Below are 101358 nucleotides of genomic sequence, written 5' to 3'. Positions count from 1 at the left end.
CAATGTCCTTCAAGTTCAAATCTGACAGATCCTCAATGACTTCAACCGTGCCGAAGTCGGCGACTGTTAAGAAGGTATGATTGTCTGTATGCTTGCCCTCGATTCTGATGCCGCCTTTGGAATCTACCGGAAGCTTTTGCGAAGTGATGGTTCTAAAGCTTGCGCCATTTCTCAAAAAGCCGATAGATCCCTTGTGATACCAAGACTTGTGAAGCTGATTCTTGTGCTTTCCGTGCTTGTCTTTGGTAACGTTCATCTTAAAATTGTAGCGGGCTTTGGCATTCATGCCTTTGTCCGCTTTCTCCAAGCGCTTGCGGTACTGCGTGAAGTTAGTGTAGACGGTCTTGAGAAACTCATCGGCTGAATGCGATGACAAAAACAGCACGGACTTACTCCAGCGATCTAAGTCGTACTTGTCCTTGATAAAAGCTGCTTTTATCTTGTTGAGGACGTATTGAATGGGCTTTTTGCTGGCCGGCATAGGCCTTCCGATATGTTTAACGCCATATGTCTTAAAGAGATACTTTAAAGCGTACTGAAACAAAGCATTCTGGGTTTCCAATGCCTTCTTATGTTGGATTTTTTGCTTGTCAGTCAGCAGCACGTGGTACTGTCTGGTAAAGCCATACTTTTCGTCATTAGACACAGATGCACGCCTTCTTTCTCTTATTTTGCGCTACAATCATAACATAAAGAAAGAATGTATGCACTATGATTATTCATGAAAGAGGTTGCGTTTATAACTTTAATTTTCATCTAGTTTTCGTAACCAAGTATCGGAAAGAAGTCTTTGACAGCCCGGAAAAGGTTGGAGAAATGAAGGAGCTGCTTCAAAAAAGAGCGGCTATGTCAGACATCGACATCCAGCAAATGGAAGTAATGCCCGATCACGTTCACCTGCTAATCTCGTTTTCGCCAAAGCAGAGACCTGTAGATGTGGTTAAGGGGCTGAAAGGCTGGACGGCACGGAAATGGTTTGAGCTGCACCCGGAAACTAAACAGATGCTTTGGGGTGGTCATCTCTGGTCCCCGAGCTATTTCATGAGCACTTTAGGCGACATGAGCAAAGAAGTCGTGAAAAACTATATCGCATCTCAGTACACTGCAGCCATGAAAAAACAGCAGAATGGCAAGTATGGCGAATTGGAAAGAAGGAGAAGAAATAGAAACTAAAAAAGCGCCCCTCTGGGGCGCTTTTTCGTGCTTGACTCATGTCTAAAGACACGAGTCAAGCACGCTTTTTAATCAAAAGCGCTTGATCGCGGCCCAGGCAATGCCGCCAGCGGCCAGGAGGCCGAGGAGCGGCAGGACCAGGGAAGAGACAAAAGCGAAGAGGAGGCCAATGCCCAGCAGGAACATCAAGACCTTAAAGAGGCCGACGCCCAGCTTGAAGCAGAGCCACAATACAAACAAGAGACATAACAGCTCCAGCATTTTCTCACCGTCCTTATCTTAAGAGGCAATCATAGCAGATTTTGCCAGCTTAGGCAAAGATTAAGCCGCAAGCAATTACGACAATCCCGAGGATGATCCGGTACCAGCCGAATGGCTTGAAGTCGTGGGTCTGCACGTACTTAAGCAGGAACTTGATTGACAGGTAGGCCACGATGAAGGAGACCACCAGGCCGACCAGCAGGATAGCCAGCTGGTTGCCGACGAAAACGTGCCCGGTCTTGAAGAACTTGACCAGCTTCAGCAGGGAAGCCCCAAACATGGTCGGGATGGCCAGGAAGAAGGAGAATTCCGTGGAAACGAAGCGGCTGCAGCCAATCAGCATGGCCCCTAAAATAGTAGCCCCAGAGCGGGAAGTCCCAGGAACCAGGGACAGCACCTGGAAGCAGCCGATCAGCAAGGCCGTCTGGTAGCTCAAGGAGTTCAGGTTGGTCAAGCTTGGCTCCTTCTTGGAGTAGTAGTTTTCCAAGATGATGAAGAGCACGCCGTAGATGATCAAGGTGGCTGAGATCACCTGCCAAGTAGTCGCGTGGGCTTCAAGCCAGTCGTTTAAGGGCAGGCCGATGATGACTGACGGCAGGACGGCCACGATGACCTTGAACCAGATCTGCCAGGTCTGGCCCTTTTCCCGGCTGCTCTTCTTTGGCGAGAAGGGGTTCAGCTTGTGGAAATAGATCACGATCACGCTGAGGATGGCTCCCAGCTGGATGACCACCATGAACATGTCGATGAAGGCCTTTGGCTGACTAAGCTTGACTACGTAGTCGGCCAGGTACAAGTGGCCCGTGGAGGAGATTGGCAGGAATTCCGTGATCCCTTCAACGATGCCGAGGATAATTGCTTTAAAGATATCTAACATAAAACTTCCTAACTATTCAGTAAACAAGACGTGGGTGCCTTCTGGCACTTGAATATTTTTGACCAATGGGGTCAGGCTGCCGTCAGCCGCGTTTCTGGCGTAGAGAGTCGCGTTGTTGGTGTTTTGGTTGGCCGCAACGACGTACGCTTCTTCTTCATCCCAGTTGAAGTCGCGGGGAAATTCGCCAAAAGTTGAAACTCTTTGGATCAGCTTCAGGGTGTGGTCGGCCTTGACTTCAAAGACGGCAATGGAGTCGTTGCCGCGGTTGGAGACATAGATGAAGCGGCCGTCCTTGGACATGCGGATGGCCGCGGCCCCGTTGTGCTTGTCCCAGTCAGCCGGGATCGTGGAGTAGGTGGCCACGTTCTGGAACATCCAGCTGGCTTCGTCAAACTTGACCACGTTGACCTGGCTTGAGAGTTCCCCGGTCACGTAGAAGTACTGGCCGCTTGGATCAAAGACCAGGTGGCGGGTGCCGAAGCCGTCCTCGTTCTGGTAGCTGGCCAGGTGGCTGAGCTTGCCGTCCTTAAAGGCGTAGAAGTCGACTCTGTCTTGGCCCAGGTCGCAGGAGACCAGGTGACCGCCTGGCGTCTCATCGAAGTAGTGAGGGTGGGCGGTATCCTGCTCAGGCTTTGGCCCCAGGGCCCGGTCTTCGTGCTTGACCTGGTCCAGCAGGGTCAGCTGGCCTTGTTCGTCATAGCTGATCACGGACAGCATGCCAGTGTGGTAGTTGGCCGTGTAGAGCAGCCGCTTGTCCTGGTTGATGCCGACGTAGGCCGGGGATGACCCGTCGTGGATCAGCTGGCTGACCAGCTTGCCGCGGCGGTAGGCGGCGATGCCGCCTTGGCCGTTTTCGTTCTTGATGGTGAAGATCAAGTCGCCGGCCTTTTGGAAGTAGGTTGGGCCGCCAACTTTAACTACGTTCCGGCCTTGTTCAAGGTGGGCTTCATTGCCAGCGCCGATGAAGTCAAACTGATAGATGCCTTCAGATTCGTGCTTGGTGTATCCACCAATTAAAATATGCATGTTAACCTCCTTAATCAATACACAAAAGTTCAACTTACATATTAATATGATAAGATGCAATTGTCGACAGTTCCTTAAGACGCGTTAAGAATTATTAAGCTTTTTTCTTGGCCATGCTTCTTAAGTTGTGCTGGCTAGTATGTTAGAATTTAATCAGGTGATAAAAATGAAATGGATTTCTACTATTAAAAAAATTGGGCCAAAAGCAATCAGCCCAGAAGACCGAGTTGTTATTTTGTTTGGCGAAAGCGCCAATGAAGAGTTAGCTGACGTTTCCGTCATTCAAGAATTTGACGCGGATACCCCAGCTGCCAGCATCGTATTGAAGAAGGGCGATACCATCACGATTGACGGCATTACCTACGATATCGAATACACTGGCTCCCTGGTCAACAGCAACCTGAAGAAGCTGCAGCACGCAAGCCTCTTCTTCACGACTGAAGTGCCAAAGAAGCCAATGTCCAACGCTATCTACGTCGACTGCCCAGCCGACCAGGAAATGCCAGTCTTCAGAGTGGATGACGAAATCGTTTACGAACACCTTTAGAAGAGTGGCAAGATGAAGAAGAAGAAGGACAACATCTTCACGCAGTGGGTGCTTGACAACCGCTTCAGCGTAGGCCTGATCAATATTTTTCTGTGTCTGGTCATCGTCCTGATCTTCAACAAGGTTTCCTTTGTCCTGAACCCAGTCAAGACCTTCATGTGGGCCATCCTGCCGCCAGTGATTTTAGCCTTGCTGCAGTACTACTTGATGAACCCGGTGGTGGACTGGCTTGAAAAGAAGTTCAAGGTGCCGCGGACGGTGACGATTCTACTGATTTTCGCCCTCGTCATCTGCTTCCTGGTTTGGATGATCAATACCCTGATTCCTTTGCTCCAGCACCAGATTCAGTCATTGATCGACAACTGGCCTTCAATTTGGAAGAATGCCTCTGAAGCCGTGCAAGGAGTCCTCAAGGACCCCAGAATGGGGACGGTGCGTGCTTCCATCGACAAGCAGCTGGCCAGCCTCCAGAAGAACATGAGCCAAATTGGCGACAAAGCGATCGGCAATGCCCTGAGCAGCCTGACCAGCGCCGTCAACGTCGCGGCAACGGTCTTCATGACCCTGTTCACGGCTCCCTTTATCCTGTTCTTCATGCTCAAGGACGGGCACGAATTGCGGCCTTACCTGGTCAAGTTCGCGCCTGAGCGCTGGGAAAAGGCAACCAGTGAGCTGCTGCATGAGGTCAACGCGGCTTTGTCCTCTTATGTCAGAGGGCAGATGAGCGTGGCCTTCTGCGTTGGCATCATGTTCTTCATCGGCTATTCCATTATCGGCCAGTCCTATGGTGCGGCTTTGGCGATCTTCGCGGGATGCATGAACCTGATCCCTTATTTTGGGACCACGATCGGCTTGATCCCGTCTTTGATCGTCGCGGCCGTAACCTCCTGGTCAATGGTCTTGAAGGTTTTGCTCGTCTTTGCCATTGAACAGGTGATCGAAACCCGGGTGATCAGCCCGATGATCGTGGGCAACCGGATGAAGATGCACCCAGTGACGACCATCATCGTCATGCTGGGGGCAGGATCCGTCTGGGGCCTGTGGGGCGTGGTTGCCGGAATTCCCCTGTATGCCGTTTTGAAGATTTTTGTCAGTCGCTTCTACAACTACTACCGCAAGGTTTCACACTTGTACAACGATGACGGGGAAGCGGCGGAAACGGAGGCCAAGGCTGACTTAGGCGAAGAGCAGAAAGGAAAATAATGACCAATCATATTGTTTTGTTTGAACCGGAAATTCCGGATAATACGGGCAACATTGCCCGGACCTGCGCGGGGACCAATACCGTCCTGGACTTGATTGAGCCTCTGGGCTTCCAGTTGGATGACAAGCACCTCAAGCGGGCCGTCCTGGACTACGGCGGCGAGGTCGAGCTTCACCGCCACGACGACTTGCGCGCTTTCCTGGCCAGCCTGCCGGAAAACGCGGAGATGTACCTGATCTCCAAGTTCTCCAGCAAGTCCTATACGGACGTGGACTACACTGACGAGAGCAAGGACTACTTCTTCGTCTTCGGACGGGAAACGACTGGCCTACCTGAGACCTTTATGCGACAATATGAGGAACGCAACCTGCGCATCCCTATGTCCGACAAGATCCGGGCCTTCAACCTGTCCAACTCCGCGGCGATCGTGATTTTTGAAGCCCTGCGCCAGCAAGGCTTTCCAAATATGGAAAAATCCCACCACTACGCCAACGACAAGCTGAAGGACGACTATAACCGGCCTGGCCGCTACCAGCGCAGCCTGGGGCATTAGGCCGGCTTCAGAAAGAAAATTAAAGAAATACATGAGGTAACAAAATGGATTTTAACAAGCAAACCCCAATCATTGTCCGCGCCTTTCACTATGACCTGCTGGACGAGCCAGAAGAAAAGAACGAAGTCAACGTAGCCATCCGCCAAGTGGTCGCAACTGCTGACGACGGCACTGAAGACGCGGGTGAAGCGGGCGGCTACTACGAAGTTGCCGTTGTTTACGACGTGACTCCAGATGAAGAAAACTCCATTGAAATCTCCGGCGTGAACACCCAAGTAGTCCAATTGCTGGGCTACCATGGCGACGGCCAGGACCTGGACCAGGAAACCTACCGCCTGCTCAGCCGGCCATTGGTTGAGTACATTGAAACCTTGACTTACGAAGTAACGCAAGTTGCTTTGGAAGAACCAATCAACCTGGACTTCCAACCTAATTTTTAAGCGCTAAGCAGGTGAGTACATGCCTAAAAGAAAAAGGCAGGCAAGAAAAAAGAAAGCATCAACTAAAAAAACAGAATCATTGAACTGGGTGGTTACCGGGATTTTACTGATCTTGGTAGCCATTTTGGCGTTTTTGCGCTTTGGCTGGCTGGGCAATCAGACGGCCAACCTCCTGCGCCTGCTGGTCGGCGACAGCTACCTGCTCTTGGCGGGGCTCATGGCGATGTTTGGCTTGGTCATGCTGGTCTACAGCAAGCCGCCCCGCTTTGGCTTCAAGCGCAGCAGCGGCTTGGTCATGGCCTATCTGGCCCTGCTCGTGCTCTTCAGCAGCCGCTTCTTTTTGGCCAGGGACGTCCACAGTGACTTCATGCTGGCCTTTAAGACGATCATGGGTGAGGAATTTGCCCGCGCCAACGTGACGGTCAAAGTCGGCGGCGGCTGGCTGGGCAGCCTCCTGTTCTCCTGGCTTTACCCGCTTTTGGGCGAGGCCGGCAGCAGCTGCCTGGCCGTCTTGGCCTTGGTCAGCGGAATCTTGATGTTCTTTGACGTCAAGTTCCGGACCATCCTGGGCCTTTTTCAAAAAATCAGCCGGACCTTTATTGCCCAGACCCGGGATGGGGCCGGGCAGATGAAGAGCCGCTATGACCAGGCTCGGGAAAAGCGCCAGGAGGCCCGCTTGCAGGCGGCTAAAGCCGCTCCTGAAGCAGAGTCGCCAAACCGGGCCAAGCTGCGCGACCCATTGGCTGGCCTTGGGCCGGTCAAAGACAAGATCAAGGACCAGGTCAAGGCCAAGCAGCCGGTTCCTGAAGAAGCGCCATCGCTGCCGACGATTCAAGTGGCCGAGCAGCACGCTGATCCCGATGACCTGCAGGTCAACCATTCCCTTGAGGCTGACGATTTGCCAAAGCCGCGCTCACGTGCTGAAGAAGATCAGAAGATGATCTTGGCCGACAGCCAGGTTGACCACGGCCTGGACCAAGAAGTGGAGCCAGTTGGGAGCGACCATTATGAATTGCCGCCGATCTCGCTGCTCAACCCGGTCAAGGCGAGCGATCAAAGCCAGGACAAGGACCTGATTGCCAGAAACACGGCGATTTTGGAAAAGACCTTCAACAGCTTCGGCGTCAAGGTCAATGTCAAAAAGGCGATTCTGGGGCCGACGATCACCCGTTATGAGGTGCAGCCGGCCGTTGGGGTCAAGGTATCCAAGATCGTCAACCTAGCCGATGACCTGGCCTTGGCCCTGGCTGCCAAAGACATCCGGATTGAAGCTCCGATCCCAGGCAAGCCGTACATTGGGATTGAAGTGCCCAACCAGAAGAGCACGGTCGTGGCCTTTAAAGAGGTCATGGAGCACCAGGATTCCAAGTCCCGCGAAGACCCCATGTGCGTGCCTTTGGGCAAGGACGTTACCGGCCAGATCATCAGCGCCAACCTGGCCAAGATGCCCCACCTGCTGGTGGCCGGGTCAACCGGCTCCGGCAAGTCCGTGGCCATCAACACCATTTTGACCAGCATCTTGATGAAGGCGCGGCCTGAAAAGGTCAAGCTGGTTCTGATCGACCCCAAGATGGTCGAACTGTCAGTCTACGCTGGCATTCCCCACTTGCTGATTCCCGTCGTGACCGATTCCAGATTAGCCGCCAAGGCCTTGAAGAAGGTCGTTGACGAGATGGAGCGGCGCTACAAGATTTTTGCCGCGGGCAGCGTCCGCAACATGGACGAGTACAATGCCAAAGCCGAAGCCAACAACGCGGACAAGTCCAAGCCAGTCATGCCGGTGATGCCATACATCCTGGTCGTGGTCGACGAATTGAGCGACTTGATGATGGTCGGGGGCCACGAAGTCGAAGGCTCAATCGTCCGCTTGGGGCAGATGGCCCGGGCAGCCGGCATTCACATGATCCTGGCGACCCAAAGACCCAGCGTTGACGTCATTACTGGCCTGATCAAGGCCAACGTGCCATCCAGAATTTCTTTTGCCGTTTCCAGCGGGGTCGACTCCCGGACCATTTTGGACCAAGTCGGTGCCGAAAAGTTGCTGGGCCGCGGGGACATGCTCTACATGCCGATTGGGGCTTCCAAGCCGGAAAGAATCCAAGGGGCCTACATCACGGTCGACGAGGTCGAGAACGTGGTTGACTGGGTCAAGAAGCAAAAGGAAGCGGACTACGATGAAGAGATGATTCCGCAGGCCGGAGACGAGGAGGAAGACAGCAAGAGCGAGGAGCCAGACGATGAGTACTACCAGCAGGCCGTCGACCTGGTCCGCCGCCAGCGCCAGGCTTCCGTCTCCATGCTCCAGCGCCGCTTTAGAATTGGCTACAACCGAGCCGCCCGGCTCATTGATGAAATGGAAGACCATGGCGTGGTCGGACCTTCAGAAGGGTCTAAGCCGCGCAAGGTCCTCCTGCCAGCTGAAGGACAAGATGAATAATGAACAATGCCTTGAATATTGCAATTGAAAAAAACGAAAAATTCACGACAGCCAATCTTGGCTGTTTTTTGCGCTTACCGCTGACCCGCCACAACATGGCCTTTGCCTCCTTGCTGTGCCGGATGCAGATGGACGCCTCAAACGCCTACCCGTCAGTGGGCCAGCAGCTCCTGCGCCTGGAAGAACTGTATTCCATGCGCTTTGAGGCTACGGTCCAGCTGTATGGGAAGGACCTGATCCTGTCCTACTTGGCCGATTTTGTCGAACCCCAGCAGATCCTGGACCCTGACTACACCTATGAGACCGTCATGGAGACTTTTGCCCAGCTGGTCACGGGGCCGCTGCTCAGCAAGGAAGTCCTGGAATTGGCCCAAAGACAGCTGGCCGATGACTACCAGACCCTGATGGCTGAGCCAAGCAACTATGCCCTGGCGGCCTTCTTTGACAACTGGTACGCCAGCCAGCCCGACTATGCCAGCTCCTTCATGGGGCCGATTGACCTGATTGAAGACGCGACGGTGCAAGAGATGAACCGTTTCGTGGCCAGCCTGCCGGCCATGCCGGTCGTCTTTTTGGGCAATGCCTATGACAAGGGACAAGTCGAGCGTCTGGCCAAAAAGTACTTCAACTACAAGGGGCTGACCCGCGAATTCGCGGATAATGCCTTAAAAATCAAGGCGCCAAAGCTTGACCTTGAAAAAGCAGAAGTTCAGGGCAACCAGCAGGCCCAGCTCTTTTTGGGCTATGCCTATAGCGGGGCGGGCAATTTGCCAGACCAGATCACTGGCCTGGTCCTGCGCCACTATTTAACCGGCGAGCAGTCTTCCCGCCTGTTTACCAAGGTCCGCGAGGAGAATGGGGCGGCTTACGCGGTTGAGTCCAGCTGGTTTGTCGATAATTCCCTCTTTTTGATCAACGCGGGTTTGGATCCGGAAAAAGTGGACCGGGCCAAGCAGATCATTGTTGAGGAAATGAAGAAGGTTGCCGCCGGCCGGATCGATCCTGGCCTGCTCAAGCAAAGCAAGCAGGCGCTGGTCAACCAGACCCTGTTAGGCCAGGACCAGGAAAGCTGGCTGCTCTCCAAGCAGCTGCGCGGGGAGCTGAAGCCAGAGTACGCGGATTTTGACCAGATCAAGGCAGCCAAGGCCGTGACGGTCAACAAGCTGCGCGAGTTTGCCCAAAAGCTGATTTTGAATGAAAGCTATGTATTAAGATGATAAAACCGACGATTATTAAGAAAAACTACCCGTCCGGCTTCAAGGCTGAGATCATCCTCCGCCCCGGCTTCAACCGCCGCTTCATGGGGATCATCGTCGACTTTGGCTCAAGCGACGACCAGCCCGTGCCCGGCTTGGCCCACTTTTTGGAGCATAAGCTGTTCGCGCAGGAGTCAGGCGACCTGTCCCTGGAATTTGAGAAGCTGGGCAGCGATGTCAATGCCTTTACCTCTTTCAACGAGACCATGTATTACGCCAGCGGGGTAAAGAACGTGGCGCCGACGATCGACCTGCTGTTTGATTTGGTCGGCAAGCCCTACTTTACCGATGAAAACGTTAAGAAGGAAATTCCGATCATACAGCAGGAGCTGGCCATGTACCAGGATGAGCCGGACTGGCCCCTGGGGGATGTATTGATGCGGAGCGTTTATGGCGACAGCAACCTGGCCATTGACGTAGCCGGGACTAAGGAGTCCATAGCCAGCGTCGACAAGAAAAAGCTGCAAAAAGCCTATGATGACAACTACCTGGCTGGCCGGATGTCCTTCGTGGCCTGCGGCGATTTCTCAGACAACCAGGTCAAGACCATCTTCCGCCAGGTCGGTCATTTGCAAGAAACGCTCATCAAGCCAGGGAGAGGCCCGCAGGCGGGCAAAAAGGTCAGGAACAAGCGCCAGCCGAAGGAGCCCCTGGTTCTTTCCGGGGGGAGCGTGCCATTGTTTGCCGTCTGCCTCAACTTGAAAAACTTTAAGAAAGTGTTAGACAGTCAGGACCTGGCCCAAATTCTCCTGGAAATCATGTTAGAATCAAAATTGGGTTCAGCCAGTGCCTGGTATGCTAAAATGCGCCGTGGCCAGCTGCTCAACCAGCCGCTCCAGATCAACGTCACCTATACCCGCCAGGGCAACTATGCCGTGATCATGGGGATGAGCCCAGATGCCCGGAAGGTAATTTCCGCCATCAAAGAAGAACTGGCCCCCAAGGCCCTGTTTGCTGCCAGCAAATTGCCTGCCATGCGGGAGTTCTTCAACCTGCAAAAGCGGGTCTGGCTGGCCCAGACCGTCCGCAGCCTGAACAATATCGCGGGCTTGGCAGTGGAATTGGCCGAAGAGAGCCTTGACGATGAGGATCTTTTTGAAAACGTGGCCAAGATGCAGGCTTTGAATTTTGATGAATACTGCAATTTCTGTGCCAGTCTGCTGGACAAGGCGGGCTTTTACTCAGCCTTGATCGAAGTGGATGACGCGGACGAGGAAAAAGACGAAAACGACGAGGAAGAGGACTGATAAACGCAATGAAACGCGCGATCATCTTTGGGGCGACCGGCGGGATCGGCCAGGCAATTGCCAAGCGCTTGGCCAAGTCCGGCTGGTCCCTTTATCTGCATTGCAATTCCAACTGGAACGAGGCGGAGAATCTGGCCACCAGTTTAATGGACCAATATCCCAGCCAGGATTTTCTGCCAATTAAGCTGAACTTCTTGGCTGAAGACGAGGAGCTGCTGGCTTTTGTCAAGGGCTTGCTGCCGGTCAACGCGGTCGTATTTGCCCAAGGGATTACCAACTATGACTTTTTGGGCCGGCAGAGTTCAGAAATCATTGACCGGATCATCAAGGTCAACCTGGAAAACCCGATCAAGCTGACCAAGATGCTGGAAGACCAGCTGCTCAAGCACGATCACAGCCGGATCGTCTACTTGGGGTCGGTCTATGGCGGCCAGGGGTCAGCCATGGAGGCGGTCTACAGCGCCACTAAGGGCGGGATTTCCCGCTTTGCCCAAGCTTATGCCCGGGAAGTGGCCTCAAGCCGCTTCACGGTCAACGTGGTCGCGCCTGGGGCCGTCAATACGGCCATGAATGCCATGTTTTCCGCGGAAGCCCTGGATGAGCTGGCTGAGGAGATTCCAGCGGGCCATTTGGCCAAGCCAAAGGAAATTGCCTACTGGGTCGACTGCCTGTTGAATCCTGAAAGCGATTACTTGACAGGGCAAACCATCTATGTTACCGGGGGATGGCTAGAATAATCAAGTTATTGTGCTATAATTGGTAATCAGATTTTAAGTTTTTGAAGAGGTTAACAATGTCAGGCATCGGAGAGAAGTTACGCAAAGCAAGAGAGGCCAAGGGCCTTTCCATTTCAGATATCGAAAAGACGACCAAGATTCAAAGCCGCTACTTGGAAGCGATCGAAAACAATGAATTCGACAAGCTCCCAGGCGACTTTTACGTACGGGCCTTCATCCGCCAGTACGCCCAGATCGTTGGTCTTGACGGCAAGGAGCTGCTGAATGAGTATTCTGAAGCGCCAGTCAATGAAGTTTCAAACGAAGACTACGCTGAGGCAGAGCAGCCAGCTGAAGAGGAAGAAGCAGAGCCGGAAAAACCGGAAGAACCTGAGCCAAAGGCCGAGCCAGAGCCAAGATACGAAGCACCGGCCCGTCCAGCTGCCCCGCAGGCACCAAGAAAGCCAGCAGAAAACCGCGGAAGCGACAATGCCAAGTGGCGCCGGCTCGTGCCGCGCTTGGCTATCGGCTGCGGGATCGCTTTGCTGGTCTTGGTAGCCGCCATTGCTTTTGCCAACTCCCGCAAGGGGCAAAATACTGCCGGTGAGGGTGCTTCAGGCTCAAGCGTGACGATTTCTTCCAAGAAGAAGTCCTCAAAGAAGAGCAGCTCAGCCTCATCATCAAGCAAGAAGAAGACCAGCGCGGTCAAAGTGGCCAAGCTTGGCGGCAATGCTTACCGCGTCACTGGCCTGAAGAGCTCAGCGCCATTGGTTGTCCGTTCAAGCAGCCAAAGCATCTACTACTACGTTTCAGTCAACAACGCGATCACCAACCAAGGCACCCTGCAGTCTGGTGAAAAGCACACTGAAAGCGTGAAGAACAACTCAATCGTGATCGTCTACCTGGGCACGGACACTGGCGTCAGCGTAACGGTTGCCGGCAAGAAGATTCCGTTCACGCCAGTCAACGGCACTAGCCGCCTGACGATCTACTTGGGCAAGGAAAGCTCAAGCAGCCAGTCCAGCTCAACGACGCACCAAAGCAGCACGAGCACGCAGAGCAGCTACAGCTCAGCAAGCAGGTCACAAGCTTCAAGCTCATCATCACGTGCTAGCTCAGCACCAAGCAGCCAAAGCCATGCAAGCTCAGCTTCATCCGCGTCATCATCAAGCAGCCAGCAGTCCAGCTCCAGCAGCCAGCGGGACACTTCAAGCTCATCTCAAAGAGTCAACGCTGCTAAGAGCAGTGCTCCAGCAGTCAGCTCATCCAGTTCAGTTGCTTCCAGCAACAAGTAAGTCAAACTGAATATCGAAACAAGAACAAGCAATATTAGTGAGGGTTAATAAGAAATGAATTTACCAAACAAACTGACCGTTTTCCGGATCTTCCTGATCCCTGTCTTTATGCTGCTGATTATCTGCGGCTGGCCAGCAGGCTCATTCACGCTTGCCGGCACGACCATCTACTGGAGCAGAGTAGTGGCCATGATCGTTTTTGCCGTAGCTTCAGCAACTGACTGGTTTGACGGCCACATTGCTCGTTCACGCAACATGGTTACCAACTTTGGGAAGTTTGCCGACCCATTGGCGGACAAGATGCTGACCATGACCGCCTTCATCTTCTTGGTATCCTTGAACCTGGCTCCAGCTTGGATCGTAGCTATCATCGTCTGCCGTGAGCTGGCCGTAACTGGCTTGCGGTTGATCGTCGTTGAAAACGACGGGGAAGTTATCGCGGCCAAGATGCCAGGCAAGATCAAGACGACTTGCCAGATGCTGTCTATCATCTTCCTGCTTTTTGGCGACATCTTCCACATTGGGACGGTTCTGCTGTGGCTTGCCCTGATCTTCACCATCTACTCAGGGATTGACTACTTCCGTGGCTCATGGAGCGTCTTCAAAGGCTCAATGTAATTATGATTAGAAGTTGCCCTTAAACGGGTAGCGCTTTAAAACACCCATCGTTAGATGAGTGTTTTTTGTTTGGTTTTGAAAAAGCTTTACGCAGCCTTGGGGGCACAGTAGGGTACTTTTCGGGACTTGATTTTGGCAAAACCGCGTCCCCCGTTCCCCGCAACCAACGCCGCTTATCCAAGGCAGCTCTTTTTTGGCAGATTCGCTGTTTTTTCGGTAAAAAGGGGCTGTTTTCGTGTAATAGTAGGTGGAGGGAAATTATTTTGAACTGCTGTTCGCTTTTTTCTTGCATTTACGCATGGGTTCAAAGTATAATACATTTAGTGAAAATCTCCAGGAGGTTACAATTTGGCTAAAGATGAAAAGCAAGCCGCTCTTGAAGCTGCTTTAAAGAAAATTGAAAAGAACTTTGGTAAGGGTGCCGTAATGCGGATGGGCGAAAAGGTTGATACCCAGATCTCAACCGTTCCATCAGGCTCATTGGCACTGGACGCGGCCCTTGGCGTGGGTGGCTATCCCCGGGGCAGAATCGTGGAAGTCTACGGGCCGGAATCATCCGGTAAGACCACGGTTGCCCTGCACGCCGTGGCTGAAGTGCAGAAGCGCGGCGGCACGGCTGCCTATATCGATGCCGAAAACGCCATGGACCCAGCTTACGCTGAAGCCTTGGGCGTTGACATCGACCAATTGATTCTGTCGCAACCAAACACTGGTGAAGAAGGGCTGCAGATCGCTGACACCCTGATTTCCAGTGGGGCCATTGACATTGTGGTCGTTGACTCTGTTGCGGCCCTTGTCCCACGGGCGGAAATTGAAGGCGAAATGGGCGACTCCCACGTTGGCCTGCAAGCCCGGCTGATGAGCCAGGCCCTGCGCAAGCTGTCTGGGACTATCGCCAAGACCAAGACCATCGCCATCTTCATCAACCAGATCCGTGAAAAGGTTGGCGTCATGTTCGGCAACCCGGAAACTACTCCAGGCGGCCGCGCCCTGAAGTTCTACTCAACCATCCGGCTGGAAGTCCGCCGGGCTGAGCAGATTAAGCAAGGGGCCAACGTGATCGGCAACCGGGTCAAGATCAAGGTCGTAAAGAACAAGGTCGCTCCGCCATTCAAGGTGGCCGAAGTCGACATCATGTACGGGCAGGGAATCTCCCAGTCCGGTGAGCTGCTGGATATGGCGGCTGATCAGGACATCGTGGACAAAGCCGGCTCATGGTACTCCTACAAGGGCGAAAAGATCGGCCAAGGCCGGGAGAACGCCAAGAAGTACCTGGAAGAGCACCCAGACATCTATGAAGACATCCAAGGGCAAGTCCGCAAGGCTTACGGCATTGATGCTGAATCAATCGCTGACCGCGAAAACCCAGAGAAGATCAAGGAAAAGCGGGAAAAGGAAGCCGACGGCAAGGCCAAGGCAGCTGACAGCAAGCAGGAGAAGGATCCTGAGCCAGTTGCTAAGGACGACAAGGCCCAAGGCTAATAAGAAGGCCAGAGCTCATCGGCAGCTCAATCTTAAGGATAAGGACCAGCCAACCGGCTGGCCCTTATCCTTTTTTGATGCCGGTCGCCAGTTAATGTAGATTGACTAGACCCCAGATATAAATTATGATTAACTATGTGCGAATAATTCTAGAAATAAGGGCGACGAAACTATGACGAATACAACTTTGATTCTCGCAGGAGTCGCTGTAATTTTTCTTATTTCGATTGTCGTGGGATTCTTGATCGGCTACGGGGTGCGCAAGCACCTCTGGGAAAGCAAGGCGGCCAACGCCCAGCATGACGCCGACCATATTTTGGCTGACGCCAGGGCGGAAGTTGAAACCGCCAAGGCTGAGGTCTTGGCCCAGAAGCAGGCAGCTGAAGCCGTCAAGCGGGATGCTGAAACTGACAAGAAGGCCAAGATCCTGGAAGCCCAGGAAGAGATCAGGGATTACCGGCAGAAAGTTGAAGACGAGCTCAATGTCCGCCGCGATGAAGCGGCCCGCAAGGAGAACCGTCTCCAGCAGAAAGAAGATACCCTCGATCACCGGAGCAGCATGCTCGATGACCGGGAAAATCAACTCACACAAAAGAAGAACCAAATCAAGCAGCAAGAGGAGCGGGTCTCCCAGAAGCTGGCTGAGGCGGATGAACTGGTGGCCCAGCGTCAGGCCAAGCTGCTGGAAGTAGCGCGCTTGGACGAGGATGAGGCCAAGAAGCTGGTCCTGGCCAACGTTTCTGACCACTTGGTCAAGGAAAAGGTCGACATGATCCGGGCCAATCAAGAAGAGATTGATGCCAAGGCGGATCGCTATGCCCACCAGGTCATTATCGATGCCATCCAAAGCAGCGCGGCGGACACGGTCGCTGAAACCACGGTTTCCGTGGTGGATCTGCCAAACGATGACATGAAGGGCCGGATTATCGGCCGCGAAGGGCGGAACATCCGCTCCTTTGAGGCCATGACCGGGGTCGACTTGATCATTGACGATACGCCAAAGACGGTCACCCTGTCCGGCTTTGACTCTATCCGCCGGGAAGTAGCCAAGCGGGCTTTGCAGAAGCTGATCAAGGATGGCCGCATCCATCCGGCCCGCATCGAAGAGATGGTTGACAAGGCCCGCAAGGAAGTCAATGACGACATTTACGAGGCTGGTGAAAGTGCCCTGATGGAACTGGGCATCCACCGGATGAACCCAGAACTGGTTAAGACCCTGGGTCGCCTTAAGTACCGGACTTCCTATGGCCAGAACGTCTTGGCCCACTCAATCGAAGTCGGCAAGCTGGCCGGCACGATGGCCGCTGAGCTTGGTTTGGATGAAAAATTAGCGGTTCGCGCGGGATTATTACACGATATTGGCAAGGCGATTGACCACGATATTGAAGGTTCCCACGTTGAAATTGGTGTTGAACTGGCACGCAAGTACCATGAACCTGACTTGGTAGTCAATGCGATCGCGGCTCACCACGGCGATGTGCCAAAGCTGTCATTTATCGCGGAACTGGTTGTTGCGGCTGATACGATTTCATCAGCCCGCCCAGGCGCAAGAAGCGAGAGCTTGGAGAACTACATCCGCCGCTTGACTGAACTGGAAGACATTGCTGGCAGCTATGACGGCGTCAAGCAGGCTTATGCCATCCAGGCCGGACGCGAAGTCCGCGTGATGGTTGAGCCGGGCAAGATCTCTGATGAGCAGACGACCGTTCTGGCCCACGAAATTCGTGACCGGATCGAGAAGGAACTCGATTACCCAGGCAATATCAAGATTACAGTAATACGTGAGAAACGGGCAGTTGCCGTTGCAAAATAAAACTAAAGGGGTCCAGTTGACTGGATCCCTTTTTTGCTGATATTATTTCTTTTATTTTGTTTTTGCCTTTATTTTTTCTTAGTGACTGGCTTTTTAGGTCAATTATCGCTAAAATTGCTTGTGAATTTGGCGAAAAGGCCGACAACTTGTATAATGTTTCTAGTTTATTAAGAAAGTTGCGTTACATGTTTAAGATTATCGTTGACCTCTTTTTGATGGTCATTATCCAAGCGGCGATCACCCCCTTTATCCGGCGTCTGGCCTTCGTTTTAGGGGCGGTCGACAACCCCAATGCCCGGCGGGTGAACAAGAAGCCAATGCCCACCATTGGCGGCTTGGGGATTTTTGTTACCTTTAACATCGGGGCTTTCATCCTCTTGCGCGAGCAGTTTCCGACCCATGAGCTATTTTCGGTGCTGCTGGCTTCAAGCGTCATTATTTTGACGGGGATGATCGATGACATTTTAGAACTTAAGCCGGGGCAAAAAATGGTCGGAATCTTTGTCGGGGCCATGATCGTCTACTATTTGGCGGGCATTCAAATGAACGTGATCAATATTCCCTTTACCCACCGCAGCTTCTACCTGCCGTGGTACTTAAGCCTGCCGATCACGATTTTCTGGATTCTGGCCCTGACCAACGCCGTCAACCTGATTGATGGCCTGGACGGGCTGGCTAGCGGGGTATCCTGCATTTCCCTGTTGACGATGGGGATCGTGGGCTACTACTTCTTGAGAAACCAGGGCCTGTACGTGCCGATTGCCTGCTTCATGCTGGCCGTCTGCCTGATTGGCTTTTTGCCTTACAATTTCAATCCGGCCAAAATCTTCCTGGGCGACACTGGGGCCTTGTACCTGGGCTTCATGATCGCGGTCCTGTCTTTAAAAGGGCTCAAGAACGTGACCTTTATCTCCCTCCTGGTGCCGGTGCTCATCCTTGGCGTGCCGATTTCAGACACGGTCTATGCGATGATCCGCCGCAAGCTCAACAAGCGGCCGATTTCCCAGGCGGACAAGCACCACCTCCACCACCAGCTGATGAGTCTGGGCTTGACCCAGCGGCAGACGGTCTTGGTCATCTATGCCTTGTCTTTGATCTTCTCCTTCGTGTCCATGCTGGCCCTCTTGTCGCCAGGCTGGGCGATGACGCTTTTGATCATCGGCTTGCTGGTGGCCGTGGAGCTTTTCGTGGAGTCAATCGGGCTTTTGGGTGAAAAATACAAGCCGCTGACCCACTTGATCAGCCACCTGGTGCTGGGCTCAACCAAGCATCAGGAGCCAAAGGTCGAAGTCTGGCACCAAGGGCAGGCCAAGCCGGAGCAGCTCAAGCACGAAGTCCAGCCGCCTGCTGGCAAAAAGACCAAAAGCAAGCAAAAGCATAAGAGCTAGCATGCAAAAGCACGCCGCGTTCGCGGCGTGCTTTTTTAGCCTTGTTCGTGATAGTTGAAGTCCTTGAGCGGAATTTCATTGTAGCGTTGATCGCCCTCAAGGAAGTCGATCTTGCCGGCCATGAGGTCGGTCAGCTTGGCCTCAAAAGCCGCGACCTGGTCCAAGTCCAGGAAGACGGAAATCGTGATGTCAGCCGCGTACTCCCGGCTTTCCACGAAGATGTCCGCTTCTTCCAAGTAATGGTTGATCTCGTCATAGCGATTGTAGGGAATGGCAAAAATAATTTCCTGCTGCATGACCCGCTTGACCACGCCGATCGCCTCGGCAGCCGAAGTGACGGAGTTGGAATAAGCTCGGATCAAGCCACCGGCGCCCAGCTTGATCCCGCCAAAGTAGCGGGTGACGACGACCGCGACGTTCTTGAGCTTCATGAGCTGCAGGGCCTTGAGCTCGGGGATGCCGGCCGTGCCGGAAGGCTCGCCGTTGTCTGAGGCCTTGACCTGCTCGTCGTTTAGCCCCAGGGTGTAGGCGTAGGTGTTGTGGGTGGCGTCGTGGTACTTCTTGGACACCGCCGCGATAAAGTCCTTGGCTTCTGCCTCGCTGGTCACCCTGCCCATCGTGGCGATGAAGCGGCTCTTTTTGATGACCAATTCGTGGTCGCCATTTTCTTTAATCGTTAAAAAATCTGCTTTATTTGACAAAAAATTGGCCTTCTTTCGTGTATTAGCTTATAGGGGGATTTTTCATGAAAAAATTAAGCGATTACGCCGGCCGCCAATGGCCGGCTGACGTCTTGGATAATAGCATAAAAGGGCAAGTCGTGGCAATTCCGGCCGTTCAGGACGGAATCTGCCAGCGCTGCGGGAGCCGGGCCAGCGAAAAATTGCCCAGTGGCCAGCTGTATTGCCGCGGCTGCGTCGGGATCGGGCGTCTGGATGCCGGCCAGCTGCTCGTGCGCTGCCCGGCCCAAAGCGGCTTTCCCAAGTCAGAAAATGGCGGCTTGGTCTGGCAAGGGCACTTGCAGCCAAGGCAGGAAGAGGTTTCCAAGGCCCTGCTTGCGGCCTATAAAGAGCGGCGTGACATCCTCGTGCACGCCGTGACTGGGGCAGGGAAGACGGAGATGATCTTCCCGCTTTTAGCCGCCGCCTTGGCTGAAGGCGGCCGGGTCTGCCTGGCCACGCCCAGAATCGACGTGGTCAACGAGCTTTATCCGCGCCTGTCAGCGGCTTTTGCCGTCACGATTGGCAAGTACCATGGCCGTGAGGAAAAGGAGGCGGCTAATGAGCAGCTAGTCCTGGCCACGACCCACCAGCTGCTCAAGTTCTACCAGGCTTTTGACCTCTTGATCATCGATGAGGTCGACTCTTTTCCATACGCGGGCAGTCCGCAGCTGCATTTTGCGGCCAAAAATGCCGTCAAGGAGACGGGCTGCCGGGTCTTTTTGACGGCTACGCCCACTAGCGACCTGCTGGCCGAGGTCAAAAAGGGCAATTTGGCTATCGTCCGCCTCAACCGACGCTTTCACGGGGGCCTGTTGCCCGTGCCGCGGCTGGACTTCTACGTCAGACCCTTCTTAAGGGGTGGGCGCTTGCACCCGAAATTGGCCCGGCAGATCGTCAAAGCCGTCAAGGCCGGTCACCCGCTCTTGGTCTTCGTGCCCAGAATCGCCGAAATTCCGGCCTACCTGGCCGCGGTCAAGGCAATCAAGGACTTGGGGCCGGTCCGTCTGGCCGGCGTTCACGCGCAGGATCCAGACCGCCTGGAGAAGGTGGAGGCCTTCAGAAAAGGGGAGCTGGACCTCTTGCTGACGACGACCATCCTGGAGCGGGGCGTTACTTTCAAGCATGTCTGGGTCATCATCATTGCCGCTGACGACGCGATCTACCCGCCGGCCAGCCTGGTGCAGATTGCCGGCCGAGTGGGGCGGGATAAGGACGATCAGACCGGCCTGGTTTTGTTTTGCTATCACAAATATACCAGGGCTATGCGGGAGGCCATCCGCCAAATCAAGGAGATGAACGGAAAATGACGGCATGTCTGCTATGCGGGCAAGAGCAGGCTGAGCAGCTGGATTTTGCCCAATTGCTCTTGCCCTTTTTGCTAAAAGGAGAAAATGCTTCCGCTTGCGGCCAGCATTTGCCTCAGCCTGGCCGCCTGTGCGCCAGCTGCCAGGCAAATTTTGCCTTGATTGGTCCCGTTTTTTGCCCCCAGTGCGGGCGAAAGCAAGCGACCAGCGAGCGCTGCTTTGACTGCAACAAGTGGCAGCGGGTCTATCACGGGCAAGTCTTGCTCAACCACGCTCTTTATGCCTATAACGACGCCTTTCACGACTTGATGGTGGCCTATAAGCGCTATGGCGACTATGCACTTAGGGAAGTTTTGCAAGTGCTCGTTGCCCCCGCTTTGGCAAAAATGGATTATGATTATTACATACCCATTCCCACTTCCCCTGAACACCAGGCGAAGCGTAAGTATGATACGATCCAGGCGATTTTTGCCGACCTGGTTCCCTTGACGCCGGCCTTAAGCAAGCTGCCCGGCAGCCAAGCCCAGGGCGAGAAGGGCAAGAGAGCCAGGATGGAGGCCCCGCAGAAGTTCGTCCTTAATCCGGCCTTCAGCGGCCAGTTATCTGGCAAAGTTCTCCTGCTGGACGACATCTATACGACGGGGCGGACCCTGTATCACGCGCGGGACAAGCTTTTGGAGGCTTTTCCACAAATTCGAATCGAAAGTTTTGCAATAAGTCACTAAAAGTTTCACAAAGCGCTTACAAATTTGGTATAATATGGGTGTAAAGAAACCGCGCAAGCGGGAAAGGAGATACTTATTATGTTAAAGTACAATGTTCGTGGCGAAAATATTGAAGTTACTCAAGCTTTGAGAGACTACGTTGAAAAGCGTCTGAAGAAGTTGGAAAAATACTTCGAATTGGACCAAGACGTAATCGCTCACGTTAATTTGAAGGTATACCGTGACCACTCAGCTAAGGTCGAAGTTACTATCCCGCTTCCATACCTGGTTTTGAGAGCTGAAGAGACGACGGATGACATGTACCGCAGCATTGACTTTGTTTCTGAGAAGCTTGAACGCCAAATCAGAAAGTACAAGACTCGCGTAAACCGCAAGAGCCGCGAAAAGGGCGTAACTGAATTCTTCGTTCCAGAAGCACCTGAAGCCGCAGAAGCTCCTGAAGAAGAAAAGGCGCCAATGTTCAAGATTGTCCGCAACAAGCGCGTCAACTTGAAGCCAATGGATCCAGAAGAGGCCATCTTGCAAATGGACATGCTGGAACACGACTTCTTCGTCTTCCAAGACGCGGAAACCAACGGCACCAGCGTTGTCTACCGTCGCAACGACGGCAGCTACGGCCTGATCGAAACCAACGAATAAGTCCGCTGGCTTGATCTAAATCAATCTGAATACCAGCCGTAAAGGCAAAGCAGGGCACGAGGCCGACTCGGGTCCTGCTTTATTTTGTATAATGTTTTAAATTTGCTCATTTACATGTTAAAATTATTCTGTGTTTTTAGACTTAATATCAATAATAAGGACGATTAGATGGCAAATATTTTAAAGAAGTTATATAACGCTGACAAACGAGAGTTGAAGCGCTTTGAAAAAATTGCTGCACAGGTTGAAAGCCATGCAGATGAAATGGCCGCGCTTTCTGATGAGGAGCTGCAGGCCAAGACTCCGGAATTCCGCGACCGTCTGCAAAAGGGTGAGACTTTGGATGACCTGCTGCCTGAAGCTTTCGCCGTAGCCCGGGAAGGGGCCAAGCGGGTTTTGGGTCTGTATCCTTTCCACGTGCAAATCCTTGGGGGGATTGCCCTGCATAAAGGCAACATCGCCGAAATGATGACTGGTGAAGGCAAGACCTTGACCGCCACCATGCCGGTTTACCTGAATGCCTTGACTGGCAAGGGCGTGCACGTGGTAACGGTCAACGAGTACCTGTCCAGCCGTGACGAGACCGAAATGGGCCAGCTCTACCGCTGGCTGGGGCTGACGACTGGTCTGAACATCAGTACCATGTCTTCAGAAGAAAAGCGGGCCGCCTATGCCTGTGACGTTACCTACTCAACCAACTCCGAACTGGGCTTTGACTACCTGCGGGACAACATGGTGGTCTACAAGGAACAAATGGTTCAAAGACCTTTGAACTACGCGATCCTCGACGAAGTTGACTCCATCCTGATCGACGAAGCCCGGACGCCTTTGATCATTTCCGGTGAAGCTGAGCAAGCCAACGCCGACTACATCAGAGCTGACCGCTTCGTCAAGAAGCTGGTGGAAGACAAGTCAGATGATGACGCCGATGACGATGAAGACCACGGCGACTACAAGATCGACTGGCCAACCAAGACCATTTCCCTGACCCGGACCGGGATTCAGAAGGCCTGCGACCACTTTGGCCTGAAGAACCTGTACGACGTTGAGAACCAGAAGCTGGTCCACCACATCGACCAGGCCCTGCGCGCCAACTACATCATGCTCAAGGACATCGACTACGTCGTGCAAGACGGCGAGGTTTTGATCGTTGACTCATTCACGGGCCGCGTCATGGAAGGCCGCCGCTACTCAGACGGCCTGCACCAGGCCATCGAAGCCAAGGAAGGGGTCAAGATCCAGGAAGAATCCCAGACCCAAGCCACCATCACCTACCAGAACTACTTCAGAATGTACAAGAAGCTGGCCGGGATGACGGGGACGGCCAAGACCGAAGAAGAAGAATTCCGTGAAATCTACAACATGGAAGTCATCACGATTCCAACCAACCGGCCGGTCATTCGCCAGGACATGCCAGACCTGCTGTACCCGACTCTGGATTCCAAGTTCAACGCGGTCGTCAAGGAGATCAAGGAGCGTCACGCCAAGGGCCAGCCAATCCTGGTCGGGACGGTCTCCATTGAATCTTCAGAGCGCTTGAGCAAGATGCTGAACCAAGAGCACATTCCGCACGCGGTCTTGAACGCCAAGAACCACGCCAAGGAAGCGGCAATCATCATGAATGCCGGTCAGCGCGGCGCGGTAACGATTGCCACCAACATGGCCGGGCGTGGGACTGACATCAAGCTTGGGCCTGGCGTCAAGGAACTGGGCGGCTTGGCCGTGATCGGGACTGAGCGGCACGAATCGCGCAGAATCGACAACCAGCTGCGGGGCCGGTCTGGCCGGCAGGGTGACCCGGGCTACACCCGCTTCTACCTGTCTTTGGAAGACGACTTGATGAAGCGCTTTGGGGGCGACCGGGTCAAGGACTTCCTGGATCGCTTGTCCGACAACGATGACGACAAGGTCATTGAAAGCCGCCTGATCACCCGCCAGGTTGAATCCGCCCAAAAGCGGGTTGAAGGGAACAACTACGACACCCGTAAGCAGACTCTGCAATACGACGACGTAATGCGGATCCAGCGTGAGATCATCTACGGCGAGCGGATGCAGGTCATCGATGAGCAGAAGTCTTTGAAGTCAGTCTTGATGCCGATGATCCACCGGACCATCGACCACCAGATCGACATGTTCACCCAAGGCGACCGCAAGACTTGGCGCCTGGACTCACTGCGCGACTTTATCGTCTCCTGCCTGGCAGATGAAGACTACGTTGACGACCAGATCGACTTCAAGACCTTCACCCCGCAAGAGCTGAAGCAGCAGCTGTACGATTTGGCTGAAGAAAACTACCAGGAAAAGGAAGCTGCCTTGGCGGATCCAGAACAGATGCTGGAATTTGAAAAGGTGGTCATCCTGCGCGTGGTCGACGAGCACTGGACCAACCACATTGACGCCATGGACCAGCTGCGCCAGTCAATCGGCCTGCGCGGCTACGGCCAGCTCAACCCATTGGTTGAATACCAGGACTCTGGCTACAACATGTTTGAAGAAATGATCGGCGATATTGAATTCGATACCACCCGGCTCTTCATGAAGGCGCAGATCAGAGACAATCTGACCCGTTAAGCTTTTTTAACAAGGCTGAATATTTGATTAAGGGGAGGCGAAAGCCGCCTCTTTTTCTTTATTAACGCCGCGAAAACTGCAATAATTAAAGAGCATAGAAAAAGCAAACAAACTACCGCGAGACTTAGAAAGCAGGTATAGCAAAGATATGGAAATGGAAATTAGTGACATCCAAAATGCCATTGATGAATTGCAAGTGCGTTTAAACCACTTCAGGGGGTCTCTTTGACTTCGATGGCATCAGCGAAAGCATTGGCATCAATGAGCAGAAGATGGCCGAGCCGGACTTTTGGAATGACCAGGAGGCCGCCCAGAAGCTGATCGGGGAGACCAACGTGCTTAAGGAAAAGCGCGACTCCTTTATGGCTTTGGAAAAGAACCTGGGAGACTTGGAAACTTCGCTTGAGCTCTTGCGCCTGGAGCCGGATCCGGACCTGCAGACAGAAACGGAAGCTTCTTTAGCCCAGGTCCAGGACCAGTTCCACCAGTACGAGCTGAACCTCCTTTTGTCAGGTGAGTACGACGGCCACAATGCCATGATGGAAATTCACCCAGGGGCCGGCGGCACTGAAGCCATGGACTGGGGGAACATGCTGCTGCGGATGTACCAGCGCTACTGTGAAAGCCATGACCTCAAGTTTGAAGTCAACAACTTTGAGCCGGGGGATGAAGCAGGCTTAAAGAGCGCCAGCATCCGGATCGTGGGCAAGAATGCCTATGGGCTGCTCAAGTCGGAGCATGGGGTCCACCGCTTGGTCCGGATCTCCCCATTCGATTCCGCCAAGCGCCGGCACACGTCATTTGCTTCAGTAGAAGTCATTCCGGAAGTCGACGATTCGGTCAATATCGATATCGATCCCAAGGACTTGCGCATTGACGTCTACCGGTCATCTGGGGCGGGCGGCCAGCACATCAACAAGACTTCCAGCGCGGTCAGAATCACCCACATTCCAACCGGGATCGTGACGACCTCCCAGGCCCAGCGGTCCCAGTTCCAAAACCGGGATACGGCCATGGCGGAAATGCGGGCCAAGCTTTTCCACTTGGAAGAAGAGAAGAAGCGCAAGGAGAAAGAAGCCCTGAAGGGTGAGCAGAAAGATATCGCCTGGGGCTCACAGATCCGCTCCTACGTCTTCCACCCTTACAGCATGGTCAAAGACCACCGGACAAACTACCAGACCGCTGACGTCAATGGCGTCATGGATGGCAAGCTGGATCCCTTTATTTATGCCTACCTGCAGTGGCGCCTGAGCCAGGAGAATCCAGACTAGGACGGACTGCCAGGAAGGCAAGGAGACAAGCAATAGGTGAAAGAAATGGAATTTTCATTTAAAACTGCAGCACGGACGATTTTGACGGCGGTCATTGTTTTGGCCCTCCTGTCGGTCGTCTTTAAAGCGATCATCGTGCTTTTGCCAGTCGCTTTGGTCTTGCTTTTGGCCTTTTGGCTTTACGCCAAGTTCATGGGCAAGAAGACCAAGCGGGCAGAGCAGCCGCTGGCTGACTCTAGCAGCGACTTTTTTGACGCTTTCGGACAAAAGGCGGGCCGGGAGAACCCGCGAACTGGCCGCAAGCCTGCCAGAGACGTGACGACCAAGGACGTCGATGAATAATTCTGCTTTGACCTGAGTCAGTGATGAATGATGAAACAGGACTTTTTGGTGAGATACGCAATTTAAATTAGTGAGGCAAAAAAATGGGAAACGTAGTTAAACTGACGGATATGATCAAGGACAATCCAACCCTGCGGGTCTACCAGGGGCAAGGCTACCTGGATGAAAAAACGATCAGCGTCTCTGACGTCTACCGGCCGGGGCTGGAGCTGACCGGCTACTTCGACTTTTACCCAGAAAAGCGGGTGCAGCTGATGGGGCGGACGGAAATCTCATACGCGGCAGCTTTGGACAGTGACATGCGCCAGCGGGTCTTCAGCCGGATCTGCCAGCCGGATACCCCCTGCATCTTGATTTCGCGGGGACTGCCGGTGCCTAAGGAATTGACGGAGGCGGCCGCTGAAGCGCACACGCCAATCTTGATTTCCAATGACGCCACGACCTACTTGATGAGCATGGTGACCCAGTATCTGGCTGTCAAGCTGGCCGTACGGACCAGCATCCACGGGGTTTTGGTTGAAGTCTTTGGGATGGGGGTCCTTTTGACCGGGGACTCTGGCGTCGGCAAGTCAGAAACGGCTCTGGCCCTCGTGCAGCACGGGCACCGCTTGATCGCGGATGACCGGGTCGATGTCTACCAGAAGGACCATGATACCGTGATGGGCGAAGCGCCGCGGATTTTGAAGCACCTGATGGAAATCAGAGGGATCGGGATCATTGACGTTTTGTCCCTGTTTGGCTCAGGCGCCATCAAGGATGAGACTGAGATTTCCTTGGTCATCTACCTCAGCAACTGGGACCCAAAGGCCAACTATGACCGCCTGGGCTTCCAGGAAAACACCAGAGTCATCTGCGGGATTGCCATTCCGCAGGTTACGATTCCGGTCAAGGTTGGGCGGAACATGGAGAACATCGTTGAAGTCGCGGTCATGAACTTTAGAGCCAAGACCATGGGCTTTGACGCGACCCAGACCTTTGACAACAACCTGACCAGCCTGATTGCCGAAAACACGGCTGAGGAAAAGCGGGAAAAGGCTGAAAAAGACAAGAAAAGCGGAAAATAAGCAAGTCTGAGAGCATTTTTTAGAGAGAAGAGAAGCAATGGAATTAGCATTAAATCCAATCGCCTTTAGCTTCGGACCCTTCCACGTCCGTTGGTATGGGATTATTATCGCGACTGGCATCCTCCTGGCCACTTTCATGGCTATCAGGGAGGGCCAGCGCCGGCAGATCATGAGCGACGACTTTATCGACCTCCTCTTATGGGGCGTCCCGCTGGGCTTCATTGGGGCGCGGCTTTACTACGTCATCTTCGAGTGGGGCTATTTTTCCCAGCACCCAAGCGAGATCATCGCCATCTGGAACGGGGGGATTGCCGTTTACGGCGGCTTGATTGCCGGGGCGATCGTCCTGCTCATCTTCTGCTTCCGGCGAATGCTGCCGCCATTTTTGGTCCTGGACATCGTGGCGCCTGGCGTCATGGCGGCCCAGGTTCTGGGGAGATGGGGCAACTTTATGAACCAAGAGGTCCACGGGGCCCAGTGCACCTTGGCCTACCTGCAAAATCAGCACCTGCCCCAGTTCATCATTGACCAGATGTACATCAACGGCCACTATTACAAGCCGACCTTCCTGTATGAATCCTTCTTCAACCTGATTGGCCTGGTCATTATTCTGGCCCTGCGCCACAGAAAGCACCTGTTCAAGCAGGGGGAAGTCTTCATGTTTTATGTGGCCTGGTATGCCGTGGTCCGCTTCTTCGTTGAGGGGATGCGGACGGACAGCCTTTACGCCTTTGGGACGATCCGGGTTTCCCAAGCCTTGAGCGTCGTATTGCTGCTGGCTGATCTGGCCTTGTTTGTCTACCGCCGCGTCAAGGTCAAACCGAAGTGGTACCTGGACGGATCTGGTCTGAAATACCCGTATGAGCGCTAAAAAGGCGCGTGAAAAAAGATAAAAGGAGAACGCCATGACGAAAATTGCAGTTTTAGGTGCTGGCTCCTGGGGGTCAGTTTTAGCCTCCATGCTGGCTGACAATGGCCACGCCGTGGAGCTTTATGGCAACCGGCAAGAAGTGGCAGATGAGATCAACCAAAAGCACAGCAATTCCCGCTATATGAAGGACTGGTCCATGAACTCCAAGGTTCATGCGACTCTGGACCTGGCCGAAGCGCTGGCGGGCAGCGACATCATTTTGTTCGTGCTGCCGACTTCCGCGATCCGTTCCGTAGCTAAGCAGGTCAAGGCGATTTTGGACCAAAGCGGCTCCAAGCCTTACCTGGTCAGTGCTACCAAGGGGATTGAGCCTGGCAGCAAGAAGCTGGTCACCCAGATCTTCCGCGATGAGCTCTACCCAGACAATTCCGATCTGATGATCGTCCTGTCTGGTCCAAGCCATGCCGAAAACGTGGCCCAAAAGGACCTGACCGCGATCACCCTGGCTTCAACCAGCTTGGACAACGCGGCCAAGATGCAGCGGATTTTTTCAAATGAATACGTCCGCTTCTACACCAGCAACGACCCGGTTGGGGTCCAAGTCGGCGGGGCGGTGAAGAACGTCATTGCCATCGCGGCGGGGATGCTGGCGGGTATGGGCTACGGCGACAATGCCAAGGCGGCTTTGATGACCCGGGGCTTGGCGGAAATTACCCGTCTGGGCGTAGCCTTTGGTGGCCAGCCCTGGACCTTCAGCGGCCTTTCCGGGATTGGCGACCTGATCGTAACCTGCACCTCAGTCAATTCCAGAAACTGGCGGGCCGGCTACCAGCTGGGTCAAGGGCAAAAATTGGCTGACGTTTTGGCCAACATGGGCCAGGTGGTAGAAGGGGCAACGACCGTTAAGGCGGTGCACGAAATCTGCGACAAGTACTCGTTGGACATGCCAATCTCAGAAGCCATCTACCATGTCCTCTATGAGGGGGCCGACATCAAGAGCGAGATCAAGCTGATGATGAACCGGCAAATGGGTCCGGAAATCAGAATTTGAGCCAAAAGCTTGCAATCCCGGCCAAGCATGGTATGATTTTACTTATAAAAAGTAAGCAATGGAGGTTGACCATGATCAAGAAAGCAGACGTAATGATTATCGGTGCGGGTCCAGCTGGGATGGCTGCGGCTGTCTACGCCGCCCGGGCAAACTTAAAGACGGTCGTATTGGACCGCGGGATCTATGGCGGGCAGATGAACAATACTGCCGGCATCGACAATTACCCAGGCTTTGTGGAGATCCAAGGGCCGGAATTGGGCGAAAACATGTACAAGACCATGCAGAACGCGGGTGCTGCTTATGAATACGGGGAAGTGCAGCAAGTCGTTGATGAAGGCGACGTTAAGCGCGTGATCACCGATTCAGAAGAATACGAAGCCAAGGTAGTGATTATCGCCAGCGGCTCCGAGCACAAGCACCTGAATGTGCCAGGGGAAGAAAAGTACTCTGGCCACGGGGTTTCCTACTGCGCGGTCTGCGACGCCGCTTTCTTCAGAGATGAAGACGTGGCCGTGATCGGCGGCGGGGATTCAGCTATTCAAGAAGGGATCTACCTGGCCCAGTCCGCCAAGTCAGTGACGGTCGTTCACCGGCGCGACCAGCTGCGGGCTAAGCCTGAGCTGCAAAAAATGGCCTTTGCCAACCCGAAGATCAAGTTCATTTGGAATGGCTTGACCGATGAAATCGTCGGTGAAGACGAGAAGGTTTCCGGCGTGCGCTACCACGACAAGCTGACTGGGGAAGAAAAGCTGCTGCCGGTCAAGGGCGTCTTTATCTATGTCGGCGTCTTGCCGATGACCGCGCCTTTTAAGGACTTGGGCATTTTGGACCAAGAAGGCTGGATTCCAACCGACGAGCACATGATGACCAAGATTCCTGGCATCTTCGCGGCCGGCGACGTCCGGGCCAAGGACTTGCGCCAGATCACCACGGCGGTCGGCGAGGGCAGCACGGCCGGTCAAGAAGCCTACAACTACCTGCAGAATCAAGGCCAACTGTAAGCACGAAGCAATTTGGACAAAGACACTCATCTATTTAGATGGGTGTCTTTTGCTTTAAGAAACTGGGCTTAGGAATGTTTCCGGGAAGCGATTTTCGCAAAAACGCGTCAGTGTTACCAGTCACTGCGACTACCACAGACAGGGCCAGGCTCGGCTGCTGATTTACATCAAGCATTATGCTGTTAGAATCTATGTTCGGTGTAGTACAATAGGGTGGAAACTTTTTCGGCCTTGATTTATTTTTTAAGGAGAACATAAATTGATCAAACGCCAAATGAATCATAAATTTGAGCTCGTTTCGCCTTACGCGCCAGCGGGCGACCAGGCCCAGGCCATCGAGAAGCTGACCGCGGGCTTTGAAGCAGGCGAAAAGGAGCAGATCCTGAAGGGGGCCACGGGGACCGGGAAGACCTACACCATGGCCAACGTGATCGCCAGGCTGAACAAGCCAACCTTGGTCATTACCCACAACAAGACTCTGGTTGGCCAGCTATACAACGAATTCAAGCAGTTCTTCCCCAACAACGCGGTAGAATACTTCGTGTCCTACTATGACTACTACCAGCCAGAAGCCTACGTGCCCCAATCCGATACTTATATTGAAAAAGATGCCGCCATCAACGATGAGATCGACCAGCTGCGCCACGCGGCCACCAGTGCCCTGATGACCAGAAACGACGTCATCGTCGTGGCTTCCGTGTCCTGCATCTATGGCTTGGGTGACCCAAAGGAATACGCGGCCAACGTCCTGACCCTTTTTCAAGGGGAAGAATATGAGCGCAACACCTTGCTCAGAGACCTCGTGAACATCCAATACGACCGCAATGACATCGACTTTCAGCGGGGACGCTTCCGGGTTCACGGCGACATTGTCGAAGTCTTCCCGGCCGGCTTTTCCGACCGGGCCTACCGGATCGAATTCTTCGGGGACGAAATTGACCGGATCGTGGAAATCGATCCCTTGACCGGGGAAGTCAAGGGCGAGCGCGAAAGCATCTCTTTGTTCCCAGCTACCCACTTCATGACCAATGACGAGCAGCTGCGGGCAGGTCTGGCCAGAATCAAGCAGGAGATGGATGAGCAGGTCAAAAAGTTCGAAGCTGAAGGCAAGCTGCTGGAGGCTGAAAGAATCAAGCAGCGGACGACCTACGACATTGAAATGATGAGCGAGGTCGGCTACACCAATGGGATCGAAAACTACTCCCGGCAGATGGAGGGCCGTAAAGCCGGCGAGCCGCCATATACCTTGATGGACTTCTTCCCGGAAGACTCCTTGATCATGATCGATGAATCCCACGCCACCATGCCGGAAATCCGGGCTATGTACAACGGGGACCGCAACCGCAAGCAGACCTTGATCGACTATGGCTTCCGCCTGCCATCGGCCTTGGACAACCGGCCCTTGAAATTGGAAGAATTTGAAAAGCACGTCAACCAGATCATGTACGTTTCCGCCACGCCTGGCGACTATGAGCTGAATCGCTGCCACCATATCGTGGAACAAGTCATCCGGCCGACCGGTCTGCTGGATCCAAAAATTGAAGTCCGGCCGATCAAGGGGCAGATCGACGATCTGGTCGCGGAAATCAACCTGCGAATTGACCGTCATGAGCGCGTTTTTGTCACGACTTTGACCAAAAAGATGGCCGAAGACATTACCGACTACCTGAAAGATCTGGGCATCAAGGTCCGCTACCTGCACTCAGACATCAAGACTCTGGAACGGATGCAGATCCTGCGGGACCTGCGTCTGGGCAAGTTTGACGTCCTGGTCGGGATCAACCTGCTCCGGGAAGGGATCGACGTGCCGGAAGTCTCCCTGGTCGCGATTCTTGACGCCGACAAGGAAGGCTTCCTGCGGGCCTACCGGCCGCTGATGCAGACCATGGGGCGGGCCGCCAGAAATGCTAACGGGATGGTCATCATGTATGCCGACAAGGTGACCGACTCCATGAAGCTGGCGATCGATGAGACCAACCGCCGGCGGGCGATCCAGGAGAAGTTCAACCGTGAGCATGGAATTACCCCAAAGACCATCATCAAGCCGGTCCGTGACATTATTTCCGTCGTCAAGCCAGCTGAAGGCAAGGAAGAGGAAAATGGCAGCTTTGCGGACCTGAACTTTGATGAACTGACTGCCAAGCAGAAGCAACAAATGATCAAGAACCTGCGCGAGCAGATGGAAGAAGCCGCCAAGAAGCTGGACTTTGAATCAGCCGCCAACCTGCGCGACGCGATTATTGAACTGGAAGGGTCGGTCAGAAAGCCGATTAAGAAGAAAGGTGCAAACGTATAATGGCAAGCAGCAAGATTGTGATTCGCGGAGCCCGCGAGCATAATTTGAAAAACATTGATGTGACGATTCCCAAGGACCAGCTGGTCGTGATTACCGGCCTGTCGGGGTCAGGCAAGAGCTCCCTGGCCTTTGACACCCTGTATGCCGAAGGGCGGAGACGCTATGTGGAATCCCTGTCCAGCTATGCCCGCCAATTTTTGGGGCAAATGGACAAGGCCGACGTTGATTCGATTGACGGCCTGAATCCGGCCATCTCAATTGACCAGAAGACCACCTCCCACAACCCGCGCTCAACGGTCGGGACCGTCACGGAAATCAATGACTACCTGCGTCTGCTTTGGGCCAGAGTCGGCCACCCGATCTGTCCCAATGACGGAACCTTGATCCAAAGACAGTCAGTCGACCAAATGGCTGACCGGATCCTGGCTTTGCCGGAAAGAAGCAAGATCCAGGTCCTGTCGCCCATCATTAGGGCCAAGCGGGGTTCCCATAAGGATGCTTTTGCCAGAATTCAGCGGGCTGGCTTCGTCCGGGTGATCGTGGATGGCGAAATGCACGACATCAGCGAGGAATTTGACCTGGACAAAAACAAGCGCCACACCATCGACATCGTGGTCGACCGGCTGGTAGTCAAGGACGGGATCCGCTCGCGCCTGTTTGACTCAATTGAAGCTGCCCTGCGGCTGTCTGACGGCTACATGGACGTCGACGTGATCGGCAAAGAGAAGCTCAGCTTCTCAGAATACTACGCTTGCCCGCTTTGCGGCTTTACGGTCGGGGAAATGGAGCCGCGGCTCTTTTCCTTCAACGCGCCTTTTGGGGCCTGCCCGGCCTGTGATGGTCTGGGGATGAAGCTGGCCGTGGACCCGGACCTGGTTGTTCCTGACCAGGACAAGACTCTGGTTGAGGGGGCCATTGCCCCCTGGGCCAAGTCCAAATACTATATGGGGATGCTGGAGCAGACCTGCCAAGCCTTGAAGATTCCGATGGACAAGCCATTCAAGAAGCTGACCAAGCGGCAGAAGGACCTGGTCCTCAACGGGTCGCCAAAAGAGATCAGCTACCACTTGGAAGGGGACTTTGGGGTCAAGGATACCAAGCAGCCTTTTGAAGGGGTCATCGCCAACATCGACCGCCGCTACTCCCACCCCATGTCCAAGTTCATGCAGGAAGCCATGTCCAAGTACCTGACCGAATTGACCTGTGACGTCTGTCACGGCAAGCGGTTGAATGAAAAAGCCCTGGCCGTCAAGGTAATGGGCAAGGATCTGGCCCAGGCCAGCGACCTGTCCATCCGGGAAGCCTTGAACTTCTTCAGTCACGTGGACTTGAGCGAGCAGGAAGCCGTGATTGCCAAGCCGATCTTGAAGGAAGTTCGCGACCGGCTGAATTTCCTGGTTTCCGTTGGTCTGGACTACCTGACCCTGTCGCGGTCGGCTGGAACTTTGTCCGGCGGGGAGGCCCAGCGGATCCGTTTGGCTACCCAGATCGGGTCCAACTTGTCCGGGGTCATGTACGTGCTGGATGAGCCGTCCATCGGCCTGCACCAAAGAGACAATGACCGGCTGATCGCTTCCTTGAAGCGGATGCGGGACTTGGGCAACTCCTTGATCGTCGTTGAGCACGATGATGAAACCATGCGGGCGGCCGACTACCTGATCGACATGGGGCCAGGCGCCGGAGTCTACGGGGGTCAGGTCATGGCTGCCGGGACGCCAAAAGAGATCATGGCCAACCCGAATTCCCTGACTGGCCAGTACCTGACCGGCAAGAAGTTCGTGCCGGTTCCCCTGGAGCGCAGAAAGGGCAATGGCCAGCAGATTTCCATCAAGGGGGCGGCTGAGAACAACCTGAAGGGGATCGACGTTGACTTCCCTCTGGGCAAGTTGATCGTCGTGACCGGGGTTTCAGGCTCAGGCAAGTCAACCTTGGTCAACCAGATCCTGAAGCGGGCCCTGGCGCAAAAGCTCAACCACAATTCGGCCAAGCCCGGCAAGTACGAGCAGATCACGGGCTGGGAAAATATCGAAAAAATCATCGATATCGACCAAAGCCCGATTGGCCGGACGCCCCGGTCCAATCCGGCAACCTATACCAGCGTCTTTGACGACATCCGGACCCTGTTTGCCACGACCAATGAAGCCAAGATGCGGGGCTATACCAAGGCTCGCTTCTCCTTCAACGTCAAGGGCGGACGCTGCGAGACCTGCCACGGCGACGGGATCTTGAAGATCGAGATGAACTTTTTGCCTGACGTCTACGTTCCCTGTGAAGTCTGCCATGGGACCCGCTTCAACTCTGAGACCCTGGAAGTCACTTACCGGGAAAAGAATATCGCGGAAGTTTTGGACATGACCATCAGCGAAGCCTGCGACTTCTTCAAGAACATTCCCAAGATCCACCGCAAGCTGCAGACGATCGTGGACGTGGGCCTGGGCTACGTGAAGCTGGGCCAGTCTTCAACCACCCTGTCCGGCGGGGAGGCCCAGCGGATGAAGCTGGCCAGCGAGCTGCAGAAGACCTCGACTGGCAAGAATTTCTACATTCTGGACGAGCCTACGACCGGCCTGCACGTCGATGACATCAAGCGCCTGCTTGAAGTCCTCCAGCGCTTGGTGGACCAGGGCAATACGGTCTTGATCATTGAGCACAACCTGGACGTGATCAAGACGGCTGACTGGCTGATCGACCTGGGTCCAAACGGGGGCGATGGCGGCGGCCGGGTCGTGACGACCGGCACCCCAGAACAAGTTGCCCAGTGCCAGGACTCCTGGACCGGGAAGTACCTGAAGCCAATCTTGGCCAGAGATACGGAGCTGACCAAGCGGGCCGCGGCTGGCAAGTAAAGAAAAATTATTCAGAAACCGGAAAAGCCGCGCGAGCGGCTTTTTTGATAAGATTTTTTGATACTTGTGCTCTTTTTCACTTGAAAAGAGTAAAATTAACTTGGAAGATCAAATCGATATTAGTTATTGCGCAGATTCCATTACGAAAGGGTGAGATTTATGTTTGGCTACGATTCAAACGTAAGGCACGAATTTGATTGGGTGGCCTTTTTGGCCGGCGTTGTTTCAGTTTTATTGAGCATCTTCCTCTTCCGCAACCCTGGCAAGGGGCTGAAGGGACTGGTAGTGATTTTCGCGGTCGTCTCGATCATGCAAGGGATTGTCTGGCTGTCAATGTACGCCGGCTTTCACCGGATCTTTGGTCCATCCTGGACCACTTTGATTTCCGGGATCTTTGACCTGGTCGTCGGGATCTTCTTCCTGGCCAACAATCAGCTTGGCGCGCTCACGATTTCCTACCTCGTTGCCATTTGGTTCATCGTTGACTCAGTCATCGGGATCGTCTTTGCCTGGCACCTCCGCTTCTTTGAAACGGGCTGGTACTTCTTCTTTAACCTGCTGCTCAATATTCTGGGCCTGGTTTTAGGGGTTATGCTGCTCTTCCAGCCGGAAGTTGCCGGCTTGAGCACCATCTGGCTGATCGCGGTCTACATGCTGGTCTTCGGGATCAATGAGATCGTGTTGGCTTTCATGCACCGGTAGGCCATGAATCCAAAACCGCCAATCCTTAACCTGGAGTTAAAGGATTGACGGTCTTTTTATTACGTTGAGGGCGAGAAAACTTGGCATTTCAATGCCGAGTTGAATCGCCCCCTTTTTTGCTTTAGCGCGTGAACATTAGTTCGGTATGCGATATAATATAAATAGCTAAAGAACTGCAAGTGCTGAAAGAAGGCGTGACTCATATGGTTAAATACGAATTCAGAAATGATGAGCCAGATATCATCCATGGACGAGGCTACGTATACAACCGCAATTACCACATCGTCTGGTGTACCAAGTATCGCAACCAAGCCTTGGCTAATCCGATTATTGTCGATTCACTCAAGGACAAGATCCTGCAGATCTGCCGTGAGAATGAGTATACGGTCAAGGCTCTGGAAATAATGCCAACTCACGTGCATATTCTGCTGTCTGCCAAACCCAAAGAGAGCGTGACAAATATCGTCAAGAAGCTCAAAGGCATTACGGCCAAGTGGCTTTTTGAAAAGTATCCGGAAACGATGAGGAATACTTCTGGGGTGGTCACGTCTGGTCACCGAGCTATTATGCAGGAAGCATTGGAGTGACAACCGAAGCCGTCGTCAAGAAATACATTGAGACGCAATGGAATAGACCGTTTCACTAAACGCTAGAAAGGAGGAAGCACGGAAAGATCCTCATCAAGGTCAATCCAGCATACACCAGCCGAATCTGCTCAAAATGCGGCAAGGATACGGGCAAGAAGCCACTGTCAGTGCGGGAATGGGACTGCCCATTCTGCAAGGCGCATCATGACCGTGACATCAATGCATCAATCAATATTTTGCTTAAAGGACTTTCCCAGCTCTGAGAGAGCTGGGAAAGCAAAAAATCGTACCGTCAAACAGCAGTCAATGCGGCTTGGCGGAATCGTCGGAGGGGGCACTTCCGTGATAAATAGACTGACCTCTGTTTTTGCACTGCTGTTCAGCTTGCTGGACAGAACCAGTAAAAAAGCAGGCTTGACTTCGGCCAATCCTGCTTGCAAGAATAAGTTGGTTGTTCTCAGAAGCTGTAGGCTGCGCGTGAGCACTAGCCTATAAAGAACCCTTCGGCCTAGGTTGGCGGCTCAGAACCCCCCGACCTTGGTCGGGGGAGCATGTCATGCTAAAATTAGGACAATCTAAATAGTTTTTGGCAAAAAGGAGGGACTGCCAATGAAAAAGGTCTATATCGACGTTGATTTGGAAGGCTGTGCGGGCGTCAGCTCCTGGCCGGAGACCCACTATGGGGAAAAGGGCTATGACCTGGCCGTCAGGGAGATGACCCAAGAAGCCATCGCGGCTTGTGAAGGAGCCATGGCTTCCGGCTGCAGCGTTGTCTTAAAGGATGCCCATGAGGACGGGATGAACATTGATCCCAGCCAGCTGCCTGAGGGGGTGGAAATCATCCGCTCCTGGGATTCATCGCCGGAAGAGATGATGGCCGGCATTGATGAGACCTTTGCCGCGGCCATTCATATTGGCTACCACTCTCCGGCGGGCTCCAGCGAAACGCCGCTGGACCATACCGTGGAGCATGACTGGTATTCCTGGGTCAAGCTGAACGGGGACTTGGCGTCAGAGTTTTCCTTCAACTGGCTTTGCGGGGCCAGCTATGGGGTGCCCTCGGTCTTCTTGTCCGGGGATGCCGGAATCTGCCGGCGGGCCGCGGCGGCCTGTCCGGGAATCGTGACCTACGCGACCAAAAAAGGGCGGGGCAGCGCCACCTGGTCCAAGCACCCGGCCGACGTTTTTGCCGGCATCAAGCAAGGCGTGACGGACGCCTTGCAGAAATTGGCGCGAGGGGCGATCAAGCTGCCGGATTTGCCTGACACGTTCACGGTTGAGTTCTGCTTCTCCAGCGCGGGCCGGGCCAGAGCGGCGGCTTTTTACCCGGGAGCGGAAGCAGTTGATGAAAGGCGGGTCAGATATACCGCCAAAAGCGTCCAGGAGCTCTTGGTCGCCAAGATGTTTATGACTGAGATTTAAGGAGGCTGTCATGGGTGTTGATGCCAGTCAATTAGAAAAATACGGCTTAAGCCTGCACGCCCGCTTTAAGGCGGGGAAGCTGAACAAGATCACTGACGTGCCTGGGGTCAAGGTGGGCCAGGTCACCCTGAATGATCCAGCAAGGAACCTGCATACGGGGGTCACGGCCATCATCCCGGCCCAAGGCAACGTCTTTCAGGACAAGCTCCTGGCCAGCGGCCAGGTGCTCAACGGCTTTGGCAAGACGACCGGCCTGGTCCAGGTTCAGGAACTGGGAACTTTGGAGACGCCGGTTTTGCTGACCAATACTTTTGCCGTGGGCACCTGCTGGAACGCCTTGACCCGCTACATGCTGGCGCGGAATCCAGACATCGGTATCAAGACGGGTACGGTCAACCCGGTCGTGATGGAATGCAATGACGGCGACTTGAACGATATCCGCGCCATGGCAGTAACCGAGGCCGACGCCTTGGCGGCTTTGAGAGCAGCCGAAAGCGGCCCGGCTGATTTCGCAGAAGGGGCCGTCGGCGCGGGAACGGGCATGTGCTGCCTGGGCTTCAAGGGCGGCATTGGGTCCGCATCAAGAGTCTTAAGCCTGGGCCAAGCGGACTACCATCTTGGGGTCCTGGTCTCCAGCAACTTCGGGGTTCTGGGCAACCTGCGGATCGGGGACCGCTTCGTGGGCGAAGAGACCAAGGAGGCAGTAATTGCCCGGGCCAAAGCTGAGCAGAATCCCCGCTATGCCCGCTACTGGCAGCAAAAGGACCAGGGCTCGATCGTGATGGTCATTGCCTGCGACCTGCCGCTGTCCAGCCGCCAGCTGGGCCGCTTGGCCAGACGGGCCGCGGTCGGGCTGGCCCGGACCGGCTCTTATATTGGCGACGGGTCCGGCGACATCGCCCTGGCATTTTCAACGGCCAGCCGGATCAGCCATTACGCCAAAGATCCTGTGTCCATTGCTGCCTTGCCTGACAGCCAACTGGATGACGTTTTTGCCGCCGGCGCTGAAGCAGTGGAAGAAGCGGTCATCAGCGCCCTGCTCCATGCCCAAACCCTGGCTGGCATCCGCGGCAATACGGTTTACGCCTTGCGGGACTTTTTAACCGAGCAGGTGCAAGATTAAGACTATCTTAAGGGAAAAGAAACACCCGGTGTGCTATAATTTATCGTCAGGAGGAAGCAAGATTCGCTATGAATAAACAAAAGAAACAATTACTGATCCTCACGGGGATGAGCGGGGCCGGCAAGACCGTCGCCATGCACTCTTTGGAAGATATCGGCTACTTTGTGGTCGACAATCTGCCGCCCGAGCTGCTTGGCAACTTCTGGGACCTGATCAACAACTCAGAAGACTTCAACAAGGTCGCCGTCGTGATCGACCTGCGGGTCAAGTCCTTCTACAAGGACCTGATCGATGAGATCAATTCCCTGGAAGACAGCGGCGATACCCAAGCCATCATCGTCTTCCTTGATGCCTCAGACGACACTCTGGTTGCCCGCTACAAGGAAACCCGGCGCCTGCCGCCTCTGGCTAAGAACGGCCGGCTGCTGGACGGGATCCAGGACGAGCGCCTGGCCCTGATGCCGGTCAAAAACCGGGCCAACTACATCATGGACACTTCCAAGATGAAGCCCAAGGAGCTCAAGCAGCGGCTCCAGGATAAATTTGGCGAATCACATGACCAAACCTTTGGGATTGAAGTCATGTCCTTTGGCTTTAAGTACGGGATGCCAATCGATGCTGATATCGTGATGGATGTCCGCTTTCTGCCAAATCCCTTCTATATCCCAGAACTGCGGCCGTTTACCGGCTTGGACAAGCGGGTCTTCAACTATGTCATGGACAAGGATGAAACCAAGGTCTTCTACAAGAAGTTCTTAGACCTGCTGCAGACGGCGATCCCCGGCTATATTGCCGAGGGCAAGGAGAAATTGACCATTGCCATTGGCTGCACGGGCGGCCAGCACCGGAGCGTCTCCATTGCCCAGCAGCTGGCCCGGGACCTGTCCAAGGACTACCCAGTCGACATTACCCACCGGGAAATCAGCCGTTACATCAGAAAGTAGGAAATGCAGATGCCTGTTGGTGAAAACAAAATCATTCGCATCATCAAGCGCCGGCGCCCCCGCGTAGTCGTGATTGGCGGCGGGACCGGCTTGCCGGTGATCTTGAATGCCTTAAAGAAGCAAAACGCGGAAATCACGGCGATCGTCACCGTTTCAGACGACGGCGGCTCATCTGGCGTGATCCGCAATTATATCAACGTCGTGCCGCCTGGCGACATGCGCAACGTCTTGGTCTCCCTGAGCGATTTGTCGGAAGAGGAGAAGGCCATCTTCCAGTACCGTTTTGAGTCAAATGATGCCTTTTTCTCAGGCCACTCAATCGGGAACTTGATTATTGCTGCCTTGAGTGAAATGCGGGGGAACATTTTTGACGCCATTCAAAGCCTTTCGGGGATGATGAAGGTGGACGGGCACGTCTACCCGGCTTCCAATGAGCCTTTGACCCTGAACGCGGAATTCATGGATGCCACGACGCAAGCCGGTGAAACGGAAATTACCGGCATGCACAAGCAGATCAAGCGGGTCTGGGTAACCAACACCAATTCCAGCGATGAGCCAAGCGCCATGCAGCCCGTAATTGATGCCGTGATGGGGGCGGATGCCATCGTCTTGGGGCCAGGCTCCTTGTTCACGTCGATTCTGCCCAACCTGATGATCCCCAACTTGGGTGAAGCGGTCAGAAAGACCCGGGCCCAGGTAATCTACATCTGCAACATCATGACCCAGGCCGGGGAAACCGTTGGCTTCTCCGATGCTGACCACGTGCGCGTGATCAACCAGCACCTGGGCGGGGACTACATCGATACGGCCTTGGTCAACGGGGCGCCGATCGACATGACGAAGTTCCATCCCGAAGACTATGATGAATACCTCCTGCCAGTGAAGAACGACTTTGAGGGCTTGCGGGCCCAGCACTGCCGCGTCATCATGGATGATTTTACCGACCAGAGAAACGGGCTGGTCTTCCACGATGGCGACAAGGTCGCCGGCGAGATCATCAACATCGCCCTGCAGGAAATGTTTAAGAGAAAGTAATGCAATAGAAAGCAGGTTGGTCCATGGCAAGCTATGCCAGTGATGTAAAGAAAGAACTGACTTCCATTGAAGTCCACCCCGAGCATGCCAAGGCGGAACTGGCGGCCTTCTTGCGAATGAACGCGGTCTTGAGCCGGCATGACGGGCAGATGAGCCTGGATATCGTGACTGAGAATCCCGCCATTGCCCGGCGGATTTTTTCCCTGATCAAGATTGCCTACGGCTTTGAGCCGCAATTGATCGTGACCCGGAAGATGAAGCTGAAGAAGAATCACCAGTACTTGGTCCGGGTAGCCAAAGAGGTGCCGGAGATCATTGCCGACTTGGAGATCTTCACCCCGGAAAAGGGTTTCGTGACCGGGATTCCGGACAAGATCAAGAATTCCGAGCAGCGGTCCATGTCCTACCTGCGGGGGGCCTTTTTGGCCAGCGGGAGCGTCAACAATCCCGAAACCAGCCGCTACCACCTGGAAATCTACTGCACTTACGCCAACCACTGCCGCGACCTGCAGGAGATCATGAACAAGTACTTTGACTTGAACGCCAAGGTCACGGCCCGCCGCAGCGGCTCCATCGTCTACTTGAAGGAAGCGGAAAAAATTGGCGACTTCCTCCACGTGGTCGGGGCAGTCAACGCCATGCTGGCCTTTGAGGACCTGCGGATCATGCGCGACATGCGCAACTCCGTCAACCGCCTGGTCAACTGCGACACGGCCAACCTGAAGAAGACGGCCAACGCGGCTGCCAAGCAGGTGGAAGACATCGAATTCATCGAGGAGAAGCGGGGAATCGACAGTCTGCCGGACAAGCTGGCCAGCCTGGCCAGGTTCCGCCTGCAGCACCCGGAATTGTCCCTGAAGGAGCTGGCTGAGCAGGTGCCGGATGGTCCCATCTCCAAGTCCGGGGTCAACCACCGGCTCAAGAAGATCCATGAGATCGCGGAAAATCTTAGATAAGCCGCTAGCGACACAAAAAACGACTGGAACGCAAGGTTCCAGTCGTTTTTCGGTTATTGTGCTGATTAATTGTTTAAGGCTTACTTGTCGCTGTTTTGGTTGACCATGATGTCATCGATCAGGCCGTAGTCCTTGGCTTCTTGCGCGGTCATGTAGTGGTCGCGCTCAGTGTCGCGCTTGATGGTTTCGATGTCTTGACCAGAGTCCTTGGCCAAAAGTTCATTGATCATCTTGCGGGTCTTCAGGATTTCTTCAGCCGCGATTTGGATTTCGGTTGCCTGCCCTTGGGCCCCGCCCAGTGGCTGGTGGATCAAGACCGTGGCGTGCGGCAGGGCAAAGCGCTTGCCCTTTTCGCCTTCAGCCAGGATGATGGAAGCCATGGAAGCTGCCATCCCAGTGGCGATGGTAGAAACTGGGGACTTGATGAAGTTCATGGTGTCCACGATGGCCATCCCGGAGGTGATCACGCCGCCTGGTGAGTTGATGTACATGTAGATGTCTTTGGTGTTGTCTTGCGCGTCAAGGAAGAGCAGCTGGGCGATGATGGAGTTGGCCATTTGGTCGTTGACTTCACCGCTGAGCATGATGATTCTGTCTTTCAGCAGGCGGGAGTAAATGTCGTAGGCACGTTCGCCGCGGGCTGTTTGTTCAATAACAGTAGGTACTAACATAGTTTTCCTCCTAGTAAGTTGATTAGCACTCATTTGAATACAGTGCTAATTAAAACACTCTCGCCAGCGGCTGTCAAACAAAGAGGCTCAAATTGAACAAGTCTTTGCGATCATTTTTGGACATTTTTTTCCAGATTCGCGGGTGCTAACTACTAGTCTCAAAATACGTAGCTAAAATGTGCTAACGTATTTAGATGGTGATATAATAGACTCATCCTAATAGAAAGGATGAGTCTATTTTTTATGTCTAAAGTCTACAAGCCCCATGAAGCCGCTAAAGTCTTAGGCGTTTCAGTAAGCACGCTGCAGCGCTGGGATCGTGAAGGAAGATTTCATGCTTTCAGAAACGTAGCCAACAGACGCTACTATACTGAAGAACAGCTAAACAGACTTCTCGGAGTACCAGATCAGCGGAAGAACGTTGCCTATGTACGTGTCTCTTCACAAGGGCAGAAAAACAATCTGAAAAATCAGATGGATTTTATTACCCAGTACTGCAACGCCAAAGGAATCATCCTCGATGAGCGAATCAGCGATATTGGGAGTGGCCTTAACTATCGCCGCCCTAAATGGAATGGGCTTCTGCAGGACGTGGAAGACAAGAAAATCGCCAAAATCTTTATCACGTATAAAGACCGCTTCACTCGTTTTGGTTTTGACTGGTTTGAAGATTTCTGTCAAAGACACGGCACTGAGATTGTTGTTCTTAACAATCCAGATACCAGTCCGGATCAAGAACTGGTTGAGGATCTGATGAGTGTTATTCATGTCTTCTCCTGTCGTCTGGATGGATTGAGAAGATACAAGAAAGAGATAGCAGAAGATCCAAAGCTGCCACACAAGGAAGAAGGTGACTAAAGATGCGAACGCAGACCAGAGTCTACAAGCTTCAGCTTAATGAAGAACAAAAGCGGCTCTTTATCGAGCTGTGCGGCTATCGGCGCTGGGCATGGAATCATGCTCTGGATATCTGGAACGATATGTACGAGGTCAGACGATTGATGGCTGACTACACTGAAAAAGTAAAAATAGTCAAAGAAGCTGCGAAGACCCATGATGAAGTCCGCAGAGTGATTCGCGAGATTGACAGAAACAGCCCTGGAGCTAAAGCAAACCCCTCTCCAAGCTGGCAGAGAGTTCGCAATGAGCTCAATTCTGACAAGGAAACTGATGCTTGGAGACTGGCCTATCCAGCTCATCTTGCCAATCTTGCAGTGCAGGATCTTGGCAATGCTTGGAAGAACTTCTTTGACAAAGCCCAGCCAAACTGGGGCAAGCCGAAGTACAAGTCCCGCAAAGCCCCTCGCCAAGGATTTAAGAGCGACCAAAGCAAAATCGAAGGACAGATTCTGAAGCTGGAATGCCCGCAGGGGCGCAAGGATTGGCCACTTGGCCGGATTCGCTTAAATGAGCCTGTGCTTTCTGATGACTTCAGCGTAATCAGCTATTTCACAGAAGCGGGTAATTATTACGCAGCCATTCCTTTCCAGGTTGAAGACATTAAGCAGCCAGCTAAGACAGGCAAGGCAACAGCCGTTGACGTCAACGTTGGCCACTTCGATTACACGGAAGGTCGGGTAAACGTCCTGCCTAAGCGTCTTGACAAGATTTACAAGAAGATCAAGCACTATCAAAGACAACTTGCCAGAAAACGAATCCAAAATGGAAAAGCGGCCTACAACAGCAAGAACTACTTGAAGACGAGAGCCAAGCTTCAAGCATGCTATCGGAAGGCTGGCAATATCCAAAACGACCTGATCCAGAAGTTTACAACTGAACTGGTTAGAGACTATGACATGATCGTAATCGAAAACCTGTCTGTCAAGGGCATGTTGATGAGCCATGTAGCCTCTAAAGGCGTGCATCGGTCAATGTTTGGCAAGTTTAAGCAGATCTTGACCTACAAGTGCGATTGGTACAGCAAGGAGCTTATTCTGGCAAACAAGCTGTACCCGTCTACTCAGCGCTGTGCAGCCTGTGGCAACGTCAAGAAGGGCGATGACAAGATCACCCTTTACGGCAACAAGAAGCACGGCACAAAGCACAATGAGTACGTCTGCTACAACAAAAAATGCCCGAACTACAACAAAGTCGTAGATCGGGACAAGAATGCGATGCTAAGCCTTTTAGCGCTGGCTGAGCATCCAGAATTGAATAAGGCACTGTAAATTCAAAAAAGTGAAGTTAAGGCTGTGGCTTCGGTCATAGCCATGCGGGTTAGCTGTACCCGAGGATTGGCGAGAGTCTTTCCAAGAAGTTGCAAGAGTGGCACGCAAGTGCCTGCGCTGGTCAATGCGATTGCCTCCTAGTTGAGATATCGGAATACCAGTGATGACGGCAATAAGAAAAATGTTTGCGAGTAAAGCGTCAAAGCTGGTGTGTAGGGTCAATAGCATTAGACCTCTGTGATTCCATTAGTCCAAACTAAAATACACATCTGCACACATTTTTTACAGCTGTTATAATGAAATTGTATCTGGTGGAAAAAGACTTTTCCGATGCGTCAATTAGTTTATAGATGCAGCAATTTGTGTAATATTGGAAGGGAAGAAAAAATGAAGAAGACTTTGTTATGCGCTGCTTCGCTCAGCGCGCTGGCTCTTTTGTCATTGGGGCTGCCGGCAAAGGCGTCTGCCGCGACGGTCACCAAGGCGCCAGGGACCAAGACCGTGAACATCTATGCCAAGGTATCAGCCAAGGGGGCCTCAAAAAAGGTTACGACGACTTCTGCCTTTAAGTACAGCAAGATCCAAGCGACCGCGTCAAAGAAGACCAAGGCCGGCGTTTATGACTATATTTACGTCAATGGCCGGCCAGTCGGCTGGGTCAAGGAAAGCTGGTTCACCCGCAACAAGATCTCAGCTGCCAGTGACGTCTACCGGGTCAAGGGCGACAACAACTTCAACTATAAGGATGCCTTGAACTACGTTGCCGACAGCCACGGGACGGTAGTTGATCCTGACTCAGGCGCGATCAAGGCCAGCTACAAGAATGGCAAGCTGACCTACAGCTACGGCAAGATCAAGAAGACGGTCAACGTGCACTGGACCAGCAACCCAAACACTGCCGTCAAGGCTTCTTACGATCAAGGCGACTTTAAGCTGATGAAGGGGCCAAAGGAATCAGCAAGTACCGGCAAGCACACGGGAACCTCAGCCAAGTGGAACGCGGCTCACCACTACGCGCCGGAAACGACCAGCAACAGCTGGACCAGCGGCGGCTTGACCCTGCGCACCAACTTGTGGGAGCCGCGCAACCTGAGCATGGCCGGCAATGGCTGGCAGCAGGTCGGGCCAGTTGAAGAAGGATTAGGCGTGAACGGCGGCTGGGCCTACAGCACTTGGTACCGCAATTCCGGTGCTTCTGACGTCAAGAATGCCAAGGGCAACTTGGTGGCCTTCAACCTGCCGAAGCTGAACAAGTACACGGTGCAATACCTGGCACCAGCAGCCTACCTGTACAAGCGGCTGAATTTTGCCACTTTTAGAAACTACTGCGCCAACATCAAAGTCAGCCCATACATGAAGCTGGGCCACGGGCAGTCAATTGGGGTAAGCAAGAACTACATCTATGTTCTGGCCAACTACAACAAGATCAATAATGGCGACAATGCCGAGGAAATTCTGCAGATCCGTCGCAGCGACCTGCAGATCAACAAAATGTGGACCATCAGAATCAAGACGGCCAGCGGCACGCCGCGCTACTTCCACAACGCGGCCTTCAGCGGCGACGGCACCATGTACGGCTTGTTCCACAATGGCCGCGGCTGGTATGAATATTGGACTCTGAAGCTGGTGGACAATGCCTGGAAGGTGGTCAAGGTTACCGGGACCAAGGGCAATTTCGTCAAGCAGGTTGCCGGCAAGTCCCCGGTTCAGGGCTTCACTTACGGCAATGGCAACTTCTATGTGGCCTTCAACAACATGATCTTCAAGGTGAAGGCTGACGGGACCTACCAAAAGACTTGGAAGCACGTCACCAACCGGGAAAACGAAGGCCTGGCCTACTCAGGCAACACCTTCTATGCCCAATTGGCCCAACGCGGGGAAATTCTTTCCGGCAAATGGTAGAAATTGGCGCTTGACAGCCACAAAGGCTTTCAGTACAATTTAAGCAAATTAAGCAAGAGGTAAAGAACGATGAACTTTAGATTAAGCACGACACAAGCCTGGTGGCAATTCAGATAGCTGATTGACTCGCATTTTCAGACAGCGGTTCAATCAGGCATTTTGCGTGAACCGCTATCTGAACGTGCTTAAGAACAAGTTCTTAAAGAATCCGGATAGCGTTATGAATAAGAACGCGTCCGGATTTTTGTTTGACCAAGAAACAGGAATTCCGACTCTGGGATTCCTGTTTTTTATTGCTTGCGTGTTCTTGTTCTGTTAGTCAGATTATTGCCTGCCAACTGGCGGGCGAAAGCAAGAAAGGATTATCTACGATGAAAAAAGTGGGAGCAGCTTTTGCCATCCTGTTCGTTTTCCTGGCCGTGGCCTTTGGCCTTGAGTCCAAGCCGGCGCGAGTCAAGCAGGGTCAGGTCAAGATCGGGGTCTTGACCCTGATGCGCCACCCGGCCCTTGATGCCATCTACAAAGGCTTCAAGGCGGAATTGGCCAAGGAGGGCTACCGGGACGGCAAGGAAATCAAAATTGTCTACCAAAATGCCAACAACGACCAGAGCAACCTGAAGACCATGGCGGAAAAGCTGGTCAATGGCGGCTCAAAGGTCCTCTTCGGAATCACGACGCCGTCCTCTCAGGCCTTGGCCAACGCGACCAAGCAGACGCCGATCGTCTTAGGGGCGGTGACGGATCCCCGGTCCGCCAACCTGGTCAAGAACAATGAGCATCCGGGCGGCAACATTACCGGGATCTCCGACCAGGCCCCGATTCATGAGCAGCTGCGGCTGATCCAGCGCTTCATGCCCAGACTCAAGACCTTAGGCGTGATCTATACGTCAAGCGACGCGTCGGCCGTGGCTGGCTACCGGCAGATCGTGGCTGAATGCAAGAAGCTGAAGCTGAGCCTGAAGGCCTATTCCATTGCCAATTCCAATGACTTAAACCAAGTCTCCCAGCAGATGCTGACTCAGGTCGACGCGGTGATCGTGCCGACCGACAACACGATTGCCGGGGCCATGCAGACTTTGGTCAAGAACGCCAACGCGGCCAAAAAGCCGGTTTTTCCAGCCGTGGATACCATGGTCAAAGAAGGCGGGGTGGCCACCTACAGCGTGGATCAGTACCAGCTGGGCGTTGAGGGGGCCAAGATGGTCGTCCAGATCCTGAAGGGCAAGAAGCCGGCCAACATGCCGGTCCGCTACCTTAAGCACGGCACGCCGGTCTTGAACCTGAAAGCGGCCAAGAAATTGGGGCTTACGGTGCCAAAGGACTTTTACCAAGAAGCAAAGCAGAAAGGAACGATTTACAAATGAACTTGATTGTCTCCGCTATTGGCCAGGGCTTCTTATGGGGCCTGCTCGGCTTGGGCTTGTACCTGAGCTTTCGCATTATGAACACGACTGACATGACAGTGGAAGGAACCTTCCCGCTGGGGGCATCCGTGGCCGTCAGCCTGATCGTCAAGGGGACCAGCCCATGGCTGGCGACTTTGGCGGCCTTTATCGCCGGAAGCTTGGCTGGTCTGGTCACGGCCTTGCTGATCACGAAGGGGAAGATCCCCAGCCTGCTGGCCGGGATTTTGACCATGACCGGGATCTATTCAGTGGACTTGATGGTCATGGGCAAGTCCAACGTGTCCCTTTTGGGCAAAAGCACGATTTTTGCCAATGCTTTCCTGAAATCCTTGCCCCAGTACTTTGACTCGGTCTTTGCCGGAACTTTGATCATGCTGCTGGTGACGGGCCTGCTGATCTGGTTCTTGTACACCGACTTTGGCCAATCCTTCATCGCGACTGGCGACAATCCGCAAATGGCCAAGTCTTTAGGGATCCACGTCAATCAAATGACCATTGTCGGCTTGATGCTGTCAAACGGTCTGGTCGGCCTGTGCGGGGCCGTCGTGGCGCAAAGCAATGGCTATGCCGACGTCAACATGGGGATCGGGACGATCGTCATCGCGCTGGCCTCAATCATCATCAGCGAGGTCATCTTCAGAAACCTGGACCTGGGCAGCCGCCTGTTTGCCGTAACCTTGGGCTCCATCATCTACCGGCTGATCCTGCTGGCGGTGCTGCAGATCGGCTTGTCTTCAGACAACCTGAACCTGATTTCCGCGCTCGTCTTGGCGCTCTGCATGATGCTCCCGCAAGCTGAACAGCAGCTGCATTTGAAAAAGACCCTGTTAGGAGGCATGAAAAATGACTAGCGAAGCAGCCTTAATCAAACTGGAAAATATTGAAACGACCGTCAACCCTGGCACGGCGGATGAAGCCAAGATCCTGAAGGGGATCAACCTGGAGATCAGGGAAGGGGACTTTATCTGCCTGCTTGGCGGCAACGGGGCGGGCAAGAGCACGCTGTTGAACGTCTTGGCGGGGGAAGTCAGCCCGTCCAAGGGGAAGATCTTCTATAAAGGAAAGGACATCAGCAAAGAGAGCGAAGAAAAACGGAGCCGCTTCATCGCCCGGGTCTTTCAGGATCCCAAATTAGGCACCGCGCCGCGGATGACGGTCGCGGAAAATCTGCTGTTGGCCGCCAAGCGGGGAGAGCGGCGGCCGTTGAAATTGCGGAAGCTGAAGGCACAAAGGGCGGCTTTTGCCAAAGCGCTGGCGGCAATCAACAACGGCCTGGAAGACAAGATGGACGTGGCCGTTGACCAGCTCTCTGGCGGCCAGCGCCAGGCCTTGAGCTTCGTGATGGCGACTTATAAGCGGCCAGACCTGCTTTTGCTTGATGAGCACACGGCGGCCTTGGACCCAAGATCCAGCCGGAAGCTGCTGGAAGCTACGGACGCCAGCATTCGCCAAGAGCAGATCACGGCCGTGATGATCACTCACCACATGGAGGACGCCTTAAAATACGGCAACCGCTTGCTCGTGCTGGAGGACGGACAGGTCATCCGGGATTTTCGGGGGGCGGCCAAGGCCAAGCTGACCTTGAATGACCTGGCCAAATTCTTTGAATAACAGGCAATAATAAAGCAGACAAAAAAGGAAGAAGCAGGCATCGTCCTGCTTCTTCCTTTGCTATTTGATAAAAAATGAATAAAAAAAGTCGCTACAGGTCAGCAGCGACTTTAAGTCCTTATGGACCCCCTGGGAGTCGAACCCAGATTTCAAGAACCGGAATCTTGCGTGCGATCCATTACACTAAGGGTCCATCCGATTACCTAATCTATTATAACAAACAATTTTAAATTGGGAAGAGCTAAATTTAGAAAGTCCGCAAAAATTAAGACTTAGTTTTTGCAATTTTAACTTTTTGTAAAGGCTTTTTAGGAAATGGCAAAGTCGTTCAAAAAGCTTGCATACAAAATAAATTCTGCTATACTAGGGAGTGTCGAGAGAGAAATGGAGATTTAAGCGAAAGTCTTGTTTCTCTTATATTTTTAAGCAATGTGGGACACAAAACGTCAACACTATGGTCGGCAAGCGTCCCACTAGAAGGATGGTTACTTTGAACACGGATTTATCCCTGCTCGAACTGCTTGTTCCTGATGCTTTAAAGATCTTTCGGCAAAGATACCTGATCCTGGAGCAGATCAGCCTCCACGCCCCGGTTGGGCGGCGGAATGTGGCAATCAGGCTTGGCTTAAGCGAACGCAACATTCGCACTGAGACTGAGTATCTGCGGAAACTGGGCCTGATCGAAATTCATAATTACGGGATGGTCCTCACGGAGAAGGGGGAGAGCGTCGTCAAAGACGCAGCACAGATTGTTGATCGACTTTTTAATGCCAGCCAAGCAGAAGTGAAGCTGGCAGAGAAACTCGAAATCGATCGGACAATCATTGTCGCAGGCGACTCTGATTTGCAAGGCCGGGTCTATGACCTGGCCGGGGAAGAGCTGAACTCAGCCTTGAACCTGCTCTTGCCTTTATCTGACTGCATCGTGACAGTCATGGGCGGCAAGACGATTGCCAAGGTCGCCAAGAAGTTGACGCCATCGTTGAGCGAAAACCGGAAAATCAAATTTGTTCCCGGTCGGGGCGCTTTGGGCGGCAGAGTCAATACGGAAAGCAATGCCATCGTGCAAGAGATGGCGCGTGCTACCGGCGGCAGTTATGAATCGCTTTTCTTACCGGAACAGGTTCCCAAGGATGCCTACCGCTCCTTGCTTCATGATCCGGAGATCAGCGAAGTGCTACAAGATATCTCGCGAAGTGACGTCGTCATCCATGGCATCGGTTTAGCCGATGAGATGGCCAGACGGCGGGGGTATGACCCCTTGGCCTTGGCCAAGTTGCGCGAGAATAAGGCAGTCACCGAATGCTTTGGATGTTTCTTCGATGACGAAGGCCACGTAGTCGAACGAATCAGACAGGTTGGTTTGCAGTTCGAAACATTAACGAACGTCCCGCATATCATCGCGGTGGCCATGGGAGCCCGTAAGGCTGAGGCCATTCAAGCATATATGCGCAACGCGCCTCATCAGACCTGGTTAATTACTGATGAGGCAGCCTCAAATCTGATTTTAAACGGGAAAACCCGCTTAAAATAAAATGTTGTTTATAGTTCTTAAGGAGGACTTACGAATATGACAGTTAAGATTGGTATTAACGGTTTCGGCCGTATTGGTCGTTTGGCTTTCCGTCGTATTATGGACTTGGGCGAAGCTTCAAAGGACATCGAAGTTGTTGCTATTAACGACTTGACTACTCCAGCTATGTTGGCTCACCTGTTGAAGTACGACACTACTCATGGCACTTTCGACCACGAAGTTTCAGCTACTGAAGACTCACTGGTAGTTGACGGCAAGAAGTACCGTGTTTACGCTGAAGCAGACGCCAAGAACATTCCTTGGGTTAAGAACGACGGCGTTGACTTCGTTCTTGAATGTACTGGTTTCTACACTAGCAAGGCTAAGTCAGAAGCTCACCTTGAAGCAGGCGCTAAGCGTGTATTGATCTCAGCTCCAGCCGGCAACGACTTGAAGACTATCGTTTACTCAGTAAACCAAGACACTTTGAACGCTGACGACAAGATCGTTTCAGCTGGTTCATGCACCACTAACTCACTTGCTCCAATGGCTAACGCTTTGAACAAGGAATTCGGCATCGAAGTTGGTACTATGACTACTATCCACGCCTACACTGCTACTCAAAAGGTTTTGGATGGTCCTGACCGTAAGGCTAACTTCCGTAACGCACGTGCCGCTGCTGAAAACATCATCCCTCACTCAACTGGTGCTGCCAAGGCTATCGGCCTTGTATTGCCAGAATTGAACGGCAAGCTTGATGGCCACGCACAACGTGTTCCAGTTCCAGATGGCTCAGAAACTGAACTTGTTACTATCTTGAACAAGAAGGTAACTGCTGAAGAAGTTAACGCAGCTATGAAGAAGTACGAAAGCCCATCATTTGCTTACAACGATGACGAAATCGTTTCAAGCGACGTTCTTGGTATGACTGCTGGCTCAATCTTTGACCCAACTCAAACCCAAGTTATCACCGCTGGTGACAAGCAACTTGTTAAGACTGTTGCTTGGTACGACAACGAATACTCATTCACTTGCCAAATGGTTCGTACTTTGTTGCACTTTGCTACTCTTTAATTTTAAGTTAAAGACTAAATTTAATTAGTAGTGTGAAAGAAGGCGGAGGGAAATATCTTCCTTCCGCCTTTTTTCGATGAAATATTAGGAGATTTTTTCAATGGCTAAATTGATTGTTTCTGACGTAGACGTTAAGGACAAGAAGGTTTTGGTTCGCGTTGACTTCAACGTGCCAATTAAGGATGGCGTGATTGGTGACGACAACCGTATCGTAGCCGCATTGCCAACTATCAAGTACATCATCGAACACGGCGGCAAGGCAATCTTGCTGTCACACCTTGGCCGTGTCAAGAGCGATGAAGACAAGAAGAGCTTGAGCCTGGCTCCAGTTGCCAAGCGTTTGGGCGAATTGCTGGACAAGCCAGTAACTTTCGTACCTTCAAACGAAGGCAAGGAAGTTGAAGACGCCATCAACAACATGAAGGACGGCGACGTAGTTGTTTTGGAAAACACCCGTTTCCAAGACATCGACAACGACTTCGGCAAGCGCGAATCAAAGAACGACCCTAAGCTGGGCGAATACTGGGCATCATTGGGCGACGTGTTCGTAAACGACGCCTTCGGTACTGCTCACAGAAGCCACGCTTCAAACGTTGGTATCGCTACTGCCATGAAGGCTGCTGGCAAGCCTGCTGCTGCCGGCTTCCTGCTTGAAAAGGAAATCAAGTTCTTGGGCAACGCCGTTGCCAACCCAGTTCACCCATTCGTAACCATCTTGGGTGGTGCTAAGGTTTCAGACAAGATCGGCGTGATCACCAACTTGATTCCTAAGGCTGACCACATCATCATCGGTGGTGGTATGGCTTACACCTTCCTGAAGGCTCAAGGCCACAAGATCGGCAAGTCATTGGTTGAAGACGACAAGGTTGAATTTGCCAAGGAATTGTTGGAGAAGGCTGGCGACAAGCTGGTTCTGCCAATCGACAACGTAGCCGCAACTGAATTCAACAACGATGCTGCTTCAGAAGTCGTTGGCGACGACATTCCTGACAACGAAATGGGCTTGGACATCGGTCCTAAGACTGTTGAACTCTTCAAGAAGACTCTTGAAGGCGCCAAGACTGTTGTTTGGAACGGGCCAATGGGCGTGTTCGAAATGCCTAACTTCGCCAAGGGTACTTTGGAAGTCGGCCGTGCTTTGGCTGACTTGCCAGACGCGACTACTATTGTCGGCGGTGGTGACTCAACTGCTGCTGCCAAGCAATTGGGGATCGCTCCTAAGTTGACTCACATCTCAACTGGTGGTGGCGCATCTCTTGAATACCTTGAAGGTAAGGAATTGCCAGGTATCGCTTGCGTTTCAGACAAGTAGTTTAGGAGGAATTATAAATGTCACGTACCCCAATTATTGCTGGTAACTGGAAGTTGCACAACAACCCAGAACAAACCGTTGAATTTGTTAACGCAGTTAAGGCCCAATTGCCAGACCCATCAAAGGTTGAATCATTGATCTGTGCACCAGCTGTTGACCTTGACGCTTTGCGCAAGGCTGCTGAAGGCTCAAACCTGCACATCGGTGCAGAAAACTGCTACTTCGAAGACGAAGGTGCCTTCACTGGTGAAACTTCACCAAAGGTTCTGCACGAAATGGGCATCCAATACGTAATTATTGGCCACTCAGAACGTCGCGGCTACTTCCACGAAACTGACGAAGACATTAACAAGAAGGCTAAGGCTATTTTTGCTAATGGCATGACTCCAATCATTTGCTGCGGTGAATCATTGGAAACCCGTGAAGCCGGCAAGGAAGCTGAATGGGTAGTTGGCCAAATCAAGGCTGCTTTGGCAGGCTTGACTGCTGAACAAGTTTCATCACTCGTAATTGCCTACGAACCAATCTGGGCAATCGGTACTGGCAAGACTGCTTCAAGCGACCAAGCTGAAGACATGTGCAAGACTATCCGTGAAACTGTTAAGGACTTGTACAATGAAGAAACTGCTGAAAACGTCCGCATCCAATACGGTGGTTCTGTAAAGCCAGCCAACGTTAAGGAATTGATGGCAAAGCCTGACATCGACGGTGGTTTGGTCGGCGGTGCTTCATTGGTACCAGACTCATACTTGGCTTTGGTAAACTACCAAGACTAATTTTAAATAACTGTCATAAAAAGTCGCTTTCCGCGTGGGGAAGCGGCTTTTTATTGTCAACCACGCTGGGGAATGCCTGAGCAAATTAAAACGATCAAGCTGGCTGAGCTTGATCGTTTTCCTTAACTTAATTAAGTGCTTTCTCGCGGGAGGCCGCGATGACTTGCTGGTAGACTGGCAGTTTCTCTTTGAGCTTCGTGGTCAGATAAGACAGGTAGATGTTGAAGCTGAAGTACTCAGCTGGCAATTTGACGAAGCGAGAAAACATATTGCCCTGTTTCTTAGGGTCAAGCGCGATCAGCGCTGGATCAACCAAAGCCAGCAGGCCGCTCTTATGAGCAATGAAAGCCGCGTCCCACTGGTTGTTGACCTGAATCGTCGCGGTCGTATCGATCTTTTGGTTGGATAAAAAGCGTTTAAGAACGCCATAAGTATCCAGCTCCTTCTTGGAACCGATGAATTGGGCCGTGCTGCCAAGGGGCACCAGCAGGGATAATTGCCGGTGTTCCAAGACCTCTGAATCAACTCTCCGGTCGATGAGCTGTGGACCGATGTAGAAGTCCATTGAATCGTTTTTCAGGCGGTCAAGGGCGCGGCTGCCATCAATAGGAATGATTTTCAGTTGCTCTGACAGCTTCTTGGCGTATAAGTTGCGATAGATTCCAGATGCAAAGTCCGGGTCAATTGGCTGCATGTAGCCAATGACCGTGATGTCTTTTTGACTGCTGCTGAGCGTTTTCATTTGGGACTGCAGGTCACCATAAGCTGAAAGGACCTTATCCAGTCCGTTTGCCAGGCTTTGGCCCGCTTCAGTCAAAGAAATTGGCATGCTGGAGCGGTTGACCAGCTTGATCCCGTAATCATGCTCAGCTCGTGTGATAGCTGGCTGACGTATGACTGGCTCAGATACAGGTTGTCTGAGACATCCGCCAGGGTCGGGTGCGACTTAACCTCTTTTAAGATGGAAAGCAGCAATTCAAGATTATGCATGAAAAAAACTCTAAAACAATAGCACAGAGCTTAAGACTTATTTGCGGAACTGTAAAGATTGCCGCAAAAAGTCCCAAGACGCGCTAAGACGAAATAGATTAATATCAATTGTCGTTAGGGTTTGTCATTAATCGACTCTCTCTAGCTTAAAAGCCGATCCAGAGTACAATTAGGATTATTGGGTTATTTGATTTATCTGATAAATCTTAAATTGATTATTACTAGCAACAATAATTACTGCATCGCTTTCAAGCAAGAGCCGTTGATTTGCCTGACTGACCGTCGTTTATACCCTTGAATCAACCAATTAACCTGATAATTCTGTATTCTTGAAAATATTGCGGAATTCACCAGCGGCCAGGCGGCAAACTCTATAACCGCGAAAGGTCCTTCCATTTCTTTGGAAGGGCCTTTTGTCTTATACTTAGTAATAGCTATTGCAACTGTTTTTAGCAATGAAAGTATTGGAAAGGATTTTGATTTTGATTATTCGCAAAGCTAGAAAAGACGACTATGTTGCCGTTTTTCCAATTTTGAACCAAATTTTCGATGAAATGGACATGGCGACCATCAAGCGGCTGCCAGACAGCCAATTCTACGACTTGATGCGGCTGGGCTTTATTTCAGAGAACTACCGCTATTCATACAACCGGATCTGGGTGGCAACCGATGAACATGACCGGGTCCTGGGCATCCTGTGCATGTATTCTGACCGCGACCAAGGCATCATTGACGTGGTCTTGCGCAAGGAAATGGCCAAAGTCGGCCTGCCGATGAAGACTGACATCTTTACCGACAAGGAAGCCGAAAAGGGCGAATGGTACATTGACGCGATCGCGGTTTCACCTAAATACTGGGGCCGGGGCATTGCCAGCAAGCTGCTGGACGTCGCGCCCAAGATTGCTAAGAAACATGGCTTCTCAGTCGTTTCTTTGAACGTGGACAAAGAAAACCCTCGTGCACAGCGCTTATACGTGCACAAGGGCTTTGAGACGACTCACGCGATGACTATTGGCGATCGCGTTTATGATCATATGGTGAAAAGAGTCTAAAGAGACTGGCCGTCCCAGTGGAATGCTGGCTGATGATTGGCAGAAAGTCTGGCAATTCCAAGGGCGTGACGTGCCACTGGGTAAAGAGGACGGCAATCAACAGAATAAAAGGGATATCTTCTGGCCGCTCAATCTGGCAGGTCAGAACGACGCCGTGGTCACTGACTTCCGTCTGGACCGCGGCGACTTTTTTTACCCCGCTTCTAAAGGCGTAGCTCCCTTTCTTGATGCTCCCGTTGACCCAGTAGTTCAAGCGGGTGATGTAAAAAAGGTTGAGCTGGTGGTTGTTGACCTTCTTTACATGGACCAGGGAGTGGTTGACCACATCAAGGGTGTAAGAGGCAATCAGCCCGGTCCCGTCACTGTAGAGGCGGCCAATTTCCTGGCTGCTGGTGTCCAGCAGGTAGAGGGTATGATTGGGGTTGTCCAGGTTGCCCCGGATGATGCCCCAAGGTTCACCCTTGCCGTCAACAATCGGGATCTGGCCGGTATGCCCCTCTTGGGTGAGGGAAAGGGTGTAGGTATACATGGTTACTTCAACTCTTTTTTGTTTTCAGCGATAATTCGGTCAATCGCGGCAGCTACCCCATCTTCATTGTTGGTGCGGGTGATAAAGGTAGCGATGTTCTTGATGTCCAAGACCGCGTTGCCCATGGCTACGCCAACACCAGCCATGGAAATCATGCTTTCATCGTTGAGGTTGTCGCCGATCGCGGCCGTTTCCTCGCGCTTGATGCCCTTGGCTTGCGCGTAGTCCATCAGGGCCGGCCCCTTTTGGGCCTTGGCCGCGTTGATTTCAATGTTGTCGCTTGAGCTGGAAGTGATGGAGAGCTCGCCCATCTGCTTGACTTGCGGAATGATGCCTGAGAAGAACTCTGGCCCCCGGCTGTCAAAGGCGATGATCTTCATGATTTCCAGATTGTCGTCTTCCAGCAGGTGCTCGAAGCTGTCAACTTCCTGGATGCTGACGATGGCTGGCTTGGCGCCGGAAACCATGACGGCTTCTTTGAAGGTCAGGCCAGGGTTCAGAGTCATGACGTAGTGGGCCACGTTGGCAATCCGGGCGCTCAGGTCTTCTGAGTAGACCTTGTCCTTGGTGACCACTTCAAAGTACAAATGGTACTGCTTGAGCAGCTTGACGATTTGCCGGCCGACTGCCAGGTCAATCGGGTTCTTGACGATCAGGTTGCCTTGCGGGTCGTAGACCAGGGCCCCGTTCAAATTGATGAAGCCGCAATGGATGCCGTAGCTCTTGATCAGCCCCCAGGATTCGTGGGGCGCGCGGCCGCTAGCGACTAAGAATTCGATCCCGTTGTTTTCTGCCCGCTGGATAGCTTGGACATTGCCATCAGAAACCTCCATGCTGGCGTTAAAAAGGGTCCCGTCCAAGTCGCAGGCGATCAATTTAATCATCTGAATTTACCTCCTTGTTGTTCGTTTTCATAATAACATAAAAACGGGGCTAGCAAGGTATGCAGAAACATGAAATATTCTCCAAAAAAGGAGTCGTGATTTTTTTCACTAATCCTTGGACTAGGGGCCGATTAATGATAAGATTCTAGTAGGACAAAATAAAGGTGGAATGATTGATGAAGCATTTTATTGGCAACGATTGGGATCAGGTGCTGGAGCCGGTTTTTGAAAGTGATGAATATCACAACTTACATGAATTTTTGCGCTCCGAGTACCAGAATAAGCAGATCTACCCGGATATGTATCATATTTTCACGGCTTTCAAGCTGACTCCCTTCGCGGAGACCAAGATCGTGATCTTGGGCCAGGATCCCTACCACAATCCCGGCCAGGCAAATGGGATGAGCTTTTCTGTCAGCCCAGGCACGCCCCTGCCGCCGTCCTTGCGGAATATCTACAAGGAACTGTATGACGACGTGGGTGCCTTGCCGGTGAACCATGGCTATTTGAAGCGGTGGGCCGACCAGGGCGTGCTCCTGCTCAACGCGGTCCTGACCGTGCCTTACGGGCACGCAAATGGCCACCAGGGCAAGGGCTGGGAGGCAGTTACCGACGCGGCCATCAAGGCCTTGAGCGAGCGGGGCAAGGTGGTCTTTATCCTTTGGGGCCGCTTTGCCCAGAACAAGATTCCCTTGATCGACCAGGAGAAGAACGTCATCATCAAGTCCGCCCACCCAAGTCCGTTTTCAGCCAACCGCGGCTTTTTTGGCTCCCGGCCTTTTTCAAGAGCCAACGCGGCCTTGGTCAGCTTCGGCGAAGCGCCAATTGACTGGCAGCTGCCCATGCAGGCAGAGTAGTATCCTTTAGGAGGAAAAAATGGAAGTTTTTGAAATTTTGAAAGATTTGTTGAAGAAGAGTCCAAAGAAGCGGATCGTTTTTCCAGAAGGCAATGACGTCCGCGTGCTGACCGCGGCCAGCCGCTTGCAGGCTGACGGCCTGGTTGAGCCCATCCTGCTGGGCGAGGCGGACAAGGTGGAGGCGCTGGCCAAGAAAGCCAAGCTGGATCTGTCAGGGATCAGGATCGTTGACTACCTGCACGCGCCGGAATTTGCCTCAATGGTTGAAAAGTTCCACGAGCGCATGGCTGGAGGAAAGCATTTCCAAAGCATGGAAGAGGCGCATGACGCCATGCTGGACCCTAACTTCTACGGGACCATGCTGGTTTATACCGGCGAAGCTGACGGGATGGTTTCCGGGGCGGCCCACTCAACGGCTGCAACTGTCCGCCCGGCCTTGTTCATCTTGAAGACCAAGCCGGGGATGCACCGAGTTTCAGGCTCCTTCATCATGGAGCGGGGCGAAGAGAAGTACATCTTTGCTGACTGCGCGATTTCCATTGACCCAACCAGCGACCAGCTGGCCGAATTTGCTGAACAGTCAGTCATTACGGCCAAGGCAATCGGAATTGAAGAGCCGCGCGTGGCCTTTTTGAGCTTCTCAACCCATGGCTCAGCCAAGGGAGCGCAGGTTGACAAGGTAGCCGAAGCTGTTAAACTCTTTAAGAGCAAGAACCCAGACGTGATTGCCGACGGGGAGCTGCAGTTTGACGCTGCCTTCGTGCCGGAAGTGGCCAAGATCAAGGCGCCGGACTCAGCAGTGGCTGGCAAGGCCAACATCTTCATCTTCCCAGAGCTGCAATCCGGCAACATTGGTTACAAGATTGCCCAGCGCCTGGGCGGCTTTACGGCCGTTGGCCCCGTCTTGCAAGGGCTGGCCAAGCCAGTCAACGACCTGTCGCGCGGCTGCTCAGCTGACGACGTCTACAAGATCGGGATTCTGACGGCAGCGCAATCAGCAATCGAGGATTAAAAGAAAGAACGTTATGACAGAATTAGCAATCAATTCAGCAGCCGCCATGCAGAAATGGGGCCAGGCCTTGGCTGACACCGCCAAGCCCCATGATCTCTTGCTGCTTAAGGGCGACTTGGGCGCCGGCAAGACGACCATGACCCAGGGCTTGGGCCGGGCTTTAGGAATCAAGCGCCCGGTCAAGAGTCCAACCTTTACGATCGTGCGCGAGTACCGGGAAGGCAAGATGCCGCTCTTCCACATGGACTTTTACCGCCTGGAGGGCGACGACCTGGCTTCAATCGACCTGAATGAGTATCTGGCTGAAGATGGGATCGTGGTCATTGAATGGCCGCAGGTTATCCAGGATGATTTGCCAGAAAACTACCTCGGCTTGGTGCTCAAGCGGGTTGATGACTCCTGGGACTCCACCAAGCGCGTGGTGCAGCTTGATCCCCACGGGCCAAGAGCCGGCGAATGGGCCAAAGAAGCTCAGGCCCGCTACACGGAATTAATGGCGAAATAGCCAGCAGACGAAAATAACCAGACGCAAGCCAAAAATGCGTCTGGTTATTTTTTTGCCAATGGCTGGCAAGCTAGATCTGATAGACAAACTGTTTGACGGCCTCCATGCCGTGCTTTTCCGCTTCCTTGACCAGGATGCCGGCACAGGCCTCGCTGTCGCTGAGAGCGTTATGGTGGTGCCAGAGTTCAACGTCCAGCAGGTCAGAAACCGTGTTGAGCTGGTAGTTGGCCAGGCCTGGCTCCAGCTTTTTGGCGACTGCCAGGGTATCGATGACCAGGTAGTGGGGCTCAGCGATCCCGTAGCGCATCAGCGACTGCTTCATGACGTTGGTGTCAAAGCGGGCGGTGTGGGCTGCCACGAGCATCCCCGGCTGAAACAGCCCCTTGATCTTGGGCCAGACCTCGCTCATGGTCGGGGCGCTTTGCACGTCTTTGGCCGTGATGTCGTGCACCTTGATGTGCTGGGCGTCAAAGGCCATTTGGGGATTGATGACAGTGTAGAAGCGGTCGATGATCTTGTTGTCCCGCACCATGACCAGGGCTAAAGAGCAGGCACTGGCTGGGTGCTGGTTGGCAGTTTCAAAGTCCATTGCGACAAAATTCATTAGAAAAACCTCCGGTAACTAAAAGAAGTATAGCACAGGACTTAAGGCTCACTAAAGTGATGAAGACCAGCGGCTAATGCGGTAAAATATCAAAAGGAATTATGAGGAGGCACAATATTGAAATTGACTGATTTGCAAGCTAAGGGCATCGACATTCAAGAAAACATTCCCCTTAGCCGTTACTCATTTACGGAAACGGGCGGCCCAGCCCAATTTTTGGCCTTTCCCAAGTCTTTGGCAGAATTGCAGGATTTGCTGGCCGCGGCGGAAGAAGAGCAGCTGCCAATCACGGTGATCGGCAACGCATCCAATTTGATCATCAGCGACAAGGGCATCAAGGGGCTGGTCATCATCTTGACCAAGATGCACCAGATCAAGGTGGCCGGCGACAAGGTCACGGCGGAGGCCGGCGCGAGAATTATCGACACTTCCTTTACCGCGGGCAAGGCGGGCTTGTCCGGTCTGGAATTTGCAGCCGGGATCCCAGGGTCAGTCGGCGGGGCGGTCTTCATGAACGCCGGGGCCTATGGCGGCGAGACCAAGGACTGCCTGGAAACGGCCACGGTCTTGACGAAAGACGGCCAGTTGAAGACCTATAGCAATGCAGAATTGCAGTTCAGCTACCGGCACTCGCTGGTGCAAGAGACCAAGGAGATCGTCGTTTCCGCCGTTTTCGCCTTGAAGAAGGGCGACCGGGAAGCAATTCTGGATGAGATGAACTACCTGAACGCGCTTAGAAAGTACAAGCAGCCTTTGGAATACCCGTCATGCGGCTCCGTCTTCAAGCGCCCAACGGGCCACTTCGTCGGGCCAATGCTGATCAAGGCGGGACTGCAGGGCAAGCAGATCGGCGGGGCCCAGGTCTCGATGAAGCATGCCGGCTTTATCGTCAACAAGGGCGGCGCCACGGCCACGGACTACCTGAACCTGATTCACTATATTCAAAAGACGATTAAGGAAAAATACGGGATAGATTTGCATACAGAAGTGAGAATTATTGGGGACAAGTAAAACTTTAGCAATAAATTAGAACATGTAGGAAAAGCGTATGGAAATTATTAAGTTGGATCACATCACCAAGCAGTATGATGATGGTTTTGTTGCCTTGCGGGACATCAATCTGAGCATTGAGTCAGGGAAGTTTTATTCCTTGCTTGGACCTTCCGGGTCCGGCAAGACGACGATTTTGCGGATCATTGCCGGTTTCGCCGAGCCCAGCACGGGGAAAGTCTACTTTAACGGGCAGGACATTACCGGCTTGGACGCGTCCAAGCGGCACTTTAATACCGTCTTCCAGAACTATGCCCTCTTTCCGCACCTGAACGTGTACGAGAACGTGGCCTTTGGGCTCAAGCTCAAGCGGACTCCGGAAGCCACGGTGCGGGAAAAGGTCAAGGATGCCCTCCACACCGTCCGTCTGGACGGCTTTGCCAACCGGGAGATCTCAGAGCTCTCCGGTGGCCAGCAGCAGCGGGTTGCCATTGCCAGGGCGATCATCAATGAGCCGAAAGTCCTGCTTTTGGATGAATGCCTTTCAGCCCTGGACAAGCGCCTGCGCAAGGAAATGCAGTTTGAATTGCGGGCCATCCAGAAGAAGCTGGGCATCACTTTCATCTTCGTCACCCACGACCAGGAAGAAGCTCTGGCCATGAGCGATGAGATCTTTGTCTTGAATGACGGGCAGATCCAGCAAAGCGGCAGCCCGGTGGCCATCTATGATGAGCCGGTCAACGACTTTGTCGCCCGCTTCATCGGGGATTCCAATATCCTGCCTGGGGAAATGATCAAGGACTTTGAGGTCAAGTTTGCCGGCAAGAACTTTGAATGTGCCGATGCCGGGATTACCCCGGGGGAAAAGGTTGAAGTCGTCTTAAGACCGGAAGACCTGGACATCACCGCACCGGAAAAGGGCAAGGTGACTGTGCAGGTTCTCAGCCAGCTTTTCCTGGGCGACCACTTTGAGATCAAGGCCACTGGCGCCGGCACTGAATGGCTGATCCACTCGACCAATGGGGTCAAGATTGGCCAGGAGATTGGCCTCTTCTTTGACCCGGAGGACATTCACGTCATGCGCTTGGGCGAAACCGAAGCGGAATTTGATGCCCGCCTTGAAAGCTACGAAGGCGATGGAGAGGGGGACGACGAATGAAGCAAAAGCACCTCAGCTTCCTGATCCCATACCTTTTGTGGATCATCTTGTTCGTCATCGCGCCCCTGGTCTTGATCTTGGGCTACTCCTTGACGGACGCTGCCGGTCACTTTACCTTGCACAACTTTGTGCTCTTTTTTTCCGGCGACACCTTCATCAAAATGATGCTCAATTCCTTCTGGTATGCCCTGCTGATCACCTTCTTCTGCCTGCTGATCTCTTATCCGGCCGCCATGGTCTTGACCAAGCTGAAGAACCAGCAGTTCTGGCTGATGCTGGTCATTTTGCCGACCTGGATCAACCTGCTGCTCAAGGCCTACGCCTTTATCGGCATTTTTGCCAGAAACGGGATGGTCAACCAGTTCCTCCACCTGTTCGGGATTGGGCCAGTGCCGATTCTGTTCACGGACTTTGCCTTTATCTTCGTGGCGACCTATATTGAGATTCCTTTTATGATCATGCCGGTCTACAACGCCTTAAAGGAAATTGACCCGGCCTTGATCCGGGCCAGCTCCGACCTGGGCGCCAGCTTCTGGCAGACTTTCAGATACGTTATCTGGCCTCTGTCCTGGCCTGGGGTAGAAAGCGGGATTCAGGCCATCTTTATCCCGTCCTTGTCCCTCTTCATGCTGACCCGCTTGATCGGGGGCAACCGCGTCATCACTTTGGGGACGGCGGTTGAAGAGTACTTCTTGACCACGATGAACTGGAACATGGGGGCCACGATTGGCGTCATCCTGATCTTCTTGATGACCATTGTCATGATTCTGACCTCCGGCAAGCGCCACAAGAAGGAGATTGACTTATGAGAAAAAACAGTCTTTTGGGCCGGATCTACTTTGGCTTGGTCCTGGTGATCCTTTACCTGCCGATTTTTTACCTGGTCTACTTCTCTTTCTCCAGCGGCAAGAGCATGGACCATTTCCAGCACTTTACCTGGGCCCACTACCAAACCTTGTTTGCGGACCACCGCCTGCTGGCCATCTTTTTGGAGACGCTCATGCTGGCTTTGCTGTCCAGCTTGATCGCGACGGTAATTGGCACTTTAGGGGCGATCGCGATCAACGAGATGCGGAAGCCGGCCAAGCAGCGCTTGTACCTGTCTTTGAACAATATTCTGATCGTTTCGCCTGACGTCATCATCGGTGCCAGCTTCTTGATCCTGTTCACGGCGCTGGGCTTTACCCTGGGCTTTGCCTCAGTCTTGCTCAGTCATATTGCCTTTTCCGTCCCGATCGTCGTCTTGATGGTCCTGCCCAAATTAAAAGAAATGGACAATTCGCTGATCGATGCTGCCAGAGACCTGGGGGCCAGCGGCTGGCAGGTCTTTTCCAAGGTCCTGATTCCGGCCCTGACGCCGGGCATCATGTCGGGGATGTTCATGGCCCTGACCTACTCTTTGGACGACTTCGCCGTGACTTTCTTCGTAACTGGCAATGGCTTTACGACCCTGTCCGTTGAAATCTACTCCAGAGCCCGCCAGGGGATTGACCTGGAAATCAACGCGCTCAGTACAATCATCTTCTTGTTCGTCATGCTCCTGGTTGGGATCTACTACTTTATTTCCAAGCGCCAGGGCAAGAAGGTCAAGGGCGTAGGAGGGCTGATCAAATGAAAAAGATGTTTATTTCGATTGCGGCCATTCTCTTGGCCTGCCTGGCCCTTTTTTGGGGAGCCCAGGAGCTGGACAGCTCTTCAAGCGGGAGCGAGAGCAGCTCTAAGGATTTGATCATCTACAACTGGGGCGACTATATTGACCCCAAGCTGATCACCAAGTTTGAAAAAAAGACCGGTTACCACGTCATCTATGAGACTTTTGACTCAAACGAGGCGATGTACACCAAGCTCAAGCAGGGCGGAACCAACTACGATCTGGCCGTTCCGTCTGACTACATGATCACCAAATTGCGCAAGGACAAGCTGCTTGACAAGATCGACACCAAGAAGCTGTCCAACTTCAAGTACATCGGCCAGGAATTCTTGCACAAGTCCTTTGACGAAAACAACGAATATTCCGTCCCTTACTTCTGGGGCACCCTGGGGATCGTCTACAACGACAAGTACGTCAAGCCAGGCGAGATCTCCACTTGGAACGACCTCTGGCGCAAAAAGTACCGGGGACAGATCCTGTTGGTTGATTCCGCCCGCGACATCATGGGCTTGGCCCTGGTTTCCATGGGCCACTCCATGAATACGACCAACTCAAGCTATCTAAAGGCGGCCAAGGACAAGCTGGACAAGCTGGGGCCAAACGTCAAGGCGATCGTTGCCGACGAGCTCAAGATGTACATGGCCCAAAACGAAGCTTGGATTGGGGTCACTTACTCAGGCGAAGCGGCTACGATGATGGATGAAAATTCCCACATCCACTACGTGGTGCCAGAACAAGGGTCCAACCTTTGGTTTGACAACATCGTCATTCCGAAAACTTGCAAGAACAAGCGGGGAGCCTACCAATTCATCAACTTCATGCTGGAGCCAAAGAATGCCGCGCAAAACGCGGAGTACATCGGCTACGCGACTCCTAACCTGGCCGCGCAAAAGCTGCTGCCAAAGGACATCAGAAATGACCAGCAGTTCTACCCGGACATGAAGACCCTGAAGAATCTTGAGGTCTACCGGGACCTGGCCAAGGAAAAGGTGCAGGAATACAACGACCTTTTCCTGGAATTTAAGATGTACGCGCGCAATTAAGCTCCTTTTGCCTTAAAATGGAGGAAGAAGCAGCGATAAAGCGAAAAGTGCGGCTGATTTTAGAAAGGAGCAAAAATGCAGTTTAATATTGCAAGCCTGCTGACCTGGCATACCCTGTCAGTGGTCCTGGACGTGCTGATCACCTGGTACTTCCTTTACCACTTGACCCTTTTAATCAAGGGGACCAAGGCGGTGCAGCTGGCCAACGGGATTCTGCTGATCCTGATTGCCCGGGTCCTGGCCGGCTGGGCGCAGCTGACGACCGTGACCTTCTTGCTGGACCAAATCGTGTCTTGGTCCGTCATCGGGATCATCGTGATCTTCCAGCCTGAAATCAGGCGGGGCTTGGAAAAGCTCGGCCGGGTCTCCATTTTTTCTGACCGGGAAGGATCGGAAAGAAAGCAGCAGGAGAAATTGGTTAAGGAGCTGGACAAGGCCATCCAGTACATGTCTAAGCGCCGGATCGGGGCTTTGATCACGATCGAGCAGAAGACCGGGCTGGATGATTATATCGAAACGGGGATCAAGCTGGACGCTTTGGTGACCGGGGAGCTCTTGATCAATATCTTCATTCCCAATACCCCTCTGCATGACGGGGCGGTCATCGTCAAGGGCAACCGGGTCGTGGTGGCCTCGGCCTACCTGCCTTTGTCCGACAATGCCATGATTCCCAAGAGCCTGGGGACCCGGCACCGGGCCGCCGTCGGGATTTCCGAAGTCACGGATGCCATCACGGTCGTCGTTTCTGAGGAAACGGGCGGGGTAACCATCACCCGCAACGGCCAGTTCATGGTTGACCTCAGCCAGCAGGAATACCTTAAGTACCTGCGGGCTGAATTGGTTACTTCAGAAGAGAAGAAGCAGCCATGGTTCGTGAATCTCGTCCAAAAGTTGTGGAATTGGGGTGAGAAATAATGCAGAAATTTTATGACAAACCATGGTTCTACAAGCTTTTCTCCCTGATTTTGGCCATCGTGCTGGTTGCCTTTGTCGACAATACCCAGGTCAACGTCAACAACCAGTCCAAGGTCCAGGAAACTGCCTCGACCAAGCAGGCGATCAACATGGCCCTGCAGGTGTCGGTTGACGCGGACAAGTACTACGTGACTGGCTATCCTTCCAAGGTCAAGGTCACCCTGGAAGGGTCAAACGCCTTGGTGACCTCTACCGTCAACACCCAGAACTTCAGGGTCTACATTGACTTAAGCAAGCTGAGCGTTGGCGAGCACAAGGTGCCGATCAAGGTTTCCGGCCTGCCAAGCCAATTGTCCTACAAGCTGTCGCAGAAATATACGACAGTCAACATTCAAAAGCGAAAGTCCCGTACCATGGCCGTGCAAATAGGTTATAATAAAAATGCTGTGGCCAGGGGCTATGACATCGGCACGGCCACGGTCAAGCCCGAAACGGTGGAAGTTACGGGGGCCTTGAGCGAGGTCAAGCGGATTGACCGCATCCAAGCCCAGCTGACGGTTCCTAACGCCAGCAGCCATACCATCCGTCGCAATGTCATGCTGGTGGCGCTTGACAGCAAGGGCCGCCAGCTCAATGTGGTGATCAATCCGTCAACGGCCACGGTCACCCTGCCGATCTCCGTCTCCAAGAAGACGGTCAAGCTGAAGCTGAACGCGGCGAATGGCTCAAGCAAGAAGGTCTACTCTCTGACTGCCAAGCAGGATCAGGTTACGATCCATGGGCAAAAGAAGGCGCTGGACAAGATCAAGTCCTTAACCTTGAACGTCGACTTGACCAATATCAAGTCGTCCACGACCCGGTCTTACCGGCTGCCCGTACCAAGCGGGGTGGCTTGGGTTGATCCAAGTTCCGTGGACGTGCGGATTTCGGTCAGCGATGATGATGATTAGGAAAATTACAAAGTAAGAAAGGTTCTTATAATGCTTAAATATTTTGGTACTGATGGTGTGCGTGGGGAAGCCAACAAGGTCTTGACCCCGGAAATGGCCTTTAAGTTGGGCCGAATGGGTGGCTACGTCCTGACCAAGGAAAAGGAAGACGGCGGCCAGGCCCGCGTCCTGGTTTCACGCGACACCCGGATCTCTGGTGAAATGCTGGAGCACGCTTTGATTGCCGGTCTGCTGTCAGTCGGCATTGAGGTCTTGGAATGCGGCGTGATCACGACCCCAGGTCTGTCATACCTGGTTCGTGCCCAAGGCGCGGATGCCGGCGTGCAGATCTCCGCTTCACACAACCCAGTTGAAGACAACGGGATCAAGTTTTTCGGCAGCGACGGTTTGAAGCTGTCAGACTCCAAAGAAGAGGAAATTGAAGAGCTGATCGACGCCAAGGAAGACATGCTGCCTCGTCCTTCAGCTGAGGGCTTGGGCACGGTAACCGACTTCCGCGATGGCTCCAACAAGTACATCCAATTTTTGGAAAACACCATCCCAGAAGACCTGGATGGGATCAAGGTAGTAATCGACGGGGCCAACGGCGCGGCCAGTGCCTTCATTTCCCGCTTGTTTGCTGACCTGAACGTGGACTTCACCACGATCTCAACCCATCCAAACGGCTTGAACATCAACGACCACTGCGGGGCAACCCACACTGAGCACCTGCAGGAAGAAGTCGTCAAGCAAGGCGCCCAACTGGGGCTGGCTTTTGACGGCGACGCTGACCGCTGCATTGCCGTTGACGAAAACGGGAACGAAGTCGACGGCGACCACATCATGTACATCATCGGCTCATACCTGGAAGAACACGGCCGCTTGAAGAAGGATACGATCGTGACGACCGTCATGAGCAACCTGGGCTTCACCAAGGCCCTGCAGCGTCGCGGCATTAAGAACGTCCGCACCCAAGTCGGCGACCGCTACGTTTCAGAAGAAATGCGCGCTCATGGCTACAGCCTGGGTGGGGAGCAGTCAGGTCACGTCATCATCAGCGACTACCACAACACTGGCGACGGCATGCTGACTGGGATTCACTTGATGCTGGTCATGAAGAAGACTGGCAAGTCCTTGACTGAGCTTTTGGAAGACTTTAAGGAATACCCACAAGTCTTGGTCAACGTGCCAGTCAAGAACAAGGCTTCCTGGAAGCAGCACCAAGCCATCGTTGACGTCATCAAGGAAGTCCAGGATGAAATGGGTGATGACGGCCGAGTTCTGGTGCGTCCTTCAGGCACGCAGGAATTGCTGCGGGTGATGGCAGAAGGCCCAACTGAAGAAGCAACCCAAGCCTACGTCGACCGGATCGTCAAGGTCGTTGAAGACGAAATGGGCGAATAAGCAAAATGCATTTTAAAGTCTTGCCGCGAGGCAAGACTTTTTGCATGGCAAAAAGGAGATAAAGCTCTTTCGATAGTTTTTTGAAGTAGGATATAATATACTTATGAGCTTGAAAGCCTGCTCTTGATGTAAGAACAAGGCGCGACGAAAAAGACAAGCAGAAGAAATAAGAGGTGTGAGCATGGCAATTAAAATGTTGGCCGTCGACTTGGACGGCACCCTCCTGACTTCCAGCAAGACGATTTCGGCTGGGACCATCAAGGCCCTGCAGGAGGCCAGAAATGAAGGAATCAAGGTCGTCTTGGCCACGGGGCGGCCCTTGTTTGGAATTGAGCCTTATACGGAAGCGCTGGGTCTCAAAGGGGCTGATGAATATGCAATCCTGTTTAACGGGGCGGTCGCCCAGAACCTGAACGGCGACGTCCTGTTCAGCCATGACTTGGACCACGGCGACTTCGACACCATGGTCCACATGCAGCGGCTGGCTGACGTCAATCTGAACTTTGAAACGCCTCAGCGCTTTTATACCATGGACCACAAGCTGTCCATCCGGATGTCGATTGACGGGGCTGAAACCAGAAACCAAATCTGGATTCAAAAGCGGGAAGACTTCAAGCGCGACTTCACCTTTGCCAAGGCTGGCTACATGGCTGACGACCCAGACCAGGTCGAGCGCCTGTGGAACCGCCTGCCTGAATGGTTCTTCCAAAGCTACGCGGTCGTCCGCAGCTGGCCGGAAGTCATCGAAGTCGGGTCACTGGAAGCCTCAAAGGGCCTGGCGGTCAGCGAGCTGGCCGCCCGCTTGGGCTTTTCTGGCAGCCAGGTCATGATCTTTGGCGACCAGGGCAACGACCGGTCCATGTTTGAAATGGCCGACTTTAAGAAGGTGGCCATGGGCAATGCCATCGATGAAATCAAGGACATGGCTGACTACGTGACCGATACCAATGACCGCGACGGAATCGCCAAGGCCTTGCGCAAGCTGGTCTTGTAATTCAGGAGCTTTTTTAAGGACCAAGCCAGCCGGCTTGGTCCTTTTTGCTAAAAGGAGCAAAGAGACGATGAATACAGAAGCAATCAGCCAGCCGCTGAAAGCGGCAGTAGACCAGGGCATCGTTCGCGGAGCTGCATACGCCATTATTGGGGCTGACGTCCATGAGGAGCATTATCTTGGCTGGTGCGATGACAGCCGCGAGCATCCAGTGGTTTCGCACCTTGACTACGACCTGGCCTCCTTGACCAAGGTCGTGGCAACGGCCACGCGGATCTTTCAGCTGCTGGGCGAGCGGACCATTGAACTGGAGGATCCGGTTGGCAGCTTCTTTGAGACCAGCTTTCAGGACGTGACGGTAGCCGACTTGCTCTTGCATGACAGCGGCCTGCCGGCTGACCTCACCGACGTCTGGCAGTATGAGAGCGCGGCCGACGTCTGGCAGGCCGTCAAAGACAGCCAATTGGTCTACCCAACTGGCAGCGAGGCCAGGTATTCCGACCTCAACTTCATCATTTTGGGCAAGATCATTGAGAAAGCAACCGGCAATCCCTTGGCCGTTGAAATTCACAAGCATGTCCTCAAGCCACTGGGGATGCATGACAGCGGCTACTGCCTGGGCAATGAGCCTTTTAGAGACCGGAACTGGTTCGTGCCAACGGAAATGACCCAGAAGCGCGGCCAGGTCTGGGGCGGCGTGCATGATGAGACGGCCTGGCAGCTGCAGGGCTGCGCGGGTCACGCCGGCCTTTTCGCCAGCTTGAGCGACTTGGAGAATTTTGCCCAAATGTACCTGAACGATGGCCGTTTTCATGACCAGGAAATCATTCCAGGGCAGATCGCGGTCCGCTTGCCGGAGTTGGATCACTTTGAGCGGACCCTGGCTTGGATCCGCTGGACGCCAAACCGGAAGAATCTTTGGCATACCGGCTTTACGGGGCCAGGCTTGGGAATTGACCTGGACCGGCGGCGGGCCTTGATCATCCTGACCAATGCCGTCTACCCTAAGCGCGGCAACGAAGCCTGGCAGGCAGCCCGCCGAGCGGCGGCCGCGGCCTTTTTTGGCGGCAAGTACCGGGAAAAGCAGGCTTAGGCAAATATGGTTGACAATTGTAAATAAAGGCGTATGATGAAATATGAAAGTTACATGTGTAAACGAAAAAGGAAGCAAGATGCAAGCAGAACTTGACCGAGACTACAGCATTTCCGATGCCGAATGGGACGTCATGCGGATCGTCTGGACCCTGGGCACCGTCTATACCAATCAGGTGGTCAGCCAGCTGCAGGCCAAGAAGGACTGGAGCGAATCGACCATCAAGACCTTGATGCGGCGCTTGGAAAAGAAGGGCTTCTTGAAGGTCAACCGGTCGGGTCACCGCTTCACTTATGAAGCGACGATCAGCCAGGACGAAATGATGTACCAAAGCATCAAGCGGTCGCTGGCCGCCATGTGCGACATGCACAAGGGCCAGCTGCTGCTCCGCCTGCTGGACGAGATCCCCATGTCCAAAAATGACTTGGCCAAGGTCGCGGCCAAGGTCGCGGAAAAGCAGCTGACCGCGCCGGATCAGGTTCCTTGCAACTGCCTCGCGCATGATCCGGATCATTGCGCGGATCATTGTTAAGAAAGAGGGACTGGGCAAATGTTGCTCAAAATTATCGTACTGATCGGCGCTTTAGCCCTGATCGGCATCATTTTGTGGTGGTTTTTCGGCAAGTTCGAGCAAGCAGCCGGCAAGGCCAAAGTCGTTGACGGCAAGCAGGAAGGCAGGGTCGTGGTCAAGGGCGGCTATAATCCCCAGGTCATGGTCTTCAAGCAGGGCCAGCCGGCCGAAGTCGTCTTTGACATGCAGGACTCAACGGCCTGCTTGAGCCATGTGGTTTTTGAAAAGCTTGGCGTGGACAAGGATCTGGCCAAGGATCCGCATGCCCGGGTCAAGATTCCAACCGACCAGGCAGGCGAGTTCGACTACGCCTGCGGGATGAATATGTTTCATGGAAAGGTGATCGTTAAATAATGGGACTTTTTAAGCGCAAGCAAAGCAAGACTATCGTCGTTGACAAGGGCTATGAGCCTTCCGAGGTTCACTTCAAGCAGGGCAAGGAGGCAGAATTGACCTTCAAGGTCAAGACTGACAATACTTGCCTGCAAAAGGTCGTAATCAAGGATTTGGGGCTGGAGAAGGACCTGTTCAACGACCCGGACAAGACTATCCAGATACCAACTGACAAGCGGGGGGAGATTCCCTTTGCCTGCGGGATGGACATGTTTCATGGGAAGATCGTGATCGACTAATGCAGCTTTCAAGTATCAAGCGCTTCTGGATCTCCTTGGTCCTTTCCCTGCCGATGCTGGTGGACATGATTGCCATGCCCTTTGGCTTCATGCTGCCCAATTCCCGCCTGATCGCCCTAGTCGCGACTACTTTGGTGATGCGGATCGCCGCCGGCCCTTACGTCAAGAGCGCCTGGGCCGCCTTTTTAAAGCACCAGGCCAACATGAACACCCTGGTGGCGGTTGGGACAAGCGTGACCTATCTTTACAGCCTGTTTGCCTTTTTTACCGGCCGGGACGTCTACTTTGAGAGCGCGGCCTTTGTCCTGGTCTTCGTCCTTCTGGGCGATGCCATGGAGGAAAAAATGCACGCCAATGCCTCAAATGCCCTGGCCAAGCTGCTGGACCTGCAGGCTAAAGAAGCCGAAGTCTGGCGGGACGGCCGCTTCGTCAAGCTGCCGGTCTCTGAGGTGAAAATCGGCGACGTCATCCGCGTCAAGCCAGGCGAAAAGGTGCCAGTCGACGGTGAAATCGTCGAAGGGTCTTCAACGCTGGATGAAGCCATGGTGACCGGGGAAAGCCTGCCAGTCGTTAAAAAGGCGGGTGACTCCGTCATTGGGGCCACGGTCAACGGGAAGGGGAGCTTCCAGTTCAAGGCCACCAAGGTTGGCCAGGACACCATGCTGGCCCAGATCGCGGAAACGGTCAAGAAGGCCCAGACTTCCCACGCGCCAATCCAGAAGCTGACCGACCGGATTGCCGGGATTTTCGTTCCCGCCGTCCTGGTTCTGGCTATCTTGACTTTCGCAATCTGGTACGTCTTTTTCAATGCTTCGCTAGTTCAGGCCATGCTCTACGCGGTCTCCGTCATCGTTATTGCCTGTCCGTGCGCTTTAGGCTTGGCGACGCCAACGGCCTTGATGGTCGGGACTGGCCGGGCGGCCAAAATGGGCGTTTTGATCAAAAACGGGGAAGTCCTGGAAAAAGTCGCGGCCCTGCAGACGGTTGCCTTTGACAAGACCGGGACCATCACGGTCGGCAAGCCGGAAGTGACCGACCTGATTGGGGATAGCGCGGCCTTGCAAACGGCCGCCAGCCTGGAAAGCGCGTCAGAGCACCCATTGGCGCAAGCCATCGTCAATCAGGCCGCCCAAGCGGGACTTGCCCTGGAGAAGGTGACTGACTTTGAGGCCATAGAAGGGCGCGGGGTCAAAGGGCAGCTGGCCGGCAAGGAGGCCTTGGTCGGCAGTGCTGAATTGACCGGCGCTGATGCCACTTGGCGGGAAAAGGCCGCGGCCCTGCAAAAGCAGGCCAAGACCGTCGTCTTTGTTGCCCTTGATGGCCAGGTCATTGGCCTGGTAGCCATCCAGGACCAGCCTAAGGCCAGCTCCAAAGCCGCCATCCAGCTCTTGAAGAAGCGGGGAATGCGGACGGTGATGCTGACGGGAGACAATGAAAACGTGGCCCAGGCCATTGCCAAGCAGGTGGGCATTGACCAAGTCATTGCTGGCGTTTTGCCCAATGAGAAGGCCGATCACGTCAAGGCCCTCATGCAAAAGGAAAAAGTGGCCTTCGTTGGCGACGGGATCAATGACGCGCCGGCGCTTTCCGTGGCGGACGTGGGCATTGCCATGGGCAGCGGCACGGACATTGCCAAAGAAGCCGGCGGCATCGTGCTGGTTACTAGCGATCTGCTAGGCGTCGTCAGGGCCTTGGACATTGCCAGGAAGACTTTCCAAAGAATCAAGCTCAACTTGTTTTGGGCTTTGATCTACAACATGGTTGGCATTCCGATTGCCGCCGGTTTGTTTTCAGGCTTGGGGCTGACTCTCAGTCCGGAATTGGCTGGCCTGGCCATGGCCTTCAGCTCCGTCTCAGTCGTCAGCTCATCGCTTTTGCTGAACAAGGCCAAAATTGCTGGCGCGGAAAAGCAAAGATCAGCTTGAAAATACTTAAAATCTTTAAGACAAACAACTTAAGCAAAAAATGAAATCGCTGATGGCGATTTCATTTTTTGTTTGCTTTAAGAGCGCTTTCAGTTGTAACCTAATAGTTAGTGCATAAATCGTTTTAAAGGAGGGACAAACATGAGTGAGCAGTTGCGGAAATACGTCAGCGTGGCCTTTTTCGCTTTTTGGGGCGGGGCAGCGCGCTACTGGCTGAATGCCAATTTCTCTTTCTATGGCACGATTCTGGGCAATATTGCCGGCTGCTTTTTGCTGGCCTTTTTGACCTACTTCTTCTTGACTATGGGCATCACGAATCCTTGGCTCAACGTGGGCCTGGGAACCGGCTTTGTCGGAGCCTTTACCACCTTCTCCAGCTTTAAGCTGGATACTTTGAAGCTTCTCTTGGCTGGCAGCAGCCTGACCGCGCTCTGGTATTTTGTCTTATCTATTCTGCTGGGCTTCCTGTTTGCCGTGCTTGGCAAGCGGTGCGGTCTGTTTTTGGCGCAGCGCGTTTTAAGGAGGTAGAGCAATGTTTGCTGTCGTTGGCTTGGGGGCCGCGCTTGGCGCGGTCGCCCGCTTCGCGCTGACTAATTATGGGAAGAAGCACTGGATGCGGCAGACGGATCTGCCGCTTCCGACGCTGGTGATCAACCTGACTGGGGCCTTTTTGCTGGGTCTGCTTTACGCGCTCCAGGTCAATCCGGCCCTGTATGCCTTCTTGGGTACGGGCGTCCTGGGCGGCTACACCACCTTTTCCACCCTGAATACCGAGCTGGTCGCTCTGGCCTCCTCTCAGCGCAAGCGGACTTTGAAGATCTATCTGCTGGCTTCTTATGCTGGCGGGATGATCCTGGTTACAATTGGGTATTTCCTTGGAAAGTTGTTGCAATGAAAAATGTACCGCAATCGCTAAAGAAAGTTTTTTGGATCGCTGTGGCCGCCTTGTCCCTGGTCTGTCTGCTAACGGGGCCGATGACCTTTAAGTCGGAAGACACGCAGGAATTCGCGACGGAAATGATTGACAAGTTCGCGGATGAAGATGACGATACCGCCTTGGCGATCGTTGCCAGGGCAACGGTCGCGGCAGGACTGAAGGATGAGCTGGTCAAGCAGGTGCCGGATACGCTGAAGGTCAGCGGCTCTTACATCAGCCTCTACCATTTCGTCTCCAAGTACAAGAACCGGCAAGAGGTTCGGGCCAAGGACCTGCAGCTGCATCCCAAGAACCGGGTCCAGCAGTTCCTGACCTACCTGATTCTCTATTTGATCAATACGGAGTTCCAGGTCCACCATGATGACATTGAGCAGATTTTTGTCATCTACCAGCTGTCGGTCTGGATGGTCGTGATCCTGTATCTGCTTGGCGCGGTTTTGATCATCTTCCGCCGGCGCCTGGCCTGGCTGCCGATCCTGCTTGGGGGCGGGGCGGCTTTTGGCTGCCAGATCTTCATGACCCAATACATGACCAATCTGGCTCAGCGGGAAGTCTACTCCAAGATCTTCTTCAGCTATTCCTGGCCTAGCGTGGTCGGCTTCGCGCTGGCCGTCCTGCTGAGCTGCTACATGGCGGCATGCGATTGGAAAGTCATCCAGGAAAAGAAGCAGCAAAAAGCAGCAAATAAGCAGCCTAAACAAGAAAAATAAGTAAAGCAAAGATTAGCCAAAAGCTAAGAAAATAAATCCTGAAGGGCAGCAGACCTGCCTTTCAGGATTATTTTTATTTAATTCCTTTTTAATCTCGCTTAAGCAGACGCTGATATAACAAAACAAGTATAAGGTTAAACAATAACGCCTAGAAAAAGCAACGCTTTTTGGCAAAGGCTGGCGCTTGCTCATTGTTGCCAACTTATATATAATGATTAACATGTATGACTGCATGCTTTATTAATCATGCCAATTGTTAAATAAATAACGATTTAAAATAACACATGGTTAGGCCTTGCTTAAGGCAGCGCGAGTCAGCCACCCGGCTGAACTGGTTTGAGGAGAAAAAAATGGAACGGTTTAAGCTTGATCCACAAGAATTAAAGAAAATCGAGTCGAGCAGAATTGCCATGGGCGTCTATCAATTCGTTGACGGCCGGCTGGTGATGCTGGCGGCGTCGCGCGGTTTCAGCGAAATGTACGGGCAAACGCCTGCTCAGCGGCTTAAAGAAGCCGGCACGGGCCTGTTTCGCTACATTCATCCAGATGATCTTGCTTACATTCAAAACCAGCTGCTGGCTTTTGCCAGCGGCAAGGCAGCCGTATTCAAAGCGATCTACCGGATCAAGACGCCAATTGACGAGGACTACGCGGTCGTTCAGGCGCAAGGCAAGCACCGCCTGCAAAGGGGCCACGAGACGATCGTAATTTGGTTTGCCAAGGAAAGCAGCCAGCGGCTGGCCCAATTTTTCAGGGACGATGAAGCTTCAGAGCCAGTGCTTAAGCAAAAGCCGATGCGGCAGTACTATGACGTCTTGACGGGATTGCCGTCAACTTCCTACTTTTATGAACTCGCTGATGCCGGGACCAAGCGCATGTTCAAAGAAGGGAAGCGGCCGGTCGTGCTGGCCTTCAACCTGATTGGCTTCAGGCAGTTTAACCGCCAGTACTCTTATTCTGAAGGCAATCAGCTTTTAATTGCCTTCGCGGACCTGCTGCGCCGCACTTTTACCAATGAAAACTGTGCCCGCTTTGATGAGGACAACTTTTACGCTTATACGAGCGAAAACAACCTGGACGCCCGCCTGCGCAAATTGCTCCAGCAGGCCAGAACAATCAACCATGGCCAGTCTTTATGCGTGAGGATCGGGGTATATGATGAAGCCAACCTGACCTATGAAGACATCAAGTCGGTCTGCGACTATGCGATGTTGGCCTGCAACCGTGACCGCAAGCAGGTTGGCTCGCATATTGCCTATTTTGAAAAAGACAGCAAGCATGAAATTGAGTTTGAGGACTACATCCTCAGCAATTTTGACCAAGCCTTGAAAGAGGGCTGGATTGAGCCCTACTACCAGCCGATCGTCCGGATTCTGAACGGACAGACTGGCAACTGGGAGGCGCTGGCCAGATGGCGGGATCCAGAAAGCGGAACCCTGCGCGACGAGCAGTTCATCCCAATTCTTGATCGGGCCAATGTGCTTTACCGCCTGGACCTGTACATGATCGAACGCGTCATTGCCGACTTGCAGAAGCTGAAGCAGCGGGGCTGCGACGATATTGCCATTTCCATCAACCTCTTCAGCTCTGAATTTGAGCAGTTCAACATGGCCGAGGCCATCAGCCGCAAGTTCAAAGAGTCGGGCCTGTCCCCGGAGCTCTTGGTTATCGAAATCACCAACGACATCCGCACGCTTGATTCAGAGAAGATCAAGCAGCAAATGGAGATTTTTGAACAGAATGGCTTTTCTGTCTGGGTCGACAATTTTGGCGAAGGCTATTCCTCAATTGGCATCATGAAGCAGAGCTTTCCGATTACCTGCATCAAGTTTGACGCCAGCTTCATGAACGATGCCGACCAGAAGCGGTCCAAGGTCGTTTTGAAAAAGATGATCGAGATGGCGGAAGAATTGGGCATCGACACCGTCGTTGAAGGAGTTGAGAATGCCGACCAGCTGCTCGTGCTGCGGGAGATCGGCTGCTCAGCCGTCCAGGGCTACTACTTCGGTTTGCCAAAGAGCTTTGAAGAGGCTTACCGCGACTGGATCGTTGGGCCAAATGCCAACGTCGAGCGCTTAGAAGAATCCAACTACTACAACGTGATGGGGATGCTGAGCCTGGACAGGCCCAGCTTCAAGCAGGAGATTCAGGACCCAAGCCTGTCCTTTGAAGAGGACGACCCGATTTTTGAAAAGTACTTCAAGGGGACGCCAATCGGCCTGCTTGAGTACCGCGACGGCAAGATGTATTACGTGCGGGGCAATGAGGGCTACACCCAATACCTGATCTCCTGCGGGTCCGTGACCATGAAGGAAATGGAAGAGGATCCGTTCAATACGGAGCTCAAGGCGATCGGACCGCAGTACCTCGTGGACGTTAAGGAATGGATCAAGGAAGAATACTGGCACGATCACCGGACCAAATGGCACTTCAGCGTGCACAGCTTTCCAAACAACCTGTACGTGGAGGGCTACCAGCGGATTATCTCCAGAAATCCCAACACCGGTGCTTTTGCCATGGTTGATGTCCTGACTTCCTATAATGCCAACCAGGTCTACCATAAAAAGGCGCGCAACGACTTAGGCGTACTGGTCAACTTCAACCTGAATACCGACCAGTACCGGGACATGCCAATGCCATACCTCATCGTGACTCCGGTCTACCGCAAGGGCAAGCCAGTCGACATGCAGTATGTCTACGTCAACCAGGCTTACGCGGATGTCATCGGCCAGACGCGCGAAAAGCTGCTCAGCTCTAGAATGTCCAAGTTCACGACTGAGAAAGATTTTCCATATTGGATGAGGGAATTTGCCAAGACGGCTGAGACCCGGAAGCTGCAGACGGGGATTTTCAAAAACCAGTGCGGTCACTGGTATGAATACGTGGTCGCGCCTGCTTCCGTGCCTGATGCCTACTCGCTGGTCTTGATCAACATTGACAAGCAGAAGCAGAGCGAACTTGAATTGGAAAAGAAGCAGCAGACCAACAAGGAGATCATCCAGCTGTCAGAAAGGCTGAACGTCAAGAACAGCAAGCTGGAGACGGCAATTGCGGATGCCTTGGGCACTCTGGGCCGGGACATCGGAGCCGACCGCTTCTATTTGATGGAAACCGACCAGCGCTTTGCCAAGAACACCTATGAATGGGTCAGACACGGGATTGCCTCCGCCCAGGCCAAGCAGCAGTACGTCAATATTACCAGTGATGGCCACGGCCTGAAGAAGGGCGAGCTCGCCGCGCTTGAAAGCATGGTCTTGACCGATCCGGATGAAATCAAGGCGAAGTTTCCCGACATCATTGCTTCTTATACTGACTATGAAGTCAAGAACCTGATGTTCGCGGCCTTTTACGAGGGCGGGGCAATCAAGGGCTTCGTGGTCGCCGAAAACTTTGACGCGGACCTGAACATTGACTTCAAGAACTTGATTGAACTGACCGCGGACTTCCTTGGCGCCAAGATCATTGGCCGCAATCTGGAGCTGCAGCGCGATACCGACGTCTTGACCGGCCTGAATGACCGGCACCCGTACCTGGCCAAGGTCAAGCGCTACCAGCAGGCTGAAGCCAGCCAGGGGATTGGCGTGGTCTACTGTGACCTTAACGGACTTAAGGAGACCAACGACCAGCAGGGCCACCCGGCCGGGGATGCCCTTTTGATCAAGGCCGGAAACTTCCTGAGCGAGAACTTTGACCACCGCTTCGTCTACCGCGTTGGGGGCGACGAGTTCGTTATTCTTGATGACGAAAACACCAGATTGGACTTTTTGAAGAAGTGCCATGACTTTGCCCGCAAGCTGACCCAGCCCGACACGCCGTCCATCTCGATCGGGGTAGAGTGGTGCGCTGACTCGCATAAGCTGGAAGAAGCCATCAACAGCGCTGACCGCAAGATGCAGGAAGCCAAAAACGAATACTACAAGAAGCACAAGCGCTACCGCTAAGATAGGCTATAATTGTAGTCAGAAGTCTAAAGCTAGCTTGGAGAGAAAAAATATGAAAAAGCTTAAAAGCACTACAGTCTATTCCATCATCATCGCGCTGGTGATGGCGGCTTTTGGCGTGCTCAGCTTGTATGGCCGCGGGGAAAGCGGCTTTTATCAGGGAATTTTTTCAGAAGACAAGATTGCCGATGTTACCAATTCCTGGACGGACGCCAAGGGACGCAAGGCCGAGCTGGGCGACCTGCGGCCGGACAAGGGGACGGATCACAAGTCGATCTATCTCAAGCTGCCTGAAAACCTGGGAAACAATGAGCACTTGATTCTGGTCTCAGACAATATCGAGCAAATCAGCTTCTACGTTGGCAACAAGCGGATCTACGTGAGTTACCCGCAGGTCAGCACGGCCTGGCTGCAGCTGACGCCTAAGAAGCAGCCTTTAACCAGTGAAATCATGGTGCCCAAGAAGTATGCCGGGCAAACGGCCCGCCTGTACCTGAGCGGCATTCAGCAAGCCAGCGGGCAGATCTTCAACTGCCGCCTGGGCAGCAGCGGCCGCTACCTGAGCGACTACCTGAAGAACAATACCCTGCCGGAACTGCTGGACATGGTCATCATCCTGCTGGGGCTGACGACCTTTATTTTGACCTTGACCGCGCCTTTGATTGACAAGATGCGGTCCAGCCTGCGCTATTTCTCGGAATTTTCGATTCTGTTCGGGCTTTGGCAGCTGCAGCTGGAATACGTGCCCGCCATTCTTTATGGGCACTTCCGGCTTTGGCGCTTGTTCAACTACCCAGTCTTGATAGTGCTGCCATATTTGCTGATCATGGTCATCAACGTCCAGCTTGAGCAGCCGCGCAAGGGCTATGCCGCCTTTGGCTTTGCCTTGTCCATGATTGACGTGGCCTATGTGGCCGGCAGCTGGCTGCTGTTTAAGAGAGAAATGTCCGATGCCGTGCCGGTCTTCCAGCTGGTTTTGGCTATTGCCTTCATTTTCGGCATGCTGGTGAGCGGCATCGATCTGTGGCGGCACTACGCGCAAAAGAGGGCGGAAAAAGAGGCCAAGCCGCTGATCCTTGATGATTTTGAAGCCGAAAAGCAGAAGGCCAAGGAAACGGAAAGCAAGTTGATGCTGCCGCTGCATTGGCTGCTCTTGGCCGGCCTGGTTGCCTTGCTGCTCAGCACGGTCTTTGACCTGTACCAGCAAGTGGCCACGCATGGGGGCTGGATCGGCTACCCGGCCCTGCGGCTGATCTTCTTCTGCCTGCAGGTGGTCGTGTTCAGGCAATTGCTGGTTTCAGAATTGGCTGGCATGCAGCACAAGGGGCAGGACGATACCTACCTCAAGATGGCCAACTACGACCAATTGACTGGTCTTTACTCCCAGTACTACCTGACCAAGAAGCTGAACGCCCGCCGGCAGGCCAGCGTGTCTTTCATGCCGACGATCGTCTACTTCAACTTGGCCAAGTTCAAGCTCTATAACGTCATCAATGGCCACGAGGCCGGTGACGAATGCTTGAAGAAGGTAGCCCAGGTCTTGACGGAGATTTTCGGCAGCGAGAACATGGCCCGCTTTGGGAACGACCACTTCGTCGTGATCTCGGCTGATGAAGACCAGACCATCAAGAACGTGCAAAAGGCCAATGAGGCAGTTTCCAAGCTTGATCCTTCCTTCAAGCTGTACCTGAAGGCCGGAATCTACTACTCAGACGGCACCGAGTCGATTGAGACTGAATACGACTATGCCAAGACGGCCTGCGATGAGGTCAAGGAAGGCGCCAAGAAGTGCTACCAGGTCTACACGGCGGAATTCAGCGAAAAAGCTGAATACACCAAGTTCGTCGTCGACCACATTGATGACGCCATCAAGAACGGGGACGTTGAGGTCTTCTTCCAGCCGCAAGTGCACCTGATGGATGGCAAGCTGTCCGGCTTGGAAGCTCTGGCCCGCTGGAGTGACCAAAACCGCGGCTTCATGTCGCCTGGTCGCTTCGTGCCAATTCTGGAAGACTCCAACCTGACCTACAAGTTGGACATGTACGTCCTTGAGGAAGCTGCCAAATTGATCAAACGGCGAATGGCTGAGGGCAAGCCGATGGTGCCTGTGTCCTTCAACCTGTCGCGGACCGACTTCGTGACGACCAACCCCAACCAGATTCTGGTGGACTTGACCAAGCGGTATGATATTCCCCGGGAAATGCTGCGGGTGGAAATTACGGAAACCATCCTGACCGAAGATCCGGTCAAGATCAAGCGGGCTATCGATCAGTTCCACAAAGATGGCTTCCAGGTCCTGATGGATGACTTCGGCAGCGGGGCGTCCAGCTTGAACACCCTGAAGGAATACGGCTTTGATGAAATCAAGCTGGATATGATCTTCATGCGCAACTTTGATGAAAACAGCGAGAAGGTCATCCGGCCCCTGATCTCCATGGCCAAAAGCCTGAACGTCCACACCTTGTGCGAAGGGGTGGAAAGCGAGCGGCAGCTGGCCTTTTTGAAGGACATTGGCTGCGAAGTCGTTCAGGGCTACTACTACGGCAAGCCAAACAACTTCAGCGAAGTTGAAGAGCACCTGGAAGACATGGGCGTTGAATGGGAAAACAGCGACGAGAACAACTTCTTTGAAACGGCTGGCCTGGTTGACGTCAACAGCGACCAGCCGCTGGCGCTTCTGGCTTATGGCCAGGGCGACTTCAGCTACTACTACATGAACGTGGGCTTTCGCTCCTTTGCCGCGCAAATCGGCATTACTCTGCAAGACAAGCACCAAATGGCCTGGAGCGATGAAGGCCTGCGGCGCCAGCTAGCCGATTTTGCCAGCGTTGCCCAGCGGTCGGCCCATGAGCAGATCGCGGCGCTGACCAGTGCGGGCGAGACTTACCGCCTGCGCTTCAAGCTGATCGTGCGCGGGGACAAGCATGCCATGTTCAAGGTCACCCTTTTGGGCAGTCAGAATGACGCGGTTACGGAAAGCAGGCAGGTTTATGAAAAGCTGCCGCTCCCTTACGCCATCGTTCGGCCATACTATACGCATAGCGAAATTGGCGCTGAAGCTGAATTCGTTGGCGTCAACAAGGCCTTCTGCCAGCAGGTTGGCTTGACCAAGAACGAATTGCTGGGCAAGAAGCTGACGGAAGTGCTGCCAGGCGACAACCCGCAATGGGTCAAATTGCCGCTGGCGGTGCTGCAGACTGGCCGGGCCAGCTCGCGCCGGCTCTATTCCAAGGCCATGGAATCCTGGGCTGAGTTTACCTTGATTCCAGCAGAGACTCCTGGCTGCGTGGCGTATGCCTTCACCAAGATTGCCGGCGACTCAAGCAAACTCAAGCGCCTGAAGCAGGCGCCAGACGTAGCGGCCCAAGCCAGCATCCTGGCCTGGACTCTGAATGGCCCAGAAGACCACGTCTCCCAGATCAACTTCTCGCTGGCGGAAGTCGCCAGCCTGCTTGAGCCCGACCGGGTCTACCTGCTGACGAACCACGGCGGGGCCGGCAAGCTGGAATACGAGTGGACCAGGAAGCAGAGCCTGCTGGGGCGGATTTCCGACCGCCTGAGCCAGGCCTTGATCGGCTACTTGGAGCAGCTGCGGGCCGGGCAGCCATACCTGTATATCAGCAACATGGAAAGCCTGCGCTTTGACCGCGAGCTCTATGAGCTGACCCGGAAGAACATCAGAATTCTCCTGGTGCCGCTCTTTAAGGGGCAGGAATTGCTGGGCTACCTTGGGGTGGAAAACTTTGAGGCCGACCGCTTGGCTTACGCCAAGGACCTGTTGGCCCAATACACCCAGTATTTGTCATCTAAACTGGCTACGATCCAGCGGATGTCTGAACTGGCAGCCGGCACGCCAAGCGACCACTTGACTGGCTTAGGCAACCAGACGGCATACGAGGCCAAGCTGGCTGAACTTAAGGAAGCCAAGATTCCAGCCGGCTTGCTGTATACTGACCTGTACGGCTTGCGGGACTTTAATGCTGATCATGGCCCGCAGGAAGGGAACCTGCTCTTGCAGCAGACCGCTGACCTGCTCAATAGCATTTTCCCAGCCCAGAACCTGTACCGGGTAGGCGGGGAAGTCTTCGTGGCGGTCCTGCCGCAAGTCAGCCAGGAAGCTTTCGCGGCCAAGCAGCAGGAGCTCCAGGCGGCCCTGGCAAAGAGCGCTCGGATCGACCTGCTGGTGACTGGCAAGATCTGCGATTATCCAAAGCACATCCAGCAAGCCGCCAAGCAGCTTGACCAAGCCTTAGCTGACCTGAAGGCCGGTCATTAGCCTGCAAAACTGCAAAGAAAGAGTCCTTTTCTGCAAAGAAGAGGACTCTTTTTTTCGGGCAAAAGCCTGGACATGGTATAATATAGGCCAATCAAATTAAAGCAAGCTGTCTAAAACAGATAGTAAAAAAGAGGTAGACGTGATGAAGAAGATCTTATTTGTGTGCCATGGCAATATCTGCCGGTCGCCAATGGCGGAATTTACCATGAAGCAGCTCTTAGCACAAAATGGCCTGGCGGACCAGGTTGAAGTTGCCTCCGCGGCTACGACCAGCGATGAGATCAATGCTGGCGGCCACGGGAACCCGATCGATCCGCGGGCCCAGCGGGAGCTGAGCAAGCAGCACGTGCCTTTTGGCCAGCACTACGCGACCTTGATGACCAAGGAAGACTATGGCAAGTATGACTACTTGATTGCCATGGACTCAGAGAATCTGCTGGACATGAACCGGATTACCGGCGGGGATCCAGACCGCAAAGAAGTGAAGCTGCGCCAGTTCACCGGCAGCTTTGCCGATATAGACGACCCGTGGTACACCAACGACTTTGCGACGGCATTCAAGCAGATCAAGGAGGGCTGCGAGGCCTTGCTGGAAACGGTTAAGAAGGATTTGGCCCAATAGCTGGCAAAATGTAGTAGAATCTATTTTGGATAAAAGTAATTAAGTAATTAGCAGCAACAATTAGCAATTGTTGTGCATTAGTAAGGAATAGGTTCTATGAGAAGATTTACGATTTTGCACCCAAGCGGCCGGATTGCCGGTCTGGTCATCAAGCGCCTGTTGAGTGAGGAACGGTTCGCGGACGTTCAATTGACCTTGCTGGCAGAAATGCCGGAAAAGCTGGCTGAACTGCAGGGCAATGGCCGCGTGACCATCATTTCCGGCAGCAGCCGGGACTACGAGGCCGTATTGACGGCAACCAAAGACGCGGACCTGGTCTTTTTGGCTAAAGTGGATGACCGCAAGTTTACGCCAACGACTAAGAACTTGGTCAAGGCCAGCAAAGAGAATGGCTTTGGGCGCGTGATTGCCCTCAGCTTGGCTGGCCTGTATTATGAGATCCCTGGCGAATTTGGCTGCTGGGTCGACGAAATGGTCGGCAGCGGCCGCTTCCTGCCTGCCAGAGAAGCCGGCCAGCGGCTGGAGCAGTCAGGCCTGAACTACACCCTGATCAGAATGCCGGCTTTGACCAACTGGCCAGACGTCAAGTACGTCACTACTGAGCGGGGGGAGACCTTTGAAGGAGTCTCCGTCTCCAGAAGCTCAGTGGCTGACCTGGTCTTGAAGGCGATGGCGGATCCATCCTTTGCGGCCTTTGCCAGCGTTGGCATCGTGCAGCCGGAGACCGCAGGCTATACCCGTCCAGTCTATTAAACATCTCTCTGCTGTGATTTGAGATATATAAAAAAGGCTTCCAGAAGTTTTGTCACTTCTAGAAGCCTTTTTAATTCGTTAGTTCTTTATTTGGCTAGCCTGTTTTGCGCATTTTGCCTTAAGCCTGCTTGCTGGCGCCTTTTGGCACCCGGCGGCCGATCAGCCAAACCAGGAGCAGGGCAACCACGGCTTCAATAGCGATGATCCAGACTCTGGCGGCCAGCTTGGTGCCACCCAGCCAGACGTCGAAGGTGATTGAGCCCAGGACCAGGACGATCATCCAGATCCATTGGGTCTTGTCAAAGGCAATGCCATATTCTTCCTCGCGCCGGCGAATGCCAGGGAAGATGCCGCCCAAGCCGATCAGGACCACGCAGGCGATGATGTTGATGGAGAGCTCATACCACCAAACCCAAGTGCCTTGCTTGACGTCTTGCGGCATGAAGCCCAGGACAGTAGCCACGGCCGTTACGGCCAGGAGGGCAAAGCCAACCCACCAGGCGAAGGTATCGTTTTTGATGTAGCGGTAGACGGATGGGTACTTCTTGGAATTTTTGCCCCGGACCTTCATGAAGGAGTAGAAGATCCAGCAGGTAACGGCTGGAGAGATGATCCCGTTCAGGTTCAAGAGCCAGTTGAAGATGTCGTTCATGTCTGGCAGGAAGATCCCCAGGACCATGATGAAGCCACTCAGGAAGACGGTCAGGATGTAGCCGTTGATTGGCAGCCCGTCCTTGTTGGTCTTCTTCAAGAACTTTGGCATGTACTTGTCGCCGGTGTCGGAAATCAGCATTCTGGTCATGGCATCCAGCAGGACGGACAAGAGGGCGACGTTGTAGAAGAAAGATGACCAGGCGTAGATGTAGACCAAAAGGTTGCCAACGCCAAACTGCTTGCCCATGGCGCCGAAGACGTAGTATTCACCGTTCATCTTCAGGTCGTTTGGCATGTGGTTGGCATCGATGTAGATCCCCAGGGCGATTGAGCCAAAAATGGTCAAGAAGCAGGTCATGACGGCCAGGGCGATCATGGCCTTAGGGAACTCCCGCTTCGGGTCCTTCATCCGGGTCACGTAAGGGGCAACCAGCTCAGACCCGTTGACGGCATAGATCAGCATCCCGACGGTTGAGAAGTATTTCAGGTCGAACTTCGGGACGATCGTCTTCCAGGTAAATGGCGTAGCGGTCTTGCCGCCGGACTTGGCCAGGCCGGCGAAGGCCAGCAGGACGAAGAGGATGGTCATGATGAACATGGCCCAGCCACCGATATTGGACAGAACTTCCATTGAGTCGCTAAACTTGTGCTCAACCAAAGTCAAGACAATGAAAATGGCAAAAGTGATTGCCGTAAACATGGCTGTTGACAGGAACTTGGGATTTTCAAACTCGTCAGTCCCGGTCAAGCCCCAGCCGACGTCAACCAGCAGGCAGTTGGCCGTGTCGACCACGTAAGGGATGGAAGCAGCCCAGTAGGTCCAGGCGGTAAAGTAGCCCAGGAACTCCCCGTCGGTTGCCCGGACCCAGGAGGACAGGCCGCCGCCTTCTTTGTTGAAGACGCTGCCCAAGTGACCTACGATCAATGCGTATGGCACCACGTAGAGGAACATCATCAAAATCCAGGAGGTGATAACCGCCATCCCTTGGTTTTGGAAGTTGTACATGATGTCTTCCAGGCCGATAACCGTTACGAAGGCCATCATTGCCAGGGTCGGCCAGGAAATATATTTGCCTTTAATATTTAATTCGTCGTCCATAAAAAATCCTTTCTGTTATGACTGATTGCTTAACAGAAAGCAGCTGCCGGCGACTTATTTGTTGATTTCATTGCCATCTCCATTTCTTAAGATTTCGTAAAATAAAATAAGCATAACCAGTTTACCTACTATTTGTAAGAAGATCAATATTATTTATGCATGACAGCGCTTTTAATTTTGGAAGCAAAATCCTAAATGCAAGTTAATGAGCAAAAAATGAGAGCACTTTAGCAATTTAGGCTATAATTGGTAAATATTGATCATTGTTGCAAAAATTTTAAGTTCAGAGCATGAAGTGAACGAAGATGGACAAGAAACTCGATACGGCAATTTTCGCGGGCGGCTGCTTCTGGTGCATGGTGCAGCCTTTTGATACCCTGCCTGGAATTGAGAGCGTCGTTGCGGGCTATACCGGAGGCCACGTGGCCTTTCCGGCTTATGAAGAGGTCAAAAGCGGGAAAACCGGGCATACGGAAGCAGTCAAGATCACTTTTGATCCCAGCCTGATGTCCTATGAGCAGTTGCTGGGCTACTACTGGCAGGTGACTGACCCAACCGACGCCATGGGCCAGTTCCAGGACCGGGGCGACAACTACCGGCCGGTCATCTTCTACAATTCGCCCGCCCAAAAGGCCGCGGCTGAAAAGTCTAAGGCTGAGCTGGCCGCCAGCGGCCGCTTTGATCAGCCGATCGTAACCAAGATCGAAAAGGCGGGCCCCTTCTATGTGGCTGAAGATTACCACCAAGAGTTCTATAAGAAGAATCCGGAGCGCTACGCCCAAGAAGAGGCTGGCGGCCGGGAGCAGTTTATCAAGGAGCACTGGGGGAAGTAAATGACGGAAAAAAAGCACGGTCTGGTCCTGGAAGGCGGCGCCATGCGTGGCTTGTATACGGTTGGCGTCATTGACGTTTTGATGAAGTACGGGATTACTTTCCCCGCCGCGGTTGGCGTTTCCGCCGGCGTGGCCTTCGGCTGCAACTACAAGTCTCTGCAGCCGGGGCGGGCTCTGCGCTACAACCTGCGCTACGGGGCTAACCCCCACTTTAAGGGCTGGCGGTCCTGGCTGAAGACTGGGGACTTGTATGGGGCGGACTTCTGCTATAAGCAGATCCCTGAAGTCTATGATCCCTTTGACACGGCGGCTTTTGCCCGCAATCCGATGGATTTCTGGTGCGTGGCCACGGACGTGGAGACGGCCCAGCCGGTCTATCACAAGCTCAAGGACGGTAAGCGGCTGGATGCCCGCTGGATCCGGGCTTCATCCTCCATTCCCGTCTTTGCCCGTCCTGTCCAAATTGGCAGCCACCGCTACTGGGACGGCGGGGTGTCCGACTCGATTCCTTTTAGATTCATGGAAAGAATCGGCTACCGGCAGAACGTGGTCATCTTGACCCAGCCGCGCGGCTATCATAAGGAGCCGTCCCGGGTCCAGCCAGTCGTGGACCGGCTCTTGAAGCAGTACCCAGCCGTCGTGGACCGCTTGCACAGGCGGTCTTTTGAATACAATGAAGCCCTGGCCCAGATCGCTGCTGAAGAGGCCAGGGGCGAGGCCTTCGTCTTCCGGCCCAGCCAGGACATTTCCGTGTCAGCCTTGGAGCACGACCGCGAGACCCTGCTGGGCGTTTACCAGGTCGGCGTCAAGGACGCGGAAGCACGGATTGCTGATTTGAAGGATTTTTTGAAAAAATAAGCTGAAAAAAGCCATGAGCATCAACTGCTCATGGCTTTTTGCCGATAATGGCGCGGGCGCTTTTAACTAGTTTTGCCTTGAATGCTTTGCCAGCTGCTGGTAGTTGCCCAGCATCCACTTATAATAGCTGGTGCCGTTAGGCATGGTCTCCCGGACCTTGATGATCGGGATGCCCCGCTTTTCTGCCTTCTTGACGAAGGACTTGACCATGTCGGAGCTGGCTTGGGTGTTGTTAACGAAAAAGGCGATCTTCTTTTTGGCGATGTCGGCGTTCATCTTGGCGATGACAGCCGCGCTTGGGTCGGTTTCCTTTTCCGTGGCTTCTTCAAAGTTCTTGTTGCCGATCTTGAAGCCGGTGCGCTCTAAGGCGTAGTCAAACACGGGCTCGCTGACGAAGACCGGTTTTGAGGCCTTGCCGTCGATTGAGTCGGCGACTTGGTCGATCTTGGCGATCTTCTTCAAGTAGCTGACTCCCTGCTTCTTAAAGTAGGCCGCGTGCTTTGGCTGCAGCTTGCCCAGCTTTTTGACCAGGAAGGCCACGTACTTCTTAGGCATGTCCAGGTTGTACCAGATGTGCGGGTTGGCAGAGCTTTCCAGCCCCATCAGGTCTTCGCCGACCTTGGTGACCTTCTTGTCGGAGGCATCTGCCAGACTCTGGATCCAGCTGTCGTAGCCCATCCCGTTGGCGACCACGATGTCGGCGGCGGCAACCGTCTTGGCGGAAGCCGTCGTTGGCCCGAAGTCGTGGGGATCGGAGTTGCCGTTGGCGATCAGGGCCGTGGCTTGACCGTATTTGCCCACGACTTGCTGGGCGATGTCAGCGTAGATGTTGGTTGAGGTTACGATCTTGATCTGGCTGCCGGAGCTCTTTGGGCTCTTGGCGCAGCCGGCCAGGCAGATAGCGGCCAGCAGAAGCAGCGGCCAGATAAACAGGTGTCTGTGCTTTCTTTGCATGTCTTTTCCTTTCAAGATTTGCAGCCCGCCTGCAAATCATATTAGAATACGGGAAAAAATTGCAAAAGTCAAGGAACAGCTCCTGATTGATGGTAAAATAAACAGCATGAATGATTTTAAGTTTAGCAAAAGAGAAAAAGTCTACCTCCTCCTGGCTCTGGCCGTCTTGGCCATGCTGTTTGTCTCCAGCTCAATGACCTATCATGAGCAGAAAATGAAGCCGGGCTTCATCCACACCTACCTGGGCTGGCTGGAGGATTGGATCCAGCGGCTCAATATCTATTACGGCGGGGTCTGGCACAATGTCAAGACCGACGGGTCAGCTGGCTTTACCCAGTTCGTGGTCCGGAAAACGGCCCATTTTGGCAGCTATTTTTTATATGGCTTGTTTGCCTACTTGGGCTTACGGCGGGTCTTCGTCATTAGCTGGACCGGTCCCTTCTTTGTCTGGGCTACCGCCTTTGCCTTCGCGGCGATGGATGAATTCCACCAGTTTCTGACCGGGGACCGGACGCCGACCGTGCATGACGTGATGCTGGACGCCAGCGGGGCTTGTTTGGCCATTGTCCTGGCGGTCATTTATTACCTGCTGAAAGGGCGGGCTGAGCGAAAAAAGTCGGCTATTTAAGGGAGTAAGCGTTGAATTTCTGCCATACCTGAGTTATGATAAAAAAGTTGACTAGATTAAGATAAAGAAAGAAGGATCCTAAATGTCAGGACATTCAAAATGGCACAATATTCAAGGCCGCAAGAATGCGCAAGACGCTAAGAGAGGGAAAGTCTTCCAAAAGCTTTCTCGTGAAATTTACATGGCTGCAAAGAGTGGTGGTCCTGACCCTTCAGGTAATCCAAGCTTGCGTTTGGTCATGGACAAGGCACGTGCTGCCAACATGCCAAAGGACAACATTCAACGTGCGATCAAGAAGGCTGAAGGGAACTCCGACGAACACTACGACGAAGTAACCTACGAAGGCTACGCTCCAGGCGGCGTTGCAGTTTTGGTGGAAGCCTTGACTGACAACAAGAACCGGACTGCTTCTTCAGTTCGCGTTGCCTTCACCCGCAACGGCGGCAGCCTTGGCGCTACCGGCTCAGTTTCTTACATGTTTGACCGCAAGGGCTACATCGTAATTGACCGGTCCACTACTGACGCTGACGAAGACCAAATGCTGATGGACGTTATGGAAGCCGGCGGTGACGACTTGCAGACCAGTGACGATGCCTACGAAATCTACACTGATGCCAAGCAATTCACTGAGGTTCGTGACGCTCTGGAAAAGGCTGGTTACAAGCTGGCTGTTTCAGAATTGACGATGATTCCACAAAACACCACGCCAGTTCCAGCAGACAAGAAGGAACAATACCAACACTTGATCGACGCCCTTGAAGACGACGACGATGTATCAAACGTATACACTGCCGCTGCTGATGACGACGAAGAATAATTAAACATGCATTTAGCGAAAGCCGCTTGACGAGAGTCAGGCGGCTTTTTTGGCGTCTGGAAAAATTTTTGAACTTTTTTCGGTAAAATCCGTTTTTTTCGTGTAATAGCTTATAGGACGGAAAAAATAGAGGAGGAACCGTCATGAAAGTCAAAGAAACTGCCGAAAAAATTTTGCGGGCGGCGCTTGCCGCTAGAGCCAGCGATATTTTCTTCCTGCCCAAGGAGGAAAGCTGCGAAGTCAAGCTGCGATCCAGGGAGCCAGTGAAGCTGGAAGACCTGTCCAAGCAGGCGGGAAGCGAGTTGATCAGCTGGTTCAAGTATGCCGCGCAGATGGATATCTCAGAGCACCGGCGGCCACAGGTGGGAGCCATGTCTTTTGACAAGTGCTGGCTGCGCTTGTCGAGCCTGGGCGACTACCGGGGCGAGGAGTCCCTGGTCATCCGGGTGATCTATGGGATCAGTGGAAGCAGGTATTTTTTCCCGGACCAGTTTACCCGCCTGGCCGAATTATGCAAGAAGCGGGGCTTGATCGTCACCAGCGGTCCAACGGGGTCAGGGAAGACCACCACTATGTATGAATTGGCCAGAAGGCTGAGCCAGACCCGGATCGTGATGACGATTGAAGACCCGGTTGAAGTGCATGAGAGCAGCTTCCTGCAGACCCAGGTCAACCTGCCGGCTGGAATCAGCTATGCCAGCCTTTTGAAGGCGGCCCTGCGCCACCGGCCGGATGTCTTGATCATCGGGGAGATCCGCGACGGCGAGACGGCCCATCTGGCCATTGATGCCGCCTTAAGCGGGCACCTGGTCCTGGCCACGGTCCACGCCAAGAGCACCTACCAGACGATTTCGCGCCTGGAGAGCCTAGGGATTGGGACCAATGCCCTGGCCAACTGCCTGACGGCCGTGTCCTACCAGCGGCTTTTGCCGGCTGAAGGCGGGCCAGCCTGCCTGCTGGACATTGCCGCAGGGGCGGATCTGGCCCGGGAAGTCGCGCGCGCCAAGCGGTCCAGCTTTGCCAGCTGGGAAGAGCATTTGGCTGAATTATTGGAGGAGGGAAGGATCGATGAAGCAGTTGCAGATCAGTTTGCACAAGGATAGCTTGCGGGGGCAGGAGCAGCTGGAGCTGCTGGAATTTTTGGCGTCAAGCCTGCAAAACGGCTTTTCAATCGCAAAGAGCTTTAAGATGCTGCCAATTCTGTGGCCCAAGCGCGCCGGCCTCTTTAAGCGGATTGACCGGGAATTGGCGGGCGGGAAGTCCTTTGCGGAATGCATGGGGGAGCTTGGCTATTCCAAAACCACGGTGACCCAGCTGAACATTGCCTTGACCCAAGGCAACCTGCAGGAGTCGCTGGCCCAGCTTACCCAATTGCGGCGGATGCAGCGCCGGCAGCTCAAGAAGCTGGAAGGCGAGCTGGCCTACCCGGTCGTCTTGGTCGTGATGATGATCATCTTGCTCGTATTTATGCAGAACTTCGTTTCCGTCCAATTCGCGGAAAGCGGAGACCACACGGGGGACTTGCTGATTTTTGCCCTGGTCGCCTTCTTTGTCCTTTTGCTGACCAGCCTGCTCTTGGTCTTGGGCTATTTGCAAAAGCAGGACTACCAGTCCTTCAAGAAGCTCAGCCAGCTGCCGTTTGTTGGGCCGGCCATCAGCAGCTATGGCCAGTATTTGATTAGCTATGACCTGGGGATGCTGCTGGCCAGTGGCTTTTCATTGCAGAAGATGTGCCTGTTTGCCAGCCAGCAGACTCCTGGCTCTTTGCAGCAGGAGCTCGGCAGGCGCGTGGCCAGGCAGCTGGAAAGCGGGAAGAGCCTGCAGGAAATCATTCTACAGGAGCCCTTCTTGAACCAGAATCTCTTGATCCTGCTCAAGACGGGCAGCGACCGGAAGGAGCTCAGCCAGCAGTGCCTGCTGATTGCCAAGATGCTGTTTGACCGCCTGACCCAGCAAGTGGAGCGCATGATCGTGAATATCCAGCCATTTTGCTTCATCTTGATTGGTCTGGCCATCATCGGCATGTATCTGAAGCTGCTTTTGCCCATCTATGGGAGCATGCAGGGCTTGTAGCCCTGTCCAGCCCTTTTTTCCGTCCTAAGTCCGTATTGTTTTTATTGTCAAAATTACTGTCATATTTACCGTTATCTTTTACCGTTATTTTTGTTGATGTTTATTCTATTCCTAAAATTACTCCTTAACCCAAGATGTAAATAATCATGATCATAGATTGGAGGCAAAACAATGATGCCAAGCAAGAAGCATGAAGAAATTGAGCCCAAGAAGCGCAAGCAGAAGGCCTTTACGCTGATGGAAATGGTTGTCGTCGTGGCGATCATCGCCGTCTTGGTCCTCTTGATCTCGCCAAACCTGTGGGCCCAGAAGGAGAGTGCCACCAAGAAGGCTGATGAGGCCTTCATGACGACCCTGCAGACCCAGGTTGAGCTCTACCGCAGCGACAATGACAAGGCGCCAGCCGATTTCGCTGAAATGAAGGACAAGAACTACCTGACGGCCAAGCAGCTCAAGCAGATCAACGACAAGAAGATCACGCTGGCTGATGTGACCGGCGCGAAGTAGAAATGCGGCGCGTCAAGCCGGCCTTTAGCCTGGCTGAGACCGTGGTCGTGCTGGCGATTTTCCTGCTGCTGATCCAGGGCGGGAGTCTGCAGGTCAAGCGGACGCGGGAGAAGATCCTGTTTGACCAGACCTGCACGGCCGTGCTCCAGACCCTGCAGCATGAAATCCGGGTCGCGGCCTTTAAGCAGCAGACCGTAGTGGTGCACGTGAACAATTCCAGGCACGAATTGCGGGTGACGCATGACGGCCAGACGGCGGAGAAAATCAGGCTGCCAGAAGGCATGACGGTCGACAGCCCGGTCCTTGAAGGCCTGGGGAGTCAGATCAGGAGCGGCGGCTGCATTTCTCCGTATTCAATTAGTTTTAAAGGATATGGCTATGCAAAGAGGTACACGATTCAGCTCATGTGGGGCAAGGTCCGGGAAAAGGACTAGGCAGGGTGGCTTTTTGGCACTTGAAGCAGTGATGGCTTTGGCGATTGCCTGCATTGCCCTGACGACGACGGTGCAGATCTGCTCGCAGATCCGCGCCATTCAGCAGGCAGAGGCCTACCGGGCCGACAATGCCCTGGCCAGCTACATGCTCAAGCAGACTAAAGAGCCGACGGTGATCGTCCATGATCACCGCTACCATTTGACTAAGAATGGAGACCTATATGATGAGAAAACGAAGCAGATCTGCCCGCTCAAGTAGGCGGCCGGCTTTTACTTTGTTTGAGGCGGTGCTGGCAGTCATGGTTACGGCCATCTGCATGTCGGTCCTGTTCAACGTGACCCAGGCTTTGGCCGTGAGCAAGAAACGGATGCGGAGCGAAAACGCGCTGGCTTTTTCCTACATTCAGCTGGAAAAGTACATGCATAAAGACGCAAAGCGGGTCTACCTGAAGAGCTGCAGCAATTCCGAAGCGGTCATCGGCAAGATCCATAAGGATGGCACTGAAGACAGCTTCACGATGCGCAAGACAAAGACGACCGGCCGCTTGTACGTTGTCAGCTACATGGAGCTGCTGCCGGCTTTGAACGTGCTGTTTCAACGAAAGGGCAACAATCTGCGCATCATGGTGACTGAGCCGGACTGCCGCACGAGCAACCTGTATTTTGCCCTGGATCCGCCGCCTGAGGAGAAAGAGCGGCATGAGTCAAAGAAAGGACCAGCGGATGAGAAGAAAGAGACCAAACAGAACGAGGGCTAGCGCGTTGCTCAGCAGCGTGCTGGTTCTGACGACCTGTTTAATGTTTATCGAAGCCTACGTGCTGACGGAGCGCTACTACATTTTGGAAGACCAGCTGGTAGTCAAATACCTCCTTGGCAAGTGATTTGCTTGCACGGACTCCTGCCTTTCTTTAAAATTGATTAGGTAACGCAAAGAAGGGTGGACACATGGAAAATATTAATCAGATCACGAAAGTTTTTACGCAATTTTTAGACGCGGTCCAATGCCTGCAGGAGGCCTTGAACGTGCCGATGACGGAAGCCTTGACGGAAAGCTTTGACAACCTGGAAAATCATGATGTCAAGGTGGAAATGGGGGCGCCAGACCCAGACACGGTCGAGCTCCTGAAGGGCAAGTATGCCAGCTTGAACTACGACCAGATGTCCAGCAAGCAGAAGGTGGAGGTCTATAATCTGCTGACCTTGAAGGCGATCAGCGATGAAGACCGCGATGCCAACCAAATGCCAACTCCGCCGATCTTGGCCACGGTGATCACGCTCTTCATGAGCAAGCTCTTGCCAAAGAAAGAGCAGACCATCCTGGATCCGGCCTTGGGCACGGGCAGCCTCTTGTACTCCGTGGTCAAGCAGCTGGCCAGCCAGAATCACTCCCAGAATCCATTCAAGCTGGTCGGGATTGACCATGATGAAGACATTCTGAACCTAGCTGACGTTGGCGCCCACTTAAACGGCCTGGACATTGATCTTTACTGCCAGGACGCGCTTTTGTCATGGCAAGGAAGCAAGCCGGAAGTCATTGTCAGCGACTTGCCGGTCGGCTATTACGTCAACGATGAAAATGCCGGGAATTTTGAATTGCGGACCAAGGAAGGCCACTCATACGCCCATGTGCTGCTGACCGAGCAGATCGTCAAGAACCTGGCGCCTGATGGCTATGCCTTTTTGTTGGTTCCAAACAGCATGATTTCCGGCAAGCTTGGCGCGGACTTCATGCCTTGGCTGGCCAACAAGGTGCACCTGCAGGCCATCGTCCAGCTGCCAGAGAAATTGTTCCAAACTAAAGTTAACCAAAAGAGCCTGCTGATCTTCCAGAACCACGGCCAAAGCCAGCCGCCGCGTGAAGTTCTGTTAACCCGGCTTGACGATTTGAAGAATGAAGAATCGCTGGTCGGTCTTAATATTAAACTGAACGAGTGGTATACTGAAAAAGGCAAATAGTTCTGTGTAGAATCGAAGGAGTTAAAAGTTATGAATAAGATTTTGGCAGTCAACTCTGGTAGCTCATCATTCAAATATAAGTTATTCTCGTTGGATGATGAAAGCGTCCTTGCCTCAGGTTTGGGTGATCGAATCGGGATCGATGGCTCAAGCTTTGAAATGAAATTAGCTGATGGGACCAAGCATAAAGAAAAGCTTGACCTGCCAAACCAGGAAACAGCCGTACAAGTGCTGCTTGACTGGTTGAAGAAGTACGACGTCATTAAAGACGTTAAGGAAATCGTTGGCGTTGGCCACCGGATCGTTAACGGGGCCGAGGTATTTCCAGACTCAACAATCATTACCAAGGACAATCTGCACAAGATTTTTGAATTGACTGACTTCGCGCCGCTGCACAACCCTGCAGAAGGCCGCGGGATCGAAGCATTTATGAAAATCTTGCCAGACGTGCCACAAGTTGGCGTGTTTGACACTTCATTCCACCAGTCAATGGACGCTGTCCACTACATGTACTCTCTGCCATACGAATACTATGAGAAGTATCAAGCCCGCAAGTTCGGTGCCCACGGTACTTCAATCCGCTACGTTTCAAAGCGCACGGCTGAAATAATGGGCAAGGACTTGAAGGAGCTCAAGATGATCATTTGCCACTTGGGCTCAGGGGCTTCAGTTACTGCCGTCAAGGATGGCAAGTGCTATGACACTTCCATGGGCTTCTCACCATTAGCCGGGATTACGATGGGGACTCGTTCTGGCGACGTTGATCCATCAGTTCTGCAACATATCATGAAGATGGAAGGCATGACTGACTTCAACGAGATGATCAGCATCTTGAACCGCAAGTCAGGCTTGCTGGGAATTTCAGGTCTTTCAAGCGACATGCGTGACATTAGCGCCAACGCGGACAAGAACCCACGGGCGCGTCTGGCTAGGGAAATCTTCATTAACCGGATCGTTCGCTATATTGGGGGGTATGCTGCTGAAATGAACGGCGTGGACGCAATTGTCTTCACTGCCGGCATCGGCGAGCACTCAGATATCGTTCGTGCAGGTGTTTTGAAGAACTTTGGCTACCTTGGCTTGAAGTTTGACGCAGAAGCCAACAAGACCAATGGCGAAAAGTTCATTTCAACGCCAGACTCAAAGGTTGCGGCTTTGATCGTGCCAACTGACGAAGAATTGATGATCGAACGTGACGTTGTCCGTTTGGCTCATCTCAAGTAATTTTCGTTAAGCAGAATATTTGAGGGCATGGGTATTTTCTGGTAAAATACCTGTGTTCTCTATTTATGGGGATGTTTTGGGATTCGACAGGCGTAGATTTGCGCCGATTGCGATTCGTAGGTTACGTCTACGTAAAAACGTTAAACAGTTTAAATTAACTGCAAACGAAAACTCATACGCTGTAGCTGCTTAGTTCAGCCCAGCTGCCAATAGGTTGCCGGCCCGTGGCGACCTTGCGGTATCAACTTTACGGGATACGCTTGGCTATCACGTCTGAATAGTCAAGAAGAGATCATCAGGCTAGCCGTTGCTAGTTTGCCCTGTTATATGGCGTTTGGGAGCGGTGAAGTTCAAGTAATATAACTATGATCGTAGAGATTGGTGACAAAATGCGTTTGGACAGGGGTTCAATTCCCCTCATCTCCACTAAGCAGGGCTGTAAGCCTTGATATACCGATATTTTTCCCGCTGGCGGGAACCAAGCAACTGAAAAAGACATGTGATGCTAAGGTCACATGTCTTTTTTTAATCAAATTTAATTTCCCGGTCAAACAATTGGCGGATTTCAGTTGTCAGATTGTGCGCGATGAACAAGATCGTTTTGTCCGTCTGCAGCAAACGCGAAAGAATTTCTCGCGTGGCGGCTTGATCAATGGCGCTCGTACCTTCGTCAACCAGCAGCAGCTGGCTGTGGTAAAGATAGCTGCGGGCAAGAACTATTTTTTGCCGCTGGCCGCCAGAGATGTTGCTGTCTTCAACAGCAACCCGCGTATTCAAGCCGTCAGGCCAAAGGCGTAGATCCTCACTTAAGTTTACCTGCTCCGCTGTCTGCAGGAGCAATTTCGGATCACTTAAAGCGGGATTGAACATGGTCATGTTTTCAGCAATGCTGCCAGGAAAAAGCCGCGGGTCCTGCGGAAGATAGCCGATTTGACTTAAGTTGGGCTGAATTGTCTGGCCATTTTGGTCCAGGTAATGAATTGTGCCGCTAGCCGGGCTTAGTTCACCCAGCAGCAGCTTGAAAAAAGTACTTTTGCCACTGCCGCTGGCACCACTTAGCAGCACCTTTTCCCCAGGTGCGAGCTTGATGGCGGGATAAGTCAGGGTAAGGTCGGCAAATTCAACAGTCAAGGGACTGCTGGAAAAGCCGGCTGGGGCTTGGCCGCTTTCCGTTTGCTCTGGGACAGGCGTTCTTTGCGCAAGCAGGTCTTGCCGCAGCTTGCGGCTGCCGGAAATTTCTCCCAAGTAGTCAGCCGCGTTTTGCAGATTGCCAAAAAAGTCGCTGTTAAAGGAATCAATGCTGCTGAGCAGGCCAAAAGCCGTCCAGTGACGGATGACCAGAAAAGCGGTCAGGAGCAGGATCAAGCTGCTGCCAAGCGAGTAGGCCAGCTGATTGAGGTAATCCAGTCGGGTGGAGACGGCACTTTTATGCACATGGGCATCTTCCAGCTTTTTGGCCGCCAGACCCGCCTTCTCCTTAAACCAAGCCAAAGACAGGCAGCGGTGCAGGTCGCCAAGGCCGAGCAGCCAGTCGCCAAGAACTTTGAGATAAGCCTGGTTTTGCGCTGCCAGTTTCTGATTGGCTTGGTTGAGCTGCCGGTCAAGCAGGCGGGGCAGATAGATCTGCATCAGGGCGAAAATCAGGCAGGCAATAAAGAGGCTCCAGTGAAAACTGAGCAAGGCACCACCGGCTGCTAGGACGGCTACGCCAGATTTAAAAGCACTGTAAATATTGCGTAAGTAGTTGACGCTCAGCAAGTCCTCTTCCTTAAGCAGCTGGTTTTGTGCCTGGGCGGGATCGTGTGCTTTCGCATCATTGAAGAGATGCAGGGCAACGTCTTGCCGGATCTGCTGCAGGTAGCTTTGAATCAGCTTTTCCAAAGTCAAGTTGCTGTAGTAGGTCAGCAGGGCGCTGAAGAGCAGGCAGGCCAGCTGCAGGCCGAGCATTGGGGCAAAAAGTAGTGCCTGCCGACTTCTCAAGGCGTTGAATTCCAGAGTCAGCGCGTAGGAAGAGCCAACCAGCAGCAAGGAACTTAAAGCAGTGGCTAGAAAGAGCAGACTGCTTTTGAAAGGCTTGTGCAGATAAAATTCTTTAAAATTCATGCTTGCTCCTTTTTGACTAAGGTAATTTCCCGGTCAAAGAGCGCTTTTTGGTCAGGACTAAAATTATGGGCAATGAAAATAATGGTTGCCGGCAATTTGCATAAAGCTTGCAAAATTTTGTCCTGACCAGCATGGTCAACCGCGCTCAACGACTCGTCCAGCAAGAGCAGGGGGAAGGAGTGGCTCAAAGCCCGGGCCAAGACCAGCTTCTGCCTTTGGCCGCCGGAGATGGTCAAATCGTCTAAGGCCAGCTGGCGCTGGGGATCAAGCTTGAGGTCGACTGCTGCCAGACAGTCTTCTGGATCGCAAGCCAGACCGGGCGTGTGCATGGTCACGTTTTCCGCCAAAGTAGCGGGGAACAGGACTGGGTCTTGGGCCAGATAGCCGATTGAGTACGGATCAGGCTGGAAGGCCCGGCCAGCCGCGTCTTTAAAGACAATCTGGCCTTTGTCGGCTTTTAAAGCTCCCATAAGAAGCTTCAGCAGGCTGCTCTTTCCGCTGCCACTGTCGCCAGTGATGAGGATTTTCTCACCGGCATGGATGGTCAAATCAGGATAGGAGATCAGCTGCTTGCCAAAGATTAATGAAAGCTGCTTGATTTCAAGCTTTGCCATCTGGCTGACCGGCTTCAGGCTGTCCTTCTTGCTGCTCTCCTGCAGGCGCGTGAGCCGCTGCCGCAGGCTCTTGGTAGAATTGAGGTAAGAGTAGCTGCCGGAAATGTTTTCCAAAACTGAAAAAAGATTGCTGGCGAAGTAGCCAGCGGCGATGACGCCCCCCAAGGACATCTGTCCCTTAAAGAAGAGGAAGCCGGCAATTAAGGGGATGCTGACAGTGCCTAGTGCGTTGATGATGCTTTGCAGGCACTGGATCTGGCTGTTGATCTTGCGGCGGCTGACTTGCTTGTCGGCTAGCTGTTTGCCGGACTTAAGCAGGGCTTTTTGATAAGCGCCTTTGGCAAAATAACGGCGCAATTCAGCCAGGCCAGCCGTCCACTCAGCAATAGTCGCTAAAAAGTGCTGGTTGGCAGCTGACATTTGCTCTGTAGCCTGGTTGCTGTATTTTTCCAGCAAGCGGGCAATTGCAAAGGAAGCCGCAGTAGTTAAGAGACTGGCAACAAGCAAGAGCCAGTGAAAAGACAGGAGACTGGCAACAAGCAAAAGCGCGTTGATGACGTCGCAGATCAAGTAAAAAAGGACGGTCGCGTAATCGTAAGTCAAGGTATCAAGGTCTTGGCTAAAGTGGTTGGTCATCTCGGAGACGCTGGCTGGCTGCTGGTAATAATGATCGGCCAACTTGTTCCTGATGCTGTGCAAATACTGTTGAGTCTGCTTGCTGAACAGGTAATTAGCTCCGTTAAAAGCCAAGTTCAGCACTAAAGCCAGGAAAAACTGGGCCAGAAGCAGACCGCAAAAAAGTGGGAAGCGGCCGGCAGCGACTTGGTTGACCATTGGCGAGAAAAGATAGGTTGAGGCCACGTCGATGACCTGGGTGGTGACCAGCAGAACGAAGATGATGGCGAAACGGCTTCGGTTGCTGTCGATTATTTTACGTAAAGTCATGGGCAAAAAATTGGTTGTTGTTCAACTCTTTAATCATTTGTTTTAAAGTAATAATTATCATTTTTTTGCCATTTGTTGGCAATTCTTTACTAACTTTAGCTTGATTTTACCAACAATTCAACAACAATAATAAAAAAACATTAATCATTGTTTAATTATGATTTTGCCTTTTTTGCGAGACCGTATAATCTTATGTGTAAGGATGAACAGTTCCTTAAAGTAAATCAAAATTGGGTATAACTTAAACTTCCCACACCAAAAAGAACTATGAAGCCTTGAAAACTCAATAGTTTAACCAGTAAATATTCAATTATGCTGCTAGTGATGGCGATATAGCCTCTTGCATGTACTTCGGGAGGCGGGAAATGAAAGCTTTGGTGAACCTTTCCATCTGCTCTTCTGTCAGTTGGAAGATCTCTTTCACGCTCTCGAACATGGCTTCCAC

Annotated in this window: 94 protein-coding genes, 1 tRNA gene, 1 other RNA gene and 3 pseudogenes; 83 read left to right on the top strand and 16 right to left on the bottom strand. The window is 53.1% G+C overall.

Translation table 11 applies throughout. The features are described 5' to 3' along the window. A pseudogene (locus tag FYJ62_RS03085) lies at positions 1 to 646 on the bottom strand (RNA-guided endonuclease TnpB family protein); the annotation flags it as partial. A 65-nt stretch (positions 647 to 711) separates the two neighbouring features. Between FYJ62_RS03085 and tnpA (FYJ62_RS03080) the strand changes: the two are divergent. Next, positions 712 to 1173: an IS200/IS605 family transposase gene (tnpA, locus tag FYJ62_RS03080; protein WP_154547632.1), complete on the top strand. Its 462-nt coding sequence runs from the start codon at positions 712 to 714 to the stop codon at positions 1171 to 1173. Between the two features lie 72 nt (positions 1174 to 1245). Here the strand turns inward: tnpA (FYJ62_RS03080) and FYJ62_RS03075 are convergent, their stop codons facing one another. Genes FYJ62_RS03075 through FYJ62_RS03065 form a run of 3 tightly spaced genes read right to left on the bottom strand, consistent with a single transcriptional unit; the run spans position 1246 to position 3337 of the window. After that, positions 1246 to 1434: a hypothetical protein gene (locus tag FYJ62_RS03075; RefSeq protein ID WP_154547630.1), complete on the bottom strand. Its 189-nt coding sequence runs from the start codon at positions 1432 to 1434 to the stop codon at positions 1246 to 1248. 49 nt (positions 1435 to 1483) lie between these two features. Continuing rightward, the gene (locus FYJ62_RS03070) at positions 1484 to 2311 is read right to left on the bottom strand and encodes an undecaprenyl-diphosphate phosphatase (protein WP_154547628.1); all 828 of its coding nucleotides are present in this window, start codon (positions 2309 to 2311) and stop codon (positions 1484 to 1486) included. Between the two features lie 12 nt (positions 2312 to 2323). Beyond that, positions 2324 to 3337: a lactonase family protein gene (locus FYJ62_RS03065; RefSeq protein WP_154547626.1), complete on the bottom strand. Its 1014-nt coding sequence runs from the start codon at positions 3335 to 3337 to the stop codon at positions 2324 to 2326. Between the two features lie 166 nt (positions 3338 to 3503). Between FYJ62_RS03065 and FYJ62_RS03060 the strand changes: the two genes are divergently transcribed. From FYJ62_RS03060 to FYJ62_RS03000, 13 genes are all read left to right on the top strand, one after another. After that, entirely contained in the window at positions 3504 to 3884 is a 381-nt protein-coding gene (locus tag FYJ62_RS03060) for a PTS glucitol/sorbitol transporter subunit IIA (protein ID WP_154547624.1), read from the top strand. A gap of 12 nt (positions 3885 to 3896) precedes the next feature. After that, entirely contained in the window at positions 3897 to 5087 is a 1191-nt protein-coding gene (locus FYJ62_RS03055; protein ID WP_154547622.1) for an AI-2E family transporter, read from the top strand. Beyond that, the gene (locus tag FYJ62_RS03050) at positions 5087 to 5641 is read left to right on the top strand and encodes a tRNA (cytidine(34)-2'-O)-methyltransferase (RefSeq protein WP_154547620.1); all 555 of its coding nucleotides are present in this window, start codon (positions 5087 to 5089) and stop codon (positions 5639 to 5641) included. The genes FYJ62_RS03055 and FYJ62_RS03050 overlap by 1 nt, the downstream gene beginning before the upstream one ends. 44 nt (positions 5642 to 5685) lie before the next feature. Then, complete coding sequence (locus FYJ62_RS03045) at positions 5686 to 6081, top strand: DUF1149 family protein (protein ID WP_154547618.1); 396 nt, start codon at positions 5686 to 5688, stop codon at positions 6079 to 6081. Between the two features lie 19 nt (positions 6082 to 6100). Next, the gene (locus FYJ62_RS03040; RefSeq protein ID WP_154547616.1) at positions 6101 to 8518 is read left to right on the top strand and encodes an FtsK/SpoIIIE family DNA translocase; all 2418 of its coding nucleotides are present in this window, start codon (positions 6101 to 6103) and stop codon (positions 8516 to 8518) included. Next, complete coding sequence (locus FYJ62_RS03035; protein WP_154547614.1) at positions 8518 to 9735, top strand: M16 family metallopeptidase; 1218 nt, start codon at positions 8518 to 8520, stop codon at positions 9733 to 9735. Before FYJ62_RS03040 ends, FYJ62_RS03035 begins: the two co-directional genes overlap by 1 nt. Next, positions 9732 to 11021 (top strand): M16 family metallopeptidase, encoded by a 1290-nt coding sequence (locus FYJ62_RS03030; RefSeq protein ID WP_154547612.1) that lies wholly within the window; start codon positions 9732 to 9734, stop codon positions 11019 to 11021. Before FYJ62_RS03035 ends, FYJ62_RS03030 begins: the two co-directional genes overlap by 4 nt. Before the next feature lie 8 nt (positions 11022 to 11029). Then, positions 11030 to 11758 (top strand): elongation factor P 5-aminopentanone reductase, encoded by a 729-nt coding sequence (gene ymfI / locus FYJ62_RS03025; RefSeq protein ID WP_154547610.1) that lies wholly within the window; start codon positions 11030 to 11032, stop codon positions 11756 to 11758. Positions 11759 to 11814: 56 nt separating this feature from the next. Then, positions 11815 to 13032: a helix-turn-helix domain-containing protein gene (locus FYJ62_RS03020; RefSeq protein ID WP_154547608.1), complete on the top strand. Its 1218-nt coding sequence runs from the start codon at positions 11815 to 11817 to the stop codon at positions 13030 to 13032. A gap of 54 nt (positions 13033 to 13086) precedes the next feature. After that, positions 13087 to 13650, top strand: a complete 564-nt coding sequence (gene pgsA / locus FYJ62_RS03015) for a CDP-diacylglycerol--glycerol-3-phosphate 3-phosphatidyltransferase (protein ID WP_154547606.1) — start codon at positions 13087 to 13089, stop codon at positions 13648 to 13650. Between the two features lie 348 nt (positions 13651 to 13998). Continuing rightward, positions 13999 to 15132 carry a recombinase RecA gene (gene recA / locus FYJ62_RS03010; protein ID WP_154547604.1) on the top strand — a complete coding sequence of 378 codons (1134 nt, stop codon included), beginning with the start codon at positions 13999 to 14001 and terminating at the stop codon, positions 15130 to 15132. A 172-nt stretch (positions 15133 to 15304) separates the two neighbouring features. Beyond that, positions 15305 to 16945, top strand: coding sequence for a ribonuclease Y (gene rny / locus FYJ62_RS03005; protein ID WP_154547602.1), 1641 nt, complete (start codon positions 15305 to 15307; stop codon positions 16943 to 16945). A gap of 185 nt (positions 16946 to 17130) precedes the next feature. Then, a complete protein-coding gene (locus tag FYJ62_RS03000) occupies positions 17131 to 18333 on the top strand; it encodes an MraY family glycosyltransferase (protein ID WP_154547600.1) in 1203 nt (400 codons plus the stop codon). 35 nt (positions 18334 to 18368) lie between these two features. Here the strand turns inward: FYJ62_RS03000 and FYJ62_RS02995 are convergent, their stop codons facing one another. Continuing rightward, positions 18369 to 19034, bottom strand: coding sequence for a YigZ family protein (locus tag FYJ62_RS02995; protein WP_154547598.1), 666 nt, complete (start codon positions 19032 to 19034; stop codon positions 18369 to 18371). Positions 19035 to 19078: 44 nt separating this feature from the next. Between FYJ62_RS02995 and FYJ62_RS02990 the strand changes: the two genes are divergently transcribed. The 20 genes and pseudogenes from FYJ62_RS02990 to whiA all read left to right on the top strand — a co-directional run bounded on the left by FYJ62_RS02990 (position 19079) and on the right by whiA (position 41805). Then, positions 19079 to 20362, top strand: a complete 1284-nt coding sequence (locus FYJ62_RS02990; protein ID WP_154547596.1) for a DEAD/DEAH box helicase — start codon at positions 19079 to 19081, stop codon at positions 20360 to 20362. Then, a complete protein-coding gene (locus tag FYJ62_RS02985; protein WP_154547594.1) occupies positions 20359 to 21084 on the top strand; it encodes a ComF family protein in 726 nt (241 codons plus the stop codon). Before FYJ62_RS02990 ends, FYJ62_RS02985 begins: the two co-directional genes overlap by 4 nt. 78 nt (positions 21085 to 21162) lie before the next feature. Continuing rightward, positions 21163 to 21723: a ribosome hibernation-promoting factor, HPF/YfiA family gene (hpf, locus tag FYJ62_RS02980; protein ID WP_154547592.1), complete on the top strand. Its 561-nt coding sequence runs from the start codon at positions 21163 to 21165 to the stop codon at positions 21721 to 21723. A 168-nt stretch (positions 21724 to 21891) separates the two neighbouring features. Continuing rightward, positions 21892 to 24294 (top strand): preprotein translocase subunit SecA, encoded by a 2403-nt coding sequence (secA, locus tag FYJ62_RS02975; protein ID WP_154547590.1) that lies wholly within the window; start codon positions 21892 to 21894, stop codon positions 24292 to 24294. Positions 24295 to 24448: 154 nt separating this feature from the next. After that, positions 24449 to 25565 (top strand): peptide chain release factor 2 gene (gene prfB, locus FYJ62_RS02970; RefSeq protein ID WP_195837380.1). Its coding sequence is split into 2 segments (ribosomal slippage): positions 24449 to 24520 and positions 24522 to 25565, totalling 1116 coding nucleotides; the frame shifts between segments, so codons are not numbered across the junction. A gap of 45 nt (positions 25566 to 25610) precedes the next feature. Continuing rightward, positions 25611 to 25907: a hypothetical protein gene (locus tag FYJ62_RS02965; protein ID WP_154547588.1), complete on the top strand. Its 297-nt coding sequence runs from the start codon at positions 25611 to 25613 to the stop codon at positions 25905 to 25907. An 83-nt stretch (positions 25908 to 25990) separates the two neighbouring features. Continuing rightward, positions 25991 to 26971 (top strand): HPr(Ser) kinase/phosphatase, encoded by a 981-nt coding sequence (gene hprK / locus FYJ62_RS02960; RefSeq protein WP_154547586.1) that lies wholly within the window; start codon positions 25991 to 25993, stop codon positions 26969 to 26971. Positions 26972 to 27008: 37 nt separating this feature from the next. Then, the gene (lgt, locus tag FYJ62_RS02955) at positions 27009 to 27842 is read left to right on the top strand and encodes a prolipoprotein diacylglyceryl transferase (protein WP_154547584.1); all 834 of its coding nucleotides are present in this window, start codon (positions 27009 to 27011) and stop codon (positions 27840 to 27842) included. A gap of 34 nt (positions 27843 to 27876) precedes the next feature. Next, entirely contained in the window at positions 27877 to 28893 is a 1017-nt protein-coding gene (locus tag FYJ62_RS02950; protein WP_154547582.1) for an NAD(P)H-dependent glycerol-3-phosphate dehydrogenase, read from the top strand. A gap of 71 nt (positions 28894 to 28964) precedes the next feature. After that, positions 28965 to 29894, top strand: a complete 930-nt coding sequence (gene trxB / locus FYJ62_RS02945) for a thioredoxin-disulfide reductase (RefSeq protein WP_154547580.1) — start codon at positions 28965 to 28967, stop codon at positions 29892 to 29894. 259 nt (positions 29895 to 30153) lie between these two features. Then, complete coding sequence (gene uvrB / locus FYJ62_RS02940) at positions 30154 to 32190, top strand: excinuclease ABC subunit UvrB (protein WP_154547578.1); 2037 nt, start codon at positions 30154 to 30156, stop codon at positions 32188 to 32190. Beyond that, entirely contained in the window at positions 32190 to 35036 is a 2847-nt protein-coding gene (uvrA, locus tag FYJ62_RS02935) for an excinuclease ABC subunit UvrA (RefSeq protein WP_154547576.1), read from the top strand. Before uvrB ends, uvrA begins: the two co-directional genes overlap by 1 nt. A 159-nt stretch (positions 35037 to 35195) precedes the next feature. Further along, the gene (locus tag FYJ62_RS02930; protein WP_154547574.1) at positions 35196 to 35738 is read left to right on the top strand and encodes an HdeD family acid-resistance protein; all 543 of its coding nucleotides are present in this window, start codon (positions 35196 to 35198) and stop codon (positions 35736 to 35738) included. Between the two features lie 203 nt (positions 35739 to 35941). Next, positions 35942 to 36384 (top strand): annotated as a pseudogene (gene tnpA / locus FYJ62_RS02925) (IS200/IS605 family transposase). A gap of 18 nt (positions 36385 to 36402) precedes the next feature. Then, a pseudogene (locus tag FYJ62_RS02920) lies at positions 36403 to 36588 on the top strand (zinc ribbon domain-containing protein); the annotation flags it as partial. A gap of 346 nt (positions 36589 to 36934) precedes the next feature. Then, positions 36935 to 37747 carry a M55 family metallopeptidase gene (locus FYJ62_RS02915; protein ID WP_154547572.1) on the top strand — a complete coding sequence of 271 codons (813 nt, stop codon included), beginning with the start codon at positions 36935 to 36937 and terminating at the stop codon, positions 37745 to 37747. A gap of 10 nt (positions 37748 to 37757) precedes the next feature. Beyond that, entirely contained in the window at positions 37758 to 38870 is a 1113-nt protein-coding gene (locus tag FYJ62_RS02910; RefSeq protein WP_154547570.1) for a DmpA family aminopeptidase, read from the top strand. A 68-nt stretch (positions 38871 to 38938) separates the two neighbouring features. Continuing rightward, a complete protein-coding gene (gene rapZ, locus FYJ62_RS02905; RefSeq protein WP_154547568.1) occupies positions 38939 to 39814 on the top strand; it encodes an RNase adapter RapZ in 876 nt (291 codons plus the stop codon). A 9-nt stretch (positions 39815 to 39823) separates the two neighbouring features. Beyond that, complete coding sequence (locus FYJ62_RS02900) at positions 39824 to 40849, top strand: gluconeogenesis factor YvcK family protein (RefSeq protein ID WP_154547566.1); 1026 nt, start codon at positions 39824 to 39826, stop codon at positions 40847 to 40849. Between the two features lie 23 nt (positions 40850 to 40872). Beyond that, the gene (whiA, locus tag FYJ62_RS02895) at positions 40873 to 41805 is read left to right on the top strand and encodes a DNA-binding protein WhiA (RefSeq protein ID WP_154547564.1); all 933 of its coding nucleotides are present in this window, start codon (positions 40873 to 40875) and stop codon (positions 41803 to 41805) included. A gap of 80 nt (positions 41806 to 41885) precedes the next feature. Here the strand turns inward: whiA and FYJ62_RS02890 are convergent, their stop codons facing one another. Further along, on the bottom strand, positions 41886 to 42509 hold the full coding sequence (locus FYJ62_RS02890) for an ATP-dependent Clp protease proteolytic subunit (RefSeq protein ID WP_154547562.1): 624 nt from the start codon (positions 42507 to 42509) through the stop codon (positions 41886 to 41888). Positions 42510 to 42719: 210 nt separating this feature from the next. Between FYJ62_RS02890 and FYJ62_RS02885 the strand changes: the two genes are divergently transcribed. From FYJ62_RS02885 to FYJ62_RS02860, 6 genes are all read left to right on the top strand, one after another. After that, positions 42720 to 43334 (top strand): IS607 family transposase, encoded by a 615-nt coding sequence (locus FYJ62_RS02885; RefSeq protein WP_154547560.1) that lies wholly within the window; start codon positions 42720 to 42722, stop codon positions 43332 to 43334. Positions 43335 to 43336: 2 nt separating this feature from the next. Then, positions 43337 to 44644 carry an RNA-guided endonuclease InsQ/TnpB family protein gene (locus tag FYJ62_RS02880; RefSeq protein WP_154547558.1) on the top strand — a complete coding sequence of 436 codons (1308 nt, stop codon included), beginning with the start codon at positions 43337 to 43339 and terminating at the stop codon, positions 44642 to 44644. A 387-nt stretch (positions 44645 to 45031) separates the two neighbouring features. Next, positions 45032 to 46546, top strand: coding sequence for an SH3-like domain-containing protein (locus FYJ62_RS02875; protein WP_154547556.1), 1515 nt, complete (start codon positions 45032 to 45034; stop codon positions 46544 to 46546). A 371-nt stretch (positions 46547 to 46917) separates the two neighbouring features. After that, positions 46918 to 47910 carry a tryptophan ABC transporter substrate-binding protein gene (trpX, locus tag FYJ62_RS02870; RefSeq protein WP_154547554.1) on the top strand — a complete coding sequence of 331 codons (993 nt, stop codon included), beginning with the start codon at positions 46918 to 46920 and terminating at the stop codon, positions 47908 to 47910. After that, on the top strand, positions 47907 to 48803 hold the full coding sequence (locus FYJ62_RS02865; protein WP_154547552.1) for an ABC transporter permease: 897 nt from the start codon (positions 47907 to 47909) through the stop codon (positions 48801 to 48803). The genes trpX and FYJ62_RS02865 overlap by 4 nt, the downstream gene beginning before the upstream one ends. Continuing rightward, on the top strand, positions 48796 to 49563 hold the full coding sequence (locus tag FYJ62_RS02860; protein ID WP_154547550.1) for an ABC transporter ATP-binding protein: 768 nt from the start codon (positions 48796 to 48798) through the stop codon (positions 49561 to 49563). Before FYJ62_RS02865 ends, FYJ62_RS02860 begins: the two co-directional genes overlap by 8 nt. A gap of 121 nt (positions 49564 to 49684) precedes the next feature. Here FYJ62_RS02860 and FYJ62_RS02855 read toward each other — a convergent pair. Further along, positions 49685 to 49756: transfer RNA gene (locus tag FYJ62_RS02855), tRNA-Arg, on the bottom strand. Positions 49757 to 50053: 297 nt separating this feature from the next. Here FYJ62_RS02855 and FYJ62_RS02850 point away from each other — a divergent pair. From FYJ62_RS02850 to tpiA, 4 genes are all read left to right on the top strand, one after another. After that, positions 50054 to 51097 (top strand): sugar-binding domain-containing protein, encoded by a 1044-nt coding sequence (locus FYJ62_RS02850; RefSeq protein ID WP_154547548.1) that lies wholly within the window; start codon positions 50054 to 50056, stop codon positions 51095 to 51097. Positions 51098 to 51133: 36 nt separating this feature from the next. Beyond that, complete coding sequence (gap, locus tag FYJ62_RS02845) at positions 51134 to 52150, top strand: type I glyceraldehyde-3-phosphate dehydrogenase (RefSeq protein WP_154547546.1); 1017 nt, start codon at positions 51134 to 51136, stop codon at positions 52148 to 52150. 100 nt (positions 52151 to 52250) lie between these two features. Next, the gene (locus FYJ62_RS02840; RefSeq protein ID WP_154547544.1) at positions 52251 to 53462 is read left to right on the top strand and encodes a phosphoglycerate kinase; all 1212 of its coding nucleotides are present in this window, start codon (positions 52251 to 52253) and stop codon (positions 53460 to 53462) included. Between the two features lie 17 nt (positions 53463 to 53479). Continuing rightward, positions 53480 to 54238 carry a triose-phosphate isomerase gene (gene tpiA, locus FYJ62_RS02835; protein WP_154547542.1) on the top strand — a complete coding sequence of 253 codons (759 nt, stop codon included), beginning with the start codon at positions 53480 to 53482 and terminating at the stop codon, positions 54236 to 54238. 127 nt (positions 54239 to 54365) lie between these two features. Here tpiA and FYJ62_RS02830 read toward each other — a convergent pair whose 3' ends face one another. Together FYJ62_RS02830 and FYJ62_RS02825 are read right to left on the bottom strand one after the other, a co-directional pair. Continuing rightward, positions 54366 to 55067 (bottom strand): hypothetical protein, encoded by a 702-nt coding sequence (locus tag FYJ62_RS02830; protein WP_154547540.1) that lies wholly within the window; start codon positions 55065 to 55067, stop codon positions 54366 to 54368. Continuing rightward, the gene (locus tag FYJ62_RS02825) at positions 55052 to 55228 is read right to left on the bottom strand and encodes a hypothetical protein (RefSeq protein ID WP_154547538.1); all 177 of its coding nucleotides are present in this window, start codon (positions 55226 to 55228) and stop codon (positions 55052 to 55054) included. The genes FYJ62_RS02830 and FYJ62_RS02825 overlap by 16 nt, the downstream gene beginning before the upstream one ends. A 485-nt stretch (positions 55229 to 55713) precedes the next feature. On the opposite strand from FYJ62_RS02825, the gene FYJ62_RS02820 reads away from it, so the two are divergent. After that, positions 55714 to 56280 (top strand): GNAT family N-acetyltransferase, encoded by a 567-nt coding sequence (locus tag FYJ62_RS02820; protein WP_326831980.1) that lies wholly within the window; start codon positions 55714 to 55716, stop codon positions 56278 to 56280. On the opposite strand, the gene FYJ62_RS02815 is transcribed toward FYJ62_RS02820, so the two are convergent. Beyond that, complete coding sequence (locus FYJ62_RS02815) at positions 56237 to 56809, bottom strand: hypothetical protein (protein ID WP_154547534.1); 573 nt, start codon at positions 56807 to 56809, stop codon at positions 56237 to 56239. The two genes, FYJ62_RS02820 and FYJ62_RS02815, sit on opposite strands and share 44 nt — an antisense overlap. Before the next feature lie 2 nt (positions 56810 to 56811). Then, complete coding sequence (locus FYJ62_RS02810) at positions 56812 to 57693, bottom strand: Cof-type HAD-IIB family hydrolase (RefSeq protein WP_154547532.1); 882 nt, start codon at positions 57691 to 57693, stop codon at positions 56812 to 56814. Between the two features lie 176 nt (positions 57694 to 57869). Here FYJ62_RS02810 and FYJ62_RS02805 point away from each other — a divergent pair, with 176 nt between their 5' ends. From FYJ62_RS02805 to tsaE, 3 genes are read left to right on the top strand one after another with little or no spacing between them, the layout of a single operon-like run. After that, positions 57870 to 58550: a uracil-DNA glycosylase gene (locus FYJ62_RS02805; protein ID WP_195837379.1), complete on the top strand. Its 681-nt coding sequence runs from the start codon at positions 57870 to 57872 to the stop codon at positions 58548 to 58550. Between the two features lie 19 nt (positions 58551 to 58569). Further along, a complete protein-coding gene (pta, locus tag FYJ62_RS02800) occupies positions 58570 to 59562 on the top strand; it encodes a phosphate acetyltransferase (protein ID WP_154547528.1) in 993 nt (330 codons plus the stop codon). A gap of 13 nt (positions 59563 to 59575) precedes the next feature. After that, positions 59576 to 60067 (top strand): tRNA (adenosine(37)-N6)-threonylcarbamoyltransferase complex ATPase subunit type 1 TsaE, encoded by a 492-nt coding sequence (tsaE, locus tag FYJ62_RS02795; protein WP_154547526.1) that lies wholly within the window; start codon positions 59576 to 59578, stop codon positions 60065 to 60067. Between the two features lie 70 nt (positions 60068 to 60137). Here the strand turns inward: tsaE and FYJ62_RS02790 are convergent, their stop codons facing one another. Then, positions 60138 to 60671: a 3'-5' exonuclease gene (locus tag FYJ62_RS02790; protein WP_154547516.1), complete on the bottom strand. Its 534-nt coding sequence runs from the start codon at positions 60669 to 60671 to the stop codon at positions 60138 to 60140. 117 nt (positions 60672 to 60788) lie between these two features. Between FYJ62_RS02790 and murB the strand changes: the two genes are divergently transcribed. The 21 genes from murB to FYJ62_RS02685 all read left to right on the top strand — a co-directional run bounded on the left by murB (position 60789) and on the right by FYJ62_RS02685 (position 85213). Continuing rightward, on the top strand, positions 60789 to 61682 hold the full coding sequence (gene murB, locus FYJ62_RS02785) for a UDP-N-acetylmuramate dehydrogenase (RefSeq protein WP_154547514.1): 894 nt from the start codon (positions 60789 to 60791) through the stop codon (positions 61680 to 61682). A 37-nt stretch (positions 61683 to 61719) separates the two neighbouring features. Further along, the gene (locus FYJ62_RS02780; protein ID WP_154547512.1) at positions 61720 to 62820 is read left to right on the top strand and encodes an ABC transporter ATP-binding protein; all 1101 of its coding nucleotides are present in this window, start codon (positions 61720 to 61722) and stop codon (positions 62818 to 62820) included. After that, on the top strand, positions 62817 to 63629 hold the full coding sequence (locus FYJ62_RS02775; protein WP_154547510.1) for an ABC transporter permease: 813 nt from the start codon (positions 62817 to 62819) through the stop codon (positions 63627 to 63629). Before FYJ62_RS02780 ends, FYJ62_RS02775 begins: the two co-directional genes overlap by 4 nt. Beyond that, positions 63626 to 64435, top strand: a complete 810-nt coding sequence (locus FYJ62_RS02770) for an ABC transporter permease (protein ID WP_154547508.1) — start codon at positions 63626 to 63628, stop codon at positions 64433 to 64435. The genes FYJ62_RS02775 and FYJ62_RS02770 overlap by 4 nt, the downstream gene beginning before the upstream one ends. Further along, the gene (locus FYJ62_RS02765; RefSeq protein WP_154547506.1) at positions 64432 to 65514 is read left to right on the top strand and encodes an ABC transporter substrate-binding protein; all 1083 of its coding nucleotides are present in this window, start codon (positions 64432 to 64434) and stop codon (positions 65512 to 65514) included. The genes FYJ62_RS02770 and FYJ62_RS02765 overlap by 4 nt, the downstream gene beginning before the upstream one ends. Positions 65515 to 65589: 75 nt before the next feature. Next, on the top strand, positions 65590 to 66429 hold the full coding sequence (cdaA, locus tag FYJ62_RS02760) for a diadenylate cyclase CdaA (RefSeq protein ID WP_154547504.1): 840 nt from the start codon (positions 65590 to 65592) through the stop codon (positions 66427 to 66429). Continuing rightward, on the top strand, positions 66429 to 67379 hold the full coding sequence (locus tag FYJ62_RS02755; RefSeq protein WP_154547502.1) for a CdaR family protein: 951 nt from the start codon (positions 66429 to 66431) through the stop codon (positions 67377 to 67379). Before cdaA ends, FYJ62_RS02755 begins: the two co-directional genes overlap by 1 nt. A gap of 30 nt (positions 67380 to 67409) precedes the next feature. Further along, positions 67410 to 68762 carry a phosphoglucosamine mutase gene (gene glmM / locus FYJ62_RS02750; protein ID WP_154547500.1) on the top strand — a complete coding sequence of 451 codons (1353 nt, stop codon included), beginning with the start codon at positions 67410 to 67412 and terminating at the stop codon, positions 68760 to 68762. A gap of 181 nt (positions 68763 to 68943) precedes the next feature. Further along, entirely contained in the window at positions 68944 to 69756 is an 813-nt protein-coding gene (locus FYJ62_RS02745) for a Cof-type HAD-IIB family hydrolase (RefSeq protein ID WP_154547498.1), read from the top strand. A gap of 67 nt (positions 69757 to 69823) precedes the next feature. After that, positions 69824 to 70846 carry a serine hydrolase domain-containing protein gene (locus FYJ62_RS02740; protein WP_154547496.1) on the top strand — a complete coding sequence of 341 codons (1023 nt, stop codon included), beginning with the start codon at positions 69824 to 69826 and terminating at the stop codon, positions 70844 to 70846. 79 nt (positions 70847 to 70925) lie between these two features. After that, on the top strand, positions 70926 to 71378 hold the full coding sequence (locus FYJ62_RS02735; protein WP_154547494.1) for a CopY/TcrY family copper transport repressor: 453 nt from the start codon (positions 70926 to 70928) through the stop codon (positions 71376 to 71378). Positions 71379 to 71396: 18 nt separating this feature from the next. Next, positions 71397 to 71771, top strand: a complete 375-nt coding sequence (locus FYJ62_RS02730) for a cupredoxin domain-containing protein (protein WP_154547492.1) — start codon at positions 71397 to 71399, stop codon at positions 71769 to 71771. Then, on the top strand, positions 71771 to 72049 hold the full coding sequence (locus tag FYJ62_RS02725; protein WP_154547490.1) for a cupredoxin domain-containing protein: 279 nt from the start codon (positions 71771 to 71773) through the stop codon (positions 72047 to 72049). Before FYJ62_RS02730 ends, FYJ62_RS02725 begins: the two co-directional genes overlap by 1 nt. Beyond that, entirely contained in the window at positions 72049 to 73974 is a 1926-nt protein-coding gene (locus FYJ62_RS02720; RefSeq protein ID WP_154547488.1) for a copper-translocating P-type ATPase, read from the top strand. Before FYJ62_RS02725 ends, FYJ62_RS02720 begins: the two co-directional genes overlap by 1 nt. A 141-nt stretch (positions 73975 to 74115) precedes the next feature. Next, on the top strand, positions 74116 to 74502 hold the full coding sequence (locus FYJ62_RS02715) for a fluoride efflux transporter FluC (RefSeq protein WP_154547486.1): 387 nt from the start codon (positions 74116 to 74118) through the stop codon (positions 74500 to 74502). Positions 74503 to 74506: 4 nt separating this feature from the next. Beyond that, complete coding sequence (crcB, locus tag FYJ62_RS02710) at positions 74507 to 74869, top strand: fluoride efflux transporter CrcB (protein ID WP_154547484.1); 363 nt, start codon at positions 74507 to 74509, stop codon at positions 74867 to 74869. After that, positions 74866 to 75621 carry a hypothetical protein gene (locus FYJ62_RS02705; protein WP_154547482.1) on the top strand — a complete coding sequence of 252 codons (756 nt, stop codon included), beginning with the start codon at positions 74866 to 74868 and terminating at the stop codon, positions 75619 to 75621. The genes crcB and FYJ62_RS02705 overlap by 4 nt, the downstream gene beginning before the upstream one ends. 350 nt (positions 75622 to 75971) lie before the next feature. Further along, on the top strand, positions 75972 to 79562 hold the full coding sequence (locus FYJ62_RS02700; protein WP_195837378.1) for an EAL domain-containing protein: 3591 nt from the start codon (positions 75972 to 75974) through the stop codon (positions 79560 to 79562). Positions 79563 to 79614: 52 nt separating this feature from the next. After that, positions 79615 to 83838 (top strand): EAL domain-containing protein, encoded by a 4224-nt coding sequence (locus tag FYJ62_RS02695; RefSeq protein ID WP_154547478.1) that lies wholly within the window; start codon positions 79615 to 79617, stop codon positions 83836 to 83838. Positions 83839 to 83980: 142 nt separating this feature from the next. Continuing rightward, entirely contained in the window at positions 83981 to 84460 is a 480-nt protein-coding gene (locus FYJ62_RS02690) for a low molecular weight protein-tyrosine-phosphatase (protein ID WP_154547476.1), read from the top strand. A 96-nt stretch (positions 84461 to 84556) separates the two neighbouring features. After that, positions 84557 to 85213, top strand: a complete 657-nt coding sequence (locus tag FYJ62_RS02685; RefSeq protein ID WP_154547474.1) for an NAD(P)H-binding protein — start codon at positions 84557 to 84559, stop codon at positions 85211 to 85213. 118 nt (positions 85214 to 85331) lie between these two features. On the opposite strand, the gene FYJ62_RS02680 is transcribed toward FYJ62_RS02685, so the two are convergent. After that, the gene (locus FYJ62_RS02680; RefSeq protein WP_154547472.1) at positions 85332 to 86966 is read right to left on the bottom strand and encodes an APC family permease; all 1635 of its coding nucleotides are present in this window, start codon (positions 86964 to 86966) and stop codon (positions 85332 to 85334) included. Between the two features lie 305 nt (positions 86967 to 87271). On the opposite strand from FYJ62_RS02680, the gene msrA reads away from it, so the two are divergent. Beyond that, positions 87272 to 87799 (top strand): peptide-methionine (S)-S-oxide reductase MsrA, encoded by a 528-nt coding sequence (gene msrA, locus FYJ62_RS02675; protein WP_154547470.1) that lies wholly within the window; start codon positions 87272 to 87274, stop codon positions 87797 to 87799. Continuing rightward, positions 87800 to 88657: a patatin-like phospholipase family protein gene (locus tag FYJ62_RS02670; protein WP_154547468.1), complete on the top strand. Its 858-nt coding sequence runs from the start codon at positions 87800 to 87802 to the stop codon at positions 88655 to 88657. It begins immediately after the preceding gene. A 66-nt stretch (positions 88658 to 88723) separates the two neighbouring features. On the opposite strand, the gene FYJ62_RS02665 is transcribed toward FYJ62_RS02670, so the two are convergent. Continuing rightward, the gene (locus FYJ62_RS02665; protein WP_154547466.1) at positions 88724 to 89611 is read right to left on the bottom strand and encodes a metal ABC transporter solute-binding protein, Zn/Mn family; all 888 of its coding nucleotides are present in this window, start codon (positions 89609 to 89611) and stop codon (positions 88724 to 88726) included. 106 nt (positions 89612 to 89717) lie between these two features. Between FYJ62_RS02665 and FYJ62_RS02660 the strand changes: the two genes are divergently transcribed. The 12 genes from FYJ62_RS02660 (at position 89718) to ssrA (ending at position 97680) form a co-directional block, all read left to right on the top strand. Continuing rightward, entirely contained in the window at positions 89718 to 90239 is a 522-nt protein-coding gene (locus FYJ62_RS02660) for a VanZ family protein (protein ID WP_154547463.1), read from the top strand. 82 nt (positions 90240 to 90321) lie between these two features. After that, positions 90322 to 91056, top strand: coding sequence for a YebC/PmpR family DNA-binding transcriptional regulator (locus FYJ62_RS02655; protein ID WP_154547461.1), 735 nt, complete (start codon positions 90322 to 90324; stop codon positions 91054 to 91056). Between the two features lie 143 nt (positions 91057 to 91199). Beyond that, positions 91200 to 92159, top strand: coding sequence for a competence type IV pilus ATPase ComGA (gene comGA, locus FYJ62_RS02650; RefSeq protein ID WP_154547459.1), 960 nt, complete (start codon positions 91200 to 91202; stop codon positions 92157 to 92159). Continuing rightward, positions 92125 to 93129 (top strand): type II secretion system F family protein, encoded by a 1005-nt coding sequence (locus FYJ62_RS02645; RefSeq protein ID WP_195837377.1) that lies wholly within the window; start codon positions 92125 to 92127, stop codon positions 93127 to 93129. The genes comGA and FYJ62_RS02645 overlap by 35 nt, the downstream gene beginning before the upstream one ends. A gap of 171 nt (positions 93130 to 93300) precedes the next feature. Continuing rightward, positions 93301 to 93636 (top strand): competence type IV pilus major pilin ComGC, encoded by a 336-nt coding sequence (gene comGC, locus FYJ62_RS02640; RefSeq protein WP_154547457.1) that lies wholly within the window; start codon positions 93301 to 93303, stop codon positions 93634 to 93636. Between the two features lie 2 nt (positions 93637 to 93638). Continuing rightward, positions 93639 to 94070: a hypothetical protein gene (locus tag FYJ62_RS02635; RefSeq protein WP_154547455.1), complete on the top strand. Its 432-nt coding sequence runs from the start codon at positions 93639 to 93641 to the stop codon at positions 94068 to 94070. 13 nt (positions 94071 to 94083) lie between these two features. Beyond that, positions 94084 to 94329 (top strand): type II secretion system protein, encoded by a 246-nt coding sequence (locus FYJ62_RS02630; protein WP_229771819.1) that lies wholly within the window; start codon positions 94084 to 94086, stop codon positions 94327 to 94329. After that, positions 94292 to 94828 (top strand): hypothetical protein, encoded by a 537-nt coding sequence (locus FYJ62_RS02625; RefSeq protein WP_154547453.1) that lies wholly within the window; start codon positions 94292 to 94294, stop codon positions 94826 to 94828. The genes FYJ62_RS02630 and FYJ62_RS02625 overlap by 38 nt, the downstream gene beginning before the upstream one ends. Then, positions 94770 to 94952, top strand: a complete 183-nt coding sequence (locus tag FYJ62_RS02620) for a hypothetical protein (protein WP_154547451.1) — start codon at positions 94770 to 94772, stop codon at positions 94950 to 94952. The genes FYJ62_RS02625 and FYJ62_RS02620 overlap by 59 nt, the downstream gene beginning before the upstream one ends. A gap of 64 nt (positions 94953 to 95016) precedes the next feature. Further along, positions 95017 to 96027: a class I SAM-dependent methyltransferase gene (locus FYJ62_RS02615; protein ID WP_154547449.1), complete on the top strand. Its 1011-nt coding sequence runs from the start codon at positions 95017 to 95019 to the stop codon at positions 96025 to 96027. 30 nt (positions 96028 to 96057) lie between these two features. Next, the gene (locus FYJ62_RS02610; RefSeq protein ID WP_154547447.1) at positions 96058 to 97251 is read left to right on the top strand and encodes an acetate/propionate family kinase; all 1194 of its coding nucleotides are present in this window, start codon (positions 96058 to 96060) and stop codon (positions 97249 to 97251) included. Between the two features lie 67 nt (positions 97252 to 97318). Continuing rightward, positions 97319 to 97680: a transfer-messenger RNA gene (gene ssrA / locus FYJ62_RS02605) on the top strand. A gap of 96 nt (positions 97681 to 97776) precedes the next feature. Here the strand turns inward: ssrA and FYJ62_RS02600 are convergent. Together FYJ62_RS02600 and FYJ62_RS02595 are read right to left on the bottom strand one after the other, a co-directional pair. Beyond that, positions 97777 to 99354, bottom strand: a complete 1578-nt coding sequence (locus tag FYJ62_RS02600) for an ATP-binding cassette domain-containing protein (RefSeq protein ID WP_154547445.1) — start codon at positions 99352 to 99354, stop codon at positions 97777 to 97779. Continuing rightward, the gene (locus FYJ62_RS02595) at positions 99351 to 100913 is read right to left on the bottom strand and encodes an ATP-binding cassette domain-containing protein (RefSeq protein WP_154547443.1); all 1563 of its coding nucleotides are present in this window, start codon (positions 100911 to 100913) and stop codon (positions 99351 to 99353) included. Before FYJ62_RS02595 ends, FYJ62_RS02600 begins: the two co-directional genes overlap by 4 nt. Between the last annotated feature and the right edge of the window lie 445 nt (positions 100914 to 101358).

Source organism: Lactobacillus porci (assembly GCF_009695985.1).
GTDB lineage: Bacteria > Bacillota > Bacilli > Lactobacillales > Lactobacillaceae > Lactobacillus > Lactobacillus absianus.
Note: the sequence above shows the minus strand (reverse complement) of the source record. Positions and strands in the feature narration are given on the sequence as shown.

What these genes read in the sequence shown, in the direction of transcription:
- FYJ62_RS02690 (WP_154547476.1), top strand. Translation starts at nt 83,981, where the DNA reads ATGAAGAAGATCTTATTTGTGTGCCATGGCAATATCTGCCGGTCGCCA.
- trpX (WP_154547554.1), top strand. Translation starts at nt 46,918, where the DNA reads ATGAAAAAAGTGGGAGCAGCTTTTGCCATCCTGTTCGTTTTCCTGGCC.
- FYJ62_RS03030 (WP_154547612.1), top strand. Translation starts at nt 9,732, where the DNA reads ATGATAAAACCGACGATTATTAAGAAAAACTACCCGTCCGGCTTCAAG.
- FYJ62_RS02915 (WP_154547572.1), top strand. Translation starts at nt 36,935, where the DNA reads ATGAAAAAGGTCTATATCGACGTTGATTTGGAAGGCTGTGCGGGCGTC.
- FYJ62_RS03045 (WP_154547618.1), top strand. Translation starts at nt 5,686, where the DNA reads ATGGATTTTAACAAGCAAACCCCAATCATTGTCCGCGCCTTTCACTAT.
- FYJ62_RS02620 (WP_154547451.1), top strand. Translation starts at nt 94,770, where the DNA reads ATGAGTCAAAGAAAGGACCAGCGGATGAGAAGAAAGAGACCAAACAGA.
- FYJ62_RS03040 (WP_154547616.1), top strand. Translation starts at nt 6,101, where the DNA reads ATGCCTAAAAGAAAAAGGCAGGCAAGAAAAAAGAAAGCATCAACTAAA.
- FYJ62_RS02600 (WP_154547445.1), bottom strand. Translation starts at nt 99,354, where the DNA reads ATGAATTTTAAAGAATTTTATCTGCACAAGCCTTTCAAAAGCAGTCTG.
- FYJ62_RS02810 (WP_154547532.1), bottom strand. Translation starts at nt 57,693, where the DNA reads ATGATTAAATTGATCGCCTGCGACTTGGACGGGACCCTTTTTAACGCC.
- FYJ62_RS03065 (WP_154547626.1), bottom strand. Translation starts at nt 3,337, where the DNA reads ATGCATATTTTAATTGGTGGATACACCAAGCACGAATCTGAAGGCATC.
- trxB (WP_154547580.1), top strand. Translation starts at nt 28,965, where the DNA reads ATGATCAAGAAAGCAGACGTAATGATTATCGGTGCGGGTCCAGCTGGG.
- FYJ62_RS03075 (WP_154547630.1), bottom strand. Translation starts at nt 1,434, where the DNA reads ATGCTGGAGCTGTTATGTCTCTTGTTTGTATTGTGGCTCTGCTTCAAG.
- FYJ62_RS02720 (WP_154547488.1), top strand. Translation starts at nt 72,049, where the DNA reads ATGCAGCTTTCAAGTATCAAGCGCTTCTGGATCTCCTTGGTCCTTTCC.
- FYJ62_RS02965 (WP_154547588.1), top strand. Translation starts at nt 25,611, where the DNA reads ATGGAATTTTCATTTAAAACTGCAGCACGGACGATTTTGACGGCGGTC.
- FYJ62_RS02685 (WP_154547474.1), top strand. Translation starts at nt 84,557, where the DNA reads ATGAGAAGATTTACGATTTTGCACCCAAGCGGCCGGATTGCCGGTCTG.
- FYJ62_RS02615 (WP_154547449.1), top strand. Translation starts at nt 95,017, where the DNA reads ATGGAAAATATTAATCAGATCACGAAAGTTTTTACGCAATTTTTAGAC.
- cdaA (WP_154547504.1), top strand. Translation starts at nt 65,590, where the DNA reads ATGCAGTTTAATATTGCAAGCCTGCTGACCTGGCATACCCTGTCAGTG.
- FYJ62_RS02985 (WP_154547594.1), top strand. Translation starts at nt 20,359, where the DNA reads ATGACGGCATGTCTGCTATGCGGGCAAGAGCAGGCTGAGCAGCTGGAT.
- msrA (WP_154547470.1), top strand. Translation starts at nt 87,272, where the DNA reads ATGGACAAGAAACTCGATACGGCAATTTTCGCGGGCGGCTGCTTCTGG.
- FYJ62_RS02775 (WP_154547510.1), top strand. Translation starts at nt 62,817, where the DNA reads ATGAAGCAAAAGCACCTCAGCTTCCTGATCCCATACCTTTTGTGGATC.
- FYJ62_RS02840 (WP_154547544.1), top strand. Translation starts at nt 52,251, where the DNA reads ATGGCTAAATTGATTGTTTCTGACGTAGACGTTAAGGACAAGAAGGTT.
- FYJ62_RS03070 (WP_154547628.1), bottom strand. Translation starts at nt 2,311, where the DNA reads ATGTTAGATATCTTTAAAGCAATTATCCTCGGCATCGTTGAAGGGATC.
- FYJ62_RS03050 (WP_154547620.1), top strand. Translation starts at nt 5,087, where the DNA reads ATGACCAATCATATTGTTTTGTTTGAACCGGAAATTCCGGATAATACG.
- FYJ62_RS02715 (WP_154547486.1), top strand. Translation starts at nt 74,116, where the DNA reads ATGAGTGAGCAGTTGCGGAAATACGTCAGCGTGGCCTTTTTCGCTTTT.
- FYJ62_RS02990 (WP_154547596.1), top strand. Translation starts at nt 19,079, where the DNA reads ATGAAAAAATTAAGCGATTACGCCGGCCGCCAATGGCCGGCTGACGTC.
- FYJ62_RS02700 (WP_195837378.1), top strand. Translation starts at nt 75,972, where the DNA reads ATGGAACGGTTTAAGCTTGATCCACAAGAATTAAAGAAAATCGAGTCG.
- FYJ62_RS02875 (WP_154547556.1), top strand. Translation starts at nt 45,032, where the DNA reads ATGAAGAAGACTTTGTTATGCGCTGCTTCGCTCAGCGCGCTGGCTCTT.
- FYJ62_RS02695 (WP_154547478.1), top strand. Translation starts at nt 79,615, where the DNA reads ATGAAAAAGCTTAAAAGCACTACAGTCTATTCCATCATCATCGCGCTG.
- FYJ62_RS02655 (WP_154547461.1), top strand. Translation starts at nt 90,322, where the DNA reads ATGTCAGGACATTCAAAATGGCACAATATTCAAGGCCGCAAGAATGCG.
- FYJ62_RS02725 (WP_154547490.1), top strand. Translation starts at nt 71,771, where the DNA reads ATGGGACTTTTTAAGCGCAAGCAAAGCAAGACTATCGTCGTTGACAAG.
- comGA (WP_154547459.1), top strand. Translation starts at nt 91,200, where the DNA reads ATGAAAGTCAAAGAAACTGCCGAAAAAATTTTGCGGGCGGCGCTTGCC.
- rapZ (WP_154547568.1), top strand. Translation starts at nt 38,939, where the DNA reads ATGAATAAACAAAAGAAACAATTACTGATCCTCACGGGGATGAGCGGG.
- FYJ62_RS02755 (WP_154547502.1), top strand. Translation starts at nt 66,429, where the DNA reads ATGCAGAAATTTTATGACAAACCATGGTTCTACAAGCTTTTCTCCCTG.
- FYJ62_RS02830 (WP_154547540.1), bottom strand. Translation starts at nt 55,067, where the DNA reads ATGCCAATTTCTTTGACTGAAGCGGGCCAAAGCCTGGCAAACGGACTG.
- secA (WP_154547590.1), top strand. Translation starts at nt 21,892, where the DNA reads ATGGCAAATATTTTAAAGAAGTTATATAACGCTGACAAACGAGAGTTG.
- comGC (WP_154547457.1), top strand. Translation starts at nt 93,301, where the DNA reads ATGATGCCAAGCAAGAAGCATGAAGAAATTGAGCCCAAGAAGCGCAAG.
- FYJ62_RS02860 (WP_154547550.1), top strand. Translation starts at nt 48,796, where the DNA reads ATGACTAGCGAAGCAGCCTTAATCAAACTGGAAAATATTGAAACGACC.
- FYJ62_RS02930 (WP_154547574.1), top strand. Translation starts at nt 35,196, where the DNA reads ATGTTTGGCTACGATTCAAACGTAAGGCACGAATTTGATTGGGTGGCC.
- FYJ62_RS02625 (WP_154547453.1), top strand. Translation starts at nt 94,292, where the DNA reads ATGATGAGAAAACGAAGCAGATCTGCCCGCTCAAGTAGGCGGCCGGCT.
- crcB (WP_154547484.1), top strand. Translation starts at nt 74,507, where the DNA reads ATGTTTGCTGTCGTTGGCTTGGGGGCCGCGCTTGGCGCGGTCGCCCGC.
- FYJ62_RS02765 (WP_154547506.1), top strand. Translation starts at nt 64,432, where the DNA reads ATGAAAAAGATGTTTATTTCGATTGCGGCCATTCTCTTGGCCTGCCTG.
- gap (WP_154547546.1), top strand. Translation starts at nt 51,134, where the DNA reads ATGACAGTTAAGATTGGTATTAACGGTTTCGGCCGTATTGGTCGTTTG.
- FYJ62_RS02900 (WP_154547566.1), top strand. Translation starts at nt 39,824, where the DNA reads ATGCCTGTTGGTGAAAACAAAATCATTCGCATCATCAAGCGCCGGCGC.
- FYJ62_RS02790 (WP_154547516.1), bottom strand. Translation starts at nt 60,671, where the DNA reads ATGAATTTTGTCGCAATGGACTTTGAAACTGCCAACCAGCACCCAGCC.
- FYJ62_RS02770 (WP_154547508.1), top strand. Translation starts at nt 63,626, where the DNA reads ATGAGAAAAAACAGTCTTTTGGGCCGGATCTACTTTGGCTTGGTCCTG.
- FYJ62_RS02610 (WP_154547447.1), top strand. Translation starts at nt 96,058, where the DNA reads ATGAATAAGATTTTGGCAGTCAACTCTGGTAGCTCATCATTCAAATAT.
- FYJ62_RS02660 (WP_154547463.1), top strand. Translation starts at nt 89,718, where the DNA reads ATGAATGATTTTAAGTTTAGCAAAAGAGAAAAAGTCTACCTCCTCCTG.
- FYJ62_RS02885 (WP_154547560.1), top strand. Translation starts at nt 42,720, where the DNA reads ATGTCTAAAGTCTACAAGCCCCATGAAGCCGCTAAAGTCTTAGGCGTT.
- FYJ62_RS02815 (WP_154547534.1), bottom strand. Translation starts at nt 56,809, where the DNA reads ATGTATACCTACACCCTTTCCCTCACCCAAGAGGGGCATACCGGCCAG.
- tsaE (WP_154547526.1), top strand. Translation starts at nt 59,576, where the DNA reads ATGACAGAATTAGCAATCAATTCAGCAGCCGCCATGCAGAAATGGGGC.
- FYJ62_RS02950 (WP_154547582.1), top strand. Translation starts at nt 27,877, where the DNA reads ATGACGAAAATTGCAGTTTTAGGTGCTGGCTCCTGGGGGTCAGTTTTA.
- FYJ62_RS02705 (WP_154547482.1), top strand. Translation starts at nt 74,866, where the DNA reads ATGAAAAATGTACCGCAATCGCTAAAGAAAGTTTTTTGGATCGCTGTG.
- pgsA (WP_154547606.1), top strand. Translation starts at nt 13,087, where the DNA reads ATGAATTTACCAAACAAACTGACCGTTTTCCGGATCTTCCTGATCCCT.
- FYJ62_RS02745 (WP_154547498.1), top strand. Translation starts at nt 68,944, where the DNA reads ATGGCAATTAAAATGTTGGCCGTCGACTTGGACGGCACCCTCCTGACT.
- FYJ62_RS02645 (WP_195837377.1), top strand. Translation starts at nt 92,125, where the DNA reads ATGAAGCAGTTGCAGATCAGTTTGCACAAGGATAGCTTGCGGGGGCAG.
- tpiA (WP_154547542.1), top strand. Translation starts at nt 53,480, where the DNA reads ATGTCACGTACCCCAATTATTGCTGGTAACTGGAAGTTGCACAACAAC.
- FYJ62_RS03020 (WP_154547608.1), top strand. Translation starts at nt 11,815, where the DNA reads ATGTCAGGCATCGGAGAGAAGTTACGCAAAGCAAGAGAGGCCAAGGGC.
- uvrA (WP_154547576.1), top strand. Translation starts at nt 32,190, where the DNA reads ATGGCAAGCAGCAAGATTGTGATTCGCGGAGCCCGCGAGCATAATTTG.
- FYJ62_RS02595 (WP_154547443.1), bottom strand. Translation starts at nt 100,913, where the DNA reads ATGACTTTACGTAAAATAATCGACAGCAACCGAAGCCGTTTCGCCATC.
- whiA (WP_154547564.1), top strand. Translation starts at nt 40,873, where the DNA reads ATGGCAAGCTATGCCAGTGATGTAAAGAAAGAACTGACTTCCATTGAA.
- pta (WP_154547528.1), top strand. Translation starts at nt 58,570, where the DNA reads ATGGAAGTTTTTGAAATTTTGAAAGATTTGTTGAAGAAGAGTCCAAAG.
- FYJ62_RS02880 (WP_154547558.1), top strand. Translation starts at nt 43,337, where the DNA reads ATGCGAACGCAGACCAGAGTCTACAAGCTTCAGCTTAATGAAGAACAA.
- FYJ62_RS02665 (WP_154547466.1), bottom strand. Translation starts at nt 89,611, where the DNA reads ATGCAAAGAAAGCACAGACACCTGTTTATCTGGCCGCTGCTTCTGCTG.
- FYJ62_RS03055 (WP_154547622.1), top strand. Translation starts at nt 3,897, where the DNA reads ATGAAGAAGAAGAAGGACAACATCTTCACGCAGTGGGTGCTTGACAAC.
- FYJ62_RS02680 (WP_154547472.1), bottom strand. Translation starts at nt 86,966, where the DNA reads ATGGACGACGAATTAAATATTAAAGGCAAATATATTTCCTGGCCGACC.
- rny (WP_154547602.1), top strand. Translation starts at nt 15,305, where the DNA reads ATGACGAATACAACTTTGATTCTCGCAGGAGTCGCTGTAATTTTTCTT.
- FYJ62_RS02805 (WP_195837379.1), top strand. Translation starts at nt 57,870, where the DNA reads ATGAAGCATTTTATTGGCAACGATTGGGATCAGGTGCTGGAGCCGGTT.
- FYJ62_RS02635 (WP_154547455.1), top strand. Translation starts at nt 93,639, where the DNA reads ATGCGGCGCGTCAAGCCGGCCTTTAGCCTGGCTGAGACCGTGGTCGTG.
- FYJ62_RS03060 (WP_154547624.1), top strand. Translation starts at nt 3,504, where the DNA reads ATGAAATGGATTTCTACTATTAAAAAAATTGGGCCAAAAGCAATCAGC.
- FYJ62_RS03035 (WP_154547614.1), top strand. Translation starts at nt 8,518, where the DNA reads ATGAACAATGCCTTGAATATTGCAATTGAAAAAAACGAAAAATTCACG.
- ymfI (WP_154547610.1), top strand. Translation starts at nt 11,030, where the DNA reads ATGAAACGCGCGATCATCTTTGGGGCGACCGGCGGGATCGGCCAGGCA.
- FYJ62_RS02910 (WP_154547570.1), top strand. Translation starts at nt 37,758, where the DNA reads ATGGGTGTTGATGCCAGTCAATTAGAAAAATACGGCTTAAGCCTGCAC.
- hprK (WP_154547586.1), top strand. Translation starts at nt 25,991, where the DNA reads ATGGGAAACGTAGTTAAACTGACGGATATGATCAAGGACAATCCAACC.
- tnpA (WP_154547632.1), top strand. Translation starts at nt 712, where the DNA reads ATGATTATTCATGAAAGAGGTTGCGTTTATAACTTTAATTTTCATCTA.
- FYJ62_RS02825 (WP_154547538.1), bottom strand. Translation starts at nt 55,228, where the DNA reads ATGCATAATCTTGAATTGCTGCTTTCCATCTTAAAAGAGGTTAAGTCG.
- FYJ62_RS02780 (WP_154547512.1), top strand. Translation starts at nt 61,720, where the DNA reads ATGGAAATTATTAAGTTGGATCACATCACCAAGCAGTATGATGATGGT.
- FYJ62_RS02890 (WP_154547562.1), bottom strand. Translation starts at nt 42,509, where the DNA reads ATGAGTGCTAATCAACTTACTAGGAGGAAAACTATGTTAGTACCTACT.
- FYJ62_RS02740 (WP_154547496.1), top strand. Translation starts at nt 69,824, where the DNA reads ATGAATACAGAAGCAATCAGCCAGCCGCTGAAAGCGGCAGTAGACCAG.
- FYJ62_RS02865 (WP_154547552.1), top strand. Translation starts at nt 47,907, where the DNA reads ATGAACTTGATTGTCTCCGCTATTGGCCAGGGCTTCTTATGGGGCCTG.
- lgt (WP_154547584.1), top strand. Translation starts at nt 27,009, where the DNA reads ATGGAATTAGCATTAAATCCAATCGCCTTTAGCTTCGGACCCTTCCAC.
- FYJ62_RS03000 (WP_154547600.1), top strand. Translation starts at nt 17,131, where the DNA reads ATGTTTAAGATTATCGTTGACCTCTTTTTGATGGTCATTATCCAAGCG.
- hpf (WP_154547592.1), top strand. Translation starts at nt 21,163, where the DNA reads ATGTTAAAGTACAATGTTCGTGGCGAAAATATTGAAGTTACTCAAGCT.
- FYJ62_RS02735 (WP_154547494.1), top strand. Translation starts at nt 70,926, where the DNA reads ATGCAAGCAGAACTTGACCGAGACTACAGCATTTCCGATGCCGAATGG.
- FYJ62_RS02670 (WP_154547468.1), top strand. Translation starts at nt 87,800, where the DNA reads ATGACGGAAAAAAAGCACGGTCTGGTCCTGGAAGGCGGCGCCATGCGT.
- glmM (WP_154547500.1), top strand. Translation starts at nt 67,410, where the DNA reads ATGCTTAAATATTTTGGTACTGATGGTGTGCGTGGGGAAGCCAACAAG.
- FYJ62_RS02730 (WP_154547492.1), top strand. Translation starts at nt 71,397, where the DNA reads ATGTTGCTCAAAATTATCGTACTGATCGGCGCTTTAGCCCTGATCGGC.